Here is an 88,768-nt window from a genome sequence, read left to right as displayed (position 1 = left end):
GAAGGCCATCGGCGATATCTGCACACTTTACTCACCCACAGAATGCCAAAACTACTTTAAAGCCGCCGGATACGTCTGAATGCACGTTGCTCTAGAGTAATTCCAAGAAAAGCGCATAACGGTTTTCCGTCCGGAATTGCGGAAGAGCAAAGAGACAGGACGGTTTGGTGAATCCGTGACGCGCTGAACCGCGCTAGGCACCAGGCGCCGTATCGATCGGCGGAAAATGCCTCTGGCCGTCGAGAACCTCCGTTTCCGGACGGTCGCCGCCGTCGGCATATTCCTCATGCCATTTGCCGCTTTCGTCCTGCCAGCTGATTTCGGCCGAGTCGCCGCCGACTTGCTGTTCAGCCGCAACGATCCGCGCGGCCTCCACAGCTTCGGAATGCGTGGGAAACGCCTCCGAATACACATCGCGGAAGCGATAGGCCCACCCACCGTCATGCGGCACGATTTCGTAAACGACCTTGACCATTCAAACCTCCTTCTCATCTGCCAAGACCTCTGAATCCGGACTTTGCCGGCAGGATCGCGTGCATCTGAGACGGGTTTCGAGGATGCCGCGGCATTTTGGTTGGGCAGACCTATTCGTGCAGTATTCCATTAAACCGCGCCAACTGCAAATTTCGGCTCCTGCTTGGGCGCTTGATGTGCGAAATCATTGCCTTAGAGTGCAACCGTGAATCGGCGCAAAGGTTGGGACAAAGGTCGGGAAAGTGGTCGCAGCAAAATGGCTTAGGCAGGAAAAAGCCCTGTTGGTCGCATTGGCAATTGCCGTCATTGCCTATGTCGGCGAGCATTCCGTGCTCGAAATGGGACAAGCTGCATCGATGATCGCGGCGGCGGCATTGATCGCAACGATTGTGCTGGCTTCCATGCGCGTCGCCCATCACGCCGAAACCCTTGCCGTCAAGGTCGGCGACCCCTATGGCACGATGATCCTCACCCTGTCGGCTGTCGCCGTCGAAGTCATCATCCTCGCCATCATGATGAGCGGGGAAAGCTCGCCGACTCTGGTGCGCGACACGATCTACGCTGCCGTCATGCTCGATATCAACGGCATCCTCGGTCTCGCCGCTCTTCTTGGCGGCCTGAAACATGGCGAACAGCCCTACAATGATGATTCGAGCAAGACCTATGGCGTGATGATCCTGACAGCCATGGGCATTTCGATGATCGTGCCGGAATTCATTCCCGATGCGAAATGGCATTATTATTCCGCCTTCACCATCGTCGCGATGATTGCGCTCTATGCGCTGTTCCTGCGCATGCAGGTCGGCAAGCACAGCTATTTCTTCAGCTACAGCTATCCACGCACCGAGAAGAAGCATGCGGCAGCCGAAGAAGATCACGACAACGAATCCACCGCCACCTCGATCGCCACCATCCTGATCGGCGTCGTGCTGATCGGCTTGCTGGCGGAATTCATGTCGGCTTTCATGGATACCGGCCTCAAGGGCACGGGAGCACCGCCCGCCATCGCGGCCATCGTCGTCGCGGCGATTTCGGCGGCTCCAGAAATCCTGACGGCATTGCGGGCAGCCCTGCGCAATCGCATGCAGGCAACGGTCAATATCGCGATGGGCGCCTCGCTATCGACGGTCATCCTGACGGTGCCCGTCATGGAGGCGATTGCGCTCTATACCGGCCAGCCCTTCATCATGGCCATGGCGCCGGTGCAGACGGTCATGGTGATGATCACGCTGATCGCCGCCGCCATCAACCTCAACGATGGCGAAACCAATGCCATCGAGGGCATGACCCATTTCATTCTCTTCGCCACTTTTATCATGCTGACAGCGCTCGGACTTTGATTCCGCTTTCAAGGACTTGCGCCGACGGGCCGATTCAAATTGCGAAGCGCTTGAATCAGTTGATGAAGCTGAAACCGGCAGCCTGAATGTAAAAAGCCCGCCATCTCTGGCGGGCTTTTCAATTGAACGATTATGGGCCGCTTACTTGCAGGCGCCGCAGAAGCGCTGGATGCGGCGGCAGGCTTCCTCGAGCAGCTCTTCCGAGGTCGCATAGGAGATGCGGAAGTTCGGACCGAGGCCGAAAGCCGAACCGTGCACGACGGCCACACCTTCCGATTCCAGCAGCTCGGACACGAAGTCCTCGTCCGTCTCGATGACTTTGCCGCTCGGAGCCGTCTTGCCGATCAGGCCGGCGCAGGACGGATAGACGTAAAAGGCGCCTTCCGGAACCGGGCAGGAAATGCCCTTCGCCTGGTTCAGCATCGATACGACGAGATCGCGGCGACCTTCGAAGATCTTCTTGTTGCGCGGAATGAAGTCCTGCGTGCCGTTCAATGCCTCGACGGCTGCCCACTGGGCAATCGAGGTGGCCCCCGAGGTCTGCTGACCCTGGATCATGTCCATCGCCTTGATGAGCTGCAGCGGGCCGGCTGCATAGCCGATACGCCAGCCGGTCATGGCATAGGCCTTCGAGACGCCGTTCATCGTCAGCGTGCGGTCATAGAGGCTCGGCTCGACTTCGACCGGCGTGGCGAATTTGAAATCGCCATAGGTCAGGTGCTCGTACATATCGTCGGTCAGGATCCAGACATGCGGATGCTTGACCAGCACGTCCGTCAGCGCCTTCAACTCGGCATGCGAATAGGCAGCGCCCGACGGGTTGGACGGCGAGTTGAACATGAACCACTTGGTCTTCGGCGTGATCGCCTTTTCGAGGTCGGCCGGCTGAAGCTTGAAGTTGTTGGCCTGCGTCGTGGCGACGAAAACCGGCGTACCGCCGCACAGCGACACCATTTCCGGGTAGGAAACCCAATAAGGCGTAGGGATGATGACTTCGTCGCCCGGGTTCAGCGTCGCCATGAAGGCGTTGAACAGGATCTGCTTACCACCCGTGCCGACGATGGTCTGCTCCCAGGTGTAATCGAGATTGTTCTCGCGCTTGAATTTGGCGGCGATCGCCTTGCGCAGTTCCGGGATGCCGGAGATCGGCGTGTACTTCGTCTCGCCGCGATTGATCGCGTCGATGGCGGCCTGCTTGATATTATCTGGCGTATCGAAATCCGGCTCACCGGCGCCGAGGCCGATCACGTCGCGTCCTTTTGCTTTCAGCTCGCGCGCTTTCTGGGAAACGGCGATGGTGGCAGAAGGCTTTACACGGGAAAGAGCGTCGGCAAGAAAGGCCATGGTGATCGGTCCTATTCGGTTGAAAATGGCAGAAAGCCTGCGGACCAGTTTTCTGCGCTAAGCTCTATGTCGAATATGGACCGCCGTTTCAAGCACAAAGGCGTCACAGTGGCTTTATTTCATGGCGTTCAGGACCGTCCGCGCACCCTTTTCTTACCCAGCTAGAGGCATGGTCGAGAGAGCACGCCTCACTTTTGCTCGGGTAGCATCGACCGCAGCCAGGCATCACTAAACTGTCCGACCTTGAATCATCACGCGAAGCACCTGAATCAAACTCTGAAGACAGTGGAAATTTCCAATATAGATCAGATACTTCTCCGACATTGGCTTCTCCCGCCGCTCGTCCGGCGCCTCTTGCATGGGAAATACTCCGCCTGCAGACAGGATCGGCAGATCCAAAAAGCGTCCTTTCGCCGGAAGCAGGAACACAAAGACGTTATCGGTTCCGCGGTCAGGCTTGAATGGCAGTCGAACGGTCCCACCTTGCAAAAGCGAGCCTATGGGGAGGTCAAACACATGCGCACTGCCGGAACGGGATTTTCGATGACCTTGATGGCCTGCGCCCTGCTGACGGCAACGTCGGCGCTTGCCGAACCTGCAGAGACCATCAAGACGCAAAAGATAGACGTGAAGGTCGAAGCAATCGCCACAGGGCTCGAACACCCCTGGGCGGTCGAAGTGCTGCCGGATGGCGCCTATCTGGTCACCGAACGCCCTGGCCGCATGCGCCTTATCCGCGATGGCAAGATCTCCACTCCCCTATCAGGCCTGCCCGAGGTCTATGGGCGCGGTCAAGGCGGCCTGCTTGATGTCGCGCTCGACCCGAAATTCGCCAGCAACCGCACCCTCTATTTTACCGCCTCGGTGGCGGGCGACGGCGGGAGCGGCACGGCCGTCTTTCGTGCCCGGCTGTCGCAGGACGAAAAACAGTTGACCGATGTGAAGCGTATTTTCCTGATGAACAAGCTCTCGCGCGGCAATATCCAGTATGGCTCGCGTATCGCGATTGCCCGCGACGGCAGCCTCTTCGTCAGCCTCGGCGACCGTGGCCAACAGGACCGCGCCCAGGATTTTCAGGACGACGCCGGCTCCATCATCCATATCGAGGCCGACGGCAGCATCCCCGCCGACAATCCGTTCAAGGACGGCAGGCGTGCCTTGCCGGAAATCTGGTCCAAAGGCCATCGCAATCCGCAGGGCATCGCGTTCGACAGCCAGACGAACAGGCTCTATACGGCAGAGCACGGCGCAAGGGGCGGCGATGAGATCAACACGCCCGAAGCCGGCAAGAACTACGGCTGGCCAGTCATCTCCTACGGTGTCAATTATTCCGGCACAAAAATCGGCGTCGGCACAGCAAAGGCCGGCATGGAACAACCCCGCTTCTATTGGGATCCTTCGATCGCGCCCGGCGCCATCGCCGTCTATCGCGGCAAGATGTTTCCCGAATGGAACGGCGATTTCCTCGTCACGGCCCTGAAGTTCGAGCTGCTCTCACGGCTGAGCCAGGACGGCAAGGGCAGGATTGGCGAGCGAGAACGCATGTTCGACGGCAAATTCGGCCGCCTGCGCGATATCACGGTCGCACCCGATGGCGCCCTGTTGATCACCACCGATGAAGAGGATGGTGCGCTCCTGAGGGTTTCGAGGGCTGCAGGGTAATTCCAAGCGCTCCGCATTTAACACCATTCGCCCTTGTCCGGCGCAAAAGCAGCTGCTAACGGTCGCCTTACTCCTTCCTCACTTCCTCCCCTTCACGCAGGATGCAGATGTCTCGCATACAGGCGAATTTGTTGTTGTTGCTTGCCGCCGCAATCTGGGGCGGCGGTTTCGTTGCGCAATCGACAGCCATGAAGGCGATCGGTCCCTTCTGGTTCATCGGCCTCAGATTCGCCGTTGCCACGATGGTCGTCCTGCCTTTCGTTTGGATGGAAAAAAGGAAGGCCGCAAAGCCGCTGACGCCTCGCAACTGGCTCTCCTTTTTGCTGATCGGCGTCACGCTTTTCGGAGGTGCCGCGACCCAGCAGATCGGGCTTCTGACGACGACAGTGACGAATTCGAGCTTCATAACCGGTCTTTACGTGGTCTTCGTACCGCTGATTGCCGTTATTTTCCTGCGCCGGCCGCCGCATTGGATCATTTGGCCGGCGGCTTTGATGGCGCTCTGCGGCATCTATCTGCTGTCGGGCGGCTCCTTCTCACGCCTGACAACAGGCGATTTCCTGACCGTCATCTGCGCGCTCTTCTGGGCGGCGCAAATTACCCTTGCCGGCTCGGCCGTCAATGAAACCGGCCGGCCACTTGGTATTTCCGCAACGCAGTTTGCCGTCACCGCCGTTCTCGCCCTGGCCGTCGCGGTCGCCGTCGAACCGATCAGCATCGCCGATATAAGGGCAGCGCTTGGCGAGATCCTGTATGTCGGCATCTTTTCATCCGGCCTGGCCTTTGCGCTGCAGATCATCGGCCAGCGCTACACGACCGCCCCCCAGGCTGCGATCTTCCTGTCTTCGGAAGCATTGTTCGGTGCTTCGCTCGGCGCCTTGCTGCTGGGCGAAACCATGGGTCCGCTCGGCTATGTCGGCTGTGCCCTGATGTTTACCGCGATGCTTGCAGTCGAACTCGTGCCGGAATTAACCCGCCGTCGCCATGCCACGGCGTAAAAAAGCCCTGAAATGCGTGCTTCCGTCGGCTTTCAGCAGACTTTGCCGAAATTTTTCGGAACAATCGAAAATGAGCGCTCACACCCGTCGATTTGGGAAAATTTCATCAAAACTATATCGCGAGCGATGGAAAAACCTTGGAAACTTGTTTCAAAGAGGGAAAATTTGCGAATCGCAATAACACAATCGCATTACGCTAGTGTGCCTCTTGCGACACGTTAAAAAACTTTTGCTTGCCAATTTGCCATAAACACAGCACTCTCAACGGTGTTCGGGCATTTTTAGAGCATGGGAAGTCCTAATAGAATTGCGCGCCGGAAACGCTAATATTCCGGTCAGCTTGATCGAGAAGCGGGGTGGCAAACATCGCATCGAGATCATGCCGAGTTACGGGGACCTTTTCCTTCACAATTCGAGAACTGCCTGCAAGCGCCCGCAAGGGCAAAGAAGTAATGCTGCCCGTGTGGATGGTGGGCAGAGAGAAAAGGACCTGAGGCATGGCCGAGACTGGCACTGTAAAATTTTTCAATACCGATAAGGGCTTCGGTTTCATCAAACCTGACAAGGGTGGCGCGGACATCTTTGTACACATTTCTGCAGTTCAGGCTTCTGGTCTGGCTGGATTGTCGGAAAACCAGAAGGTAAGCTTCGACACGGAACCGGATCGCCGCGGCAAGGGACCGAAGGCCGTCAATCTGCAGATTGCCGGCTGAGACGCCTTTACGGCTATCAATTCGAGTTGAGGCCCGGCAGCGATGCCGGGTTTTGTCATTCAGTCTGCATTCAGTTTGCCGCGTATAGTCTGCCTGCCATGAAAGAGCGGGAATGAAAGTCCTCCCGCTTCCTTAGAGGATAGGCCAATGACCATATTCGGCAAAACGCTTGTCATGTCCGCCGTCGCCGCGGCACTGACGGTAACGTCCATGAGCGCCGCGTCCGCTGATGAATACTGGCGTCATCACAACCGCGACGGTTGGGCGCTCGGCGCTGCCGGGCTGGCGACCGGCCTGATCGTCGGCTCCGCCATCGCCAGCCAGCCACGCTATGTCGAACCTGCACCGGCCTATGTCGAGCCCGGTTACGACGCGCCTCCCCCGGCTTACTATTATCGTCCCCCTCCGCGCCGCGTTTATGTCGAGCGGGATGTGAGCTACTACGCGCCGCCGGTTTCCGGCCTCCGCCCTTGGTCCTCCGCCTGGATGCGCTATTGCTACGACCGCTATAGAAGCTTTGACGGCCGCTCCGGCACCTATGTCGGCTATGACGGCATGCGTCACTTCTGCACCGCCGACTGACTGGCGATCGGCCATTAACCTCATATGACGAAAAACCAAAGCGCCGCTTCCGAGCGGCGCTTTTTTATAATCCTCGCAGGAAAGGATTGGTGCGGCGCTCGTCGCCGATCCGGCTGCCCGGGCCATGACCGCAGATGAAGCCGACCTCGTCACCAAGCGGGAAGACCTTGTCTCGGATCGATTCCAGCAGCTGCTGGTGATTGCCGCCAGGCAAATCCGTTCTCCCGATCGAGCCGTTGAACAACACGTCACCGAGATGGGCAAAGCCCTGCTTCCTGTTGAAATAGATGACATGGCCGGGTGCGTGACCGGGGCAATGGAACACCTCGAACTCATGCTCGCCGAAAGAGAGCTTGTCGCCCTCCTTCAGGAAGCGGTCCGGCACGACATTGCGCACGCCGGCAATGTTGAACATCTTGCCCTTGGCTTCGATGTCCTCCAGCAGGAAACGATCGTCCTCATGCGGACCGATCACTTCGATCCCAAGCGCCTCGCGCAGCTCGTCGGCGCCGCCGGCATGATCGATATGGCCGTGAGTCAGCCAGATCGCCTTCAAGGTGATGCCGTTCTCGCGCACGGTCTGCAGGATGATATCGACATCGCCGCCCGGATCGACCACGACACCCTCTTTGGTCTCCGGATCGAACAGGATGGTGCAATTCTGTTCGAAGGGGGTCACCGGAATGATACCGGCCTGGAGCATGCCCATGGAGCGCCTCGTCTGTTTGATCGTCCCGCTGCGGATATAGCCGTAAACCTCAAGCAAAACAGCCCCCACCGGCTTCAAAGCGGTGCGAAAGCCGATCTCCGACCCGCAGAACGGCGAGTAAATATATAAGATTCAAATACTTAACTGTGCATTCATTCAACGATAGCGCCATCAAGACAGGCCAGCCGGAACACTGAAGCAGCCGAAACGTTGAAGGTAGGTCTTTAGAGGCCAGAAGGAGAGAACCAATGTCCTTGAAGAGAAACATGTTGCTGGCCGGTGTCATTCTTGCTGGCAGCGCGGGCTTGGCCCAGGCTGAAATGTCGGCAACCACCGCCACCGACATTGAAGTTCGCTCCGGCCCGGGCGCGGAATTCCCGACCGTCGGCATCGCAACGCGCGGATCCGAGGCCACGCTGGATGGCTGCATCGAAGGCAGCCGCTGGTGCCGTGTCGATGTCAACGGCATGCGAGGCTGGGTCTATGCCCAGTATCTCAGCGTGGAACAGAACGGTGCATCGGTGGTCGTCCAGGACCATCGCGACGATCTCGGCATTCCCACCATCACCTACGAACAGACCGATTCCGTTACGACCGGCAGCGTCCAGGCCGCGCAGCCTAGCCCGGATGACCAATTGCTCGGCCCCGTCGAGAAGGGCAATGTGGTGGCGATCACGCCGCCTGAGGAAATCCGAAGCTATATCGATGACAATCCGGTCGATACGGTCCAGCTGAACGGCGACCTGGTCGTCGGCGCCACGGTTCCGCAAAGCGTGGAGGTGCACCGGATTCCAGACTATCGGTACAGCTATGTCGAAGTGAATAACCAGCCGGTGCTGGTCGATCCAGGGACGCGTCGCGTCGTCTACGTCTATCGCTGATTCGGCCGCAAAGTCGAACAAGATGGCGAAATTGCCTTGCGGCTATCCGGCCGCAGGCGCGCATAGCGAATTTCCCCTGAAATTATTGCAGAATTCTCCCGTTTGGGTTGCCCTTCTATTTGCAGCGATCCTTGCTTGATGTAATTCTAATATCCACTGAGGATTATCGCCGCTTCCTGCTGCAGCAATCCGGGATGCGACGAGAGGGGATCCGGGAGTGTCTTCTGGAGCAATGGGAGAAGGGTAGTCATGGAAAGTTTAGGGCCTATCATCACGCAATTGATAGCCGGTGCGATCGGTGGCAACGCCGCGAGTGCCGTTTTGAAGCAGGAAGGGATAAACCTTGTTGCAAGAACGATCGCAGGTGCCATTGGCGGCCTCGGCGGCGGTCTGATCCTTAATCTGATCGGCAGCGAAGCCCTTACCGGCCTCATTGCGCAAGGCATATCCTCGCTGATCGCCGGCGGCGTGCTTTCCGCCATCGTCGGCGCGGTTCTCGGCCGCAAGTCGTAAGTTCATCAAATCGCACAGGCCGGCGGAGCAACTTGTCCGGCTTGTGCCGATTCTCATGCTGGTACACCCGGTATCGGCCCCCGCCCATCTGCGCCTCGGAATAGGGATCGCAGCGAATATCTCGACAGAGCCGCATCGAATGCCGCCATTCGTTTGCATTCATACGGCCTCTCTCCCCGCCATGCCCGCAAAGATCGCCTTCACCGTCACATCGGGGGTTGATTATCGCTTCCACCGCGCTCTATCCACGAGATGCAGCAGGGGACAATACGAGATATATTGGAATTTGGCGGGACCGCAGGTCTGATTTCCGATGCGGCAACGTCGTTTGCGCCGTGCGGCAATTGTGTGAAAACAGTCGATGGCGTAAAAATGCGTCAACGAAGCTGACATATTTTTGCATAAGTTTCCCCGATGCTCCAAAATTAGAAAGGAAGTGCCAGGGTGCCACGACAGATGAGCCAGAACGCGGCAAAGATGGAGCTGCTGGAAACACCGATGCGGAATGCGGGAAGCATCGATTTTGAGGTGATCGAGCTGCTTTTCTTCGCCTATCGCGATTTCGTTTCGGATCCGGACCAGATTCTCGTCAAGAGCGGCTTCGGGCGCGCTCATCATCGCGTCGTCCATTTCGTTAACCGCGAACCCGGCATGACTGTTGCGGACCTTCTGGAAACATTGCAGATCACCAAACAGAGTTTGGCGCGGGTTCTCAAACAATTGATCGATTCGGGTTATATTCGGCAGGTTGCCGGTCCGGAGGATCGGCGGCAGCGAAAGCTGTACCCCACGCGGGCCGGCCGCGATCTGGCTCTGGCGCTGGCCGAGCCGCAATCGCGCCGCATTGAACGGGCATTCGAAGGCGCATCGGAAGCGACGCGCGAAAGTGTGAAACGCTTCCTGAGGGGAATGCAGACCGAGAAGTGACGGCAATCCAGACCGCGGGGGCCGGCGGGAGTGCCTCATCTCAATCTATGGGTAGGACAGGATCGAGACGGATCGAATGACGACAAAAACAGCAATCTCGGATGATGCAGCACATCTTCTGGTCGTGGATGACGACACGCGTATCCGCGCCCTCCTCAACCGCTACCTGATGGAGAAGGGTTTCCGGGTGACGGCTGCCGCCGACGGCGCCGAGGCCCGCCGCAAACTGGAAGGGCTCGATTTCGACCTCATCATCATGGATGTGATGATGCCCGGCGAATCCGGGATCACGCTGACATCGAGCCTGCGCGCCATCAAGAACATTCCGATCATCATGCTGACGGCGCTTGCCGAGGCCGACTCCCGCATAGCCGGCCTCGAGGCCGGCGCGGACGATTATCTTCCGAAGCCCTTCGATCCGCGCGAGCTGGTGCTGCGCATCAACAACATACTTCGGCGCAATACTCCCGCCGATTCCCCGAAGATCGAGCTTGTCATGTTCGGCCCCTATACGTTTTCGCTGACCCGCAAGGAACTCAAGAAGGCGGCGGAACTCATCCGTTTGACCGATCGCGAACAGGAAATCATGCTGCTCTTCGCGAAGCGCGCCGGCGAGACGATCCCGCGTCACGAACTGATCGGCAGCGATGCCGAAGTGGGCGAGCGGACGATCGACGTGCAGATCAACCGGCTGCGCCGCAAGATTGAAGACGATCCGGCCAACCCTATCTGGCTGCAGACGGTGCGTGGCATAGGCTACCGCCTGAGCATAGACTGAGATCGGCCAGCGGGATCAGGCGATGGTGACTTTCGATTCGATCAGGCGCGACCAGGACCACACGCCTTCCAACGGATTCCGGTGGCTGACGCGCTGGCTGCGCCGGTATGTTCTCCCAACCGGTCTCTATGCGCGTTCGCTGCTGATCTTCATCCTGCCGATGATCATCCTGCAGGCAGTCGTCACCGTCGTCTTCATGGAGCGCCACTGGCAGATGGTGACGCAGCGGCTGTCGATGGCGACCACACGCGACATCGCCGCCATCATCAGCATCATCCAGACCTATCCGCAGGATGCCGACTATTCCGCTGTCACCCAGATGGCACGCCAGAAGCTCGATCTGGCCATTTCGATCGAACCGGGTGGTGAACTGCCGCCGCCTGCCGAAAAGCCGTTCTTCTCGATCCTGGATGGCATTCTAAGCGATGAGATCCGCGATCAGATCAACCTACCCTTCTGGATCGACACCGTCGGCAATTCCAGCCTGGTCGAGATCCGCATCAAGCTGCCCGACAAGGTGCTGCGCGTCTTCGCCAAGCGCAGCCAGACCTATGCCTCCAATACTCATATCTTCATTCTGTGGATGGTCGGCACCTCGCTGGTGCTGATCGGCATCGCCGTGCTTTTCCTGCGCGGCCAGATCCGCCCGATCCTGGCGCTGGCTCAGGCCGCGGAAAGCTTCGGCAAGGGACAGCGGCTGGAAAACTATTCCCCCCGCGGGGCCGACGAGATACGCCGCGCCGGCCTCGCCTTCATCCTGATGCGCGAGCGCATCGAACGGCAGATCGAGCAGCGCACGGCCATGCTCTCCGGCGTCAGCCATGACCTTCGGACGGTGCTGACCCGTTTCAAGCTGCAGCTCGCCCTTGTCGGCGACAATCCCGATCTTGTCGGCCTCAGCGAGGATGTCGAGGACATGCAGAGCATGCTCGAGGGCTATATGGCCTTCGCCCGCGGCGAAGCGGAGGAAGATGTCGGTCAATTCAAACTCAGCGATATCCTTGAAAAAATCCGACAGGACTTCACGCTGCATGGCAAATCCATGAGCTTCTCCATCGACGGCGACGATGAGATCTCCGTCCGGCCCAATGCCTTTACGCGCCTGGTAACCAATCTCGCCACCAACGCCCGCCGCTATGCCAACAGCCTCCGCGTCGAGGCTCGGCACAGCGCCAAATGGCTGACGATCGTCTTCGACGACGACGGACCCGGCATACCTGTCGAAGCGCGAGACGACGTCTTCAAGCCGTTCTTCCGGCTGGATACCGCGCGCAATCTCGACAAATCAGGCACGGGCCTCGGCCTTGCCATCGCACGCGATATAGCCCGCAGCCATGGCGGCAATGTCACGCTCGGCGACAGCCCGCTCGGGGGCTTGCGCGCAACGATCCGCATTCCTGCTTGAGGGGGACATTTATGCCGATCGATATTGATGGCATGCACTGGCTGAACGCACCGCCGCTGTGGGAAATGAACCAGGGCCGGCTATTCGTCCGCTCCGGCAGCAAGACCGATTTCTGGCAGGAAACCTATTACGGCTTCCATCGCGACGACGGCCATTTTCTCGGAATGCCCCGCCGTGGCGATTTCACCGCGGAGGTGACGTTCATCGGACATTATCGAGAGCTTTACGATCAAGCCGGCCTCATGGTCCGCCACGACGCCAGGCATTGGATGAAATGCGGGATCGAATATACCGACGGCGCCAAGCATTTCAGCGTCGTCGTCACCAACGGCAATTCCGACTGGTCCGCTTTCCGGCTCGATCACGACTTCGACGCCATATCCGCGCGGGTCACGCGCAACGGGGATGCCCTCTTCATCCAGTACCGCACCGACCGGATGAGCGAGTGGCGCATGGCAAGGCTCGCCTGGTTCGATCCGACGTTAGAGGACCTATTAGTCGGCCCGGCCTTCTGCTCGCCGCAGCGTGAAGGCTTCGAGGCGGAGTTCCTCCATTTCAGCCTGACCGACCCAGTATCACGGGATATTCACTGAGCGCCTTCGCCCCAGCGGGGAGAAGGTGGGCTGGAACGATTGAGCAAAGCGAAATAGCGACAGCTCGGATGAGAGGGCGGCCGAGCAAAGCGACGCAGGCTTGAGCACAAATGAAAGGCCGCTTTCCCGGCAACGCCCCTCACCCCGCGCCTACGCGCGACCCTCTCCCCGCTGGGGCGAGGGTAACACTTTCACATCATCTTCTTGCCGTTCGGCACCGGCTTGGTCACCGCGGCCAACACGATCGCGCCGGATTCGTCTTCGAAGCCGAGGGTCAGCACCTCGGAACGAACCGGCCCGATCTGACGCGGCGGAAAATTGACGACGGCCAGCACTTGCCGGCCAACAAGAGTTTCCGGCGTATAATGCACGGTGATCTGCGCAGAGGAGCGCTTGATACCGATTTCCGGCCCGAAATCGATCTTGAGCTTGTAAGCGGGCTTGCGCGCTTCCGGAAAAGTCTCCGCTTCGATGATCGTGCCGACGCGGATGTCCACCCGCTCGAAATCGCCGTAAGTGATTTCTTCCGTCATCTCTTGCCTTTAAAATTCAGCCGGCCAGTTCCTGTGCCCGTTTGCGGGCCGCTTCCAGGGCCGCATCGAACAATGGCTGCATGCCGTCTTCCGCCATCAGCACGCCGAGCGCCGCAGCGGTCGTCCCGCCGGGAGACGTCACGTTCTGGCGCAGGCGCGAAGCGTCGTCGGGAGACTGGTGCAACAGTTCACCAGCCCCCGCGACGGTTTCCCGTGCAAGCCGCATGGCGAGGTCCGCCTGCAGGCCGAGCTTCCGGCCCGCCTCCGCCATGCATTCGACGAGATAGAAAACATAGGCAGGTCCGCTGCCCGAAACCGCAGTCACCGAGTCGATGTCGGCCTCTTCAGGCACCCACTCAACGGGGCCGGACACTTTCAACAGATTGTAAACCAGCTGCCGCTGGCGATCGCTCACGTCGGCATTCGCGAAAGCCCCAGTCACGCCCCGTCCAACCATGGCGGGCGTATTCGGCATGGCTCGCACCATCGCCGCCTCTCCAAGGTGCCGTTGAAGCGAGGAGAGCGTCTTGCCCGCGGCAATGGAGACGACGACCGTCCCCTCGCCCACAAGCGATCTGAGCGGCGGCAGGACCGCATCCATGAGCTGGGGTTTGACGGCAATGAAAAGAACGCCGGCCGTCAGCCTGGCTGGAGCTTCGGTGACATGGCTGGCACCCGCATCCACGATCATTTTCCGCATCGCCTCGGCCGGATTGGGATCGACGACGATGACCGACGATCCCGGCACACCGTTCTTCAGCCATCCCGTCAGCAGGGCGCCACCCATATTCCCCGCGCCGATCAGCACGATCGGCCCGGCGGATACGAATGTATTGGCGGATGATTGACCTGTCATGTCACGCTTCGCCCACCGTTTCGAAAAGCACGGCTTCCATGGCGCGGTTCGCGTCGAGCCCGGACCATACCACGAATTGGAAAGCCTGATAGTAGGCCTCGCAGGTGTCAAGCGCATTGGAAAGCAGCACTTCCACCTGCCGGTTGGTGGGCTCGGCCCCGCCGGACAGCAAGAGCGACTGCCGGAAGATGACGATATCTTCCTGACGCCAAAGATCGAAATGACCCATCAGCACCTGTCCGTTGATGCAGGACAAGAGCTTGATCACCTCGTTGACACGCGGATCAGGAACCTTGACATCGAATGCGCAGGCTATGTGCAGCGCCTCGAACTCCTCCATCCAGGAAAAAGAGACGTGATAATCGGTCCATCGCCCTTCGACCGTCATGGCGATTTCATCCTCGCCCGACCGCTCGAACGACCAGTCGTTATTGGCAGCAACGAACTCGATCATGTCGACCGGATTCGATTGTCGTTCGACTTCCATTTCCATAAGGCTCATGCAGCACCTTCTTGACCGGAACGATTGCAGTTTTCCCGTGACCCAACACTGAAAGAACGCAAACAGTTTTACTCCGGAAACATATTCGGGATGATGTTGAACGGCTGCCAGACTAACGCTTCCACCATGCCCGGGGCTTACCAAGTCCGTTTCGAATCATCATTTAAAATCAGTGTATAGCGGCATGCCCGGCATGCCAGCCCCCGAACATCGATTTTGGAAACGGCACTGTGGAAAGCTCTTCCGACGTCTATTCAGAAGGGAGTCATAACCGACTCTGGCGATTGGCTTTTTTGCCTATGTCCACAAGTGGAAAAACAGACGGAAATTTTCAGAGGAAAAAGGTGCGGCAAGCGGGTGCCGCACCGGTCGGCGGGCGGAAGATCGAACTTACTTGCCCTTGGAAGCGAGCTTGGCTTCCAGCGCTTCGATTCTTGCGAGCAGTGCATCGTTCTCATCGCGCGCCTTGATCGCCATTTCGCGAACGGCCTCGAATTCCTCGCGCTTGACGATGTCCATGCTGTTCAGCCAACGCTCCGCATGGGCATTGAAGGCCGTCTCTATCTCGCGGCGCACGCCCTGGGCAGCACCGGCGGCATCGGTCATCAGCTTGGCGAATTCATCCAGGATTCGGTTCGGTCCAGTGCTCATGGCAGTCTCCTTGCGGCCGTCGGCCCTCAACGGTCAGGCATCGATATGGGCCAGATAGTCTTGAGGTAAGATTTCCAAGGGGCCGATGCAAGCAAATTGAGATAGGACGGGACAATGCCCCTCCGGATCACGGACGCAGCAACAAACGACTTGACCGTTTCGATAGCGAACGCCATGTTCCGCGCACATTTCCGAAATGGCACGGTACTTTCGGGAACATGCTGCAACGGGCCTGACGATCTTGCTGACATCCGCCAATCTCGCCGCCATCCTGCCTTTTCCTGATATCGATCCGATCGCTATCAACCTCGGCCCCGTCCCGGTCCATTGGTACGGCCTCGCCTATGTGGCGGGCATCCTGCTGGGATGGCTCTGTGCAAGATGGCTGGTCGACAGCGGCAGGCTCTGGCTGAACGACACCGCACCGATGACGCGCCAACACCTAGATGACTTTATTCTCTGGGTCGCCTTCGGCATCGTTCTGGGCGGCCGCATCGGCTATATTCTCTTCTACGACCTCGATCAGGTAATCGCCAATCCGATCCGCGCGGTCCAGATCTGGAAAGGTGGCATGTCCTTCCATGGCGGCTTAATCGGCACGACCATCGCCATGTTTTTATTTGCCAAACGCAGCGGGATTCCGGTCTGGAGCCTGTTCGATATCGTCGCTGCAGCCGCGCCGGTCGGCCTCTTCTTCGGCCGCATCGCCAACTTTATCAACGGCGAGCTTTGGGGACGGGTCACGGACGTCCCCTGGGCCATGGTCTTCTGCAGCCCGCATGTGATCGCTGCCCATAACGGCGTCTGCCCTGCAGGTCCCGACCCGCGCCACCCGAGCCAGCTTTATGAAGCCGGCATCGAAGGCATCATTCTCTTCCTCGTTCTCTTTGCCCTTACGCGCTGGGCGCTGGCACTGAAGAAACCAGGCACGGTCAGCGGTATTTTTATCATCGGCTACGCCTTCTCGCGTATTTTTGTCGAATTCTTCCGTCAGCCTGACGAACAGCTCGGCTATCTGCTCGGCACGAACTGGCTGACAATGGGCATGGTACTGTCGCTTCCGATGGTCGCCATCGGCCTTTGGGCTGTGATCCGCGCCCGTCAGGCGGCGATCAGGCAGATGGTTTGAGGTGGGGTCAATATCGCGTGGTCTTTTCAAAAGAGGCTCCCAGCCTGTCAGGACCGCGCATTAGCGAAAGCAAAGAATGACGACGGCGCTCGGTGAAAAAATCAAAGCCATCATCCGCACCAACGGGCCATTGAGCATCACGGATTATTTTTCGCTGTGTCTCGCCGATCCGGTGCATGGTTATTACAAGACGCGCGAACCCTTCGGTCAGTCCGGCGACTTCGTCACGGCACCCGAAATCAGTCAGCTTTTCGGCGAGATGATCGGCGTCTTCATGGTGCACGCCTGGCAGCGGCATGGAACGCCGGTCGAAGTGCGTCTCGTCGAAATCGGCCCGGGCCGTGGCACGATGATGTCGGACATGCTGCGCGTCATCGGCAAGCTGGCTCCGCCGCTCTATGATGCCATGACGGTCCATCTCGTCGAAACCAGCGAGCGCCTGCAGGGCTTCCAGCAGCAGACCCTCGAAGCCTACGGCGCAAAAATCTCCTGGCACACGGATTTTGCCGAAGTGCCGGAAGGCTTCACGCTGATTGTCGCCAACGAACTCTTCGATGCCATTCCGATCCGTCAGTTCGTTCGCACCGCCAACGGATTTCGCGAGCGCGCCGTCGGCCTCGACGTCAACGACGAGCTGACTTTCACGACGGGTGTCGCCACGCTCGATCCCGCGCTTCTTCCGGACGGCGGGCTTCCGCCGATCGGCACGGTGTTCGAGATCGCTCCCGCCCGCCAGGCCGTCATGACGACGATCTGCGACCGGCTGGCGGCGCATGGCGGTACGGCGCTCGCCATCGATTACGGTCACATGGCGACAAGCTTCGGCGACACGCTGCAGGCCGTGCGCATGCATGAATACGACCCGCCGCTGGAACATCCCGGCGAAGCGGATCTCACCAGCCATGTCGATTTCCAGCATCTTGCGCAAACCGCGCTCGCCTCCGGCATCCACATCAATGGCTGCTGTCATCAAGGCGATTTCCTCGTCGGGCTCGGTCTGCTCGAGCGCGCAGCCGCCCTCGGACGGGACCAGGATGCAGCAACGCAGGAGAACATCCGCATCGCCGTAGAGAGGCTCGCCGGCACAGGCGAAGGCAAGATGGGAGAGCTTTTCAAGGTGCTGGCCGTTTCCAGCCCGGCGATCGAGCTCCTGCCCTTTCGCCCTGTCGGCTGAATCCCCACTATCGATCCGGCGGATTGACAGTGCGCGTAGGCCTGGGCCAACATCGCCGCTGAGATCGAACTGCTTCGCCGCGGCTGCGTTATGTCAAGCACGATAGGCAAAACCAGATATCAAGGGACGTTCCAGTTGCCGACACCACTTGCTAGCACGCTGCTGAGCGCCGCCGAGGCTGCCGGCATCCGCCATGGCTATTTCACCCGTGCTGGCGGTATTTCTGAAGGTCTCTATCGCGGATTGAACGTCGGGCTCGGCTCGAACGACAATCGCGAGCACGTACAGGAGAACCGGCGCCGCGTCGCCGGCTGGTTCGGGCTTCCTCTCGATCAGCTTGCCACCGTGCATCAGGTCCATTCGCCCGATGTCGTAACCATCGGCGCACACTATGACGGCAGCCGGCCGCAGGCCGACGCGATGGTGACCGCGACGCCTGGTATTGCGCTTGGCGTGCTCGCCGCCGATTGCGGCCCCATCCTCTTCGCCGATCCGGAAAACCGGGTCATAGGCGCCGCCCACGCGGGCTGGAAGGGCGCGCTGACCGGCGTCCTGGAAAACACCATCGATGCGATGGAAGCACTTGGCGCGAGACGCGAGACGATCGTTGCCTGCCTCGGCCCCTCTATCAGTCAGTCGAGTTATGAGGTCGGCCCCGAATTCGTCGAACGTTTCCTCGCCCATGATCCTGGCTATGCGCGATACTTCGCCCCTTCGGAGCGAGACGGCCACGCCATGTTCGATCTACCGTCCCTAACCGTCGATCGCCTGCGCAAGGCTGGCGTCACGGCCGAAAGCCTGAACCTCTGCACCTACCCGGATCCGGAACTCTTCTTCTCCTATCGGCGCACGACCCATGCCAGGGAGCCGGATTACGGTCGACAGATTTCCGCCATCGCCATCGGGAAGGCAGCTTGATATGGCCCTGCATTTCGAACGCAGCGAATACGATGCTCGTCTGGCGCGGCTGCTGGCGAGGATGCAGGAAGAAAAGCTCGATGCCATGCTGCTCTTCGCCCAGGAGAGCATGTACTGGCTGACCGGCTACGATACGTTCGGCTATTGCTTCTTCCAGGCCTTGGTCGTCAAGGCGGACGGTTCCCTGACGCTTCTGACGCGCTCGGCCGATCTGCGCCAGGCACAACTCACATCCGTTATGACAGACATCCGCATCTGGGTCGATCGCGTCAACGCCGATCCGACGCTCGATCTCAAGGAGCTTTTGTCGGACCTCGACCTCCTCGGAACCCGCATCGGCGTCGAATACGATACCCATGGCATGACCGGCCGAGTAGCCCGCCTTCTCGATCAGCAGCTTGCCAGTTTCGGCCAGATCGCCGATGCCTCCTATCTGATAAGCGGCCTGCGCCTGACGAAGAGCCCTGCGGAAATCGTCCATGTCGAACGCGCCGCCGCATTGGCCGATAATGCTCTGGACGCAGCCCTGTCTCTGATAAAGCCCGGCGCGGACGAAGCCGATATCCTCGCCGCCATGCAAGGCGCCATCTTTTCCGGCGGCGGCGATTACCCCGCCAACGAATTCATCATCGGCTCCGGCGCGGAAGCCCTGCTCTGCCGCTACAAATCCGGACGCCGCAAGCTCGACCCCGATGATCAGCTGACGCTTGAATGGGCTGGGGTCGATGCCCACTACCATGCGGCCATGATGCGCACGATCGTCATCGGCAATCCCAGCCATCGCCACCGCGAACTCTACAGCGCGTGCCTGGAAACTCTGCAGGCGATCGAGACGATCCTGATGCCGGGGCACACCTTCGGCGACGTCTTCGACATGCATGCCAAGATCATGGATGAACGCGGCCTTGCCCGGCATCGGCTGAACGCCTGCGGCTATTCGCTCGGCGCCCGCTTCTCGCCCTCCTGGATGGAGCATGAGATGTTCCATATGGGCAATCCGCAGGAGATCCAGGAGAACATGTCCCTCTTCGTGCACATGATCATCATGGATTCCGACAGCGGCACCGCAATGACCCTCGGCCAGACCTATCTGACGACATCGCAAGCCCCGAAAGCCCTTTCCCGCCACCCTCTCGAATTTCTTAACCGTTAGGGCGTAAGATAGCGATCCTGGGCGGTCAGGCCGTCGGGAGAAAGGATCGCGTCGATGGGATTGGTCAGGATAACGTTGACTGTCGCCGGCATTTGCCTCGCGCTCTCCGCCTGCAACACCACGGACGCCCTGACACCGCCCGAGGCGATCGGCGATGCCGGCTCGAGCCCGGTCACGCAGCGCGATGTCGAACGCATAGCCGCGGCACCCCAGCGTCGCCAGACCTATCAAGGCTCTCAGGAGAGCTACGGTTATCAGCAGCAGACCTCGCAGCAAGCCTATCAGCCGCAAAACTACGGCGGTGGCGGCACGCTCGATGAACAGGCATCGGCTCTGAAATCGAACGGCACCAATCCTTATGCCTCCCGCCCGCTCGACGGTTCCCGTACCGCATCCATCGCCCCTGCCAACAATCAGTTCTCGGAGGCCGACGAGCAACGCGAGGCCGACCGGCGCCTGTTGGAAGATCCGCCACCACCACAACAGCAGCAGGAACAGGCTGCGGATGATCAGCCGCCGCAACAGCAGGCATCCCTGCCGCCGGCAGCTGCGGCCGGAGGCAACAGCATCCGTTTCCTGCCGATCATCGGTGCGCCCGTCGATGCCGTCACGCCGCTGTCGCGCCAGCTCGGCGCCGACGCCCGCGCCCTCGGCCTGACGATCAAGAGCTCGAGCGATTCCAGCGCAGCCTATATTCTCAAGGGCTATCTCTCGGCTTTCGAGGACGGTCCGCAGATTTCGGTGACCTATGTGTGGGATGTACTCGATGGCAACGGCAACCGCGTACACCGCATACAGGGTTCGGAAAGCACGCCGCTGAAGCGCGGCGACCCATGGTCGGCCGTTCCTCCGACCGTCATGCAGAAAATTGCCTCCAAAACCATGTCGGAATTCAATTCCTGGCGCGATTCCAACGGTGGATAGCCATAAGCTTTTCAGAAATATGAAAGCTAACGCGCATCTCCCCCTTGCATTCGAGAGCAAGGCGGTTAAAAGCGCGGCTATCAGGTTGGTAACAGGCGGGCCACAATGAAGGTTTTCGCAGGCAATTCGAACCGGCATCTCGCCGAAGCGATCTGCAATTATCTCAACGTTCCCTTAGGCAAGGCCAGTGTCAGGCGCTTCGCGGACCAGGAAATCTTCGTTGAAATCCAGGAGAACGTGCGCGGCGAGGACGTATTTGTCGTCCAGCCGACCTCATTCCCGGCCAACGATCATCTCATGGAACTGTTGATCATGATCGACGCCATGCGGCGCTCTTCGGCGCGACGCATCACGGCGGTCCTTCCCTATTTCGGCTATGCCCGCCAGGATCGCCGAGCCTCCGGTCGTACGCCGATCTCGGCCAAGCTGGTGGCCAATCTGATCACCGAGGCAGGCGCCGACCGCGTTCTCACGCTTGACCTGCACGCGGGCCAGATCCAGGGCTTCTTCGATATCCCGACGGACAATCTCTATGCGCTGCCGATCCTGACGCGCGACATCAAGGCGAATTACGATATCGGCAACGTCATGGTCGTTTCCCCGGACGTCGGCGGTGTCGTACGCGCCCGCGCGCTCGCCAAACGCCTCGACTGTCTGCTGGCGATCGTGGACAAGCGCCGTGATCGCCCGGGTGAATCCGAAGTGATGAACATCATCGGTGAAGTGGAAGGGAAAGACTGCCTGCTGATCGACGACATCGTCGATTCCGGCGGCACGCTCTGCAACGCGGCCGATGCTCTGCTCGCAAAGGGCGCGGCAAGCGTCACCGCGTATATCACCCACGGCGTGCTCTCCGGCGGCGCCGTGACGCGCGTGGCCAACTCGCAGCTGAAGGAACTGGTGATCACCGATTCCATTCAGCCGACGACCGCCGTGCAATCGGCGCCCAACATCCGCGTCATCACGACGGCAACCCTCATCGGCGAAGCCATCAACCGCACCAGTCAGGAAGAATCGGTTTCAAGCCTGTTCGATTAAGGCTAGAACGACATTTCAGACGGCCTTTGCGCTCGCCGGATGTGCCTGCTTCCATGCCAGCAGACCAATTCCGATCAGGCCGGAAATGAAGACGGCCGCCCCCGATCCCATGATCGAAGGTCCGATGCCGAACCAGGCAAACAGGCTCGGCGACATCAGATAGGCCAAAAGCAGGCCCGTAAAGATCGCGCACATCAGCAGACGATAGACCTGCGCCAGCCTATGCGGCTCACTGCGCGTCTGCATCAGATGCAGCATGGCAAGGTTCTCGAACGGACCGTTGATCGCCGCAAAGCAGGCGACGATCATCAGCCATATGCGGTCATGCATCAGCGGCAACAGGAAGACTCCTGCTCCGAAAATGAGCTTTGCCGCGACGATCCAGACCACCGGCCGGCGTGGCCTGACGCTGCTTAGGATCAGATTTGTCGTCAGGTTGCCGACGCCATAAGCGGTCATCATCAGGCTATAATCGGTCAGCGGATCGGCGCTGGTTTCGCGCAGATGCAGGATCATGCCGAGCAGGATTCCCATGGCCCAGGCGATATTTCCCATCAGGTTGGTGAACAGGCCATAGAGGATCGCCGCATGGCCTCGCGCCGCGCGCCATCCACCGAGAACACCATCCACGACAGCGGCCATTCCAGAAAATTCGCGCCGTCGCGGGGCCGCCGGCAGCCTTGCCACCGCCAGCCAAACCGCAAGCGCCGAAAGCCCGAAAGTCGCTGCCGTCACGGTGAAGAATTGCGATTTCGGTAGAAACCCGTTCACCAGTGCGATCAGGCTCGGGCCGAGAATGCGCGCCATGCGGCGGGTGGCGTCGAACAGGCCGTTTGTCGCATGTCGGACGTCCGGATCGACCGCAATCCTCGGCAGCGTTGCCTGCAGCGACGGATCGAATGCTGATGTGAGCAAGGCGATGCACCCGGCAAGCACCATCAGTAGCGGCAGGCTCATCATATGCAGAAGCCCGGCGAGCGACAGCATCAGCAGCAGAGCCGCCCGCATGAGATCGCTCGCGATCATCGTGGTGCTGTGGCGCCAACGATCCGTAACGATGCCGCCGAAAAAGCTGCCGATCAGCAGCGCGCCGGATTGCAGCGCGGACACATATCCCGCATCGCTGCCGATGAAATCGGCCGCGATCCAGACGACCGCGACCATGTAGAATTCGGAGCCTGTCGCCGCCAGCACCTGACCGGCCCATAGAAGCGAGATCGAGCGCTGGCTGAGTGGCTTCAGGACAAACATGATCGCATTCTGATTTGAGGATGACTTACTTCACGACCTGACCGTTGACCGACACGTGACCGTCATCGGAAAGATCGATATCCCAGCGCGAGCGCCCATCCGCGTCCGTTTTGGCAAAACCCTTGGCCATCATCAGGCCGAAAGAGACCTGGGAAAGATCGGCCTTGGTCTTTGCCGCCTCCTGGATGGCGGCGATCGTCTTGTCGAGATCGCGGGCAAAAACCGTCATCTTCATGGCGACGCGATCCTTCTCGGTCAGCCAGCTGCGCATGCTGCCGGAAGCCTCGACATCATAGAGGCCGGAAACGGCGCTGATTTTCGGGAAGTTGATGGTCACCGTCCCATCGGGGAACATGGCCTTCTGCAGCTTCTCGTCGATGGCCTTATTGCCGTCCGGCTCTTTGAAATTGGTGTCCTTCAGGACATTCATCAGGGCGGTAAAGTTCAGGTTCGGTACCTGCACCTGAATATCGGCGGTATCGGGAATGAAGGCGACGTAGTCCTCGGGTACCATGCCCGTTTCCAAAGTAAGCTTTTCTGCACTTAATCCGAAATCGGCGTTCATGGCATCGGCAGGCCCGGCGATCTTGAAGGAGTAGCCCATCTTCTGCAGCCCGCCATTACCGAGCGGCGTCGCAAGCGCGATGTCCTTTATGGCAACAGATTCATCGAAGGAGCCGACGATCGGCATGGCATTCATAACCAAGGCCTTGAGTGCTTCGCTGTCCTTATCCGAAAGCGTCTTCTCTTCCTTGTGCTCGGAGACGAACTGCAGCAACGAGTTCACCGCCTTCAAGGGCAGTTTCGTCGCACCCATGTTGAAATCGATTGCCGCGATCTTGATTTCACCCAGCGTCTCGTCATCCGACGAGATCTTGTTGTAGAGCGACTGCAGGCTGCCGTCCATTTTGATATCGAGCCTGCCCGGCTCACCGCTATCGGCCGACGATAGCGCATAAGAGATGCTCTCGGCGGTGGCGTCGTTCTTCTGAACGCTCTTGTTTTCGTCGGTCGTCTTGGCGGCGAAGGTAAGGCCCTGCCCCTTCATTTCCATCGAACGCAGATAGTGGAGCGCGGGATCGAAAACGCCCTTGACCGTGGATGAGGCCAATGCATAGCGAAACTCGCTGTCAGACCCCTTGCCAGGCTCGGAGCGCGCCGTCACGTCCATGGCATTGTTGCCTTCGATATTCCAAAGGCCGCTGTCGAGCGGCGTCGCCAGCATCATCAAAGGCTTGAGTCCGCTGATGTTGAAACCGCTCACATTCAACTTGTCGAGCAGCTTCTGCAGATCATAAGTCACCTCATAATTCGCACCGACCGGCTTGACGGAGATTGCACCGCTCTTGGCGATATCGTCAGGCAGGAAATAGGTCAGGTTGCCATAGAGATCCTTCGCACCCTGCTCGCTGACCTCAGCCGCCTGCACACCGCCAATAACGCCGGCAGCGACGACAGTCGCTGCAGCAATCGCTTTGAAACGCATAATTCACCCCCAAACATGATGGAAAAGAAATGTGAAAATTCGAAAAGGACCGGGCGGTCTTTCGAATGAAACTCTATTGCCGCCCCGATCCATCGGCCTGCTCCCCAGACATCAAGGCTTCTTCATCACCTGACCATTGACCGTCACTGTGCGGTCTTCATCCATCGCGATGTCCCAGCGTAGACGACCGTCGGGATCGGTCTTGGCAAAACCCTTGGCGGCAAGCAAGCCAAAAGAAACTTTATTCAGGCGCGGTTCCGCCTTGGCGGCATCCTGGATGGCGGCAACCGTCTTGTCGAAATCGCGCGCCAGGATCGTCGCCTGTAGCGAATAGCCGGTATGCGGCTTGGTCGAACCTTTCAGCGCGCCGGAAATCTCGACATCATAGACGCCTGAAGTGGCGCTGATCTTCGGAAACTCCAGAGTTCCATAGCCGCTCGGGAACATCGTGCGCTTCAACGCCTCGCCGGAAACCGGCGCGGCATGCGGGGCGATCGCATCGAGCCCGGTATCGATAAGACCCTCGAAGTTGATGTTGGGGACACCGAGCTGCACGTCGAGCGTTGACGGAAGGAATGCCGAATAAGCCGCCGAAACGAAACCCGAATCCGGTGTGACCTGCTCGGCCCGCAGCTCCAGATTGACGTTGGAGGCCTTGGTCAGGCCATCCATCTTGAAGCTGTAGTCGATGCGCTTCACGCCGACCTTGCCCTTGTCGGTCACCACCAGGACATCGTTGAGGGTGACGGTCTTGTTGAGCGATCCGAAAACCGGCAAGGCGCGATGCACCAGCTGCTCGAACTTCTCGCTGCCGCTTTCGGAAAGTTGCTTGGCCTTGACGTGCTGAACGAAGAAGCGAATGAGCGCGCGCAGGTCCTTCGCCGGCAGGCTGGTGGCGGTGAGGTTCGTATCGACGCTGTCGGCGCTGAAGGTGACGGGCGAACCATCCGGCCGCACGGTGAATTGCTCGCTCAGACGCTGCAGCGTCCCCTGCAATTGCAGGTCGACCTTGCCGGCTTCGCTGCTGTCGGTGACGGTGTGAGCGAAAGAGAGGCTGTCGATGGTGGCATCGAGCTTGCGCCCGCTCTTTGGGCCGCTACCGACGCTGGAGAATTTCACACCACTGCTCTTGATGCCCATTGACTGCATCATCTCGATCTTCGGATCGAAAATCCCGTCGAAGGAGTTGGAAGCAATGGAATAGGCAAGGTCTGAAGTCGGCGAATGCAGGGCGACATCGAGACTGTTGTCGCCCGTCAGGTGCCATCTCCCTTGTTCGAGAGGCCGCGCGAAGAGGGAGAGCGGTTTAAAGCCCGTAACCGAGAAGGCGCGCGAATTGATCTTGTCGAAGAATTTCGCGAGATCGTAGACAATTTCGTATTGGTCGCCCACCGGCTTGATGGTTACGAAATCGCTGCGGGCAAGATCCTGCGAGAGCGGTTGGGTGAGGATATTGCGAAGTTCCCTGGCGCCCTGCTCATTAATCTCGGCAGCCTGCGGCGCGCCGGCAAGACCTATGGAAAAAACGGCGGCGGCAATAACCCTAGAGCGCATGCCCGACCTCACTTTCTGACCCTGATCGATTGAATTCGACTGTTGATGGGGCCGACGGTATATGTCAAGGCGTTGATAGACACGGTATCGCAGGCTTGTCTCAGCCGTTGCAAGGCCACCACAAAGCTTCGCATTCCGGGGTGCTTGCACCTTTGGCCGCTTTGTATTATACGCCACGCGTCCGCGTAGACACCCTTGGAGGCAACGCGGATGAGGCAGGGCATGCCCTCCTCCAGTTCAGCCGACATGGCACTGGCCGATCGGATGAACTCTCCAAATAACCTCGAAAGGAATAGCCATGAGCCACGAAAACTACGAGCTCAAGGCCGAGGCGCGCGAACGGGTTGGTAAGGGGTCCGCCCGTGAACTTCGCCGCAACGGTTTGATTCCCGCTGTCATCTATGGTGACAAGCAGGCCCCCATTTCCATCGCTCTCAACACCAATGAGGTGACGAAGCGCATCCACGCCGGCGGCTTCCTCACGACGATCGCAACGATCGACGTCGACGGTAAGAAGATCAAGGTTCTGCCGAAGGACTACCAGCTCGATCCGGTTCGTGACTTCACGCTTCACGTCGATTTCCTGCGCGTTTCCGGCAACACCGCGGTCACCGTCGAAATCCCGGTTCACTTCGAAAACCACGAGAAGTCCCCGGGCCTCAAGGCTGGCGGCGTGCTGAACATCGTTCGCCACGAAGTCGAAGTCCATTGCCCGGCCGATGCGATCCCGGAATTCTTCACCGTCGACCTGACCGGCCTGAAGAGCGGCGACAGCGTCCACATCTCGGCCGTCAAGCTGCCGAAGAACGTGACCCCGGTCATCGCCGACCGTGACTTCACGATCGCAACGATCGTTGCCCCGGCAGCCGGTCTTGCTGAAGAAGAAGCAGAAGGCGGTGAAGAAGCCAGCGCCTGATTGGCATCTTCAACCTAAGGCATCGAAACCCGCCTCCCCTTTCGAGGGAAGGTGGGTTTTTTATGCTCGAAAACAAATATTAGAGAAAGTAAAAATATAAACGTCTTGAAATCTATACTATCGTTGATTTCCATTAACCCCAGAATTTCAGCAACATTTAACAGATTCATGAAAATCTACGCGAAAGAGTTGTAGAAAGCGGCCCCCAAGATCCGCTGGTCTGTGGCTTGCGGAGCAAACGGAACAATGAGCCATTCGGTCGAAAACAGGTTTTTCGCGATCGTCTGCGGTGCGCTGCTGGTTTTCGTAGCGCCGCTCTTCATCCTTTTTCTTTTCCTGTCGTCCGAACGCGCCGAGAAGGAAATCAAGGATCATATAACCGTCCTGCTCGTCGCCAATGCCCAGGCGCTTGCGAAACCGCTGTGGGATCTGGATGAGGATAGCGTCACCCAGATCAGCGCCACGACGGTCGCCGAAGGCGCGATCGTTCGGGTCAATGTGCGCGATCTCTCCGGCCAGCTCGACGTCACCCAATCCACTATTCCGAAATCCTACAAGGGCAATCTGGAGTCCATTGCGCGGCCGATCGTCTACAACGGCGTGGATGGCACCAAGAGGCTCGGCACCATCACGGTCTTCTATCCCCAGCTCGGTCTCTTCGATGGTCTGAAGAACGAGGAAATCGTCTTCATATCCATCTTCATTTTCGCCGTGCTGACGGTCTTCGGCGCGGCGCTGATCGGCAACCGTATTTTCGTTATCCAGCCGTTGATGCGCCTGACGCATGCCATCGAGGCAACACGGCGGCTCGGCTCTCGTCATCATGTCGACTGGCAGTCGAACGACGAAATGGGGCGGCTCGCCAGCAGTTTCAACGATATGCAGAGCAAGCTGCAACGCGAGGAAACCGAACTGAAGCTTGCCCATCGCCGCGCCACCGATACCTATAACCTGACGCCCGCCATGCTTTTTTCCCTCGACAAGGACGATTGCATCGCCGCCGTCAGCGACTACTGGCTCGCCACAACCGGCTATGGCCGCGCCGAGGTGATCGGCCGCGAGTTTGCAAGCCTGGTCCTGCCGGAATCGCGGGCTCAGTATGTCGAGCGCAAGAACGGCAATCCCGATACCGCCGCCCGTCTAGCGGTCACCGTCAAGTTCTTGTGCCGGAACGGACGGGTGATGGACGTCCTGATTCTGGAGACCACCGCGATCCAGGACGGCCTTTCGCTTTCCGTCATGACCGACGTCACCGAGCTCAAGCAGTCCGAGGACAAGAACCTCCGGCAGGCCATCACCGATCACCTGACCGGCCTCCTCAACCGTCAGGGCTTCGAGACCGCACTGGACGCCAAGATCAACGAGGCCGATCTGCGCCAGCGCGAACTTGCCTGTCTCTTCATCGATCTCGACCGGTTCAAATGGATCAACGACAATATGGGCCATGCTGCCGGCGACGCGGCCCTGCGCGAGCTCGTCTCCCGCCTGCAGACATGCCTGAAATCGGGTGACATCGCCGCCCGCCTGGGGGGTGATGAATTCGCGATCCTGCTGCTGGCGGAAAACGCCGAAGCGAGAGCTATGGAGATGGCCTCCCGCATCGCCGAAATCTTCGAAGCGCCGTTCCATGGCGATGCGCGCCTCAGCGCCAGCATCGGCATCGCCATCTATCCGCGCCATGCGGCCAATGCGGCCGAACTGCTGCTGAAGTCCGATATCGCCATGTATGCCAAGAAGCGCGACGGCAAGAACGGCGCACAAATCTTCGACAACGGCATGCTCGATGACTCGCGCCGCCGCGCCGAACTGGAAAGCCACATCGAAGCCGGCCTCGCGGAGGACTGGTTCGAGGCCTATCTGCAGCCGGTGGTGAATATCGACGACCGTTCGATCGCCGGCTTCGAGGCGCTGATGCGCCTGCACCATCCGCAGAAGGGTATCCTGCCCCCTGCCCGCATCATCGAGGTCGCCGAAGAGACAGGCTCGATCATTCGCATCGGCAACCGCATCATGGAAAAGGCGATCGCCAATTTCGCGCGCCTGTCGCGTCTCGATGGCATGCAGGACACTTATCTCGCCATCAACTTCTCGCCCCTGCAATTCGAGCCCGAATTGCCGCTGCGCATTGCCGCCTTGCTTTCGAGCTATGACGTTCCTGCCCGGCGCATCGTCGTCGAAATTACCGAAGCCGTGCTCATGGACGACAATCCGGAGACACGCATGGTCATCAACGAGATTTGCCGCTACGGCTGCCGCATCGCACTCGACGATTTCGGCACTGGCTATTCATCGCTCAGCTATATCAATCGCTTCCCGGTCGATATCATCAAGATCGATCAGTCCTTCATCCGCGCGATCAACGATACCGCATCCGATGTCAGCTCCAAGAGCCGCATGCTCGTCGAAAGCATCACCACGCTGTCGCACAAGATGAACTGCACGGTCATCGCCGAAGGCGTGGAAACCGAAGAGGAGTGCGCGACGCTGCGCACCATGGGCATTGATTACGGCCAAGGCTACCTGTTCTATCGGCCGCTGCATCCGGATATACTGGCAAAGACGCTCGTCAGCCAGCAGCAGGATTATCCTTCACCCATAGCGCAAGCGTCATAGCGATGAGGAACCGCATGCGAAAGCCGCTGCTCACGATTGCAATCAGCCTGTTTTCGCTATTCCTTTTCTCTCCGGCCCGCGCCGAAACAGTTCATTTCACCACCGAGGAATATCCGCCCTTCAATTATCGCGACGGCAAGACGGCTGTCGGAGCGATCACCGAACAGGTGCAGAAGGTGATGGCCGATATCGGCGTCGACTATACCATCGCCATCATGCCCTGGGCGCGGGCCTATAATGAGGCGCTGGCGGAGCCCATGACCTGTGTCTTTGCGACCGCCCACAATGAAGAACGCGATCCGCTCTTTAAATGGGTGCAACCGTTGCTGATCGATCGCAGTATCCTGATCAAGCATAGCGGCTCGAAGATTGCTGCCGCCACCATTGACGAAGCCAGGAAATATCTCGTCGGCACCTGGCGGGAGGACTATACGGAGACGATACTGCGCCGGAACAATTTCCCGCGCATCGACGTCGGCAGCGATTTCAAGGCCACGCTCAAGAAACTGATGAGCGATCGCATCGACCTGATGCCGATTTCGGAATTCTATTTCGACAAGCTGAAAGCCCAGGGGAATGCCGTGGAGAAGGTGACCATCCTTTCCCAGCAGCCCATGGGGATCGCCTGTCAGAAGGATTTCCCGACCGACCTTCTGAACAGGATGCAGGCAGCGCTGAATGCGCAGATCGCCGACGGAACGCAAAAGCAGATTTACCTGAAGTACGGCCTCAACCTCGGCGACTGACCGCATCCCGCCTTGACTTTGCCGCCAAATCCCTGTGGTGAAGGGCATCGATATTTTCCAAGGGGTGAAGCGCATGCTTCTCATCGCGGGCCTCGGCAATCCGGGCGCCAAATATCAGGGCAACCGCCACAATATCGGCTTCATGGCCGTGGATGCGATCTATCGCCGCCATAACTTTTCGCCTTGGTCGAAGAAGTTCAAGGCGGAGATTGCCGAAGGCGAGCTCGCCGGCCAGAAGGTGCTGCTCATCAAGCCGCAGACTTTCATGAATCTCTCGGGCGAAGCCGTTGGCGAAGCCATGCGCTTCTACAAGCTCCAACCCTCCGACCTCGTGGTGATCTACGACGAACTGGATCTGCCGGCGGCCAAGGCGCGGCTGAAGACCGGCGGCGGTCATGGCGGACACAACGGCATTAAATCGATCGACGCCCATTGCGGCAAGGACTATCGACGCCTGCGCCTCGGCATCGGTCATCCCGGTGTCAAGGAGCTGGTGCACAACCACGTTCTCGGCGATTTCGCCAAAGCGGACCAAAGCTGGCTGGAACCGCTGTTCGACGCACTTGCCGACAACGCCGACATGCTGGTGCGCGGCGAGGATTCGCAGCTGATGAACAAGATCGCGCTTGCCCTGGGCGGCAAGGCGGAAGAGGACAAGCCAAGGCCGGAGAAGAAGGCACCGGCCAAGTCCCATATCCATCAGGCACGCAATCACAGCCAGCCGAAGATTCCGGAAACCGGTCCCATGGCGGAAATGCTGAAGAGGATGTTCGGCAAGAAGGACAATTGAGATGTCGCAGACAGCCATCGAAGACGTCGCCAATCTCCCCATCAGGCCGGTTGCGATGGCGGACCTGCTGACGCTGCTTGCACTTTACCAGCACCTGAACGCGGAAGATCCGGTGCTGGAGCTAGGGCTGGCGGAGAGCCGCCTGGCGGAAATCCTTGCCCATCCCGGCATGACGATCCTCGCCGCCTTTGATGGCGACAAGGCCGTCTCTTCCGTGACGCTGACCGTCATCCCAAATCTCACGCGCGGCGGCGCGCCCTATGCCTTGATCGAGAATGTGGTGACCCACGCCGATTATCGGCGACGCGGTCTCGCCGGCACGGTCATCCGCAAGGCATTCGCAATCGCCTGGGAGAGGAACTGCTACAAGGTCATGCTGCTGACCGGCTCGAAAAATCCAGCAACGCTACGCTTCTATGCCAATTGCGGCTTCAAGCAGGACAAGACCGGCTTCCAGGTCCGCCGTACCTCGGCGACCTAACGGGTCGCAGTCATTCCTATTCTTCCGGCTCTGTCGTGAACATCAGCGGGAAACCGGCGCTCTTGGCAAGATCGACCGCCTCCTGCGCCTTCGTCTCGGCAATATCCCGCGCACAGACCATGACCACGCAAGTACCGAGCTTATGCGCCGTCATCATAACGCGATAGCCGGTCTCCTCGCTCATGCGGAAGACGGCCTTCAGCACCATGATCACGAATTCCCGCGGCGTATAATCGTCGTTCACGAGAATGATCTTATAGAGCTTCGGCCTTTCGACCTTGGGCTTGGTTTTAGGCTTTGGCTTCAGGACAACATCATTGTCACTCATCGGCATCACCGTTGACGACAGGGGAAAGAGTTTTGGGCTAATAGGGAGAAATTATAGTGCAGCGCACCACGCGGTTCAAGGACGACGGCATCTATTAAGGAAGGCAAAGGGGCATTCGAGCGACTCCCGCCTCCCTTTCGGCAGAAAAAAGCCTCCTTGCCCGCACAAGACTTGACCCGCAACGGCCCTTCCCCCATAGGCACTGCAAAGATTTTCAAGATATGGACAAGGTGCCATGGGTTTCAAATGCGGTATCGTCGGGCTGCCGAATGTCGGCAAGTCCACTCTGTTCAACGCGCTGACCAAGACGGCGGCGGCACAGGCGGCAAACTATCCGTTCTGTACCATCGAGCCGAACACGGGCGAAGTCGCCGTCCCCGACCCGCGCATGCGCAAGCTCGCCGACATCGCCAAGTCGAAGGAACTGATCCCGACGCGCATCTCCTTCGTCGATATTGCCGGCCTCGTGCGCGGCGCGTCAAAGGGTGAAGGCCTCGGCAACCAGTTCCTCGCCAATATCCGCGAGGTCGACGCCATCGTGCATGTGCTGCGCTGTTTCGAAGACAGCGACATCACCCATGTCGAGGGCCGCATCAATCCCGTCGCCGATGCCGAAACGATCGAGACCGAGCTGATGCTCGCCGATCTCGAGAGCCTTGAGCGCCGTACCGAGCAGACGCGCAAGCGCGCCACCGGCAAGGACAAGGAATCCATGGCGATGCTGCCGATCATGGAAGCCTCGTTGAAGCTGCTTCAGGAAGGCAAGCCGGTGCGCACTCTGCTGTCGAAGCTTGATGCCGAAGAGATCCGCATTCTCAAGAGCCTGAACCTTCTGACCTCGCACCCGGTGCTCTACGTCTGCAACGTCGCCGAAGGTGATGCCGCGACCGGCAACGAGCATACGGCGGCCGTCGCCGCCATGGCCAAGGAGCAAAATTCGGAAGTCGTCATCATTTCCGCCGCCATCGAGGCGGAAGTGGCGCAGCTGCCCGACGAAGAGGCGAAGGAATTCCTCTCCGCGCTCGGCCTCGATGAAGCTGGCCTCGACCGCCTGATCCGCGCAGGTTACAAGCTCCTGCACCTCATCACCTATTTCACCGTGGGACCGAAGGAAACGCGCGCCTGGACCATCGAACAGGGCACGAAGGCGCCGCAGGCCGCCGGCGTCATCCATTCGGATTTCGAACGCGGCTTCATCCGCGCCAACACGATCGCCTATGACGATTACATCGCCTACAATGGCGAGACCGGCGCCAAGGAAGCTGGCAAGGCGCGCGACGAAGGCAAGGAATACGTCGTCCAGGACGGCGACGTCATCCACTTCCGCTTCAACACCTGATTGCTTTTCGGCTGCCGGCGCCCACCGGAGCGCCGGCTCAGCTGCAGATCTTTGCCCTCCCTGCGACCACGAAAATGCTTGCGCCATCGCCACCCAGATGCGATGGCCCATAGGCAGAATGGGAGGATGGAAGGAAAGATGACGAAACTCGTCTATGAAGACTTTCAGCCGGGACGGGAATTTCCGCTCGGCCCTAGACATGTGATGGCGGCGGAGATCATAGAATTCGCTAGTGAATTCGACCCTCAACCGATGCATCTGGATGAGGAGGCAGGCCGCGCCAGTATTCTCGGCGGCCTCGCAGCCTCCGGCTGGCATACTTCATCCATGTTCATGCGCATGATGTGCGATTCCTACCTCCTCGCTACCGACGCGCAGGGTGCGCCTGGTATTGATTTCATGGAATGGAAGAAGCCGGTTCTGGCCGGAGATACTCTCTCAGGCCGGTCCATCGTCGTCGAGATACGCCCCATGCGCTCTCGTCCAGGCATCGGCATCGTCAAGTTTCGCCATGAGGTCGAGAACCAGCGCGGCGAGCTCGTCTGCCTCGGAGAGAACGCGGTCATGATCCGCATGCGCAGCGTCGCGGAGGTTTCGGCATGAAGTTGAGCGACGTCTACGCTGTCGGCGAACGCATCGACATCGGCAGCCATACCTTCACGCCGGAGGGCATCATCCATTTTGCCTCGCGCTTCGATCCGCAGATCTTCCACATGGATGCTGAAGCGGCAAAGCAATCCCTATTCGGCGGGCTCTGCGCCTCCGGTTGGCATAGTTGCTCCATGTGGATGCGCACTTTCGTCGATTACTGGAAGTCCGAGACCGCACGGCTGATCGCCGAGGGCAAGACGCCGCCCAATCTCGGTCCCTCTCCGGGGTTCAAGAACCTGCAATGGCTAAGGCCGGTCTTTGCCGGCGACACGATCAGCTATGGCGTTGCGATCCTCGGCAGCCGGCCACTCGCCTCGCGCCCCGGCTGGGCGCTCTACACACTCAGCTGCGATGGCATAAATCAGCATGGCGTCCCGGCCCTGCGCTTCGAAAGCACCGTGCTGGCCTTCGAATAGCGGCCGGCGGTGCCGTCGACGCGGCCCCGCCAGTCTAACGAGCATACTCAGTGTCCGGCGAATTCCACCAGGGTATGAACCGGCACATCGAGCTCTTCGAGCTTCTTGCGGCCGCCGAGATCAGGCAAATCGATCACGAAGCAGGCGGCAACCACTTCGGCTCCGATCTGCCGCAGAAGCTTCGTCGCGCCGACGGCGGTGCCGCCCGTTGCGATGAGATCGTCCACGAGAATGACCCTCTCGCCCGGATTGACGGCATCGCGATGCATCTCCATCTCGTCCACCCCATATTCCAAGCTGTAGGCGATGCGGACGATATCGTGCGGCAGCTTGCCCTTCTTGCGGATCGGCACGAAGCCGGATGACAGCTGATGCGCCACCGCGCCGCCCAGAATGAAGCCGCGCGCCTCCATTCCAGCGACCTTGTCGATCTTCGTGCCGGCGTAGGGCTGCACCAGCGCATCGACAGCACGGCGGAATGCCCTGGCGTCGCCAAGCATCGTGGTGATGTCGCGGAAGATGATACCGGGTTTGGGATAATCCGGAATGGAGCGGATGCTGGCAGCGAGCTCCGAAGCAATGGTGTTCATGAAATACGTACTCTCAGGCTATGATAGGGCCGGCCGCACCCTATCAAGACCAGCGCTCCATACCAACAAAAAAGGCGGCCTCGACGGGCCGCCTTTTCGTTGAAGCATCACAATACTCAGTGAGCGCCGGCTTTGGCATAGACGGAGCGCTTGGTAAGATAGATCAATATCGAGAAGATCAGCAGGAACACCATGACCATGAAGCCGAGATGCTTACGGTCTTCCAGATGCGGTTCGGATGTCCACATCAGGAATGCGGACACATCGCGCGCATACTGATCGACGGTCTGCGGCGCGCCATCGTCGTAGGTTACCTGTCCATCCGAAAGCGGCTTCGGCATCGCAAAGGTCGCGGCCGCATCGAAATACGGATTGTAGTGCGAGTTCTGCGGCACCTTGAAGCCAGCCGGCGGCTCTTCATAGCCAGTCAGCAGCGAGTAGATATAGTCCGGGCCGCCTTCCTGATACTGAGTGAAGATATCGAAGATGAACTGCGGGAAGCCGCGTTCGACTTCACGCGCCTTGGCAAGCAGCGACATGTCAGGCGGCACCGCTCCGTTATTGGAGGCCGCAGCAGCCTCGTCGTTCGGGAACGGCGAGTTGAAATGGTCCGACGGAAGTGCCTTGCGGGTGAACATCTCGCCCTGGGGGTTTGGCCCGTCCTGCACTTCATAATTGGCGGCGAAGGCCTTCACCTGGGCTTCCGTATAGCCGAGGTCTTCCAGCGTGCGGTAAGCCACCAGCTTCATCGAATGGCAGGCGGAACAGACTTCCGTATAGACCTTGAGACCACGCTGCAGCTGGGCCTTGTCGTAATAGCCGAACGGGCCGGCGAAGGTCCAATGCTGCTCGCGCGGTTCCTTCAGCGGATAATGCGGCGTTTCGTTCTCTGCGGCTGGTTTCGTCTCCGCCGCCATGGCGGCTACCGTCATGGAGCCGCCGATCAGGGCAAGCGAGAGAAGGCCGGCAACAATCTTTTTCATCGTTTTCTTCCTTCCAACCGCTCAGGCGCTCATCGCGACGGCGTCTTTTTTATTGACGCCCTGCTTTTCAAGAACCGCCTCCGTAATCGAATTCGGAATGCGCCTCGGTGTCTCGACTATGCCAAGCACCGGCATGACGACGAGGAAGAACAGGAAGTAGAACAGCGTCGCGAACTGCGCGGCCGTGGTGTAGATGCCTTCCGCCGGCTGCGAGCCGAGCCAGCCGAGCAGGACGGCGTCGGCAATGAACAGCCAGAAGAACAGCTTGTACCACGGGCGATAGACGGCCGAACGAACCTTCGACGTATCGAGCCACGGCAGGAAGAACAGCACGATGATCGCGCCGAACATCGTCAAGACACCGCCGAGCTTGGAATCGATCGGCCCGATGTTGAAGGTGATCGAGCGCAGCATCGCGTAGAACGGCAGGAAGTACCACTCCGGAACGATGTGGGCCGGCGTCTTCAGCGGATTGGCCGCAATGTAATTGTCGGCGTGGCCGAGGAAGTTCGGCAGGTAGAAGACGAAATAGGCGAAGACCAGCAGGAAGATGGAGACGCCGAGTGCGTCCTTCAGCGTCGCATAGGGCGTGAAGGCCACTGTATCCGTCTTCAGCTTGACTTCGACGCCGGTGGGGTTCGTCTGGCCGGTCACATGCAGCGCCCAGATGTGCAGGATGACAACACCAGCAATCATGAACGGCAGCAGGTAGTGCAGCGAGAAGAAGCGGTTGAGCGTCGGATCGTCGACGGCAAAGCCGCCGAGCAGGAAGGTCTGGATCCAGTCGCCGACCCATGGAAAGGCCGAGAAGAAACCGGTGATAACAGTCGCACCCCAGAAGGACATCTGACCCCAGGGCAGTACGTAGCCCATGAAGGCAGTCGCCATCATCAGCAGGTAGATGATCACGCCGAGAATCCAGAGGATTTCGCGCGGCGCCTTGTACGAGCCGTAGTAGAGACCGCGGGCGATATGGAGATAGACGGCCACGAAGAAGAAGGACGCGCCGTTGGCATGCATGTAGCGCAGAAGCCAGCCGTGGTTGACGTCGCGGACGATCTTTTCGACCGAATTGAAGGCGATCGCCGTATTGGCCGCATAATGCATGGCAAGAACGACACCGGTCAGGATCTGCAAAAGCAGCATGACGGAGAGCATGGCGCCGAACGTATAGGCATAGTTCAGATTGCGCGGGACCGGATAGGCGATGAAACTATCATAGACCATACGCGGCAGCGGAAGCCGCGCGTCGACCCATTTTTCGAGCCCTGTGGATGGCTCGTAAGACGAATGACCACTCATGATTCAGCTCCCCCTCAACCGACCTTGATCTTCTTTTCCGACGTAAACGCATATTGCGGTATGAAGAGGTTCTGCGGCGCAGGCCCATGGCGGATGCGACCGGCGGTATCGTAGACCGAACCATGGCAGGGACAGAACCACCCGCCATATTCACCTGCCTGGCCGAGCGGGATGCAACCCAGATGGGTGCAGACGCCGATCATGACGAGCCAGTTTTCCTTGCCCTCGCCGGCCGAACGGGCAACGTCGGTTGCCTGTGCATCGGACGGAAGATTGGCGTTGCGAGCGATCGGATCCTTCAGATCCGAAAGCTGCGTGCCCTTGGCATCGTCGATTTCTTTCTGCGTGCGGTTGCGGATGAAGACGGGCTTGCCCCGCCACTTCACGGTCAGGGACATGCCAGGCTCCAGGCTCGACACGTCGACTTCGATGGATGCAAGAGCGAGTGTCGATGCGTCCGGCCGCATCTGGTCGATAAACGGCCATGCGACGGCAGCTGCACCCACCGCGCCGGCCATGCCTGTCGTCAAATAAAGGAAATCGCGACGAGTCGGCTCGCCGGTGGAATCAACTGTCGTACTATGCTCGCTCAAGGCTGCACATCCTCTTCCCGCAAACCACGGCAAAACCGCGGTACCCCTCTCACTAACGGCGAATCAATGCGACCATAATTCCGCCATAGATTCCTCCGTAACCCGCTGCGTTCTAAGCTTGATCGCAAATTATGTCCAGTCTTGGCAAGGGGAGAGGGCACAATGTCGCGGCAAAATCGCGCTATTGCGTCGCAGGTTCGAAGCTCAAGCTCCCCCTCCCGGCAGCGTGAAGGTTAAGCGCATGAAAAAACAGTGGATTCATATAGTATTCCTTCCTGCCGCATCGCAAAATAAGCAATAATTTCAATGCTGCAGCGCAAAAGTCCGCGTGATCATCGCAGCTTTGTCCATCGTCAGCATGAGCCTTTACCTCTTAAAACCAAATAGATTTGTCTTGCGATTTGTGGACGATTGTCACTGTTGCCTTGTGCCGTCAAAACATCGGAACATGAAGCACGAGAACTTGCCATGAGACACACGATTTATTGCGTTCTGTGCGTTCTCGCCACGCTGGCGCTGGGAATCCTTGCGGCGCGCTATATCGCCGATTCCTGGTTGCTGGCCTTCTTCGAAAGCCTGCAGACCCACGTGAGCCTCTTTGCGATCCTGCTTGCCTTGATCGCATTCGTCTTCAAGCGTCACTGGTACGCGCTGTTCCTGACGGCGGCCGGAACCGTGCTGCTGGTCCATTCGCTCCTCATGCTCCAGGAATACGCAGCGTCTTCCCTCCTCGCCTCGGCAGAGGCAGGTGGCAAAAATTTCAGGCTCCTATCCTTCAACATCGAGGATAGCAATTTCGAAAACGGCGCCCGCATCGCCGATTTCGTTATCACCTCGAAAGCCGATGTCGTCGAAATTTTTGAGGCGGGGCCAATCCTTTCCGAGATGGACCGCATCACCAAGGTCTATCCTTACCGCATCGGTTGCGGCGTAATGACCACCGATTGCGACTCCCTGCTGCTGTCGAAAAGGCCGTTCCAAAGTCAGCTGATGCGCAGCCTCGGCAGCCTCTGGGACAATCGCTTCATTCTGGCCGCCATCGACATGGACGGCCAGCCCGTGAATTTCGCCTCGGTGCATCTGAGCAAACCCTATTTCGATGCATTCCACCAGATCGAACTCGGCCTCCTCGCTCCGGCCCTGAACGACGTGAAAGGGCCGTTGATTCTCGCAGGAGATTTCAACGCGTCGGTCATCGCTCCCGACATGCGCGAGTTCCTGGCCGCGACGGGCCTTCGCCATGCCTTCCCCGAACCTGCGACCTGGCCGATCGCTTTAGGTGCCTACGGCGTCAGCATCGATCACGTCTTCGCCCGCGCGCCACTGAGGCTGATATCGGTCAAGCAGATTCGCAACGCTATGGGCTCGAACCATTTTGGCTTGATGACGGACTTCAGCGTGCCTCGCAGCGGTGGTTCAAACGACGCCGCGATCAATTAGGCCCGATGCCGGTCAATCGGCATCCACCGCGATGAAGCCGCCGGATTGACGGGCCCAGAGCTCGGAATAGAGGCCGCCGCGGGCAATCAGCTCGTCATGCGTCCCCTCTTCGATGATCTTGCCCTTGTCGATGACGATCAACCGGTCGAGCTTGGCGATGGTCGAGAGCCGGTGCGCGATGGCGAGAACCGTCTTGCCCTTCATCAGCACATCGAGGTTGGACTGCAGCACGGCCTCGGCCTCCGAATCCAGCGCCGATGTCGCCTCGTCGAGCACCAGAATCGGCGCGTCCTTCAGCATGACGCGCGCGATCGCGATGCGCTGGCGTTGGCCGCCTGAAAGCTTGACGCCGCGCTCACCGACATGGGCGGCATAGGCGGTGCGCCCCTTCTGATCCTCCAGAGCGGTGATGAAGCGATCCGCCTCGGCCTGCCGCGCCGCTTCCACCATCTGCTCGTCTGTGGCATCGGGACGGCCGAAAAGGATATTGTCGCGAATGGAGCGATTGAGCAGCGCCGTATCCTGCGTCACCATGCCGATCGCGCCGCGCAGAGATTCCTGCCGCACCGCGGCGATGTCCTGGCCGTCGATCAGGATATGGCCGCCCTCGAGATCATAGAAGCGCAGCAGCAGATTGACGAGCGTCGTCTTGCCCGCACCCGAGCGGCCGACGATGCCGACCTTCTCGCCGGCGGCGACGTTGAGGGAAAAATTGTCGATGACACCCCCGCCGCGCCCATAGTGAAAAGCCACATTGTCGAAACGGATTTCGGGGCCCGTGATCGTCAGGTCCCTGGCATCTGCCCGGTCGACAAGGCCAATCGGTTCGGAGATCATTTCGGCCGAATTCTGGATCGTGCCGAGGTTGCGCATGATGGCGTTGAATTGCGCCATCATGCGGCCGAAGAGCATGTTCAACCGCAGCACCATGCTGAGTGTGAAGGCGACGCCGCCGGTCGAAATTTCGCCCGATAGCCAGAGATGGACAGCCAGCGCGCCGATGGTGGTGATCATGACGCCGGAGAGCAGCGCAAGCGACGAACGCACGCCGGTCAGCAATCGCGTAAACGGCATGACGGCCGCCTGAAAGCGGTCGAAGCCATTGCGGATGTAATAGTCGTTCTGTTCTTCGCGGCCGAAGAGCTTCAGCGTCTGAATGTTGGCATAGGCATCGACCATGCGGCCGTTCAGCATCGATGACGCTTCGGCCGCATTGCGCGCATGCCTGCGGATGCGCGGCACGAAATAGCGCGCAAGCATGGAGAAGACACCGATCCAGACCGCGATCACAAGTGCAAGCCGCCAATCCAGTCCGCCGACCAGCGCGATGGTCGATGCCGCATAGATGATGATGAACCAGACGACCTGCAGCAGCGAGACAACGAGATCGCCCGTCGCCTGCCCTGCCGACCAGACCTTGGTGACGACGCGGCCGGAAAAATCGTTCTGGAAGAATTCGACGGATTGTCTCGCCACATGCCGGTAGGCCTGCCAGCGCACGAGGTTGAGAAACCCCGGCACGACCACCTGCTCCTCGACCAATGCACCGAGGCTGACCACCACGAAACGCACGACAAGGACGACGAAAACCATGCCGAGCAGCGTCGCGCCGTGGCCGGCAAGCAGCCCGCTCCACCCCTCGCCCGGCTTCACCTTGTCAAGGATATCAACGAGATGGCCGACGAACCAGAACAGCGCCGCTTCGAGCATGGCGACGGCCCCGCCGAGCGCCGCCATCGCCAGGAAAGGCCCCTTGGCCTGGCTGACATAATACCAGATGAACGCGCCGAGCGACCGCGGCGGCCGGAGATCGCCGCTGCGGTAATAGGGATCAATCCAGGTCTCGAAGAGACGGTATACGGAGCGGATGAGCATGCCAGCGATATAGGGAATTTTGAGACACACGCAAACTCACGGCGTGCCGCAGAAAGGCTTATATTTTCTTCATGTTCAGCCGCGCACTTGAGTTCCGTTCGTCATCGGTGATTTAATCAACCTTAATCAGAAAGATTGAATCCGATAAAATCTATACAAAATCTATCATTCGCCTATTTTATAGCAAGGGATAGGACGCGATCGAAATGAACAACAAGACGGCCGATACGAAAGTTCTGACGACACATGTTCCGCTGTCGTTGGCGGAAAAAGTTGACCAGATAGCCGCTCGGCTGGAGCGCTCCCGGGGATGGATCGTGAAGCAAGCACTCAATGACTGGGTCGCTCTGCAGGAAGAGCGTCACAGGCTGACACTTGAAGCACTGGCCGATGTGGATGCCGGGAATGTTGTCGACCATCAGCTTATTGGGGATTGGGTGCGCAGCTTGGGCACGTCGGAAGACGAGGCTCAATCCCGTTGATCGAAATCAAGTGGACTGCGAAAGCACAATCCGATTTGATCCGCGTCTACGACTTTCTGGCACCGGTCAACAGGCCTGCGGCAATCAGAGCCGCACAAACTCTTTCATCCGCTCCGCCGCAGCTCCTTCAGCATCCGCGCATCGGGGAAAGACTTGAAGAATTCGAGCCTCGCGACGTCAGGCGCATCCTGGTAAGCGCTTATGAAATGCGCTACGAAATTGCAGGCTCGACTGTTTTCATTCTGCGCATATGGCACGGACGAGAAGATCGTTGAAACAATGATGGGGCGCCGTGGCGCCCCAGCTCTCCGATTCATTATTGCGCAGCCGCCTCGACCTCTTCGTGGTCGGCGAGGAAGCCACCCGATTGCCGGCTCCAGAGTTCGGCATAGATGCCGCCCTCCTGGACCAGTTCCTGATGCGTGCCCATCTCGATGATCCGGCCCTTGTCGAGGACGACGAGGCGGTCCATCTCTGTCAGGGTCGACAGGCGGTGGGCGATGGCGATCACCGTCTTGCCGTGCATCAGCGCGAAGAGGTTTTCCTGGATCGCCGCTTCCACTTCGGAATCGAGCGCCGAGGTTGCCTCGTCGAGTACCAGGATCGGCGCGTCCTTCAGGAAGACGCGGGCAATCGCGATACGCTGGCGCTGGCCACCGGAAAGCTTGACGCCGCGCTCGCCGACCTGCGCGTCGAGCCCGGTGCGGCCATGCATATCCACCAGACCTTCGATGAAGTCCCAGGCATTGGCGCGCTTGGCCGCCTGGATGATGTCCTCGTCGGTCGCGTCCGGACGGCCGTAGGCGATGTTGTCGCGGATCGAGCGGTGCAGCAGCGATGTGTCCTGCGTCACCACGCCGATCATCGAGCGAAGGCTGTCCTGCGTTACCCCGGCAATATCGTGGCCGTCGATGGTGATGCGACCGCCCTCCAGATCGTAGAAGCGCAGCAGCAAGTTCATCAGCGTCGTCTTGCCGGCACCGGAACGGCCGACAAGACCGACCTTTTCGCCCGCGCGGATATCGAGGGTCAGGTCTTCCATGACACCCTTCGCCTTGCCGTAATGGAAGCGAATGTGGTCGAAGCGGATCGCACCCTGCTTGGCCACGATTGGCGATGCCGCCGGCTTGTCGACGATATCGTGCGGCTTCGTCATCATCTCCATGCCGTCATAGACGGTGCCGATATTTTCGAAGAGCGCCGAAACCTCCCACATCACCCACTGCGACATGCCGTTGACGCGCATGGCAAGGCCGATGGCAATGGCGATGGAGCCGACGGAGATCGAGCCGTTGAGCCAGAACCAGATCGACAGAGCCGAGACGATGAACAGTGCCGCGCAGTTGTTGAAATAGACCGAGGCGTGGAACAGCGTCACCTTGCGCATCTGCTTGTGCACGGTATCGAGGAATTCCTCCATGCCGGCCCTGGCATAGGTCTCCTCGCGGCCCGCATGGGAGAATAGCTTCACCGTGGCGATATTCGTGTAGCTGTCGACCACGCGGCCCGTCATCATCGATCGCGCATCGGCCTGTTGCGCTGCGATCTTGCGCAGCACCGGCACAAAGTAAGCGACGATGGCGACATAGACGCCGAGCCAGAGCAGGATCGGAATCATCAGCCGCCAGTCGGCTGCCGCGATGACGAGGATCATCGACAGGAAATAGGTGAAGACGTAGACGAAGACGTCGAGGATCTTCATGACCGTCTCGCGCACGGCAAGCGAGGTCTGCATCACCTTGGTGGCGACGCGGCCCGCAAACTCGTTGGCGAAGAAGGTCATGCTGTGGCGCAGCAGGAAGCGATGCATCTGCCAGCGCGCAATCATCGGATAGTTGCCGAGCAGCACCTGGTGCATGATGAAGCTGTCGAGGATCGCCGCAGCTGGCAAGCCGATCAGCACCATCGCCCCCATCCAGAACAGCTTGGGCCATTCCGTCTGCAGGAAGGTCGCCTTGTCTGCCTTCGTCAACCAGTCGACGATATCGCCGAGGAACTGGAACAGCGCCACCTCGCCGATAGCGATCGACATGGTGAGAATGCTCATGGCGATGAGCCACGGCAGCGCCGGCTTGGAATAATGCCAGCAGAAGGCGAAGAGGCCGCGCGGCGGCGTATCCGGCACTTCGCTCGGGAATGGATTTAGTCGGCGTTCGAACCAGCTAAACATTGAAATGCTCCAGAGACTCGACCCTTCGACCACCCACTGCGCTGAAAGATCGCAGACTCATATGGTGGCCGGAAGATAAAACAACGAGGCCAAGCCGGCCGCGCAATGACTTAAAGAAAGGGGGTACTTGCGAATACGCGCCTTGTAGCGCCAGTCAAATCCGTGTGTTCACGGCCTGGAGGCGCATTATCACAAACAAGATATCCATCTGTGCCTCCTTCTTTCGCAAGTTGTAGAGCGCACGTTTTTTAGCGCGACTTTTCCTGTTTGAAAAGCGAAATATGCCTGAAAAATGGGCTGAATCCTTCAATTCTCTTTATGGGAGAGATCACGGAAATGAAGGGTGCGCGAAAAATCTGAGACAAATCCAGGCGATTTCGCTAGTTGCAGCATATGACAAAACTGCGCATCGCCCTTTACCAACCCGACATTCCCGGCAACACCGGCACGATCCTGCGGCTCGCCGCCTGCCTCGGCCTCGGCGTCGACATTATCGAGCCGGCCGGCTTCGACATATCGGACCGCAATCTGAAGCGCGCCGGCATGGATTATCTTGCCACTGTCACCCTGACCAGACACGTCAATTGGGAGCGCTTCGAGGCATGGAGGCAGGAAAGCGGACGGCGGCTGGTGCTGGCCTCAACGAAGGCGGCCCAGCGCTACACGGATTTTGCTTACCGCGACGACGATATTCTCCTCTTCGGCCGCGAAAGCGCCGGTGTGCCGGAGCATGTGCATGAAAAGGCCGATGGCCGCGTGCTGATCCCCATGGTCGAGGGCCAACGCTCCATCAATGTTGCGATGTCAGCCGCCATGATATCGGGGGAAGCCTTGCGGCAAACGCAATGGCCGCCGCTTACCGCACCGGGGCCGCACCTGGCCTGAATGTCGCACCCGAATAGGCGTTGGCACGCCGGATAAAGTGTGAGAAGCTTCGCTCTGGAATGCTCTAACTCAGGCAGCCTTGACGAGGTGACCCATGTTCCAGACGGCATTCACGCTTTCCCTCACGCAGTTCGCACGTACATTGAGCCTTCCCGAGCGGCTCCAGCACTCCCCTTTGCGCAACCTCGCGCTGGAGGGCCTTCGCCAGCGCAACTTCGCTCTCGATGCGCTGTTTTACGACGTCAAGGTCATCACACCCGAGGAAGCCTTCTACATCAGCGACTCGCTCGCCGCCGAAGGCGCGATCCTGATCGTGCCGCCGAGCGGTCTTGGGGCGCTCACCCTCTGCGAAACCATCGATGAATTCGTCTTGCGCGGCGGCGGTAATGCCCGGGCGCTCGCAGTCGCCGGCATCGGCGGCTCCGCGCTCGGCGCGGCCGCCTTTGCCCGCAACGTGGCAGATGCGATCGACGCACCGGTCGCGGTCGTCGTCTCAGGCTACGGCATAGCCGATGCCATCACGGAAGCCTTCGGCGGATCGTTTTTCTTCGGTCATTTGAGGGGGCTGCGGCCGCTGCTTGAAAGCCTGGATGATCTTGCCGGCCGGCCCAAGGTTGGAGCGCAGCGCGATGGAACTGCTGCCCGCACCAGCCTGGACACCAGAACGGTGCAGGCGCTTCTTGCCGATCCCCGCCTCTCCTTCCCTCTGCTGGCGGGCCACTCCAAAGGCAATCTGGTCCTCTCTGCCGCCCTGCATAACCTCTCGAAGCAGGATGAGGGGCGGGTTGCGGAGCTGGCGCGGCATACCAAGATCGTGACGATCGGTACGCGCATCGCGATGCCATCGGCATTCACCGATGTCGTCGATGTCATGGGCGAGTGGGACTGGTTCGGCGAGATCAATTCCCGACGGTTCATCCGCGCCGATCAGCGCGTCGCGCATGCATGGCATCACACGAACACCGATTTGAGCGGCCACCTGCCGGTGACCATCACGCTGATGGAAATTCTTGCGGCATCGCCCGTCGCCGAAGATCGGAAAGCTGGAGAACACCAAGCTGCAACACTCGGTGCCGCGGCCGAACGGCCGGCAATACCAGAGACAAAGCCTCCCTCACCTCCGGCTCCAGCCAGTGGCAACACGACTGGGATCGAGAAGGTCAAGAAAGCTTTCTCCCCGTGGCCCATGCCAAGCGCTCAGCCGCCCGCGTTCGGTCCATCGGATGATCCGCCACCGCCCATGCCGCATTGAGCTCGCGACACATCGCCAGCACGCCTCGGAGAAACGGGAGCACGCTTCGGGAGCCATCACCCTCATGCGGGCGCCATGTCGTTCGGTTTCAGTCCGCCGATGGCAAGCGCCGCATGGTGAATTCGATGCGGTCGCCGTCGACCTGACGCCAGCTTTCGACTTCGGTCCAGTAGGCAGCTTTCGGGAATTCGGTGAACCATTCACGCGCCTTTTCACGCGCTTCGGGGCGACTGAGACAAAAGGTCTCGCGAACGAATTCACTCTTTCCACCGGCGGGATGGTCCTGCCGGTAACGGAATATTCTGCGTCTCAACCCATCAAGGGGCGGCGGTCCAGGTATCCTCATGATAAAACCTCGCCTTTGAGAGAGGGAACATAATACCGCATTGTGAAATTTGCGAGTCGATTCTCCTGCGACGTTGCTGCACTGGCTGCGCCGCAATCTTGCTGATATTCCAACTCACGATACATACAGCGCGAATCGCGGGCCGCCAGCTGCTCGCGCCGTCGGAGAGCATGAATGGAACGACCCAATCTTCCCAAAGGATTACCCGAGGATATTGAAGAGAAGAAAGAAGCAGCACGACATTGGTTCGAAAGCCTGCGCGACACGATCTGCGCGGAGTTCGAGCAGTTGGAGAACGAGCTGACCGGGCCCCTTTCCGACCAGGAGCCCGGCCGCTTCGTCGCCAAGGACTGGCAGAGAGACAAGGGCCAGGGCGGCGGCGGCCGCATGTCGATGATGGAAGGCCGCGTCTTCGAAAAGGTCGGCGTCCACACCTCGACGGTCTATGGCGAATTCTCTCCCGATTTCCGCAGCCAGATTCCGGGCGCCGAGGAAGATCCGCGCTTCTGGGCTTCGGGACTGTCGCTGATTGCCCATCCCGTCAATCCGAACGTGCCGACCGTGCACATGAACACCCGCATGGTGGTGACGACGAGCCAGTGGTTCGGCGGCGGCGCTGACCTGACGCCGATGCTCGAGCGCCGGCGCACGCAGGAAGATGCCGACAGCGCGCTCTTCCATCGCGCCATGCAGATCGTCTGCGACCGTCACGCCGTCGCGGACTATCAGCACTACAAGAGCTGGTGCGACGAATATTTCTTCCTGAAGCACCGCAACGAGCCGCGCGGTATCGGCGGCATCTTCTTCGACTGGCTGCATTCTTCGGAAGAAGCCGGCGGCTGGAATGCCGATTTTACCTTCACCCGCGACGTCGGCCGCGCCTTCACGATGGTCTACCCGCGCATCGTCCGCTCCAATTTCAACGAAACATGGACGGAAGAGGACCGTGACGAGCAATTAATTCGCCGCGGGCGCTATGTGGAGTTCAATTTGCTGTACGATAGGGGTACAATATTCGGACTAAAGACTGGCGGCAATGTGGAGTCCATTCTTTCGTCCCTGCCGCCGGTGGTGCGTTGGCCCTGATGCATGTCGCGCAAGTGTGGCGGCGTTTTGCGATAACGACATGCAAAAGCAGGCAATGCGGGGCGTAATGGGCGAGTGTGAAAAATCGCGATACGCTTTAGATATCCGACGGAGTTGATCGGATAATGCCCTGAAATCGGCGGGAGGAGTGACTAAGTGACCTAATGCTCGTTTCAATCGGAGGAGGTTGTAAATGGCAGCAGAGAAACACGTCACCGAAGCTTCGAAAGAGCAGAAACTTTCACGCACGGTCGATAGTCCCGAGTTTATCGTCCGACTGGCCGAAGATATGCGGATCCGCAGCGGATCCGACCTGCCGCTATCCTGCTTCATCGAACAGGTGAGGATGCAGCTGGCGGGTAAATCACCGAACGACATCGCCCGCTTCGCGGCCGATCGCTCGGCAAGGCAGCCACCGGTTACGAAGTATCAGTCATCGGACTGCTTCAGATCCTGGGCAATGCCGGATTGAATCCGGGAGACAGCCGGCGGCAAGCGGGAGGCTTGGCGCCGGCAGAAACTTTTTTCCACCGACCGCGTTTAGCCCCATGTCGTTCAGCCCTACGCCTTTGGCATGGAGGGACCGGAACGATTGGAGAGATGAGGAGGAAGATATGCGACTGTTCGAGTGTGGTACGTTGGTGCCGGGCTGCTCCTGGCATACTCGCGCCCAGGACGATGCCGAAGTGGTTCGCCGTGCCGTCGAGCACATGCGCGATGCGCATGGTGAGACGATCATTCGGGAAAACATGGTCGACAATATCAAGGCACGCATTCGCGACGAAGCCAATGCGGCCTGATTAGGCGCCGGCAACGGGTCTCGATATCACGCGGCAGCCAACTCTTTCAGTCGGGCGAGAAGGCTCGCCCGGTTCATCTTGAAGTTTCCGTCGAGCCATTCCTGCTCGAGCTTGCCAAGAAGCTCGCCGACGCGCGGCCCCGCGGCGACGCCCGCAGCCAGTGCATCCGCACCGCTGAGCGGGAAAGCGGGTCTTTTCCATTTTGCCGCTCGTTCCAGCAGCTTGCCGAGCCGCGCGGCACGTCCCATTTCCTCGAAATCGCTCTCCGCCTTGCTCCGCGCCGTCACAAGCGCCAGCTTCAGGCGAACCACGATGCCCGATGGGTCGTGACGATAAAGCAGGCGGTCGAAGGCCGCTTCCGAAATATCGTCCTTGACCACAGGCGCATTCGCCCATGCCTGGAGATAGGCGCCTTCGGCTTTTGAAAGACGCAGCCGCTCGGCAAGTTTTGCAAGTCTCGCGGCATCCGGCGGCACGATCGCGGCGAGCCGCAGCAACGGCTCCGCCGGCCAGCCGAGCGCCTGCTCGGTGGCGACAAGCCCCGGAATGGCGTCAATGCCCCATTTCTCGGTTTCCGGCAGCACTTCGGTCAATATGCCGATCTGGCGCATCCAGAGCAGCGCCCTGCCCGGATCCTGAGCCGCCAGAAGCTTTTTCATTTCCGACCAGACGCGCTCGGCCGAGAGCGTCGATATCTTCGACTTCGCAGCTGCGCAGGCGCGAAGCCCGTCCGCATCCGGCCGGCCGCTGCCGTAGTGGGCGAAGAAGCGGAAGAACCGCAGGATACGCAAGTAATCCTCGGCGATCCGTGTCGCCGCGTCGCCGATGAAGCGGATATTGCGGCGCTCCAGATCGGCCAGCCCGCCGACAAGATCCACGACCTCGCCGTCGGCAGACGCATAGAGCGCATTGATGGTCAAGTCGCGCCGCTCGGCGTCGCCCTGCCAATCCTGGCTGAAAGCAACCACGGCGCGGCGTCCATCCGTCTCCACATCGCGCCGCAAGGTGGTGATTTCGAACGGTTTTCCATCAATGACCAAGGTCACGGTGCCATGCGCGATGCCCGTTGGCACCGCCTTGATCCCCGCCGCCTCGGCTCTTTCGACAACGGCCTCCGGCAACAGGGTGGTCGCTATATCTATATCGGCGACCGGCAATCCCATCAGGCTGTTGCGCACCGCCCCGCCGACGACGCGCCCCTCGCCACCCTCGGCATCGAGCAACGACAGCACCCGCTGCAATGCCTCATCGCGAAACCAGGCCTCATCGGCAACGGACGTCATGTATAGAGCCTTTCATAAAGCGTGCGGACGATACCGGCGGTAATGCCCCATATCATGCGCTGCCCATAAGGCATGCGGTAGAAATGGCGTTCAGTTCCCTGCCAGAGCATCGTGTCGGTCACGTGGTGGTCGGGGTCCATCAAGAAGGAGAGCGGCACCTCGAAGACATCCTCCACTTCCGTCGGATTGAGAGCCAGGTGAAAGCCCGGCTTCACCACCGCGAGAATCGGCGTGATGCGAAAGCCGGTCGCCGCCAGATAATGCGGCAGCCGCGCCACCGGCTCGATGAAGATGTCGGCCAGCCCGATCTCCTCGCCCGCCTCGCGCACTGCCGCCATTTCCGGCGAGGCATCTTCCGGGTCGATAGCACCGCCCGGAAAGGCGATCTGGCCGGAATGCTTGCGCAGGGTGGATGTCCTCAGCGTGAAGATGACCTTGGCATCGTCGCCGCTGTCGACGACCGGTACGAGTACGGCAGCATCCTTCAGCTTCAGGTCCGCGACCTGCGCTATGGTCTCCGGATTAAGCAGATGATCGCCATGATCGCGCCAGGCGAGATCGATCGGGCCACCGCTCTGATTGAGGGCGCGACGCCGGAATTCATCCGCGGAATAAAGAGGGAATTCGCTCATCGAGTCAGCGCATCCAGTTCCGCAACCGGCATGACAGGGAAGATCGTGCCCCCTGAGCGCACGCAGAACATCTCGCGCCCGGCAATTTCAACGGGTTCGCCGAGTTCGACGAGGTCGTACATGACCGCCCGCGTCACCAGCGCTTCAAGACGCCCCCGGACATGCAGGTAAGGCTTCAATTCATCGTTCTCACCGCTGATGACGAAGCGGATCGGATGGTCCCTGCCAGCCTCGACGACATCGCCGACATTCGTGCGGAAGGTCAACACGCGCTTGCCGTCGCGCTCCGTTACGCTCATCTCGACAGCCACGAAAGGCGCGTCGATGACGCGGATGCCGACTTTTTCCACAGGCGTGACGAGATAGGTCTTCCCATCGGCATCCTTGCGAAGGACGGTGGAAAACAGCCGAACCAACGGCGCGCGGCCGATCGGCGTGCCCAGATAAAACCAGGTGCCGTCGGCCCTGATTTCCATGTCGATATCGCCGCAGAACGGCGGATTCCAGCGATCGACGGGCGGCAGCCCCTTCTTACGGCCGCCGCTATCACCGGCCGCGCGGGAAATCAGCGCCGCGAGGCTTGCGGCATCGCCCGTTGTCCTGATTTCCTCGGTTGCCATTCTTCTGTCCCGGTTGGTCGTTAGTCAGGAATATGACAGTTCTCACGAGATAGTCATTTGAAACGTGCTTGTCAGCCGTCTTGGTGGCGATAAGTTGTATTGATTATGAGGCAAATGTGTAACGTCTGCGAATCACGCACACCGTTTTTCTGCCATTGGAGACGCAAATGGGCATGATCAAATCGACCGAAACGAGCCTCGATGAGCAGGCCATCATCGCCTCAGCCGAAAAGGCGCTTGGCGATATTGCCCGCGTCCGCGAAGAGGTGTCGAAGGTCATTTTCGGCCAGGAAAGCGTCGTGGAAAACACGCTGCTCGCCGTGCTCGCCGGCGGTCACGCCCTGCTCGTCGGCGTACCTGGCCTTGCAAAGACGAAGCTCGTGACGACACTCGGCGCCGTGCTCGGCCTTGCCTCCAATCGCGTGCAGTTCACCCCCGACCTGATGCCGTCGGATATTCTCGGCTCCGAAGTGATGGATCAGGACGAGAGCGGCCGCCGCTCCTTCCGTTTCGTCAAGGGACCGGTCTTCGCGCAATTGCTGATGGCCGACGAAATCAACCGCGCCTCGCCGCGCACGCAGTCGGCCCTGCTGCAGTCCATGCAGGAATACCACGTCACCATCGCCGGCCAGCGCTACGACCTTCCCGCTCCCTTCCACGTTCTCGCAACACAGAATCCTTTGGAACAGGAAGGCACCTATCCGCTGCCGGAAGCCCAGCTCGACCGTTTCCTGCTGCAGGTCGACGTCGATTATCCCGAGCTTGCCGACGAGCGCCGCATCCTGCTGGAAACGACGGGCTTGAGCGAAGCGACGCCGCAGGCAGTCATCGATGCCGAGCGCCTCTTGGAAATCCAGCAGCTGATCCGGCAGATGCCGGTCAGCGACGGCGTGGTCGATGCGATCCTGTCGCTGGTGCGCTCGGCCCGTCCGGGCCAGGGCAATGCCTCGACGGACAAGCATGTCGCCTGGGGTCCCGGCCCACGCGCCGGCCAGGCAATGATGCTCTGCGCCCGCGCCCGCGCCCTTTACGAAGGCCGGCTTGCGCCGTCGATCGACGACATTCATGCACTGGCCGAACCCGTATTGGAACACCGCATGGCGCTGACTTTTGCCGCCCGCGCAGAAGGTATGTCCGTGCGCGATGTCATTGCAGGGCTGGTCAAGTCGAAATCGTGACCCGGATGTCGAGGAGAGTATAGCGCGTGGCATCCATCGGACAGATCGTCAGACCGACCTCAGGCAACGATGCCCTCTCCCGAGCCCGCAGCCGTGCCGCCCTCGTGCCTGATTGCCTCGTCGAAGCCAAGCGCATCGCCAATACCGTGATCGCCGGCTGGCACGGCCGGCGCAAGCGCGGGATCGGCGAGAATTTCTGGCAGTTCCGCCCCTATACCGAAGGTGAAAGCCTTTCGCGCATCGACTGGCGGCGCTCGGCCCGCGACGATCATACCTATATCCGCGATCATGAATGGGAAGCCGCGCATACGATCTGGCTCTGGGCCGATCTGTCGCCGTCCATGATGTATAAGTCGACCTATGGCCATGTGTCCAAGGAGGGTCGCGCGCTCGTCCTGATGCTGGCCCTGGCGGAAATTCTTTCCCGCTCCGGCGAGCGTATCGGCTGCCCCGGCATCATGGAGCCGGTTTCGACCCGCAACGCTGCCGAGCGTCTGGCCGCAGCCCTGATGCATACCCCGCTCGAAGGCGGTCTTCCGCAGACATCAATGATCCGTGGCTGGAGCGATATCGTGCTGATCGGCGATTTTCTCGACGATGCCGATAGCGTCATGGGCAGGATCGGCCCCTTGGCGCGCCGGGGCTTGCGAGGCCATGTGATCGAGGTTGCCGATCCCGCCGAAGAGCTCTTTCCCTATAGCGGAAGGACCGAATTCAGCGATCCCGAAACGGGCTCGAAGCTGATTGCCGGCCGCGCAGAAAACCTGCGAGACGATTATCAGCGCGCCTATCTCGCTCGCCGTGAAAACCTTGGCCAATCGCTGCGTCATCTCGGCTGGACCTTCGTCAGCCACCGCACGGACCGGCTGGCCTCCGAAGCGCTGGTCACCGTGCATATGTATCTTTCCGGCATGCCCGCCAGAGTAGCTTCCGGAGGGCAGCCATGAGCGGTCTCTCCTTTGCATTCGCCTCGCCCGCCATCCTCGCGGCTCTTATCCTGCTCCCTGCGATCTGGTGGTTGCTGCGCCTGACGCCGCCGCAACCGCGCACCGAAGTGTTCCCGCCGCTCCGCATTCTGGCCGCCATCCTCAAGCGCGAGGAAACGCCGGCGCGCAGCCCCTGGTGGCTGACGCTGCTGCGCATGCTGCTGGCCGCCCTCGCCATCCTCGCCATCGCCAACCCGATGTTCAATCCGCGCACCAATACGCTATCGAGCGGCGGGCCGCTGGTGCTGATGATCGACAATAGCTGGGCGAGCGTCTCCGACTGGGAACGCCGCGTACGCACAGCTGATGCGCTGATCGACGATGCGGATGCCAAGAGCATTCCCGTATCGATCGCCTTCACCGCAGAGCAGAGCAACGATGCGACGCCGGGAGCTGCGACATCGGCGCGTGACAAGCTGCATGCCATGAACCCGAGGCCACTGGTGCCTGATCGCGAGCGCGCTGCCGACGCCGTGAAGGCGGCCCTCAACGGCAGCAAACCCGGCACGATCGCCTTCATCTCCGATGGCGTCGAGAGCAGGGATAAGGACGACATCGTCAGCCGGCTCGCCGCGCTGCAGCCAGGCGAGCTGCGGCTGATCGAAGGCGACGGTCAAAATATCATTGCAATCACCGGCGCGGCCAATACCGCCAACAACATGACCGTCACCGCGACGCGGCTGAATGGCACCGCCCCGATGCGCCTCGGGCTGACCGCACAGGACAATCAGGGACGGCCGATCGCCGTCGGTTCGCTTGATTTCGCCGGCGGCCAGACCGTCGCCACCGGCTCCATTGCCGCTCCTTTCGAGATGCGCAATGATTTCGCCCGCATAAGCCTCGACCGGCAAGCGAGCGCCGGAAGCGTCTATCTGCTCGATGATGGTTTCCGGCGCCGGCGCGTGGCGCTTCTTTCCGGTCAGGCAGCCGACGAATTCCAGCCGATCCTGTCGCCACTCTATTATATCCAGCGCGCCCTCCAGCCCTATGCCGACCTGATCCAGCCGAACAGCGCCGATCTTGCCAAATCGATCCCGGAGCTGCTCACCGGCAATCCCTCGGTCATCATCATGGCCGATGTCGGCCGCCTGCCGCAGGAAACCTATGCGCCGCTGCAGAAGTGGATCCAGAATGGCGGCACGCTCGTCCGCTTCGCCGGCCCGCGCCTTGCCGCGGCACCCGCCGACGATCCGCTCGTGCCCGTGACGCTGCGGCAGGGCGAGCGCACATTCGGCGGCGCACTTTCCTGGGCAGAGCCGCAGCCACTTTCCGATTTCCCGGCATTCGGCCCCTTCGCCGGCATGCCGAAGCCCAAGGATGTGCTCATCAAGCGGCAGGTCCTGGCCGAGCCGACGCCGGATCTGGCCGAGCGCACCTGGGCAAGCCTTGCCGACGGCACGCCGCTGGTCACCGAAAAGCAGATGCAGGCAGGCCGCATCGTTCTCTTCCACGTCAGCGCCGAGCCGCAATGGTCCGACCTGCCGATCTCAGGCGATTTTGTCGAAATGCTGCGCCGGATCGTGCAGCTGTCCCATGCCGGCGGCGTCACTCCGCCGGAAGGCGCCGCAGCCAAGGGAAGCGAAGCGATGCCGCCTTACCGGCTCCTGACCGCAAAGGGCGTATTGACCAGCGAAATCGGCAGCGCGCGCCCGCTGGAACCGAACGGCAAGGGAGCGTCGATTGCAAGTTTCGACAATCCGCCCGGCCTCTACGGCTCCGAAGAAGGCTTTGTCGCACTGAATACGCTTTCGAGCGGCACGCAACTGAAACCGCTGGATGCCTCGGCTTTGGGCTCGGTCGCACGGGAGGGCCTAATCGGCGGAGAAGCCTGGTCGGCAAAGCCGATCCTCTTCACCCTCGCCTTCCTGATCCTGCTGGCCGACAGCATCATCGTATTGTTCATGAATGGCGCCTTCCCGCGCCTCGGCAGATCGGCAAAGACGATGGCGGGTGGCGCAGCGATGCTGCTGCTGGCCGCCTCGCTTGCCATCTTCCTGCATCCGGCAATCGCATTGGCCGACGATTCAAAACCCGGCGACGACACCATCTTTTCGCGGCTGGATAAGACCCATCTTGCCTATGTCGTCACGGGCGAGTCGGAGGTCGATCATGTCTCGGAGCGCGGCCTTGCCGGCCTTTCCGACTATCTCACCTATCGCACGACGCTCGAGCCCGGCCCTCCGGTCGGGCTGGACCTGACCAAGGACGAGTTGGCCTTTTACCCCCTGATCTACTGGCCGGTTTCAGCGACCGCGCCGATGCCTTCCAATGACGCCATCAACCGCATCGACGCCTATATGCGCAATGGCGGCACCGTGCTGTTCGACACCCGTGACGCCATCGACACGATGGGCGATACCTCGACGCCAAGCCCGAACGGCCAGCGCTTGCAGCAGATCCTCGCCAATCTCGATATTCCGCCCCTGGAGCCGGTACCGGCAGGACACGTGCTGACCAAATCCTTCTATCTTCTGTCGAGCTTCCCCGGCCGCTATGCCGATAGTCCGCTTTGGGTGGAGGCGCGGCAGGATGTGCGCCGCGACGCAAATGCGGTCGCAACCTCCGACGGTGTGACGCCGATCATCATAACGGGCAATGATCTGGCTGGCGCCTGGGCCATCGATGAAAACGGTTCGCCGCTGCTGCCGACCGTGCCGCCGGACGAAACCCAGCGCGAATACGCCTATCGCACCGGCGTCAACATCATGATGTACATGCTGACCGGAAACTATAAATCCGATCAGGTCCACGTTCCGGATATCTTGCAGCGCTTGGGGCAGTAATATGAATATCGGTTTCGCCCCATTCCTCCCCTGGCCTATCCTGACCGCTCTGGCGGTGCTGACGCTTGCCATCGCGGCGCTTGCGATCTTCAGGCGCCTTCGCGGCAGCTGGATCCGTGCTCTGGCGGGCATTGCTCTCCTGGCTGCGCTCGCCAACCCGGTGCTGATGCAGGAGGATCGCGAGCAGCTGACGACCATCGTCCCAATCGTGGTCGACCGCAGTCTCAGCCAGCAGACACCGGAACGCTCCAAGATGACGGACGACGCTCTAGCGATGCTCAAGGACCGGCTGGCGCAATTCCCGCGCATGGAGCCACGCATCGTCGAGGTGCGCGATCCGGCGGAAGCAGAATCGCCCTCGACGCGGCTTTTCTCGGCGCTGTCCTCAGCGATCGCGGACGTGCCGCCCGCCCGAATCGGCGGCGCCATCTTCCTCACGGACGGCCAGATCCATGACATCCCCGGCATCAACCAGCAACTCGGCTTCGACGCACCCATCCACGGGCTAATCACAGGCAAGCCGGACGAATTCGATCGCCGCATCGAAATCGTGCGCGCCCCTCGTTTCGGCATCGTCAACGACGAGCAGCAGCTCGTCTTTCGTGTCGTTGACGATGGCAAGAGCCCTGGCGTCACGGCGGCAGTGACCGTCAAGATGAACGGCGACGAAATCGCCACTCTGCAGGCTACACCCGGCCAGGACACGCCCTTCAGCTTCAAGGTGCCCCGCGCCGGCAACAATGTCCTCGAATTTGCCGTCGCCGAGGTGCCTGGCGAAGTTACGGCGATCAACAATCGCACCGTCCAGCTGATCGAAGGCATCCGCCAGAACATGCGCGTTCTGCTCGTCTCGGGTGAGCCGCATGCCGGCGAGCGCGCCTGGCGCAACCTTTTGAAATCGGACGCCTCGGTCGATCTCGTGCATTTCACCATCCTGCGTCCGCCGGACAAGCAGGACGGCACCCCGATCAACGAATTGTCGCTGATCGCCTTCCCGACGCGCGAACTTTTCGTTGACAAGATCAATTCTTTCGACCTGATCATTTTCGATCGCTACCAAGATCGTCAGAACGTCCTGCCGACGATCTATTATGATTATATGGCGCAATATGTCGAAAACGGCGGCGCCCTGCTCGTGGCCGCCGGTCCGGAACATGCCGGCGGCAGTTCGATCGCGCTGACGCCGCTAGCTTCCGTGCTGCCGGCCGAGCCGACGGGTCAGATGATCGAGAAGGCCTTCTATCCGCGTCTGTCGGATCAGGGCCGCAAACATCCCGTGACACGCGGCCTGGATGGATCCGACGCCGAGCCGCCGCATTGGGGCCGCTGGTTCCGCAGCGTCGATGTCGAACGGCCGCAGGGACAGACTGTGATGGTCGGCGTGAATAACAGCCCCTTGCTGGTGCTGAACCGCGTCGGCCAGGGCCGTGTCGCCATGCTGCTCTCCGACGAAGGCTGGCTCTGGGCGCGCGGCTTCGAAGGCGGCGGCCCGCACGTGTCGCTCTATCGCCGCATCGCCCACTGGCTGTTGAAGGAGCCGGCGCTGGAGGAAGAAGCGCTGACTGCGAACGCCGCCGGCCGCACGCTGCAGGTGACGCGCCAGACCATCGGCGACGATCCCGGCCCCGCCACGATCAAATCGCCATCCGGCAGGTCACAGACATTGCCGCTGAAGCAGACGCAGCCGGGTCTCTATCAGGCCGAAAAACATATGGACGAGATCGGGCTCTATCAGATTGCCAATGGCAATCTGTCGACGCTCGTCCATATCGGCGCCATCGATGCCCCGGAATTCCGGGCGATGATCTCGACCACCGAGACGTTGAAGCCGCTGTCGCAGAAAACAAAGGGTCTCGTCAGCCGGGTTGCCGGCGTCAATGACAGCGTGACAGTGCCTCAGGTCCTTCCCGTGCGCGGCGCCGTGCGCGTCGCCGACAACCAGCGCCTGACCATCCGCATGACCGACGAAACCGTGTTGAAGGGCATCAATACACTGCCGCTGTTTGCGGGCTTTGCCGGTCTTGCCGCCCTCCTCTTTGCCTTCTCCGCCACATGGTGGCGCGAAGGACGGTGACCGCGATGAAAATTGACGTGACCGATGCCCCAAGCGAAAGCGAACTCGCAGCCATCAGCGAGGGATTGACAGCCTTCAATGTTGCCGATGTCGGCCCCTCGGAGCGCCGTCCCCTGGCGGTCCTGATCCGCGACGTTTCCGGCAGGACCATCGGCGGCATTTCCGGCTATACCGCCTGGGGGTGGCTGTTCACGCAATGGCTCTTCGTGCCCGAAAGTCTGCGCGGCCAGGGCATGGCCGGAAAGTTGCTAGAGGCAGCGGAAGCGGAGGCAAACGCGCGCGGCTGTTTCGGCGCATGGATCGATACCTTCAACCCGCAGGCGCTGAAAGCCTATCAGCGGCAGGGCTATACGATCTTCGGCGAACTGCCGGATTTCCCGGCTGGTCGCAGCCGATTCTTTCTGAAGAAGACGTTGTCGCCCCGCTGACATCAAGCAGGGCGATTTTTATCGATAGCGCCTTAGACAGCGATCGCCGTGAACTGTACGACATCATCCAGATCGTCGTCTTCGGCTTCCGTAGCCGCAGTGGAATCATCGCGCCAGGCGATCGAACCGTGCAACCGCGCATGCATGTCGGCGGCGATCGGCACGACCAGCACCCGGTTGGGATCGACAGGCCCCGGGAAGGTCAATGCGTTGTAGGCGACCTTCTCGAAACCGAGCGGACCATAATAGGGTGGATCGCCGACGAGGATGACGGCTTCCGAGCCCTTGCGCTTGGCGGCCTCGACGGCGATGCGCACGAGCTCGCGGCCTATGCCCTTGTTCTTGTGGGAGGGGCGCACGGCAAGCGGGCCGAGCAGATGGCCCTTGACCGATCCGGCCAGCACCGGCGTCATCCGCACGGAGGCGATCGTCTCGCCATCGTCGGCGCAGATGAAGGACAGCAACCGGTCATGCGGTCCCTGTTCGCGAATGCGAGCAGCAGCGCGCGTAAACCGGCCAGGACCGAACGCTTCTTCGTTGATGATTTCGATGACGGCGTCGTGCGACGCATCCTCAGTGAGGTAGACCAGATCGTGCTTGTACATTAGACCAGTGAAACCAGATAGACGAACGATATTGTTCCCGAAAGCGCTCGTGGAGCGTTCAAGATCATCGGCGTCGTCGCAGGCTTCTGGCTACTTTCATGACAAGGGTCCTTAAATTATGAAAAGCCGGATAGCAGGAAATATCCGGCGCGTCCAATGCAAAATACATGATGCCATTTTTTAATGCGGCATCGTGCCCACATCCTGGCCTTCACGCATAACGCCGGTGCCCGAAGCCTCTCAGCCATGCATGCGACGCAGTGTTCATCATTTGCCGTCTCGAAATCCGGCGTGCATGCCGTATCTCTTGATATATAGTTTCGGCAGTTTCCCGAAAGGATCAAGCAATGGGCATGTTGGTGGACGGCGTCTGGCATGACGTCTGGTACGATACCAAAGAAACGAAGGGCCATTTCAAGCGCGCCGCGTCGCAGTTCCGAAACTGGGTGACCGCGGATGGCAGCGCTGGGCCGACAGGCACCGGCGGCTTCAAGGCTGAAGCCGGACGCTATCATCTCTACGTGTCGCTCGCCTGCCCTTGGGCACATCGGACCCTGATCTTCCGCAAGCTGAAGAAGCTGGAGGAGCTGATCTCGGTCTCGATCGTCGATCCGCTGATGCTGGAAAACGGCTGGGAATTCAAAGGGACAGACGGCGGCACTGTCGACCATCTCTTCGGCGCGACGAAGCTCTGGGAGGTCTATGTCAAGGCCGATCCGCATTATTCCGGCCGGGTGACCGTTCCCGTTCTATGGGACAAGCAGACCGGCACGATCGTTAACAACGAATCGGCCGAAATCATCCGCATGTTCAATACCGCCTTCGATGGCCTCACCGGCTCCAAGGCGGATTTCTATCCCGCCGATCTCAGCGCCGATATCGATGCATTGAACGAGCGCGTCTACGATACCGTCAACAACGGCGTCTACAAGGCTGGCTTTGCGACGACGCAGGAAGCCTACCAGGAAAACGCACTTCGCCTCTTCGAAACCCTCGATATGCTGGACCAGCGGCTGGCGACGAAGCGCTATCTGTTCGGAGACCGGCTGACGGAAGCCGACTGGCGCCTGTTCACGACGCTCGTCCGCTTCGATGCCGTTTATGTCGGCCATTTCAAATGCAACATCCGCCGCATCGCCGATTATGCCAACCTCTCGGCCTATCTGCGGGATCTCTATCAGATCGCCGGCGTTGCCGAGACGGTGAACCTGACGCATATCAAGAACCACTATTATCGCAGCCACAAGACGATCAATCCGACAGGCATCGTGCCGGTCGGCCCCGATCTGGACTTCGATCGCCCGCACGGCCGCGAGCGACTGGCAAAAGCCGCGTGACTTGAATGCCGGTGGCTACCAGTGATTGGAAGGGGCTTCCGCTCCTTCCAATTCCTTCAGCCTGCGATAGGTTGCCTTCGTCGTTCCGGGTGGCAGCGCATCGAGCGCGAAGAAACCGCTTTCGACGATCTCGCGATCCGGCTTGCGCGGCGCGGTCTGCGTGACCTCGACACGGTAGAAAACGACGTGGTCTCTTTTGCTGATGCGATTGTTGAAATAGACGTGGAAGAGCTGCGGCCGGCCCGAGATCACCAGATTGCCCTCCTCCCGCAGCTCCTTCGCAAGCGCTTCCTCCACCGTCTCATGACGTTCGACGCCGCCGCCGGGCATATGCCAGCCGGCGATATAGGAGTGGCGCACCAGGAACACTCGCCCCTCCCGATCGAAGCAGGCGGCGCGCACGCCAAGCGTCATGCTGCGAGTCAGGCCGAAATAGACATGCAGCGCCCGGCCGAACAACCGCACCGCCAAACTCTGCTTTTCGTCCCTCGAAATATCGTCGCTCATGCGTGAAACCCGATGTCCCGATCCGCATTGAGGTTGGGCATGTATTTGTTTTGACAATAGAGTGGGCTATGTCTCATCCCATGTTCAAGCTCGCGCATATTTCCGATGTTCACCTTGGTCCGCTGCCACGCCTTTCGATCAGAGAGCTCGCCTCCAAACGCATTACCGGATTTGTGAACTGGCACCGAAACCGGCGCAAGCACCTTTTTGGCGGTACGCTTGATCTCCTTCTTGACGACATAAGGGCAAAGCAGGCCGATCATCTGGCCGTAACCGGCGATCTCGTCAATCTTGCGAGCGGCATGGAGATCCAGACCGCAGCAGCATGGCTGAAGACGGTCGGCGATCCGCTGCACACGTCAGTCGTGCCGGGCAATCACGATGCCTATGTGCCCGGCGCCTACGAAAAGGCCATGCGTGCCTGGTATCCCTATGTCAGCGGCGATCACGCTCCCGCCGAATGGCAGGAAGACCAGCGCATTTTTCCCTATCTGCGTATCCGGGATCAAGTGGCGCTGATCGGCTGCTCGACCGCAGTCGCCACGCCGCCCTTTGCCGCCAGCGGCTTCTACTCCGCCCGCCAGGCGCGCGAGACGGTCAATATCCTGCGCGCTGCCGGCGATGCCGGGCTCTTTCGCGTCGTCATGATCCACCACCCGCCGATTCGCGGCGCGACCAGCTTCTACAAACGCATGATCGGCATCCGCCGCTTTGCGGCGGTCCTCTCGACGGGCGGAGCCGAACTGGTCCTGCACGGGCATACCCATCTCAACACCTTGCATTGGCTGCGCGGCCACATGGGTCCCGTGCCGATAGTCGGGATCGCTTCCGCCTCGCAAGGGGTCGGTGGCCTGAAGCCGCGCGCCGCCTACAATCTCTTTACGATCGCCGGTCGTCCCGGCGCCTGGGAGTTGAAGGCCGAACGCTACAGCCTCAACGACAACGGCAATGGCGTCGATCCGGAAGGCATCGATATCCTGGCGACATGATCGGCATTTTAGAACGTCGCGCGCATCGTTTCGGTAGCGTTTTCTAAGATACGGAGCTACAATCGGACCATCGGAATCCCGGGAGGATAGGATGGGTTTCAAGGCGGTGATGAAAAGCTTTTTAACTGTGGTGGTCGCCGCCGGATTCTTGGCTGCCGCCAGCCTCCAGGCCATCGCCGCCGGCTCCGAAAATGACGAAACGGCCCCGCCGCCAAAGAGCAAGACGACCACCCAATGCACCGATGGCAAGGTTTGGGACAAGGATAAGAAGCAATGCGTGAAGCCGAAGCAAAGCGCCTTCAATGACGATCAGCTGTTCCAGGCAGCGCGCGAATTCGCCTATGCGGGCCAGTATGATAACGCCATCATCGTCCTGAAGCTGGCAAGGAACCAGGACGACCCCCGCATCCTCAACTACCTTGGTTACGCCAATCGCAAAGCAGGCCGCATGGAGCTCGGCATGAGCTACTATCGCAAGGCGCTGCAACGCGACGAGAATTATATCCTTGCGCGCTCCTATATGGGACAGGCCCTTCTCGAGCAGGGCGATGTTCAGGGCGCCCGCGTGCAGCTGGTCGAGATCCGCGATCGCGGCGGCGAAAATAGCTGGGCTTACCGCTCGCTACTGCAATCGCTGAAGGGCCATGTCACCTATTGAGACAGCATGGGTCGGCGCATGCACAGACCGCCGCCCGGAGAAGGACAGTTAAGTGCGAGTGTTTTGAAGGCTTGCGAAACGGCACGGAAATGGTTCATACCAACACAGGACGAACATTCTGCTCGCATCACCTTTTCCAAGGGAAAGGTCACTCTTTGCGGAAGCACGTCGCCCATGTGACAACCTCCAACGCTTCTTTGGAAAGACCATGCCAACGCCGGTAGCAGCCATCGATATCAGACGCGATCTGGTCGGCCTTCTTCCGAAGCTTCGGCGCTTCGCGGTAACGCTGACCGGCGATCTGGCTGAGGCGGATGAGCTTGTGCAGAGCGTCTGTCAGCGCGGCATCGCCAAATTCCATCTGTGGAACAGCGGCGGCAAATTGGAGAGCTGGCTCTACACCATGGCTCGGCATCAATGGATCGACGAGGCGCGGCGCCACAAGTTGCGTCCTGCCGGCAAGGGCAATGCTCTGGAAGAGGGCGACCCGGCATCCGGAACACATTTAAATCCGGTTGAAGCCGGGGAAGCGCATCGCCTCGTCACATCTTTGCCCGAAGGACTTGCCAGTGTCTTCCTGCTGGTCGATGTCGAAGGACACAGCTACAAGCAGGCGGCCGATATCCTCGGCATTCCGCTGTCGGCAGTGATGTCGCGACTCTCCAGCGCACGCCTTTACCTTGCCTCTCAAGGTCACAGCCGCTCGCCTCGAAGGTTTTAAGCATTGCAGGACATGAAAAAAACGCCGCTCGAAGTCCGCTTGTCCGCCTTCATGGATGGCGAGACGACCCGGGAAGAAAAGGAAGAGCTGGAAAAGCTCATCGCTTCCGATCCGAATGCGCAGCGCATATTCGATGAGCTGAAGCACGGCTCCGATGTCGGCCGCAAGGCTTTCGACGAGGTTTTGAAAGAGCCTGTCCCGCTTGCACTCGTCCGTTCCATCAAGAGCGCCCAGCCCCCGAAGACTCGCGACCCTTCTCCCCGTCTCGCCAGGCCATCCCTGAAATTGGCGCCGAACGGCAGGCAGTCGCTGGCGGCGGCCCTGATCCTCTTCGCGGTCGGCGGCGGCATAGGATATCTCCTGGGCGCACAACCCGCCAATGCACCGGAGGCGGCACCCGTCACCCCGGCCCAGGCCGCGACGCGAAACTGGCTGGATGACATAGCCGCCTATCATCGCATCTATTCGCGCCAGCCGCGCCATATGGTCGAACTGCAGGCAAGCGAACTGGACGAAATCAGCAAGTGGCTGGGCAGCACGGTCGGCGTCAAGTTCAATTTCCCGGATCTGGCTGCCGACGGCCTTGTCTTCCAGGGCGCGCGGATGTTCATCGCCGGCGGCAAGCCCGTTGGCCAGCTGATCTATAAGAATCTCGACGGCGATGTCGTCGCCGTCTGTTTCACCAAGACTGACGGCGCCGCCAACGACAACGATTTCAACGAGACCATCAAGGACGATATCAGCATCGTGTCCTGGCATCGCGATGGCGCGACCTACGCCGTCGTCGGCCCGTCCTCGGATGCGATGCTCGACCAGATCGCCAATAGGGTATCGTCGGAGATCTGACCGCCCCCTCTCTTTCTTTGCAGCTTGCAGCCGAACGCTCGCGGATGGATAATGACCCTGCGGCAATCGCATGAGGCCGATATTCTTACTGGAGTTTCCACATGTCCGACGTTCTGCTGACCATTCCGGAAATCGACAGGCGCATTGCGGTGATAAGAGACAATCTTCGCGAACTGATCGAGCAAGCCGCCGCCTTCTCCGGCGCAGCCGACGAAGAACGGACGTCGGAGCGGATTGCCGAACAGGAAGAAGAACTCGAGCGCCTGACGAAGCAGCGCGAAGAGCTTGCCAAGGGCAGGCCTTGAACAAAATACGCCATTGAAGCACATATCCTCGGACGACTTCGACGCGAGCCGTGTCGAGCGATCATGATACAATTGCTGCTGACATCGGCGCCAATACACGCTATGTAGGTTGTAGCGATCAATGAGGAGAGCACTCTGATGAAAAACCACGGCACAGGAAACCACCGCTGAAAAGCAGTGCCGTGAAGGGCTGCTTTATTGGCCCGACCATCAGATTGCTATGTTCGCCCGCGGAGGGCCCTCATGTTTCGTCGCTTCGAAGAGCTTGTCGATCCGTTCCAGGATCATGATGAGCCGCAACCATCATCCAAGGCCTGGCGCTATCTCCTAACCAACCTTCGCCCGTTTCGCACAGTCATGGCGATGAGCCTCGGCCTGACTGTCATCGGCGCTGTCATCGAGATCTGGCTTATCGGCTATTCCAGCCGGCTGGTGGACAATCTGGCCGCCGCTCGCCGGGAGGATTTCTGGACGTCCGAAGGGTGGGGCCTGCTTGCTGCGGCCGCACTTGTGCTGATCGGACGGCCGCTTGCCGGCTATCTCCGCGAAAGCCTGGATGACATCGCATTTCGGCCGAATGCCGAGACCTTGTTTCGTTGGCGCGCCCATAGCCACGTCCTTCGGCAATCCGTCGGCTGGTTTCGTCAGGATTTTTCCGGGCGGATCGCCAGCCAGGTGCGTGACATCGGTACGGCGGCAACAGGCGCCGCCTATGCCGTGCTGCACACGCTGTCTTTCGTCACGATCTATGTGGCCGGCTCGCTCTGGCTGATGGCCTCGATCGACCCGCGCCTGATCTGGCCCCTCGCCATCTGGCTCCTCTGCTATCTCGGACTGATGGCCTATGTCATCCCTCGCCTGCAGAAGGCTTCCGCACAGTACCAGGGAGCCTATGCCCAGCTGACGGGCATGCTGGTCGACAGCTATGCCAATATCGACCTCATCAAGCTTTTTGCCGATGCCATGGCGGAAGACAAGGAAGCCCGTCGTCGTTTCTCTCAAACGCGAGAAACATTCGTCCGGGTGCAGAGGCTGGAAGTGCTTGTCAATTCGAGCATGCTGTTTCTCGGCAGCTTCCTCATCGTCGCGCTCGTCGGCTATGCGGTCGTGCTGTGGCAGTCCGGCGGCGCACCGCTAGGACTGATCGCGGCATCGCTCGCCTTAAGCTTCCGCATAACCGGCATGGCCGAATGGATGCTGGACGCGGTGTCGTCGCTTTTTGCCCATCTCGGCGCCATGCGGCAATCACTGCTGACCGTCTCGCAGCCGCTTGCGATTGCCGATATGCCGGACGCCAAGCCGCTTGCCGTCACCAAGGGTGAGATCGTCTTCCGGCAAATCACGCATCACTACGGCAAGGGAGATGGCGGGCTCGACGGCGTTTCGCTTCGAATTGCGGCGGGCCAGAAGGTCGGCCTTGTCGGTCGCTCCGGCACCGGCAAATCGACCCTGGTCAACCTGTTGTTGCGCTTCTTCGATCCGGAATCAGGCATCATCGAGATCGATGGGCAGGATATTCGGCAGGTAACGCAGGATAGCCTTCGCCGGCAGATTGCCGTGGTCGGCCAGGAGGCATCGCTCCTTCACCGCTCCATTCGCGATAACATCGCCCATGGCAATCCCCACTTTTCGGAGGATGTGGTTCTCGCTGCGGCCGAGAAGGCCGCTGCCAGCGATTTCATCGCGGGCCTGCGGGATCAGGAGGGAAGAACCGGCTTCGATGCCCATGCCGGCGAACGCGGCGTCCAGCTGTCGGGCGGTCAGAGGCAACGGGTCGCAATTGCCCGCGCCATCCTCAAGGACGCCCCGATCCTGGTGCTGGACGAGGCAACATCTGCCCTCGATTCCGAAGTCGAAGCCGAAATCCAGGATACGCTCTATGGGATCATGGAAGACAAGACCGTGATCGCCATCGCGCATCGCCTGTCGACCATCGCGCGCATGGACCGCATCGTCGTGCTCGACCAAGGCCGCATCGTCGAGGACGGCACGCATGCGGAGCTGATCGCCCAAAACGGTATCTACGCAACGCTTTGGTCGCACCAATCCGGCGGCTTCATCGAGGGCGACGAGTCGGCAGCCGACTGATACGCAACAAAAGGCCCCCTCTACAACGAGGGGGCTTCTCAAATCAACTGTAATCCTGCCAGAGCCTTACGCCGACTTGATGGCGAGCACGCGGTTCGCCGCCGATACGATCGCCTCGAGGGACGCTGCGACGATATTGGTGTTGATGCCGGCACCGAAGAGCTTGCCGCCCGGATAGGAGACTTCGACATAGGAGATCGCCGCAGCATTGGAGCCGTGCTGTAACGAGTGCTCGGAGTAATCCTCGACGGACATCGGGATGCCGAGATAGATCGAGAGCGCATTGATGAAGCCGTCGATCGGGCCGTTACCCCTGCCCTCGATGCGCTTCACTTCGCCCTTGTCGGTGATTTCGGCCGCAACGATACGCTGCCCCTTGTGCTCGGGATCGGCGAAGGTGTGGTGGTCGACGAAGCGGAGCGGCGCTTCGGGCTGCGTCACATAGCGTTCGATGAAATGCTCGTAGATGCGCTTGGACGGCAATTCCTTGCCTTCCTCGTCGGTGATGCGCTGGATCTCCTCGCGATATTCCACCTGGAGATTGCGCGGCAGGTTCAAGCCGTAGTCCTGCTGCATGATATAGGCAATGCCGCCCTTGCCGGACTGCGAGTTGATGCGGATGATTGCCTCATAAGTGCGGCCGACATCCTGCGGATCGATTGGCAGGTAAGGCACTTCCCACACCGGGTCGTTGGCGACCTTGGCGGCCTTCATGCCCTTATTGATCGCATCCTGATGCGAACCGGAAAAGGCCGTATAGACCAGCTCGCCGACGTAAGGGTGACGCTCGCCGATCGCCATCTGGTTGGAATATTCATAAACTTCTTTCATGCGCTCGATGTTGGAGCAATCCAGCTCCGGATCGACGCCCTGCGTGAACATGTTCAATGCCATGGTCACGACATCGACATTGCCGGTACGCTCGCCATTGCCGAACAGCGTGCCTTCGACACGATCGGCGCCGGCCATCAAGGCCAGCTCGGCGGCGGCGATGCCCGTGCCGCGGTCATTGTGCGGATGCAGCGAAATGATCAGGTTCTCTCTGTTATCGAGATTGCGGCACATCCATTCGATCTGGTCGGCATAGATGTTCGGCGTCGCCATTTCGACGGTCGACGGCAGATTGATGATCAGCTTGTTGTCAGGCGTCGGCTTCACGACATCGATAACGGCGTTGCAGATCTCCAAAGCCACGTCCAGCTCGGTGCCGGTGAAGCTCTCCGGCGAATATTCGAAGCGATAGCCGCCGCCTGCCTTCGCCGCCATATCGGTGATCATCTTGGCCGCATCGACGGCGATCTGCTTGATGCCCTGCACGTCCTTGGCAAATACCACGCGGCGCTGCAATTCGCTGGTGGAATTGTAGAAATGCACGATCGGCTTGTTGGCGCCTTCCAGGGCCTCGAAGGTGCGGGTGATCAATTCCGGACGGCATTGGACGAGAACCTGCAGCGACACATCAGCGGGCACATTGCCCTGTTCGATGCACCAGCGGGCGAAATCGAAATCGGTCTGCGAAGCCGAGGGGAAGCCGATCTCGATTTCCTTGAATCCCATATCCAGCAACAGCTGGAACATGCGCGCCTTGCGGTCGTGACCCATCGGATCGACAAGCGCCTGGTTACCGTCGCGCAGATCGACCGAGCACCAGATCGGCGCCTTGGTAATGGTCTTGGACGGCCAGGTCCGGTCGGGAATGTTGATCTGGGGATAGGCGCGGTATTTCACCGCTGCTTCGGGCATGCCTTTGGGGGAATGGCTGTTCGCGTCCATGGTCTCGTCTCTTCCTTTCCCGTCATTTTATCCCGCGTCTTAGCCGATCGGATGCGGCTTGGCGATGACAAATGCGGACCCTTTGCGGGTAAGCTGTCGATTTTAGGGTAAGTCGCGAGGAGCGATGGCCAGCGGGCTTTCGGCCGCCGGGCGCTCCTCAAAGGACCCGGCAACCGCGCGTAAGGCCGAGGAGGAGAAGCGAGGTAAGGGCGCGCGTATTGTCACGCAGGGCAACGCGCCCACGTGCAATCTGTTCGGAAATCTTTGCGCCAGTCAACTTCATGGCCGCGCTTATAGCCGCCGGATCAAAAAGAAGCAACCCCCTGCTCACTTCTTCAGCATCTGCACCCCACGCGACAGGGCCAGCATCAGCCCACCGGCGACCAGCCCCCAGAAGGCGCCGGAGATGCCGCCGAAGGAAACGCCCGATGCCGTCACCAAAAACGTGATGGCGGCGGCTTCGCGTGATTCCGGCTGCTGGAAGGCGTTCAAGGCGGAATTGGAAAGCGCCCCGACAAGGGCCAGGCCGGCCACAGCCTCGATGAGGATCGGCGGCGCGAGCGCCACGAAAGCCGTAACCGCGCTCGCCAGCAATCCGAGGATCACATAGCCGATACCGGCGACAATCGCTGCCCAATAACGCCGCTTGGGATCGGCATGAGCGTCCTGTCCGGCGCACATGGCGGCCGTGATCGCCGCGAGATTGACGGCATGGCCGCCGAAGGGAACGGCAAGCAGCGAGAACACGCCGGTCACGGCAAACAGCGGGCCGGGTTTCGGCTCGTAATCATGCACCTTCAGCACCGCGATGCCTGGAATGTTCTGTGACGCCATGGTCACGATGAACAGCGGCAGCGCGATGGACACGATACCGGCAAGCGTAAAGACCGGCTTCACGAATTCGACGGTAGGCAACAACGAATGCTCGAGCGAGGCGAAGGCACCATCCGGTATCTTCACGCCAAAGGCCAGCACCAGGGCAAAGGCCGCAAGCGCTGCCGGAACGGCCCAAAGCCGCTTGAACGAGCCGACCACGATCCAGGCAAGGATGATCGGCAAGCCGAAGGCCGGATTGAAGGCGATCGCCTTCACGGGCGCGAAACAAAGGCCGAGCAGGACACCCGCCAGCATGGCATTGGCAAGCGGCGCCGGTATGGAGGCGACCGCCCTGCCAAAAGGCCGAAAAAGGCCGGCAATGACGATCAATATGCCGCAAATGAAAAACGCACCGACAGCCACCGGGAAGCCGCCTTCGATCGCCCCCGCACTTGCGAGCAATGCGGCTCCCGGTGTGGACCAGGCAATGCTGATCGGCAGCCTCGTCGCCATGCTGAGCACGATTGCGCAAACGCCCATCGCAACCGAAAGCGCCGTCAGACCGGACGCTGCCTGCACATCCGAGGCGCCCACCACCTGCAGGCCATGAAAGACGACAGCGAAGGAACTGGCAAAGCCGACGAAGGCCGTGAGGCATCCCATGAACAGGCTTTGAACGGAAAAATCTTTGAGCATGGCGATGGAGACTCGAGGAGCGCAGAAGGATCAACTGAAGCGCATGGAGCATCACAAGCATCGGGCGTGCAAGTGCTGTTTTCGCGCAAAATGACAGTGTCGGTAAGCAAAATCGCTCGCGGAATATATCGTCGACAAGTCACATCGTGTATAAACGCGCATATTGACTCTCTTATTTATGCACGTTAATGCAAATTTATGAACAATTCACTCCCATTGTCTCGCCGGGACGTCATCGAAGCACGGCTTGCAGAAGGCCGGCAGATCATCGCCGCATCTCTGGCCGCCGAGTTCAACGTGTCCGAGGACGCCGTCCGCCGCGATCTGCGGGCACTTGCCGCAGAGGGCAAATGTCGCCGCGTCTATGGCGGCGCGCTTCCCTTGCTAACGCCCTCGCAGCCCATGGCCGTACGCGTCGGGCAGGAATCCGGCCGCAAGAGAGCCTTGGCCAAGGCCGCGGTCGCAATGATCGAACCTGGCGAATTCCTGTTCATCGACAGCGGCAGCACCAATCTCGCAATGGTCGATCTTTTGCCGAAGAACCTGGACGTGACGATCGCGACGAACTCCATCGATATCGCCAGCGCCGTCATGAAGCGCGGCGATATCCCGCTCGTCCTGATCGGTGGCGCGGTCGATCCTGTTGTCGGCGGCAGCGTCGATGCATCCGCGGTAGCAGCCATCGAAGCCATGAACATCGATCGCTGCTTCCTGGGTGTCTGCGCCGTTTCGGCAAGAAACGGCATCAGCGTGTACGAACATGCAGATGCGATCTTCAAACGGACGCTGCTCAAGAGAAGCGCAGCACGAATCGCGTTGATCACCTCGGAGAAGTTTCACGAACGCGCGCCGCACCGCATCGGCGGCGCTGACGATATCGATTGGCTTGTTGTCGAGGATGACCTGCCTGTCGCTGATGAAAAGGCGGTCGCCGACGCCGGCTTCTCGCTCGTGAAGGCAAGCGAAGTCACGTCATCCTCCTGATTTTGAAAGATAAGAAATGACCATGCAATCCACGGATCGGCCGGAAACCCGGCTGGCAACACGACTTGCTTTTCTGGTTGGGGGCTTCGCGCTCGCCTGCTGGGCTCCCCTCGTCCCCTTCGCCAAGGCTCGTCTCGGGGTCGATGACGGCGTGCTGGGCATGCTGCTGCTTTGCCTTGGCCTCGGTTCGGTCGCGGCAATGCTTGCGACCGGCATGTTGAGCGCGCGATATGGCAGCAAGCCGATCATCATCGCGGGCGGTCTTGGTCTCGCACTTCTCTTGCCGACCTTGGCCATGGCCGGCACGCCGTTTACACTCGGCCTTGCGCTGGCGGCTTTCGGCGCCTGCCTTGGATCGCTTGATGTCGCCATGAACATTCACGCCGTCGAAGTGGAGAAAGGCGCGGACCGGCCGCTGATGTCCGGCTTCCATGCCTTGTTCAGCATCGGCGGCTTCATAGGTTCCCTGCTCGTCACCCTGCTCCTCTCCGCCAAGGCCGGTCCTCTTGCCGCAACGTTTCTCAGCTCGGCAGTTATGGTGATCGCCATGATTGTCGCATGGCCCCGACTGCTGCGAACCGTCCCCGCGGAGGACGCGCCGCTTTTCGTCATGCCACGCGGCGTCGTGCTGCTGCTGGCCGCGCTGGCAGCAATCACCTTCCTCGTCGAAGGCGCGATCCTCGATTGGAGTGCTCTGCTTCTCACCACGCAGGGCCAGGTCGATACGAGTCATGGCGGCCTTGGCTACATGCTGTTTGCGATTGCGATGACGGCGGGCCGCCTGAGCGGCGACGCCATTACCGCACGGGTCGGAGACAGGGCAATCATGCTATGGGGCGGCATCGTCGCGGTAGTGGGCTTTGTCATCCTCCTCCTCAGCCCGATCGCGATCCTCGCCATGAGCGGTTTCCTGCTGATCGGTCTTGGCGCCTCCAACATCGTTCCGGTGCTCTTCCGCATGGGCGGCGCGCAAAAGATCATGCCGCCGGGCCTTGCCGTCGCGGCCATCACCATGACGGGATATGCGGGCGTGCTCGTCGGCCCCGCCGGCGTCGGTTTCGCGGCGGATCATCTTGGCCTGCACGGTGCCTTCTGGATGCTCGCTCTATTGCTCTGCGTCACCCCGCTTTGCGCCGGCATCGTTACCCGCAATCACGAACAGGCACAGGGAGAGACAGATGCGGATCGCTCATACCGCTCTATGGACGCATGATCTCGATGCCGCCGCGAATTTCTGGGAAACCTATTTCGGTGCAACCGTCGGCGAACCCTATCGAAGCCAGCGACGGCCTGGCTTCGTCTCCCGTTTCGTCCATCTACCCGGAAGGGGCGATCAGATCGAGCTGATGACCGGTCCCTGGCTTGCTGCCGGTAGGCCGGATGAGCGCATCGGCTGGGATCATATCGCCGTGTCGCTTGGAGATCGGACATTCGTCGATGCATTGGCCGAGCGATGCCGGACGGACGGCTGTCTGAAATCCGCGCCCCGCATGACAGGAGACGGCTTCTACGAGGCCGTCATCGCGATGCCGGACGGAACGCCGGTCGAGATCACCGCTTAGGCAGTGGTCGGCCAATTCCGCAGGGTTCGCAGCTCAAGCACTCCAATTCGCCGCCCCTGGAAACGTTGCAATCTCCTGGTGGCGAAGGCTGGCGGCGGCTCTCTCGCTGCCAGCTCTTTCTCTTCGGTCGAAGCGAACGCAATCCCGCCACCTCAAAACAAAGCCCCCGCCAGCCTTCCGGCTAGCGAGGGCGCTCAATTCAATCGAGCAAAACCCGCTAGATCAGATTTCTGCCTGCGAGGTCACGATGCGCGAGACCAGGCCATAAGCCTTGGCTTCCTCGGCGGAGAGCCAGTAGTCGCGGTCCGTGTCCTTGGCGATCTTTTCGATCGGCTGGCCGGTGGCTTCCGAGAAGATCTTGTTCAGGCGCTCGTTCATCTTGATGATTTCGCGTGCCTGGATCTCGATGTCGGAGGCCATGCCGCGCGTGCCACCGGACGGTTGGTGCAGCAGGAAGCGCGTGTTCGGCAGGCAAATACGGCGCTCCTTGGGAGCGGAGACGTAAATCAGCGCTCCGGCAGAGGCGACCCAGCCCGTACCGATCATCCAGACCTTCGGCTTGATGAACTTGATCATGTCGTGGATGGAATCGCCTGACTCGACGTGGCCGCCGGGCGAGTTCACATAGATGCGGATATCATCGTCGCTGGCAGCGGAAAGCGCCACGAGCTGGGAGCAGACCTTCTGCGCCAGTTCCTGCGTGATGCCGCCATAGATGAAGATCGAACGCGACTTGAAAAGATTCGCCTCCGCGTCCTTGCCCAAGGGCTGCTCGGTCTTCTTGTCTTCCTGTTCGTCTTCGTCGTTCATTCAACTCTCCAGCATGATGCGTCGTTCACCGCACATAGTGCGACTCAATGCGTAAAACAATGCCGGAAAAAGACAAGGCGGGAATAGCGGCTGACAACATGGTGTTATGGTTGCGGATTACCGAAATGTAACTTGAATGGCTTTGAAAAGCCGAGATTTGATCCTACGTCAGGTCAGCGCGGTTAGAGATCGCGCCCCGAATTTACAGCACGGATAGCCAAGGAGGCCATCATGTCGCCAGAAGAACGTCAATTGCTTGCCTCTCTCTTCGATCGCGTGCGCGGTGCGGCCAGCACGCAGCGCGACGCCGACGCGGAGGCCTTTATCAACCAGGCGGTCCGCGACCAGCCCTATGCGCCCTATTTCCTGGCGCAGGCCGTCATCATGCAGGAACAGGGCATGAAGGCTGCGGCTGACCGCATCCAGCAGCTCGAGGCCCGTGTGCATGAACTCGAGCAGCAGGGCGCCGACAATCACCCGCAGGGCCAGAGCGGCGGTTTCCTCGGCGGGATCGGCTCGCTCTTCGGCGGCGGCCAGCAGCAGCGCGCCGTAGCTCCACAGGGCGGCAATCCGCAGCAGCAGGGCCGCCTCTATGACGATTATGCCCGCAATGCGCCTCAGTCCGGCCCTTGGGCTGGCCAGCCGCAACCACAGCCGTCAGGCCCGTGGAGCCAGCAGGCAGCCGCGCCTTCGGCTGGCGGCAGCTTCCTGCGCGGTGCGCTTGGCACGGCAGCCGGCGTCGCGGGTGGCGTAATGCTGGCGGAATCGCTCTCCAGCCTCTTCAGCCCGCATCTGGGCGGGACTGGCGGCGGCCTCTTTGGCGGCAATGCCGGCAGCGGTCTCTTCGGCGGCACGGCGGCCAATGCGGCCGAACAGCCGGTGCAGGAAACGATCATCAACAACAACTATTTCGGCAATGACGACAATAGCGATCAGAATGATCAGAGCGCGGCCGATTACGCCCAGGACGCTGCCCAAGACGCTCAGGACGATGATTATGATGACTCGTCCTATGACGATGGCGACGACAACTCATTCGCCTGAGCCGCAGCCTCATCGAATCTAGCAGAAAAGCCGCCATCCCCGGATGACGGCTTTTTCATTCAGCCTCGGCCGCGATATGGCTGCACACCCTGATCCGGCAACCAGACGCCCTCCGGCGGCTTGCCTGTCTGCCAGAAGACGTCGATCGGAATGCCGCCGCGCGGATACCAGTAGGCGCCGATGCGCAGCCACTTCGGCTGCAGCAGATCCACCAGGCGCTTGGCGATATAGATCGAGCAATCCTCGTGGAACGCGCCGTGATTGCGGAAGGAATGCAGGAAAAGCTTCAGCGACTTCGATTCCACCAGCCATTCGTTCGGAATGTAGTCGATGACGATATGGGCAAAATCGGGCTGTCCCGTCATCGGGCAAAGCGAGGTGAATTCGGGCGCGGTGAAGCGCACGACGTAATCGGTGCCGGCATGGCCGGACGGCACCTTCTCCAGAACGGCCTCTTCCGGATTGCTGGCGGTTTCCGTCTGATTGCCGAGCATCGACAGGCCGGACACATCGGTCTTGGGCATCTTTAAGTCTCCTTGATCACTTTAACGCGGATACCATGGGCCTTCTCGCCCTCCGGCTCCACATGAATGGCTATTTCGGCGCCCGCATGGATCGCCCGTATGGCATCTTCAAGGCGATCGCAGATTCGATGCGCCTCCCGCACCGGCATGGCGGCGGGCACGACCATGTGGAAATCGACGAAGGTCACGGCCCCTGCCCTGCGCGTCTTGAGATCATGAACGCCGAGCGACCCCTCGGCATTCTTGGCGATCGCATCCTTGATGATCTCCTCTTCCTCCGGCAGCACGGCCTTGTCCATAAGTCCATCGATGGAACTGGAGATGACCTTCCAGCCCTGGTAGAGAATGTTGATGGCGACGAGAATGGCAAGCACAGGGTCGAAGATCGGCTGACCGGTGCCGAGTGCCAGCAACAGGCCGATCAGCACGCCGATGGAGGTATAGACATCGGACATGATGTGCTGGCCGTCCGCCGTCAATGCCGGCGAGCGGTGCGTCCTTCCGGCTCGGATCAAGGTCAGGGCCCAGGCGCCGTTAATGACGCCGGCGACGAAGTTGATGGCGAGACCGAGCACAGGCGCCTGCATCGGCTGCGGATTGCCGAGATGCCCGACCGCTTCCTGCACGATCATCAGCGCCGCAACGACGATCATCACCCCTTCGGTAACGGCAGAGAGATATTCCGCCTTGTGATGCCCGAAGGGATGATCGTGGTCTGCCGGCTTCTGCGCGTAGCGGATGACGAAGAAGGCGATGAAGGCAGCGACGACGTTGACGAGCGATTCAAGCCCGTCGGACAGGAGCGCCACCGAGCCTGTCAGCCACCAGGCCAGCATCTTCAGTCCCATGACGCCGAGCGACAGCGGGATACCCCAGAGGGCGAGCCGCCTGATCGTATCGTTTCCCTGACTGTTCATGCCCGTCTCCAAATGTCCCCACGCCTGCTCATGCGAATGAATTGCAAGAAAGGCGCCGTTGAAATGCAAAACCGCCCGCGCGAATTTCGCGCAGGCGGCTTATTGACGGTCCATATGCGACACAATGCCGAGTTTGTCAAAGGTGGTCGCCATTTTCCGCACGACAATTCGCCCCCACCGCACGACTGGAACGAAGCGCGCTCTTGTAATGCAGGCCGAAGCATGAGCAAGATTTGGCGCAAGCCGCCGTTCCGTGACAACAGGAAGCCGATTACACGCTCGCCTGTGGAAAATCATGCTGGTAATTTCGTCCGCGATTGCGCACTAAGCTGGGCCTCAGCCTGATGTGCAAGGTTCCGGTACCGCCGATGAACCGTCGCTCCTTATGAAACCATGGTTGAATATGCCCTCCATTGAAAACGCTGCCGACGCCTCACCTCTCACTGCTGACATCCATGCCAGCGCTTCGGAGCATCTGGTTGCAGCCGGCGCATTCTCTGAAGAGGAGCGCAGCGCCGTTTATCGTGCCATCGAGACGCGGCGCGACGTGCGCGACCAGTTCCGGCCCGATCCCCTTCCTGACGATCTCGTCAGGCGCTTGCTCCAGGCTGCCCATTCGGCACCGTCGGTCGGATTCATGCAGCCATGGAACTTCATCCTGATCCGTCAGCCAGAAACGCGCGAGCGCGTATGGCAGGCCTTCCATCAGGCCAATGAGGAAGCCTGCGCGATGTTCGAGGGTGATCGTCGCGCGCAGTATCAGCGACTGAAACTGGAAGGCATCCGCAAGGCGCCGCTCAGCATCTGCATCACCTGCGACACCAGGCGCGGCGGCCCCGTCGTGCTCGGACGCACGCATAATCCGGACACCGATGTCTATTCGACCGTCTGCGCCGTCCAGAATCTCTGGCTTGCCGCAAGGGCCGAGGGCGTCGGTATCGGCTGGGTCAGCATCTTCCATGAGGATGCCATCAAGGTGATCCTCGGCATTCCCGAGCATGTGAAGATCGTCGCCTGGCTCTGCGTCGGCTATGTCGACGAACTCTATGACATGCCGGAACTCGCCGTGAAGGGATGGCGTGATCGCCTGCCGCTCGACAAGCTTGTCTTCGAGGAAGGCTGGCAGAATTGCGAGGACATGTGAGGGCCGCCGCTCCGCGGCAACCCTCGACGGCTCAAAGCGTTACGATCGGAACGCGACAAACGAGAACACGTTGCCATCCGGATCGCGCACATGAAAATCGGTGCCACCCCATGCCTGCTTGGTCAGCGGCTGCGCGAAATCAACGCCCCTAGCCTTGAACTCTTCGAACAATCCCTGGACATTCGAAACTTCGATAGAAGCCAGAATGAGTGCCCCCTCCTTTGCCGCCGCCGCAGCAAAATAGGGCTCATAGACAAGCCGCAAGTGGATGCAGATGCCGTCGCGCGACACCGCCCCATAGAACGGCGGCGACCCATGCAGGAAGTCCTCGAAGAAGCCCAGCTTCTCCCTGAAGAAGGCCGCACTCGCAGCCACATCCCGCACGAAAAGGATGGGAACGATGCTCTTGAAAACCGGCGGCTCCGCTGCAGCAGCCGGCATCTTCGGGGCGTCCGCTGCAACGGACTTCAATTCCGCCCAGCTCCTGTGGCCCGCTTCGACCGCGACGATCTCCTGCGCTAACGATAAGGGGAATTTCATCGCCAGGATCTCGCGATCCGTCAGCGCCTTGAAACGATCGAGCATTCGCACTCTTCCACCAATGGAATAGTCGCGCTCTCGGTGCCAGCGCATCAACAGCTTGGCTTGTTTACGGTAGGTATCGAGGGTTGGCATGGACAGACTCCTGCTGAGTGATATCAGCGGGCAGGCCTAGCCCTTTCGGCCCGATGCCGATGTGCCCCACAGGAACGACGAAAAGACTAGGATACAACCTGAAGCAAGTCAAACCGCCTCAAAGGCAAAGTATGGCTTGCCGCAAAGCGTTCGTCGTCATTATGCAGCCGCAAGGACATTCGCAGCATCCAAGGCAATGACGTCCAGAGACCGGAGGTCAAGCCCGCCTGCCTCAGCGCGGCAGCCGTCCAGGTATTGCATCCCATCAGCGCGTTGAAATAACCCCGCGCTTCGAAGAACGCATCGTTTGGCCCATAGTTGCTGCCAGGCAGGGGTATCGGATTGCTATCGGAGCGATCAAAGCTGGCGAGAACGAATTGCTTGAGCCGCTCAAGACCTTCGGCATCGATGTCGATGACCGTCACAGCAGGCGCGTCCAGCGGGATATCGCCCGCCAGCTCCGCATGAATGACGGAACGGTCGAACGCAAAGCTCTTCAAGACGGGACCCGCCTTCAAATCGGCCCATGTGCGCGTTTCCGTATAGAAGCTTCGGCCGCCCCAGCCGAAAATGAGATAGCGCAGGTTGGGATTGCCGAGATCCAGCCCGGCCGACCGCAGGAAGGCGAAACGCGTGAGAAGATCGCCATCAACGGGAATGGCAATATCCGTATGGATGGGGTTGCTGAGCACGAGGATTTGTTGTGAGCGCTCGCTGCGCGCACCCGGTTGGTCATACCAGAGCGGACGCGGCGCGACGATGCCGAGACCGACAAGGAGCACGACGGCAAGAACGGAGAAGAAAACGCCCTTGAATATTCTTGAGATCACCGACTGAAAGCCCCCTGCAATACTGAATTTCTTCAGCGGTTTGTTGGCTCTTTCAAGGCATAAAAATAGCCCCATGCACTTTTTCCGAGTGCATGGGGCTAGCAAATTCTGCGCTCTAAACGCTGGCCTCAGGCGGCCTTCGTCTTCGCCCGCCGCGCCAGATGCGCCACGACATTCTCGATCATCCGCATGCCGGCATCGCCGCCGAGCGTCATGATCGATTCCGGGTGGAACTGCACGGCCGCGATCGGCTCCTTCACATGCTCGATGCCCATGATCGTGCCGTCTTCGCTCTCGGCCGTGATCATGAAGTCGCGCGGCAGGCTCGACGGATCGGCAAAGATCGAGTGGTAGCGACCGACCGTCACTTCGCGGCCAAGACCGGAGAAGACGAGACCCGGCTCCAGCACGCGGATGCGCGAAGGCTTGCCGTGCATCGGGATCGCCAGATGACGCAGCTCGCCGCCATAGGCTTCGGCCAGCGCCTGCAGGCCCAGGCAGACGCCGAAGATCGGCAGGTTGCGCGCCCTCGCCTTCTTGATGGTCGCCTTGCAATCGAAATCCTTCGGATTGCCAGGTCCTGGCGACAGCACGATGAGATCCGGATCGAGCCGGTCGAAGACTTCTTCCGGCACCGGCGTACGCACGGTAGACACCGTCGCGCCCGTCTGGCGGAAATAATTGGCGAGCGTATGGACGAAGCTGTCCTCGTGATCGACGAGCAGGATCTTCACGCCCTTGCCGACGGAAGCGACGTCGCGTTGCTGTTTGCCGGAATTGCCGGTCTTGGCATCACGGATGGCGGAAAGCATGGCGGAGGCCTTCAGTTCGGTTTCGGCTTCTTCTTCCTCGGGGATCGAGTCGTTGAGCAGCGTCGCGCCGGCCCGCACCTCGGCAATGCCGTCCCTGATGCGAACGGTGCGTAGCGTCAGACCGGTGTTCATGTCGCCATTGAAGCCCACCATGCCGATCGCGCCGCCGTACCAGGCGCGCGGGCTCTTCTCGTGGCTCTCGATGAAGCGCATGGCCCAGAGCTTCGGCGCGCCGGTGACGGTGACGGCCCAGGCGTGGCTGAGGAAGCCGTCGAAGGCGTCCATATCGTCACGCAGACGGCCCTCGATATGGTCGACCGTGTGGATGAGGCGCGAATACATCTCGATCTGCCGGCGGCCGATGACCTTGACCGAACCCGGCTCGCAGACGCGGCTCTTGTCGTTGCGGTCGACGTCGGAGCACATGGTGAGTTCCGACTCGTCCTTCTTGGAATTCAGCAGTTTCAGGATCTGCTCGCTGTCGGCGATCGGATCGTCGCCGCGCTTGATCGTTCCCGAAATCGGGCAGGTCTCAATGCGGCGGCCGGATACGCGCACGAACATTTCAGGCGAAGCGCCGACGAGATATTCCTGATTGCCGAGATTGATGAAGAAGGAATAGGGCGACGGATTGATCGCCTTCAGGCGTTTGGAAATATCGGATGGCTTGCTCTCACAGCGCTCCATGAACTTCTGGCCGGGCACCACTTCGAAGAGGTCGCCCTTGCGGAAGCTCTCCTTCGCCTTGACCACCAGTTCGGCATATTCGCCGGGGCGATGATCGCTCTTCGGCGGAATGGCATCGGTGTGCCGGAACGGCTCTGGCGCAATCTCGCCCGACTTGCCTTCCGTCGATACGTCGCCTTTGGCGAAGTCGTAGCGATCGATCCAGGCCTTGGCGGAATAGTTATCCACCACCAGGATTTCGTCCGGCAGGTAGAGCACCATGTCGCGCTGGTCGTCCGGGCGCTTGAGCTTCAGATCGATCGCGTCGAACTGGAAGGCGAGATCATAGCCGAAGGCGCCGTAGAAGCCGATGCTGGCATCGGCCTGGGAATAGAATAGATCGGTCACGGCGCGCAGCACGGTGAAGACCGTCGGCATCTTCGAGCGCTCTTCCTCGGTGAAAACGCGATCCGGCGTCTTGACCGTGAGATCGAGCCGGCGCGGCGTCGAGGTGCCAAGCACCACTTCGGAAACGGTCTTCAGCTTCTCAGCGATAAAGCCGAGGATGACTTCGCCGCGCTCGTTATAGGCTTCGATCCAGACATCGCGCCCGTTGCAGGACAGGCCGAGCGGCGGGTCGACGATGGCGGTATCCCAGCGTGTATAGCGGCCGGGATATTCGTAGTTCGACGAAAATACCGCGCCGCGGCGCTCATCGAGCTTATCGATGTAAGACGATACGGCATCCGCATAGGGCGTCGGCCGGCGCTGCCGGGTGACGGTGATGCCGCCCTTCGTCTCGTAGATTTCCGCACCATCATCCCGAAGGATCGTTACCATTGTTCCTCACTCCGTTGTCGGGCCCGGATGACAGGCGGCCAATATAACAAAAAAGCCGCCTCGAAATCTCGGGCGGCTCACTCGTCGTCTTTGAACACGATTGGTCGAGGCCGCCTCAGCGTGCCCACCACCAAACTGCAATGTTGTTCAAGGACGTGGTCATGGCGGGAATTGTTAGCGTGAGATGAGGGGATACGCAAGCCGCAATCTTGGAGAATGGGCAGAAACGATTTTTCGCCTCCGCCCATCCTTCTCTCATTCCTGCACTCTCGCCGCCTCGAAGAACTCCTCCGGGCCATCCACTTCGACCAACCGCTTCCGGTCGATCAGCCAGAACCGGTTGCCGACCGATCGCACGAAACTACGGTCATGCGAGACGAGAAGGCAGCTCGCCTCATTCGCCGTCAGCTCGCCCTCCAACGCCTCCTGGCCGTCGATATCCAGATGGTTGGTCGGCTCGTCGAGCAGGTAGAAGTTGGGATTGGTCAACCGCAGCGCCAGCATGGCAAGCCGTGCCTTCTGCCCGCCGGACAGACGGCCGATCTCTTTGCCCTGCATGTCGATGTTGATTCCGACGCCGACCAGCAGCGTGCGGGCACGCTGCTCGCCGAGCTCGAACAGGCGTGTGATCATGCCGAGCGGCGTGTCCTTCTGGCCGAGATTGGAGAGCGCCTGATCGCTGTAACCCAGCACCAGAGACGGCGTCGGCTTGATTGCGCCACCGACAGACGGATCGGCGATCGCCCTGCGGATCATCTCCACGAACCGCGTCTTGCCGGCGCCATTCTGCCCGAGCAGCACGATGCGATCACCCTGACAAATCCACTGCTGGCCCGTCTTGAACAGCAGCGTACCGTCGGGCGTGGTCACCGCGACATCCTCCAGCGTCAGCAGCACCTTGGCATGGATGCCTCGATTGACGAGCTTGATCGAGCCGGAGGAACGCTCGCGGTAGCCCGGTCTGGCGCTGTCCTCCAGCTTCTCCGCCCGCGCCTTCAGCTGTTTCGTCTTCACCGTCAGGAGATCGCTGCCGGAATTGACACCGAGATTATAGAGCTTGGCCGCCTGCTTGCGCAGTTGCTGCGCCGTCTTCATCTCCTTCTGGTAACGCCGCTCATCCGAGGCATCGACTTCGTCCAGCGCCGCACGCGCCCGGCTATAGGGCAGCGCATAGGTTTGCGACTGATCCTGACGCAGGAACAAAGTGCGATCGCAGACGGCATCGAGGAAGGCGCGGTCGTGGCTGGCGATGATGACGGGCACGTCGCGCGGCAAGGCATTCAACCAATCCTCCAGCAGCGCGATCTTGGCGAGATCGAGATGGTTGGTCGGTTCATCCAGCAGCAGCACGTCGGGCTCGGTTACCCATACGCGTGCAAGCATGGCAAGCCGCTGCCAGCCCCCGCTGAGCTGAGCCAACGTCCTCTCCCGCATCGCATCAGGCACATCGAGTGAATCGAGAGTGACGTCGACACGCCAGCCCTCGCTCGCGACCTGCTCCTTGGGCAAAGCGCGCAGGACTGCCTCATAGAAGGAGACATCCAGCAGGTTCGCCGGCACATTCTGTTCGACATAGCCGACGCGCAAGCCCCGGGCGCGGGTGATCTCGCCCGTGGTCGGCTCTTGCCTGCCCGTGATGCAGTTGAGCAGCGTGGTCTTCCCGCGTCCATTCGCAGCAACGATGCCGACGCGATCGCCGGCATCCACAGTGAAGTTGAGATTGGAAAACAACGGCGCACTCATGGTGACGCCCAGATTGCGAAGATTGATCAGAGTCATGGTCTTTTCCGGTCTCGATCGAGCATCTCAAGACATCGCCGGCGGCTCCTTTTGCCGCGCTACGCCAATGCCGATGGCCCAAACAGGCCAATGCTCGAAAATATGTCATGACGCAGCCGCGCGGTTGCGCAGGCTCGCGTCGCCCCAAGGGCAGACCAGAAGGAATGAGTGAGAAACAGCCTCTGATCAGCCCTGCAAACGCATCTGCAGGGCACGAGTCGGACCGAACTGGCGAATATGCCAGACTATCTTGGTCATACGGTCCTACTCTCTTTTCTCGACGGTTAAAGACTGCATTGTTCGAATAGCATCGAACGCTGCCATTTACAATTGCGCAGATCGCCCGATGCCACGCGAGAGAGCAAAAAAGAGGCGATGCCGAAGCATCGCCCAAATTCGCCGGATTCAAGTTTGCTGCATCGATGTAACCGCTTAGAACCTTTGCGTCAGCGTCAGCTTGAAGGTCCGACCGGGCTCAGAATAATAGGAAGCAGGCTGGGTCAGCGTGCCGCTGTAGGACGGTGCGTTGAGAGCGTCGTAGTAGGTCTTGTTGAAGATGTTGTAGACGCCGCCACGAATGCTGAGGCCCTTCACCTGCTCCGGTTCCCACCAGGCTGTGAGATCGAAGATGCCGTAGGCAGGGGTCTGCAGCGTATCGCCTGTCTTCTTCGCCTCGCGCGCCGCGGTGATGAAGGTCAGGTCCGTTCCCCAGACATCGGCCGCATAGCCGACGGTGAAGGCAGCCTTGGCCGGGGCGACGGAATTGATCCACTGGCCGGTATCGGAATCCTTGCCGTTCACATAGGCAAGCGAGCCCTTGACGTGGATGCCGTTGTCGAACGTCTTGTGCGCGTTGACCTCGACACCGAACATGCGGACGTTGGCGCGATTGAAGTATTCGGTAATCCCGAGCGGATAGGTGCCCGTGGGATCGCGATAATTCAACGTGTCGATGAAGTTCTTGTATTTGTTGTAGAAGGCGCCGATATGGCCGCCGAAATCGTCATCGCCGAGATTGGTGCCGATTTCGATGCCGTTGCTGGTCTCAGGCTTCAGGTTCGGATTGCCGATGTTGACGTATCCGCCAGGCACGCCGTAGTTCACATAGAGTTCGCTGACATTAGGCGCGCGGAAGGCCATTGCCCACTGCGCGTAAAGTTCGACATTGTCCTGCGGCTGATAGGAGGCGCGCAGCTTTGGCGAGAAGCGGCTGTCGGATTGCCCAGAGGGCAGGCCATCATAGTTGGCGCTGTCACGATAAGCAGCCGTGTTCTTCGGCGAGTAATCATACCAATCGAAGCGCAGACCCGGCGTCAGATAGAAGTTGCTGGATCCCAGCTCGATCTTGTCGTCGATGAAGGCGCCGACGCGCTTGCCATCGACATCGGGCATGTCGGACTGGTTGGTGTGGAGGAAGGCGCAAGTCGCGCGCCAGCGCGGGTTGGCGCAGCTATCCTTGCCGGCCGAATACTGGTGAACCTTGTCGAAGGCGACATCGAGACCGAAAGTGAGCTGGTGATGCAGGTTACCGGTGTCGAAAGATTTCGCCGCGTTGCCGCTAAAGCCGATACTGCGGTCGTCCATTTCATTGAGGCGGGAATAGTCGCCGATAACGGACGTGTACCGATAGCCCGCAGTACCGGTTTCACGCACAAGATTCTGCCAGTAGAAGACGGCATTGGCGGTATCAAGCAGTGAATCAGCGCTATCGGCTTCATATTTGTAATCGAGCGACACGCGATTGCGCTCGACATTGTCTGTCCCGTTGTAATTGCCAGGCCGGAAGTTTCCGGTCGGGCTCTGCAGGGTCATCAGATCGGTGGTTTTATCCTTGTTGTAGTGCTCGGCCGTGATGCCGAAGGTACCGGCGTCGGTATATTGACGGATCTTGAACAGGCCGCTTCTCTGATTGTAGTCGGCCGGGTTAGCCTCGGTACGTTTGGTCGAATAGCCGCCGACATCGCCGTTGTTCTCAAGCTCATGACCATGCGTGTAGCCGCCCTGGAAGAGAACGGCGGTATTGTCGATGCGTTTGGCAACGGCTGCGGCACCGCCGACACTCCGATCGTCACCATTATAGCCGAACTTGAAGACTCCGCCCCAGGTAAAGCCGGGCGCAATCAGATCTTCCGGCTCCAGCGTGCGCAGCACGAAGGCGCCGCCAAGAGCACCCGAACCGGCACGGCTGGAATCGGCGCCTCGCACGACATCGACGCTGGAAAGCGCGTTGAAATCGAAGCTGTTGATGCCACCGTCGGATTCGCGGGAGGCATCGAGAAGAAAAGGAATCTGGATGCCGTCGACGGTGGTCAGCACGCGGTCGTCGCCGAGGCCACGAATATTGACGCCGCCGGTAGCGCGGTTGAAGCCGACGCCGACTTCGGTGCTGCGGCCGAGGTCCTCGATACGTGTGATTTGCTTGTCGTCGATGTCCTTGGCCGTCGTCTCGCTTGTGGTCGGAGAGTCGGCGAGCACATCCTTGTTCGCTTTGCCTTTGCCCTTCACGACGATCGGCTTCAGATTGGTGACTCGATCCCCCGTGGCGGCTTCACCCGCCGCGTCTTCATTTTGAGCGGCTGTTTGCGCAAAAGATGTCGTCGTCAGCCCAAGGGCCAGAAACGCGGTGCATGCCAAGAGGACCGAGCGTGAGCGCCGGACAACCATAACCATTCCTTTCGAATTGCTTCACCGGGCTGGCTGGTTGCTGCGTCGAATGCAGGCAAGGGGCTGGCTAGGTCAGTTTTGTTGATGAGACGGCAATATTTCGCCTTCTTTCTGCCGCATAAAAAACATGACTATTATTGTCAATATATCTCATCCATATAATCATGAATAGAATTATCATGTTTAAAGACGGAAGACGAACGTTGCTGAATTGCAACGAAATGGCGACCTCAAGCGTTCTGATGACATCATCATTAGAATTGGCTGATTTACTTGATGTTGTTTAGAAGCATTTCACTAACCTCTGCCGTCATTTTACTTATGGCCGCTTCTCTTCCCCAGACCGGTCCGCTCCCAGAACAAAAGCCGGATCAGCAACGGGCTCAGCCGAGCGGCACGCCGCCGATCCCGGCGGAGAAGCCGGCAGCATCTCCTGACAAACCTGTCGTTCCGCCGGAAAAGCCGGATGCCCAACCAGAGGACAAGCCGGCAACTCCGCCTGAGGAGCAGACGACGGGCGAGATGCAAGGTCCCCCTCGCCCGCCCCCGACCGTCGCCTCCGAGCCGGACGAGGAACACCAGGCGTGCCTGAAGGAACTGACCGCGATGGGAGCAATCTTCAAGGAAATTCCCCGCATTGACGACGGCAACGGCTGCGGCATCGACAAGCCGATCTCGCTTTCTTCGCCGCTGCCGGGGATCGAATTCAAACCTCAAGGAACGATGCGCTGCGAAGCGGCGTTGGCACTGGCCCAATGGATGAAGGAGAGCGTGCTCCCATCAGCCGCCGCATTGGACAACGGCAAGATCGTCGCCATCAATCAGGCCTCGACCTATATCTGCCGCCTACGCAACAATGCCTCGACCGGCAAGATCTCGGAACATGCCCGTGGCAACGCCATCGATGTCGCGAGCTTCACCTTCGAAAACGGCAAGACCATCGCGATTGAGCCGCGCCGCGAAGATCCGACGCTGACAGGCGCGTTCCAGCGTGCAGCCAGCGCCTCTGCCTGCCTTTATTTCACCACTGTCCTCGACCCGGAAAGCGACGCTGCCCACGAAACGCATTTCCATCTCGATGTCATCGAAAGGAATGGCGGCTTTCGCTACTGCCACTAGAGGACAAAAACCACTACGCGTTTTTCCTGGAATGGCTTGAAAAGCACGCCGATCAATCGATGGTTCGACATTGTCAAAATACCGGCTCGATCAAGCTCGGATGCCGGCATTTGAGAACCAGACATCCCGGTAGATCGCAACCGCCGTTTCATCGGGCGCGCGCTCCTCGGTCAGCCAGATAGACTGGATGGACCGAGCCTCACCACCATTTGGAATTTTAATGGATTGGGCCGGATCCGATGCGCCGATGCATGGAATGAAATAAGCAGGCATCAAAGCACGAGCGCTGAAACCGATATCCTCTCGCGTAATGACCACGGCAAGCCCGACCTTCTCATTCGCCTGCCAGGGCACGATGAGCCGCCCTCCGGGTCGCAACGCCTGCAGCCATGACTTCGGCGGTGCCACCACGCCGGCACTCACATAGATCAGATCCGTATCCGGAAGCTCGAACGAAGTCGCATCGGTACAGATGACGGAAACGTCTTTATAGGAGGCGAGATTGTCTCGCGTGCGGCCGGCCAGTGCCTCATCGATCTCGATGGCATGGACATGTCCGCCCGGTGTCACCAGCGTTGAGAGAATGGCGGTGTAGTATCCCGTCCCCGTGCCGATCTGAACGACGGTTTCGCCAGGCTTGGGCGCGACGGCACCCAGGAAGGCGGCATGGAGAAACGGCTCGCCATTGTTGATGCCCTTCGATCTATCCAGGGAGACCAGAACATTTTGATAGAGAAAGGCGGGATCGCTGCTTGGCGTTTCGAGATAGCGTCCCTTGACCACGATCTGCCAGGGTCCCGGCCCCATGAAGGCTTCACGCGGCACCTGGCGGAAGGCCTGTTCCAGCCTTTCATCCGCCGAGTTGCCGGCGGCGGCCATCATTTTCGCATGGAAGGCACGTATATCGGCCAAGCTGGCACGGCTGTCTGCAGTCATGATCTGCCTCCGCTCTTCCATCCGGTGATGCCGATGTCCGTTGTCGATCCTGCTGCCGGTGGCGTCAAGCGAACGCGCGGTTTTTCTCCCTTCAATCGCATCGCATTCTGCTGCAGGTGATGTCGGACCGGCAAAGTTCCTGAGTTCAAACGACCCCGGTTGAATCAGATTCTGAACTTAAAACAGCCCCTCTATATAGCCATGATCATTGAGGAAAATTCTTTCGGCCGAAGGTGATTTCGGCAGGCCGGGCATGGTCATGATCTCGCCGGTGATGACGACGACGAAACCCGCGCCGGCCGAGAGGCGCACTTCACGAACGGGCACAATGTGCCCCTCTGGCGCGCCGCGAACGTTCGGATCGGTGGTAAAGGAATATTGCGTCTTCGCCATGCAGACCGGCAGGTGTCCATAGCCCTGGTCCTCCCAGGACCGAAGCTGATCGCGCACTGCCTTGTCGGCCGTCACCTCGCCGGCATGGTAGATTTTCGAGGCGACGATCTCTATCTTCTCAAAGAGCGGCAGATTGTCCGGATAGAGCGGCTGGAATTTTGCCTGGCCGGATTCGGCGAGTTCGACCACCTTATGCGCGAGATCGACGATCCCCGCCGAGCCCTCGGCCCAATGCCGGCAGAGGATCGCCTCGGCCCCGAGCCGCGCGACATAATTCTTCAGCGCCTCGATTTCGGCTTCCGTGTCCGAAACGAAATGATTGATGGCCACGACGACAGGCACGCCGAACTTGCGGACATTGGCGACATGCCGGCCGAGATTGGCACAGCCCTTGACGAGGGCATCGACATTCTCCTTGCCGAGATCGTCCTTCTTGATGCCGCCGTTCATCTTCAGCGCCCGCACGGTCGCAACGATAACGGCCGCATCCGGTGAAAGGCCGGCCTTGCGGCATTTGATGTCGAAGAATTTCTCGGCGCCGAGATCGGCACCAAAGCCGGCTTCCGTCACCACATAATCGGCAAGTTTCAACGCCGTGCGCGTGGCGATCACCGAATTGCAGCCATGGGCGATATTGGCAAAAGGGCCGCCATGCACGAGCGCCGGATTGTTCTCCAGAGTCTGGACGAGGTTCGGCTGCATCGCATCCTTCAGAAGCACCGCCATCGCACCGTCGGCCTTCAGATCGCGGGCATAGACGGGCGTGCGGTCGCGGCGATAGCCGATGATGATATTGCCGAGCCGCTTTTCCAGATCCCTGAGGTCGGATGCCAGACAGAGGATCGCCATGACCTCGGAGGCGACGGTGATATCGAAGCCGCCCTCGCGCGGAAAACCGTTGGCGACGCCGCCGAGCGACGACACGATATCGCGCAATGCGCGGTCGTTCATATCCATCGCGCGACGCCAGGTGATGCGCCGGATATCGATATTCTGCTCGTTACCCCAATAGATGTGGTTGTCGATCAGCGCCGCAAGCAGATTATGGGCCGAGGTGATCGCATGGAAATCGCCGGTGAAATGAAGGTTGATGTCTTCCATCGGAATGACCTGCGCGTAACCGCCGCCGGCCGCTCCGCCCTTCACGCCGAAGCAGGGGCCGAGCGATGCCTCGCGCACGCACACGACGGCCTTCTTGCCGATGCGGTTCAGGCCATCGCCGAGGCCGACCGTCGTCGTGGTCTTGCCCTCGCCCGCCGGCGTCGGGTTGATCGCCGTAACGAGGATCAGCTTGCCATCCTTCTTGTCGGCTAGCGATGCGATGAACCCGGCGCCGATTTTTGCCTTGTCGTAGCCGTAGGGCGCGAGATCTTCCGCGGGAATGCCGAGCTTGGCACCAATCTCGATAATCGGCAGTTTCTTCGCCGCACGAGCGATTTCGATATCCGATGCCACCGCCGCCATTATATTCGCCCCAAATATACGGTCATTTCCCTGTCGGGATAAACCAATACGTATCAAGTGTGAATAGCAACGGCATACTGTCCTCTGCGAAAGAGGCCGCCTTGTCGC

The 88,768-nt window shown here is 60.0% G+C and carries 86 protein-coding genes; 51 read left to right on the top strand and 35 right to left on the bottom strand.

The window, feature by feature from the left end; all coding sequences use genetic code 11:
• Window positions 1-193: 193 nt before the first annotated feature.
• Window positions 194-475: a DUF2188 domain-containing protein gene (locus FHT84_RS14655; RefSeq protein WP_112344101.1), complete on the bottom strand. Its 282-nt coding sequence runs from the start codon at window positions 473-475 to the stop codon at window positions 194-196.
• 241 nt (window positions 476-716) lie between these two features.
• On the opposite strand from FHT84_RS14655, the gene FHT84_RS14650 reads away from it, so the two are divergent.
• The gene (locus FHT84_RS14650; RefSeq protein WP_113251105.1) at window positions 717-1,814 is read left to right on the top strand and encodes a calcium:proton antiporter; all 1,098 of its coding nucleotides are present in this window, start codon (window positions 717-719) and stop codon (window positions 1,812-1,814) included.
• Between the two features lie 141 nt (window positions 1,815-1,955).
• On the opposite strand, the gene FHT84_RS14645 is transcribed toward FHT84_RS14650, so the two are convergent.
• Entirely contained in the window at window positions 1,956-3,158 is a 1,203-nt protein-coding gene (locus tag FHT84_RS14645; RefSeq protein ID WP_113251104.1) for a pyridoxal phosphate-dependent aminotransferase, read from the bottom strand.
• 516 nt (window positions 3,159-3,674) lie between these two features.
• On the opposite strand from FHT84_RS14645, the gene FHT84_RS14640 reads away from it, so the two are divergent.
• The 4 genes from FHT84_RS14640 (at window position 3,675) to FHT84_RS14625 (ending at window position 7,113) form a co-directional block, all read left to right on the top strand.
• Window positions 3,675-4,820 (top strand): PQQ-dependent sugar dehydrogenase, encoded by a 1,146-nt coding sequence (locus FHT84_RS14640; protein ID WP_113251102.1) that lies wholly within the window; start codon window positions 3,675-3,677, stop codon window positions 4,818-4,820.
• Window positions 4,821-4,927: 107 nt separating this feature from the next.
• Window positions 4,928-5,818: a DMT family transporter gene (locus FHT84_RS14635; protein WP_112344105.1), complete on the top strand. Its 891-nt coding sequence runs from the start codon at window positions 4,928-4,930 to the stop codon at window positions 5,816-5,818.
• Between the two features lie 497 nt (window positions 5,819-6,315).
• Window positions 6,316-6,531, top strand: a complete 216-nt coding sequence (locus FHT84_RS14630; protein ID WP_004116423.1) for a cold-shock protein — start codon at window positions 6,316-6,318, stop codon at window positions 6,529-6,531.
• Between the two features lie 147 nt (window positions 6,532-6,678).
• Window positions 6,679-7,113: a BA14K family protein gene (locus tag FHT84_RS14625; protein ID WP_113251101.1), complete on the top strand. Its 435-nt coding sequence runs from the start codon at window positions 6,679-6,681 to the stop codon at window positions 7,111-7,113.
• 64 nt (window positions 7,114-7,177) lie between these two features.
• Here the strand turns inward: FHT84_RS14625 and FHT84_RS14620 are convergent, their stop codons facing one another.
• Window positions 7,178-7,822, bottom strand: a complete 645-nt coding sequence (locus tag FHT84_RS14620) for an MBL fold metallo-hydrolase (protein WP_113251151.1) — start codon at window positions 7,820-7,822, stop codon at window positions 7,178-7,180.
• A gap of 248 nt (window positions 7,823-8,070) precedes the next feature.
• Here FHT84_RS14620 and FHT84_RS14615 point away from each other — a divergent pair, with 248 nt between their 5' ends.
• From FHT84_RS14615 to FHT84_RS14590, 6 genes are all read left to right on the top strand, one after another.
• Window positions 8,071-8,703: a DUF1236 domain-containing protein gene (locus FHT84_RS14615; protein WP_113251100.1), complete on the top strand. Its 633-nt coding sequence runs from the start codon at window positions 8,071-8,073 to the stop codon at window positions 8,701-8,703.
• A gap of 249 nt (window positions 8,704-8,952) precedes the next feature.
• Window positions 8,953-9,216: a hypothetical protein gene (locus tag FHT84_RS14610; RefSeq protein WP_112340719.1), complete on the top strand. Its 264-nt coding sequence runs from the start codon at window positions 8,953-8,955 to the stop codon at window positions 9,214-9,216.
• A 456-nt stretch (window positions 9,217-9,672) separates the two neighbouring features.
• Window positions 9,673-10,143, top strand: a complete 471-nt coding sequence (locus FHT84_RS14605; protein WP_210260745.1) for a MarR family transcriptional regulator — start codon at window positions 9,673-9,675, stop codon at window positions 10,141-10,143.
• Window positions 10,144-10,219: 76 nt separating this feature from the next.
• Window positions 10,220-10,921: a response regulator gene (locus FHT84_RS14600; protein WP_112340717.1), complete on the top strand. Its 702-nt coding sequence runs from the start codon at window positions 10,220-10,222 to the stop codon at window positions 10,919-10,921.
• Window positions 10,922-10,943: 22 nt separating this feature from the next.
• Window positions 10,944-12,326, top strand: a complete 1,383-nt coding sequence (locus FHT84_RS14595; protein ID WP_112340716.1) for an ATP-binding protein — start codon at window positions 10,944-10,946, stop codon at window positions 12,324-12,326.
• Between the two features lie 11 nt (window positions 12,327-12,337).
• Complete coding sequence (locus tag FHT84_RS14590; RefSeq protein ID WP_112340715.1) at window positions 12,338-12,919, top strand: DUF1349 domain-containing protein; 582 nt, start codon at window positions 12,338-12,340, stop codon at window positions 12,917-12,919.
• 191 nt (window positions 12,920-13,110) lie between these two features.
• On the opposite strand, the gene FHT84_RS14585 is transcribed toward FHT84_RS14590, so the two are convergent.
• The 4 genes from FHT84_RS14585 to FHT84_RS14570 form a co-directional block, all read right to left on the bottom strand.
• Window positions 13,111-13,452, bottom strand: a complete 342-nt coding sequence (locus FHT84_RS14585) for a tRNA-binding protein (protein WP_113251099.1) — start codon at window positions 13,450-13,452, stop codon at window positions 13,111-13,113.
• A 16-nt stretch (window positions 13,453-13,468) separates the two neighbouring features.
• Window positions 13,469-14,308: a pyrroline-5-carboxylate reductase gene (proC, locus tag FHT84_RS14580; protein WP_183762947.1), complete on the bottom strand. Its 840-nt coding sequence runs from the start codon at window positions 14,306-14,308 to the stop codon at window positions 13,469-13,471.
• A 1-nt stretch (window position 14,309) separates the two neighbouring features.
• Window positions 14,310-14,810 (bottom strand): YbjN domain-containing protein, encoded by a 501-nt coding sequence (locus tag FHT84_RS14575; protein ID WP_112340712.1) that lies wholly within the window; start codon window positions 14,808-14,810, stop codon window positions 14,310-14,312.
• Window positions 14,811-15,200: 390 nt separating this feature from the next.
• Window positions 15,201-15,461, bottom strand: coding sequence for an accessory factor UbiK family protein (locus tag FHT84_RS14570; protein WP_112340711.1), 261 nt, complete (start codon window positions 15,459-15,461; stop codon window positions 15,201-15,203).
• Window positions 15,462-15,702: 241 nt separating this feature from the next.
• Here FHT84_RS14570 and lgt point away from each other — a divergent pair, with 241 nt between their 5' ends.
• From lgt to FHT84_RS14540, 6 genes are all read left to right on the top strand, one after another.
• Window positions 15,703-16,590 carry a prolipoprotein diacylglyceryl transferase gene (gene lgt / locus FHT84_RS14565; protein ID WP_183762959.1) on the top strand — a complete coding sequence of 296 codons (888 nt, stop codon included), beginning with the start codon at window positions 15,703-15,705 and terminating at the stop codon, window positions 16,588-16,590.
• 76 nt (window positions 16,591-16,666) lie between these two features.
• Window positions 16,667-17,764 (top strand): class I SAM-dependent methyltransferase, encoded by a 1,098-nt coding sequence (locus FHT84_RS14560; protein WP_112340710.1) that lies wholly within the window; start codon window positions 16,667-16,669, stop codon window positions 17,762-17,764.
• Between the two features lie 135 nt (window positions 17,765-17,899).
• Window positions 17,900-18,682, top strand: a complete 783-nt coding sequence (pgeF, locus tag FHT84_RS14555) for a peptidoglycan editing factor PgeF (RefSeq protein WP_112340709.1) — start codon at window positions 17,900-17,902, stop codon at window positions 18,680-18,682.
• Between the two features lies 1 nt (window position 18,683).
• Entirely contained in the window at window positions 18,684-19,835 is a 1,152-nt protein-coding gene (locus FHT84_RS14550; protein WP_112340708.1) for a Xaa-Pro peptidase family protein, read from the top strand.
• A 54-nt stretch (window positions 19,836-19,889) separates the two neighbouring features.
• Entirely contained in the window at window positions 19,890-20,759 is an 870-nt protein-coding gene (locus FHT84_RS14545) for a hypothetical protein (RefSeq protein ID WP_112340707.1), read from the top strand.
• A gap of 105 nt (window positions 20,760-20,864) precedes the next feature.
• Window positions 20,865-21,797 carry a ribose-phosphate pyrophosphokinase gene (locus FHT84_RS14540; protein WP_112340706.1) on the top strand — a complete coding sequence of 311 codons (933 nt, stop codon included), beginning with the start codon at window positions 20,865-20,867 and terminating at the stop codon, window positions 21,795-21,797.
• Window positions 21,798-21,812: 15 nt separating this feature from the next.
• On the opposite strand, the gene FHT84_RS14535 is transcribed toward FHT84_RS14540, so the two are convergent.
• The 3 genes from FHT84_RS14535 to FHT84_RS14525 form a co-directional block, all read right to left on the bottom strand.
• Entirely contained in the window at window positions 21,813-23,048 is a 1,236-nt protein-coding gene (locus tag FHT84_RS14535; protein ID WP_112340705.1) for an MFS transporter, read from the bottom strand.
• A gap of 25 nt (window positions 23,049-23,073) precedes the next feature.
• Window positions 23,074-24,534: a hypothetical protein gene (locus tag FHT84_RS14530; protein ID WP_112340704.1), complete on the bottom strand. Its 1,461-nt coding sequence runs from the start codon at window positions 24,532-24,534 to the stop codon at window positions 23,074-23,076.
• Window positions 24,535-24,645: 111 nt separating this feature from the next.
• Window positions 24,646-26,088 (bottom strand): hypothetical protein, encoded by a 1,443-nt coding sequence (locus tag FHT84_RS14525; RefSeq protein ID WP_113251097.1) that lies wholly within the window; start codon window positions 26,086-26,088, stop codon window positions 24,646-24,648.
• A gap of 298 nt (window positions 26,089-26,386) precedes the next feature.
• On the opposite strand from FHT84_RS14525, the gene FHT84_RS14520 reads away from it, so the two are divergent.
• From FHT84_RS14520 to FHT84_RS14500, 5 genes are all read left to right on the top strand, one after another.
• On the top strand, window positions 26,387-27,004 hold the full coding sequence (locus FHT84_RS14520; RefSeq protein WP_112340701.1) for a 50S ribosomal protein L25/general stress protein Ctc: 618 nt from the start codon (window positions 26,387-26,389) through the stop codon (window positions 27,002-27,004).
• Window positions 27,005-27,250: 246 nt separating this feature from the next.
• Complete coding sequence (locus tag FHT84_RS14515) at window positions 27,251-29,617, top strand: EAL domain-containing protein (protein ID WP_112340700.1); 2,367 nt, start codon at window positions 27,251-27,253, stop codon at window positions 29,615-29,617.
• A 14-nt stretch (window positions 29,618-29,631) separates the two neighbouring features.
• The gene (locus tag FHT84_RS14510) at window positions 29,632-30,363 is read left to right on the top strand and encodes a transporter substrate-binding domain-containing protein (protein WP_112340699.1); all 732 of its coding nucleotides are present in this window, start codon (window positions 29,632-29,634) and stop codon (window positions 30,361-30,363) included.
• A gap of 73 nt (window positions 30,364-30,436) precedes the next feature.
• Window positions 30,437-31,153 carry an aminoacyl-tRNA hydrolase gene (gene pth, locus FHT84_RS14505; protein ID WP_113251150.1) on the top strand — a complete coding sequence of 239 codons (717 nt, stop codon included), beginning with the start codon at window positions 30,437-30,439 and terminating at the stop codon, window positions 31,151-31,153.
• A gap of 1 nt (window position 31,154) precedes the next feature.
• Window positions 31,155-31,634, top strand: a complete 480-nt coding sequence (locus FHT84_RS14500; RefSeq protein WP_113251096.1) for a GNAT family N-acetyltransferase — start codon at window positions 31,155-31,157, stop codon at window positions 31,632-31,634.
• A 16-nt stretch (window positions 31,635-31,650) separates the two neighbouring features.
• On the opposite strand, the gene clpS is transcribed toward FHT84_RS14500, so the two are convergent.
• The gene (clpS, locus tag FHT84_RS14495; RefSeq protein WP_112340697.1) at window positions 31,651-31,962 is read right to left on the bottom strand and encodes an ATP-dependent Clp protease adapter ClpS; all 312 of its coding nucleotides are present in this window, start codon (window positions 31,960-31,962) and stop codon (window positions 31,651-31,653) included.
• Between the two features lie 235 nt (window positions 31,963-32,197).
• Between clpS and ychF the strand changes: the two genes are divergently transcribed.
• The 3 genes from ychF (at window position 32,198) to FHT84_RS14480 (ending at window position 34,368) form a co-directional block, all read left to right on the top strand.
• The gene (ychF, locus tag FHT84_RS14490) at window positions 32,198-33,301 is read left to right on the top strand and encodes a redox-regulated ATPase YchF (RefSeq protein WP_069612665.1); all 1,104 of its coding nucleotides are present in this window, start codon (window positions 32,198-32,200) and stop codon (window positions 33,299-33,301) included.
• A gap of 138 nt (window positions 33,302-33,439) precedes the next feature.
• On the top strand, window positions 33,440-33,904 hold the full coding sequence (locus tag FHT84_RS14485; protein ID WP_112340696.1) for a MaoC family dehydratase: 465 nt from the start codon (window positions 33,440-33,442) through the stop codon (window positions 33,902-33,904).
• On the top strand, window positions 33,901-34,368 hold the full coding sequence (locus tag FHT84_RS14480; RefSeq protein ID WP_113251095.1) for a MaoC family dehydratase: 468 nt from the start codon (window positions 33,901-33,903) through the stop codon (window positions 34,366-34,368). The genes FHT84_RS14485 and FHT84_RS14480 overlap by 4 nt, the downstream gene beginning before the upstream one ends.
• 47 nt (window positions 34,369-34,415) lie before the next feature.
• Here the strand turns inward: FHT84_RS14480 and FHT84_RS14475 are convergent, their stop codons facing one another.
• From FHT84_RS14475 to petA, 4 genes are all read right to left on the bottom strand, one after another.
• Window positions 34,416-34,958 (bottom strand): adenine phosphoribosyltransferase, encoded by a 543-nt coding sequence (locus FHT84_RS14475; protein WP_113251094.1) that lies wholly within the window; start codon window positions 34,956-34,958, stop codon window positions 34,416-34,418.
• A 116-nt stretch (window positions 34,959-35,074) separates the two neighbouring features.
• On the bottom strand, window positions 35,075-35,941 hold the full coding sequence (locus FHT84_RS14470; protein ID WP_112340693.1) for a cytochrome c1: 867 nt from the start codon (window positions 35,939-35,941) through the stop codon (window positions 35,075-35,077).
• Between the two features lie 21 nt (window positions 35,942-35,962).
• A complete protein-coding gene (locus FHT84_RS14465; RefSeq protein WP_112340692.1) occupies window positions 35,963-37,243 on the bottom strand; it encodes a cytochrome b N-terminal domain-containing protein in 1,281 nt (426 codons plus the stop codon).
• A 14-nt stretch (window positions 37,244-37,257) separates the two neighbouring features.
• Window positions 37,258-37,836 (bottom strand): ubiquinol-cytochrome c reductase iron-sulfur subunit, encoded by a 579-nt coding sequence (gene petA, locus FHT84_RS14460; RefSeq protein ID WP_112340691.1) that lies wholly within the window; start codon window positions 37,834-37,836, stop codon window positions 37,258-37,260.
• Between the two features lie 468 nt (window positions 37,837-38,304).
• Here petA and FHT84_RS14455 point away from each other — a divergent pair, with 468 nt between their 5' ends.
• A complete protein-coding gene (locus FHT84_RS14455) occupies window positions 38,305-39,276 on the top strand; it encodes an endonuclease/exonuclease/phosphatase family protein (RefSeq protein WP_113251093.1) in 972 nt (323 codons plus the stop codon).
• Window positions 39,277-39,288: 12 nt separating this feature from the next.
• Here the strand turns inward: FHT84_RS14455 and FHT84_RS14450 are convergent, their stop codons facing one another.
• Window positions 39,289-41,151, bottom strand: a complete 1,863-nt coding sequence (locus FHT84_RS14450) for an ABC transporter ATP-binding protein (RefSeq protein WP_112340733.1) — start codon at window positions 41,149-41,151, stop codon at window positions 39,289-39,291.
• 206 nt (window positions 41,152-41,357) lie between these two features.
• On the opposite strand from FHT84_RS14450, the gene FHT84_RS14445 reads away from it, so the two are divergent.
• Both FHT84_RS14445 and FHT84_RS14440 read left to right on the top strand, forming a co-directional pair.
• Window positions 41,358-41,633 carry a ribbon-helix-helix domain-containing protein gene (locus FHT84_RS14445; protein WP_112340689.1) on the top strand — a complete coding sequence of 92 codons (276 nt, stop codon included), beginning with the start codon at window positions 41,358-41,360 and terminating at the stop codon, window positions 41,631-41,633.
• Window positions 41,633-41,908 (top strand): type II toxin-antitoxin system RelE/ParE family toxin, encoded by a 276-nt coding sequence (locus FHT84_RS14440; RefSeq protein WP_113251149.1) that lies wholly within the window; start codon window positions 41,633-41,635, stop codon window positions 41,906-41,908. Before FHT84_RS14445 ends, FHT84_RS14440 begins: the two co-directional genes overlap by 1 nt.
• A 41-nt stretch (window positions 41,909-41,949) precedes the next feature.
• Here FHT84_RS14440 and FHT84_RS14435 read toward each other — a convergent pair whose 3' ends face one another.
• A complete protein-coding gene (locus FHT84_RS14435) occupies window positions 41,950-43,803 on the bottom strand; it encodes an ABC transporter ATP-binding protein (protein ID WP_112340688.1) in 1,854 nt (617 codons plus the stop codon).
• A 393-nt stretch (window positions 43,804-44,196) separates the two neighbouring features.
• On the opposite strand from FHT84_RS14435, the gene FHT84_RS14430 reads away from it, so the two are divergent.
• Entirely contained in the window at window positions 44,197-44,688 is a 492-nt protein-coding gene (locus FHT84_RS14430) for a tRNA (cytidine(34)-2'-O)-methyltransferase (protein WP_112340687.1), read from the top strand.
• A 94-nt stretch (window positions 44,689-44,782) separates the two neighbouring features.
• Window positions 44,783-45,940, top strand: coding sequence for a hypothetical protein (locus FHT84_RS14425; RefSeq protein ID WP_112340686.1), 1,158 nt, complete (start codon window positions 44,783-44,785; stop codon window positions 45,938-45,940).
• Window positions 45,941-46,028: 88 nt separating this feature from the next.
• Here the strand turns inward: FHT84_RS14425 and FHT84_RS14420 are convergent, their stop codons facing one another.
• On the bottom strand, window positions 46,029-46,289 hold the full coding sequence (locus FHT84_RS14420; RefSeq protein WP_174718626.1) for a hypothetical protein: 261 nt from the start codon (window positions 46,287-46,289) through the stop codon (window positions 46,029-46,031).
• A 171-nt stretch (window positions 46,290-46,460) separates the two neighbouring features.
• On the opposite strand from FHT84_RS14420, the gene hemF reads away from it, so the two are divergent.
• From hemF to FHT84_RS14405, 3 genes are all read left to right on the top strand, one after another.
• Complete coding sequence (gene hemF, locus FHT84_RS14415; RefSeq protein WP_183762945.1) at window positions 46,461-47,372, top strand: oxygen-dependent coproporphyrinogen oxidase; 912 nt, start codon at window positions 46,461-46,463, stop codon at window positions 47,370-47,372.
• Window positions 47,373-47,565: 193 nt separating this feature from the next.
• Window positions 47,566-47,844: a hypothetical protein gene (locus FHT84_RS14410; protein WP_112340684.1), complete on the top strand. Its 279-nt coding sequence runs from the start codon at window positions 47,566-47,568 to the stop codon at window positions 47,842-47,844.
• A gap of 142 nt (window positions 47,845-47,986) precedes the next feature.
• Window positions 47,987-48,172 carry a DUF1059 domain-containing protein gene (locus FHT84_RS14405; protein ID WP_112340683.1) on the top strand — a complete coding sequence of 62 codons (186 nt, stop codon included), beginning with the start codon at window positions 47,987-47,989 and terminating at the stop codon, window positions 48,170-48,172.
• A gap of 26 nt (window positions 48,173-48,198) precedes the next feature.
• Here the strand turns inward: FHT84_RS14405 and FHT84_RS14400 are convergent, their stop codons facing one another.
• The 3 genes from FHT84_RS14400 to FHT84_RS14390 are packed head-to-tail and all read right to left on the bottom strand — an operon-like array spanning window position 48,199 to window position 50,707.
• Complete coding sequence (locus tag FHT84_RS14400) at window positions 48,199-49,455, bottom strand: CCA tRNA nucleotidyltransferase (RefSeq protein WP_113251092.1); 1,257 nt, start codon at window positions 49,453-49,455, stop codon at window positions 48,199-48,201.
• Complete coding sequence (locus FHT84_RS14395; protein ID WP_112340681.1) at window positions 49,452-50,087, bottom strand: CoA pyrophosphatase; 636 nt, start codon at window positions 50,085-50,087, stop codon at window positions 49,452-49,454. Before FHT84_RS14395 ends, FHT84_RS14400 begins: the two co-directional genes overlap by 4 nt.
• Window positions 50,084-50,707, bottom strand: a complete 624-nt coding sequence (locus FHT84_RS14390) for a DUF1285 domain-containing protein (RefSeq protein WP_112340680.1) — start codon at window positions 50,705-50,707, stop codon at window positions 50,084-50,086. Before FHT84_RS14390 ends, FHT84_RS14395 begins: the two co-directional genes overlap by 4 nt.
• Before the next feature lie 167 nt (window positions 50,708-50,874).
• On the opposite strand from FHT84_RS14390, the gene FHT84_RS14385 reads away from it, so the two are divergent.
• Genes FHT84_RS14385 through FHT84_RS14365 form a run of 5 tightly spaced genes read left to right on the top strand, consistent with a single transcriptional unit; the run spans window position 50,875 to window position 58,156 of the window.
• Window positions 50,875-51,885: a MoxR family ATPase gene (locus FHT84_RS14385; protein ID WP_112340679.1), complete on the top strand. Its 1,011-nt coding sequence runs from the start codon at window positions 50,875-50,877 to the stop codon at window positions 51,883-51,885.
• A gap of 26 nt (window positions 51,886-51,911) precedes the next feature.
• Window positions 51,912-52,832, top strand: a complete 921-nt coding sequence (locus FHT84_RS14380) for a DUF58 domain-containing protein (protein ID WP_113251091.1) — start codon at window positions 51,912-51,914, stop codon at window positions 52,830-52,832.
• Window positions 52,829-55,654, top strand: coding sequence for a DUF4159 domain-containing protein (locus tag FHT84_RS14375; protein ID WP_113251090.1), 2,826 nt, complete (start codon window positions 52,829-52,831; stop codon window positions 55,652-55,654). The genes FHT84_RS14380 and FHT84_RS14375 overlap by 4 nt, the downstream gene beginning before the upstream one ends.
• A gap of 1 nt (window position 55,655) precedes the next feature.
• The gene (locus FHT84_RS14370; protein ID WP_113251089.1) at window positions 55,656-57,728 is read left to right on the top strand and encodes a hypothetical protein; all 2,073 of its coding nucleotides are present in this window, start codon (window positions 55,656-55,658) and stop codon (window positions 57,726-57,728) included.
• 5 nt (window positions 57,729-57,733) lie between these two features.
• Window positions 57,734-58,156 (top strand): GNAT family N-acetyltransferase, encoded by a 423-nt coding sequence (locus FHT84_RS14365; protein ID WP_113251148.1) that lies wholly within the window; start codon window positions 57,734-57,736, stop codon window positions 58,154-58,156.
• Between the two features lie 32 nt (window positions 58,157-58,188).
• On the opposite strand, the gene FHT84_RS14360 is transcribed toward FHT84_RS14365, so the two are convergent.
• Window positions 58,189-58,761, bottom strand: coding sequence for an N-acetyltransferase (locus tag FHT84_RS14360; protein ID WP_113251088.1), 573 nt, complete (start codon window positions 58,759-58,761; stop codon window positions 58,189-58,191).
• A gap of 347 nt (window positions 58,762-59,108) precedes the next feature.
• Between FHT84_RS14360 and FHT84_RS14355 the strand changes: the two genes are divergently transcribed.
• Complete coding sequence (locus tag FHT84_RS14355; RefSeq protein WP_113251087.1) at window positions 59,109-60,098, top strand: glutathione S-transferase family protein; 990 nt, start codon at window positions 59,109-59,111, stop codon at window positions 60,096-60,098.
• 15 nt (window positions 60,099-60,113) lie between these two features.
• Here the strand turns inward: FHT84_RS14355 and FHT84_RS14350 are convergent, their stop codons facing one another.
• Complete coding sequence (locus FHT84_RS14350) at window positions 60,114-60,605, bottom strand: NUDIX domain-containing protein (RefSeq protein WP_113251086.1); 492 nt, start codon at window positions 60,603-60,605, stop codon at window positions 60,114-60,116.
• Window positions 60,606-60,655: 50 nt separating this feature from the next.
• Between FHT84_RS14350 and FHT84_RS14345 the strand changes: the two genes are divergently transcribed.
• From FHT84_RS14345 to FHT84_RS14320, 6 genes are all read left to right on the top strand, one after another.
• Window positions 60,656-61,594, top strand: coding sequence for a metallophosphoesterase (locus FHT84_RS14345; RefSeq protein WP_113251147.1), 939 nt, complete (start codon window positions 60,656-60,658; stop codon window positions 61,592-61,594).
• Between the two features lie 109 nt (window positions 61,595-61,703).
• Window positions 61,704-62,252 (top strand): hypothetical protein, encoded by a 549-nt coding sequence (locus FHT84_RS14340; protein WP_183762956.1) that lies wholly within the window; start codon window positions 61,704-61,706, stop codon window positions 62,250-62,252.
• Window positions 62,253-62,460: 208 nt separating this feature from the next.
• The gene (locus FHT84_RS14335) at window positions 62,461-62,973 is read left to right on the top strand and encodes an RNA polymerase sigma factor (RefSeq protein ID WP_113251084.1); all 513 of its coding nucleotides are present in this window, start codon (window positions 62,461-62,463) and stop codon (window positions 62,971-62,973) included.
• A gap of 3 nt (window positions 62,974-62,976) precedes the next feature.
• Entirely contained in the window at window positions 62,977-63,819 is an 843-nt protein-coding gene (locus FHT84_RS14330; protein ID WP_183762942.1) for an anti-sigma factor, read from the top strand.
• 101 nt (window positions 63,820-63,920) lie between these two features.
• The gene (locus tag FHT84_RS14325) at window positions 63,921-64,124 is read left to right on the top strand and encodes a hypothetical protein (RefSeq protein ID WP_112340668.1); all 204 of its coding nucleotides are present in this window, start codon (window positions 63,921-63,923) and stop codon (window positions 64,122-64,124) included.
• A 243-nt stretch (window positions 64,125-64,367) separates the two neighbouring features.
• Window positions 64,368-66,212, top strand: a complete 1,845-nt coding sequence (locus FHT84_RS14320) for an ABC transporter ATP-binding protein (protein WP_113251082.1) — start codon at window positions 64,368-64,370, stop codon at window positions 66,210-66,212.
• Window positions 66,213-66,278: 66 nt separating this feature from the next.
• Here FHT84_RS14320 and leuA read toward each other — a convergent pair whose 3' ends face one another.
• Both leuA and FHT84_RS14310 read right to left on the bottom strand, forming a co-directional pair.
• Complete coding sequence (leuA, locus tag FHT84_RS14315; protein ID WP_113251081.1) at window positions 66,279-67,985, bottom strand: 2-isopropylmalate synthase; 1,707 nt, start codon at window positions 67,983-67,985, stop codon at window positions 66,279-66,281.
• Between the two features lie 327 nt (window positions 67,986-68,312).
• Window positions 68,313-69,497 (bottom strand): benzoate/H(+) symporter BenE family transporter, encoded by a 1,185-nt coding sequence (locus FHT84_RS14310; RefSeq protein ID WP_113251080.1) that lies wholly within the window; start codon window positions 69,495-69,497, stop codon window positions 68,313-68,315.
• A gap of 198 nt (window positions 69,498-69,695) precedes the next feature.
• Between FHT84_RS14310 and FHT84_RS14305 the strand changes: the two genes are divergently transcribed.
• Genes FHT84_RS14305 through FHT84_RS14295 form a run of 3 tightly spaced genes read left to right on the top strand, consistent with a single transcriptional unit; the run spans window position 69,696 to window position 72,043 of the window.
• The gene (locus FHT84_RS14305) at window positions 69,696-70,481 is read left to right on the top strand and encodes a DeoR/GlpR family DNA-binding transcription regulator (RefSeq protein ID WP_113251079.1); all 786 of its coding nucleotides are present in this window, start codon (window positions 69,696-69,698) and stop codon (window positions 70,479-70,481) included.
• 22 nt (window positions 70,482-70,503) lie between these two features.
• Window positions 70,504-71,694, top strand: coding sequence for an MFS transporter (locus tag FHT84_RS14300; RefSeq protein ID WP_112340730.1), 1,191 nt, complete (start codon window positions 70,504-70,506; stop codon window positions 71,692-71,694).
• The gene (locus tag FHT84_RS14295) at window positions 71,660-72,043 is read left to right on the top strand and encodes a VOC family protein (RefSeq protein WP_112340663.1); all 384 of its coding nucleotides are present in this window, start codon (window positions 71,660-71,662) and stop codon (window positions 72,041-72,043) included. The genes FHT84_RS14300 and FHT84_RS14295 overlap by 35 nt, the downstream gene beginning before the upstream one ends.
• A 222-nt stretch (window positions 72,044-72,265) precedes the next feature.
• On the opposite strand, the gene FHT84_RS14290 is transcribed toward FHT84_RS14295, so the two are convergent.
• Window positions 72,266-72,853, bottom strand: a complete 588-nt coding sequence (locus tag FHT84_RS14290; RefSeq protein ID WP_112340662.1) for an ATP-dependent Clp protease proteolytic subunit — start codon at window positions 72,851-72,853, stop codon at window positions 72,266-72,268.
• 231 nt (window positions 72,854-73,084) lie between these two features.
• Between FHT84_RS14290 and FHT84_RS14285 the strand changes: the two genes are divergently transcribed.
• Complete coding sequence (locus FHT84_RS14285; RefSeq protein WP_112340661.1) at window positions 73,085-73,897, top strand: DUF2076 domain-containing protein; 813 nt, start codon at window positions 73,085-73,087, stop codon at window positions 73,895-73,897.
• Window positions 73,898-73,956: 59 nt separating this feature from the next.
• On the opposite strand, the gene queF is transcribed toward FHT84_RS14285, so the two are convergent.
• Together queF and FHT84_RS14275 are read right to left on the bottom strand one after the other, a co-directional pair.
• Entirely contained in the window at window positions 73,957-74,421 is a 465-nt protein-coding gene (gene queF / locus FHT84_RS14280) for a preQ(1) synthase (RefSeq protein WP_015340658.1), read from the bottom strand.
• Between the two features lie 2 nt (window positions 74,422-74,423).
• Window positions 74,424-75,338, bottom strand: coding sequence for a cation diffusion facilitator family transporter (locus tag FHT84_RS14275; RefSeq protein WP_112340660.1), 915 nt, complete (start codon window positions 75,336-75,338; stop codon window positions 74,424-74,426).
• A 403-nt stretch (window positions 75,339-75,741) separates the two neighbouring features.
• Between FHT84_RS14275 and bluB the strand changes: the two genes are divergently transcribed.
• Window positions 75,742-76,482 (top strand): 5,6-dimethylbenzimidazole synthase, encoded by a 741-nt coding sequence (bluB, locus tag FHT84_RS14270; RefSeq protein WP_245430258.1) that lies wholly within the window; start codon window positions 75,742-75,744, stop codon window positions 76,480-76,482.
• A gap of 39 nt (window positions 76,483-76,521) precedes the next feature.
• Here the strand turns inward: bluB and FHT84_RS14265 are convergent, their stop codons facing one another.
• The 5 genes from FHT84_RS14265 to FHT84_RS14245 all read right to left on the bottom strand — a co-directional run bounded on the left by FHT84_RS14265 (window position 76,522) and on the right by FHT84_RS14245 (window position 84,748).
• Window positions 76,522-77,157 (bottom strand): glyoxalase superfamily protein, encoded by a 636-nt coding sequence (locus FHT84_RS14265; protein WP_112340659.1) that lies wholly within the window; start codon window positions 77,155-77,157, stop codon window positions 76,522-76,524.
• Window positions 77,158-77,243: 86 nt separating this feature from the next.
• On the bottom strand, window positions 77,244-77,987 hold the full coding sequence (locus FHT84_RS14260) for a TIGR02117 family protein (RefSeq protein WP_285166082.1): 744 nt from the start codon (window positions 77,985-77,987) through the stop codon (window positions 77,244-77,246).
• 128 nt (window positions 77,988-78,115) lie between these two features.
• Window positions 78,116-80,305 (bottom strand): anthranilate synthase, encoded by a 2,190-nt coding sequence (locus FHT84_RS14255; RefSeq protein ID WP_112340657.1) that lies wholly within the window; start codon window positions 80,303-80,305, stop codon window positions 78,116-78,118.
• 255 nt (window positions 80,306-80,560) lie between these two features.
• Window positions 80,561-82,084, bottom strand: a complete 1,524-nt coding sequence (locus FHT84_RS14250; RefSeq protein WP_112340656.1) for an ABC-F family ATP-binding cassette domain-containing protein — start codon at window positions 82,082-82,084, stop codon at window positions 80,561-80,563.
• 432 nt (window positions 82,085-82,516) lie between these two features.
• Window positions 82,517-84,748, bottom strand: coding sequence for a TonB-dependent hemoglobin/transferrin/lactoferrin family receptor (locus FHT84_RS14245; protein ID WP_112340655.1), 2,232 nt, complete (start codon window positions 84,746-84,748; stop codon window positions 82,517-82,519).
• 321 nt (window positions 84,749-85,069) lie between these two features.
• Here FHT84_RS14245 and FHT84_RS14240 point away from each other — a divergent pair, with 321 nt between their 5' ends.
• On the top strand, window positions 85,070-85,867 hold the full coding sequence (locus tag FHT84_RS14240; RefSeq protein ID WP_245430256.1) for an extensin family protein: 798 nt from the start codon (window positions 85,070-85,072) through the stop codon (window positions 85,865-85,867).
• Between the two features lie 90 nt (window positions 85,868-85,957).
• Here FHT84_RS14240 and FHT84_RS14235 read toward each other — a convergent pair whose 3' ends face one another.
• Entirely contained in the window at window positions 85,958-86,803 is an 846-nt protein-coding gene (locus tag FHT84_RS14235) for a protein-L-isoaspartate O-methyltransferase (RefSeq protein WP_112340653.1), read from the bottom strand.
• 177 nt (window positions 86,804-86,980) lie between these two features.
• Window positions 86,981-88,660 carry a formate--tetrahydrofolate ligase gene (locus FHT84_RS14230; RefSeq protein ID WP_112340652.1) on the bottom strand — a complete coding sequence of 560 codons (1,680 nt, stop codon included), beginning with the start codon at window positions 88,658-88,660 and terminating at the stop codon, window positions 86,981-86,983.
• Window positions 88,661-88,768 lie beyond the last annotated feature (108 nt).

Source organism: Rhizobium sp. BK289 (assembly GCF_014193575.1).
Classification (GTDB): domain Bacteria; phylum Pseudomonadota; class Alphaproteobacteria; order Rhizobiales; family Rhizobiaceae; genus Rhizobium; species Rhizobium tropici_C.
Note: the sequence above shows the minus strand (reverse complement) of the source record. Positions and strands in the feature narration are given on the sequence as shown.

Excerpts from the sequence above, each read along its gene's own strand:
- FHT84_RS14405 (WP_112340683.1), top strand. The coding sequence starts at position 47,987 with ATGCGACTGTTCGAGTGTGGTACGTTGGTGCCGGGCTGCTCCTGGCAT.
- FHT84_RS14615 (WP_113251100.1), top strand. The coding sequence starts at position 8,071 with ATGTCCTTGAAGAGAAACATGTTGCTGGCCGGTGTCATTCTTGCTGGC.
- FHT84_RS14355 (WP_113251087.1), top strand. The coding sequence starts at position 59,109 with ATGGGCATGTTGGTGGACGGCGTCTGGCATGACGTCTGGTACGATACC.
- FHT84_RS14595 (WP_112340716.1), top strand. The coding sequence starts at position 10,944 with ATGGTGACTTTCGATTCGATCAGGCGCGACCAGGACCACACGCCTTCC.
- FHT84_RS14350 (WP_113251086.1), bottom strand. The coding sequence starts at position 60,605 with ATGAGCGACGATATTTCGAGGGACGAAAAGCAGAGTTTGGCGGTGCGG.
- FHT84_RS14360 (WP_113251088.1), bottom strand. The coding sequence starts at position 58,761 with ATGTACAAGCACGATCTGGTCTACCTCACTGAGGATGCGTCGCACGAC.
- FHT84_RS14550 (WP_112340708.1), top strand. The coding sequence starts at position 18,684 with ATGGCCCTGCATTTCGAACGCAGCGAATACGATGCTCGTCTGGCGCGG.
- leuA (WP_113251081.1), bottom strand. The coding sequence starts at position 67,985 with ATGGACGCGAACAGCCATTCCCCCAAAGGCATGCCCGAAGCAGCGGTG.
- proC (WP_183762947.1), bottom strand. The coding sequence starts at position 14,308 with ATGACAGGTCAATCATCCGCCAATACATTCGTATCCGCCGGGCCGATC.
- FHT84_RS14625 (WP_113251101.1), top strand. The coding sequence starts at position 6,679 with ATGACCATATTCGGCAAAACGCTTGTCATGTCCGCCGTCGCCGCGGCA.
- FHT84_RS14255 (WP_112340657.1), bottom strand. The coding sequence starts at position 80,305 with ATGGTAACGATCCTTCGGGATGATGGTGCGGAAATCTACGAGACGAAG.
- FHT84_RS14320 (WP_113251082.1), top strand. The coding sequence starts at position 64,368 with ATGTTTCGTCGCTTCGAAGAGCTTGTCGATCCGTTCCAGGATCATGAT.
- FHT84_RS14560 (WP_112340710.1), top strand. The coding sequence starts at position 16,667 with ATGACGACGGCGCTCGGTGAAAAAATCAAAGCCATCATCCGCACCAAC.
- FHT84_RS14530 (WP_112340704.1), bottom strand. The coding sequence starts at position 24,534 with ATGCGTTTCAAAGCGATTGCTGCAGCGACTGTCGTCGCTGCCGGCGTT.
- pth (WP_113251150.1), top strand. The coding sequence starts at position 30,437 with ATGCTTCTCATCGCGGGCCTCGGCAATCCGGGCGCCAAATATCAGGGC.
- FHT84_RS14400 (WP_113251092.1), bottom strand. The coding sequence starts at position 49,455 with ATGACGTCCGTTGCCGATGAGGCCTGGTTTCGCGATGAGGCATTGCAG.
- FHT84_RS14655 (WP_112344101.1), bottom strand. The coding sequence starts at position 475 with ATGGTCAAGGTCGTTTACGAAATCGTGCCGCATGACGGTGGGTGGGCC.
- FHT84_RS14285 (WP_112340661.1), top strand. The coding sequence starts at position 73,085 with ATGTCGCCAGAAGAACGTCAATTGCTTGCCTCTCTCTTCGATCGCGTG.
- FHT84_RS14535 (WP_112340705.1), bottom strand. The coding sequence starts at position 23,048 with ATGTTTGTCCTGAAGCCACTCAGCCAGCGCTCGATCTCGCTTCTATGG.
- FHT84_RS14470 (WP_112340693.1), bottom strand. The coding sequence starts at position 35,941 with ATGAAAAAGATTGTTGCCGGCCTTCTCTCGCTTGCCCTGATCGGCGGC.
- queF (WP_015340658.1), bottom strand. The coding sequence starts at position 74,421 with ATGCCCAAGACCGATGTGTCCGGCCTGTCGATGCTCGGCAATCAGACG.
- FHT84_RS14265 (WP_112340659.1), bottom strand. The coding sequence starts at position 77,157 with ATGCCAACCCTCGATACCTACCGTAAACAAGCCAAGCTGTTGATGCGC.
- FHT84_RS14425 (WP_112340686.1), top strand. The coding sequence starts at position 44,783 with ATGTTCCAGACGGCATTCACGCTTTCCCTCACGCAGTTCGCACGTACA.
- FHT84_RS14455 (WP_113251093.1), top strand. The coding sequence starts at position 38,305 with ATGAGACACACGATTTATTGCGTTCTGTGCGTTCTCGCCACGCTGGCG.
- FHT84_RS14620 (WP_113251151.1), bottom strand. The coding sequence starts at position 7,822 with ATGGGCATGCTCCAGGCCGGTATCATTCCGGTGACCCCCTTCGAACAG.
- ychF (WP_069612665.1), top strand. The coding sequence starts at position 32,198 with ATGGGTTTCAAATGCGGTATCGTCGGGCTGCCGAATGTCGGCAAGTCC.
- FHT84_RS14245 (WP_112340655.1), bottom strand. The coding sequence starts at position 84,748 with ATGGTTGTCCGGCGCTCACGCTCGGTCCTCTTGGCATGCACCGCGTTT.
- FHT84_RS14250 (WP_112340656.1), bottom strand. The coding sequence starts at position 82,084 with ATGACTCTGATCAATCTTCGCAATCTGGGCGTCACCATGAGTGCGCCG.
- FHT84_RS14585 (WP_113251099.1), bottom strand. The coding sequence starts at position 13,452 with ATGACGGAAGAAATCACTTACGGCGATTTCGAGCGGGTGGACATCCGC.
- FHT84_RS14605 (WP_210260745.1), top strand. The coding sequence starts at position 9,673 with ATGAGCCAGAACGCGGCAAAGATGGAGCTGCTGGAAACACCGATGCGG.
- FHT84_RS14590 (WP_112340715.1), top strand. The coding sequence starts at position 12,338 with ATGCCGATCGATATTGATGGCATGCACTGGCTGAACGCACCGCCGCTG.
- clpS (WP_112340697.1), bottom strand. The coding sequence starts at position 31,962 with ATGAGTGACAATGATGTTGTCCTGAAGCCAAAGCCTAAAACCAAGCCC.
- FHT84_RS14540 (WP_112340706.1), top strand. The coding sequence starts at position 20,865 with ATGAAGGTTTTCGCAGGCAATTCGAACCGGCATCTCGCCGAAGCGATC.
- FHT84_RS14525 (WP_113251097.1), bottom strand. The coding sequence starts at position 26,088 with ATGCGCTCTAGGGTTATTGCCGCCGCCGTTTTTTCCATAGGTCTTGCC.
- FHT84_RS14325 (WP_112340668.1), top strand. The coding sequence starts at position 63,921 with ATGTCCGACGTTCTGCTGACCATTCCGGAAATCGACAGGCGCATTGCG.
- FHT84_RS14365 (WP_113251148.1), top strand. The coding sequence starts at position 57,734 with ATGAAAATTGACGTGACCGATGCCCCAAGCGAAAGCGAACTCGCAGCC.
- FHT84_RS14395 (WP_112340681.1), bottom strand. The coding sequence starts at position 50,087 with ATGAGCGAATTCCCTCTTTATTCCGCGGATGAATTCCGGCGTCGCGCC.
- FHT84_RS14305 (WP_113251079.1), top strand. The coding sequence starts at position 69,696 with ATGAACAATTCACTCCCATTGTCTCGCCGGGACGTCATCGAAGCACGG.
- FHT84_RS14375 (WP_113251090.1), top strand. The coding sequence starts at position 52,829 with ATGAGCGGTCTCTCCTTTGCATTCGCCTCGCCCGCCATCCTCGCGGCT.
- FHT84_RS14390 (WP_112340680.1), bottom strand. The coding sequence starts at position 50,707 with ATGGCAACCGAGGAAATCAGGACAACGGGCGATGCCGCAAGCCTCGCG.
- FHT84_RS14465 (WP_112340692.1), bottom strand. The coding sequence starts at position 37,243 with ATGAGTGGTCATTCGTCTTACGAGCCATCCACAGGGCTCGAAAAATGG.
- FHT84_RS14515 (WP_112340700.1), top strand. The coding sequence starts at position 27,251 with ATGAGCCATTCGGTCGAAAACAGGTTTTTCGCGATCGTCTGCGGTGCG.
- FHT84_RS14275 (WP_112340660.1), bottom strand. The coding sequence starts at position 75,338 with ATGAACAGTCAGGGAAACGATACGATCAGGCGGCTCGCCCTCTGGGGT.
- FHT84_RS14310 (WP_113251080.1), bottom strand. The coding sequence starts at position 69,497 with ATGCTCAAAGATTTTTCCGTTCAAAGCCTGTTCATGGGATGCCTCACG.
- FHT84_RS14240 (WP_245430256.1), top strand. The coding sequence starts at position 85,070 with ATGGCCGCTTCTCTTCCCCAGACCGGTCCGCTCCCAGAACAAAAGCCG.
- FHT84_RS14340 (WP_183762956.1), top strand. The coding sequence starts at position 61,704 with ATGAAAAGCTTTTTAACTGTGGTGGTCGCCGCCGGATTCTTGGCTGCC.
- FHT84_RS14445 (WP_112340689.1), top strand. The coding sequence starts at position 41,358 with ATGAACAACAAGACGGCCGATACGAAAGTTCTGACGACACATGTTCCG.
- FHT84_RS14410 (WP_112340684.1), top strand. The coding sequence starts at position 47,566 with ATGGCAGCAGAGAAACACGTCACCGAAGCTTCGAAAGAGCAGAAACTT.
- FHT84_RS14500 (WP_113251096.1), top strand. The coding sequence starts at position 31,155 with ATGTCGCAGACAGCCATCGAAGACGTCGCCAATCTCCCCATCAGGCCG.
- hemF (WP_183762945.1), top strand. The coding sequence starts at position 46,461 with ATGGAACGACCCAATCTTCCCAAAGGATTACCCGAGGATATTGAAGAG.
- FHT84_RS14370 (WP_113251089.1), top strand. The coding sequence starts at position 55,656 with ATGAATATCGGTTTCGCCCCATTCCTCCCCTGGCCTATCCTGACCGCT.
- FHT84_RS14520 (WP_112340701.1), top strand. The coding sequence starts at position 26,387 with ATGAGCCACGAAAACTACGAGCTCAAGGCCGAGGCGCGCGAACGGGTT.
- FHT84_RS14450 (WP_112340733.1), bottom strand. The coding sequence starts at position 41,151 with ATGCTCATCCGCTCCGTATACCGTCTCTTCGAGACCTGGATTGATCCC.
- FHT84_RS14510 (WP_112340699.1), top strand. The coding sequence starts at position 29,632 with ATGCGAAAGCCGCTGCTCACGATTGCAATCAGCCTGTTTTCGCTATTC.
- FHT84_RS14475 (WP_113251094.1), bottom strand. The coding sequence starts at position 34,958 with ATGAACACCATTGCTTCGGAGCTCGCTGCCAGCATCCGCTCCATTCCG.
- FHT84_RS14430 (WP_112340687.1), top strand. The coding sequence starts at position 44,197 with ATGACAAAACTGCGCATCGCCCTTTACCAACCCGACATTCCCGGCAAC.
- FHT84_RS14300 (WP_112340730.1), top strand. The coding sequence starts at position 70,504 with ATGCAATCCACGGATCGGCCGGAAACCCGGCTGGCAACACGACTTGCT.
- FHT84_RS14640 (WP_113251102.1), top strand. The coding sequence starts at position 3,675 with ATGCGCACTGCCGGAACGGGATTTTCGATGACCTTGATGGCCTGCGCC.
- bluB (WP_245430258.1), top strand. The coding sequence starts at position 75,742 with ATGCCCTCCATTGAAAACGCTGCCGACGCCTCACCTCTCACTGCTGAC.
- FHT84_RS14600 (WP_112340717.1), top strand. The coding sequence starts at position 10,220 with ATGACGACAAAAACAGCAATCTCGGATGATGCAGCACATCTTCTGGTC.
- FHT84_RS14385 (WP_112340679.1), top strand. The coding sequence starts at position 50,875 with ATGGGCATGATCAAATCGACCGAAACGAGCCTCGATGAGCAGGCCATC.
- FHT84_RS14435 (WP_112340688.1), bottom strand. The coding sequence starts at position 43,803 with ATGTTTAGCTGGTTCGAACGCCGACTAAATCCATTCCCGAGCGAAGTG.
- FHT84_RS14610 (WP_112340719.1), top strand. The coding sequence starts at position 8,953 with ATGGAAAGTTTAGGGCCTATCATCACGCAATTGATAGCCGGTGCGATC.
- FHT84_RS14545 (WP_112340707.1), top strand. The coding sequence starts at position 19,890 with ATGGGATTGGTCAGGATAACGTTGACTGTCGCCGGCATTTGCCTCGCG.
- FHT84_RS14295 (WP_112340663.1), top strand. The coding sequence starts at position 71,660 with ATGCGGATCGCTCATACCGCTCTATGGACGCATGATCTCGATGCCGCC.
- FHT84_RS14630 (WP_004116423.1), top strand. The coding sequence starts at position 6,316 with ATGGCCGAGACTGGCACTGTAAAATTTTTCAATACCGATAAGGGCTTC.
- FHT84_RS14480 (WP_113251095.1), top strand. The coding sequence starts at position 33,901 with ATGAAGTTGAGCGACGTCTACGCTGTCGGCGAACGCATCGACATCGGC.
- FHT84_RS14335 (WP_113251084.1), top strand. The coding sequence starts at position 62,461 with ATGCCAACGCCGGTAGCAGCCATCGATATCAGACGCGATCTGGTCGGC.
- FHT84_RS14575 (WP_112340712.1), bottom strand. The coding sequence starts at position 14,810 with ATGAGCCTTATGGAAATGGAAGTCGAACGACAATCGAATCCGGTCGAC.
- FHT84_RS14635 (WP_112344105.1), top strand. The coding sequence starts at position 4,928 with ATGTCTCGCATACAGGCGAATTTGTTGTTGTTGCTTGCCGCCGCAATC.
- FHT84_RS14485 (WP_112340696.1), top strand. The coding sequence starts at position 33,440 with ATGACGAAACTCGTCTATGAAGACTTTCAGCCGGGACGGGAATTTCCG.
- FHT84_RS14645 (WP_113251104.1), bottom strand. The coding sequence starts at position 3,158 with ATGGCCTTTCTTGCCGACGCTCTTTCCCGTGTAAAGCCTTCTGCCACC.
- FHT84_RS14235 (WP_112340653.1), bottom strand. The coding sequence starts at position 86,803 with ATGACTGCAGACAGCCGTGCCAGCTTGGCCGATATACGTGCCTTCCAT.
- FHT84_RS14290 (WP_112340662.1), bottom strand. The coding sequence starts at position 72,853 with ATGAACGACGAAGACGAACAGGAAGACAAGAAGACCGAGCAGCCCTTG.
- FHT84_RS14570 (WP_112340711.1), bottom strand. The coding sequence starts at position 15,461 with ATGAGCACTGGACCGAACCGAATCCTGGATGAATTCGCCAAGCTGATG.
- FHT84_RS14230 (WP_112340652.1), bottom strand. The coding sequence starts at position 88,660 with ATGGCGGCGGTGGCATCGGATATCGAAATCGCTCGTGCGGCGAAGAAA.